109 protein-coding genes and 2 pseudogenes (2 of these 111 running past the window's edge) are annotated in these 113762 nt (G+C 64.9%); 73 read left to right on the plus strand and 38 right to left on the minus strand.

The annotated features are described in order from the left end of the window. The 8 genes from JQ507_02625 to ureG all read left to right on the plus strand — a co-directional run. Positions 1 to 106, plus strand: partial view of an urease subunit beta gene (locus JQ507_02625; protein QRI70454.1) — the 3' end only. It extends 200 nt beyond the left edge of the window; the window shows 106 of its 306 coding nt (coding positions 201–306); its start codon lies off the left edge, out of view; it ends in the stop codon at positions 104 to 106. 163 nt (positions 107 to 269) lie between these two features. Further along, positions 270 to 809, plus strand: coding sequence for a bifunctional (p)ppGpp synthetase/guanosine-3',5'-bis(diphosphate) 3'-pyrophosphohydrolase (locus JQ507_02630; protein ID QRI70455.1), 540 nt, complete (start codon positions 270 to 272; stop codon positions 807 to 809). Positions 810 to 845: 36 nt separating this feature from the next. Then, a complete protein-coding gene (gene ureC, locus JQ507_02635; protein ID QRI70456.1) occupies positions 846 to 2561 on the plus strand; it encodes an urease subunit alpha in 1716 nt (571 codons plus the stop codon). Positions 2562 to 2608: 47 nt separating this feature from the next. Beyond that, complete coding sequence (locus JQ507_02640; protein ID QRI70457.1) at positions 2609 to 2908, plus strand: antibiotic biosynthesis monooxygenase; 300 nt, start codon at positions 2609 to 2611, stop codon at positions 2906 to 2908. A 24-nt stretch (positions 2909 to 2932) separates the two neighbouring features. Beyond that, positions 2933 to 3232, plus strand: a complete 300-nt coding sequence (locus tag JQ507_02645) for an antibiotic biosynthesis monooxygenase (protein QRI70458.1) — start codon at positions 2933 to 2935, stop codon at positions 3230 to 3232. Between the two features lie 21 nt (positions 3233 to 3253). After that, positions 3254 to 3865: an urease accessory protein UreE gene (locus JQ507_02650; protein ID QRI70459.1), complete on the plus strand. Its 612-nt coding sequence runs from the start codon at positions 3254 to 3256 to the stop codon at positions 3863 to 3865. Then, positions 3846 to 4583 (plus strand): urease accessory protein UreF, encoded by a 738-nt coding sequence (locus JQ507_02655; protein ID QRI70460.1) that lies wholly within the window; start codon positions 3846 to 3848, stop codon positions 4581 to 4583. Before JQ507_02650 ends, JQ507_02655 begins: the two co-directional genes overlap by 20 nt. Positions 4584 to 4739: 156 nt before the next feature. Beyond that, positions 4740 to 5387, plus strand: coding sequence for an urease accessory protein UreG (gene ureG, locus JQ507_02660; GenBank protein QRI70461.1), 648 nt, complete (start codon positions 4740 to 4742; stop codon positions 5385 to 5387). A 226-nt stretch (positions 5388 to 5613) separates the two neighbouring features. Here the strand turns inward: ureG and JQ507_02665 are convergent, their stop codons facing one another. After that, complete coding sequence (locus tag JQ507_02665) at positions 5614 to 6696, minus strand: ISAs1 family transposase (GenBank protein ID QRI70462.1); 1083 nt, start codon at positions 6694 to 6696, stop codon at positions 5614 to 5616. Positions 6697 to 7091: 395 nt separating this feature from the next. Here JQ507_02665 and JQ507_02670 point away from each other — a divergent pair, with 395 nt between their 5' ends. The 3 genes from JQ507_02670 (at position 7092) to JQ507_02680 (ending at position 11457) form a co-directional block, all read left to right on the plus strand. Beyond that, positions 7092 to 8753 carry a CHASE domain-containing protein gene (locus tag JQ507_02670; GenBank protein QRI70463.1) on the plus strand — a complete coding sequence of 554 codons (1662 nt, stop codon included), beginning with the start codon at positions 7092 to 7094 and terminating at the stop codon, positions 8751 to 8753. 186 nt (positions 8754 to 8939) lie between these two features. Then, positions 8940 to 9968 (plus strand): c-type cytochrome, encoded by a 1029-nt coding sequence (locus tag JQ507_02675; protein ID QRI70464.1) that lies wholly within the window; start codon positions 8940 to 8942, stop codon positions 9966 to 9968. 505 nt (positions 9969 to 10473) lie between these two features. Next, complete coding sequence (locus tag JQ507_02680; GenBank protein QRI70465.1) at positions 10474 to 11457, plus strand: hypothetical protein; 984 nt, start codon at positions 10474 to 10476, stop codon at positions 11455 to 11457. A 20-nt stretch (positions 11458 to 11477) separates the two neighbouring features. On the opposite strand, the gene JQ507_02685 is transcribed toward JQ507_02680, so the two are convergent. Continuing rightward, entirely contained in the window at positions 11478 to 11843 is a 366-nt protein-coding gene (locus JQ507_02685) for a methylamine utilization protein (GenBank protein ID QRI70466.1), read from the minus strand. 221 nt (positions 11844 to 12064) lie between these two features. On the opposite strand from JQ507_02685, the gene JQ507_02690 reads away from it, so the two are divergent. Next, positions 12065 to 14974, plus strand: a complete 2910-nt coding sequence (locus tag JQ507_02690) for an EAL domain-containing protein (protein QRI70467.1) — start codon at positions 12065 to 12067, stop codon at positions 14972 to 14974. 70 nt (positions 14975 to 15044) lie between these two features. Here the strand turns inward: JQ507_02690 and JQ507_02695 are convergent, their stop codons facing one another. Next, the gene (locus JQ507_02695; protein ID QRI70468.1) at positions 15045 to 15593 is read right to left on the minus strand and encodes a sigma-70 family RNA polymerase sigma factor; all 549 of its coding nucleotides are present in this window, start codon (positions 15591 to 15593) and stop codon (positions 15045 to 15047) included. Next, a complete protein-coding gene (locus JQ507_02700) occupies positions 15593 to 15796 on the minus strand; it encodes a hypothetical protein (protein QRI70469.1) in 204 nt (67 codons plus the stop codon). Before JQ507_02700 ends, JQ507_02695 begins: the two co-directional genes overlap by 1 nt. A gap of 298 nt (positions 15797 to 16094) precedes the next feature. Between JQ507_02700 and JQ507_02705 the strand changes: the two genes are divergently transcribed. Beyond that, complete coding sequence (locus tag JQ507_02705; GenBank protein QRI70470.1) at positions 16095 to 16907, plus strand: response regulator; 813 nt, start codon at positions 16095 to 16097, stop codon at positions 16905 to 16907. Between the two features lie 316 nt (positions 16908 to 17223). Beyond that, a complete protein-coding gene (locus JQ507_02710; GenBank protein QRI70471.1) occupies positions 17224 to 21159 on the plus strand; it encodes a response regulator in 3936 nt (1311 codons plus the stop codon). A 119-nt stretch (positions 21160 to 21278) separates the two neighbouring features. Here JQ507_02710 and JQ507_02715 read toward each other — a convergent pair whose 3' ends face one another. After that, a complete protein-coding gene (locus tag JQ507_02715) occupies positions 21279 to 22490 on the minus strand; it encodes a cytochrome P450 (protein QRI70472.1) in 1212 nt (403 codons plus the stop codon). 116 nt (positions 22491 to 22606) lie between these two features. On the opposite strand from JQ507_02715, the gene JQ507_02720 reads away from it, so the two are divergent. The 3 genes and pseudogenes from JQ507_02720 to JQ507_02730 all read left to right on the plus strand — a co-directional run bounded on the left by JQ507_02720 (position 22607) and on the right by JQ507_02730 (position 24748). Beyond that, positions 22607 to 23332, plus strand: coding sequence for a TetR/AcrR family transcriptional regulator (locus JQ507_02720; GenBank protein QRI70473.1), 726 nt, complete (start codon positions 22607 to 22609; stop codon positions 23330 to 23332). A 217-nt stretch (positions 23333 to 23549) separates the two neighbouring features. Beyond that, a pseudogene (locus tag JQ507_02725) lies at positions 23550 to 23864 on the plus strand (EamA family transporter). A 698-nt stretch (positions 23865 to 24562) separates the two neighbouring features. Continuing rightward, positions 24563 to 24748, plus strand: a pseudogene (locus JQ507_02730) (hypothetical protein). A gap of 23 nt (positions 24749 to 24771) precedes the next feature. Here JQ507_02730 and JQ507_02735 read toward each other — a convergent pair. Next, entirely contained in the window at positions 24772 to 25017 is a 246-nt protein-coding gene (locus JQ507_02735; GenBank protein ID QRI70474.1) for a hypothetical protein, read from the minus strand. Positions 25018 to 25195: 178 nt separating this feature from the next. On the opposite strand from JQ507_02735, the gene JQ507_02740 reads away from it, so the two are divergent. The 7 genes from JQ507_02740 to JQ507_02770 all read left to right on the plus strand — a co-directional run bounded on the left by JQ507_02740 (position 25196) and on the right by JQ507_02770 (position 28905). After that, on the plus strand, positions 25196 to 25372 hold the full coding sequence (locus JQ507_02740; GenBank protein ID QRI70475.1) for a hypothetical protein: 177 nt from the start codon (positions 25196 to 25198) through the stop codon (positions 25370 to 25372). Then, entirely contained in the window at positions 25347 to 25532 is a 186-nt protein-coding gene (locus tag JQ507_02745; protein ID QRI73151.1) for a hypothetical protein, read from the plus strand. Before JQ507_02740 ends, JQ507_02745 begins: the two co-directional genes overlap by 26 nt. 471 nt (positions 25533 to 26003) lie before the next feature. Then, entirely contained in the window at positions 26004 to 26225 is a 222-nt protein-coding gene (locus JQ507_02750; protein QRI70476.1) for a hypothetical protein, read from the plus strand. A 71-nt stretch (positions 26226 to 26296) separates the two neighbouring features. Then, positions 26297 to 26977: a transglutaminase family protein gene (locus JQ507_02755; protein QRI70477.1), complete on the plus strand. Its 681-nt coding sequence runs from the start codon at positions 26297 to 26299 to the stop codon at positions 26975 to 26977. A gap of 41 nt (positions 26978 to 27018) precedes the next feature. Then, positions 27019 to 27945: a DMT family transporter gene (locus tag JQ507_02760; protein ID QRI70478.1), complete on the plus strand. Its 927-nt coding sequence runs from the start codon at positions 27019 to 27021 to the stop codon at positions 27943 to 27945. 80 nt (positions 27946 to 28025) lie between these two features. Next, a complete protein-coding gene (locus JQ507_02765) occupies positions 28026 to 28211 on the plus strand; it encodes a hypothetical protein (GenBank protein QRI70479.1) in 186 nt (61 codons plus the stop codon). A gap of 301 nt (positions 28212 to 28512) precedes the next feature. Continuing rightward, positions 28513 to 28905: a hypothetical protein gene (locus JQ507_02770; GenBank protein ID QRI70480.1), complete on the plus strand. Its 393-nt coding sequence runs from the start codon at positions 28513 to 28515 to the stop codon at positions 28903 to 28905. A 170-nt stretch (positions 28906 to 29075) separates the two neighbouring features. Here the strand turns inward: JQ507_02770 and JQ507_02775 are convergent, their stop codons facing one another. The 3 genes from JQ507_02775 to JQ507_02785 all read right to left on the minus strand — a co-directional run bounded on the left by JQ507_02775 (position 29076) and on the right by JQ507_02785 (position 31270). Then, positions 29076 to 29525, minus strand: coding sequence for a hypothetical protein (locus JQ507_02775; protein ID QRI70481.1), 450 nt, complete (start codon positions 29523 to 29525; stop codon positions 29076 to 29078). Positions 29526 to 29649: 124 nt separating this feature from the next. Then, the gene (locus JQ507_02780) at positions 29650 to 30021 is read right to left on the minus strand and encodes a DUF883 domain-containing protein (GenBank protein ID QRI70482.1); all 372 of its coding nucleotides are present in this window, start codon (positions 30019 to 30021) and stop codon (positions 29650 to 29652) included. 136 nt (positions 30022 to 30157) lie between these two features. Further along, on the minus strand, positions 30158 to 31270 hold the full coding sequence (locus tag JQ507_02785; protein QRI70483.1) for an AI-2E family transporter: 1113 nt from the start codon (positions 31268 to 31270) through the stop codon (positions 30158 to 30160). A gap of 208 nt (positions 31271 to 31478) precedes the next feature. Between JQ507_02785 and JQ507_02790 the strand changes: the two genes are divergently transcribed. The 3 genes from JQ507_02790 to JQ507_02800 all read left to right on the plus strand — a co-directional run bounded on the left by JQ507_02790 (position 31479) and on the right by JQ507_02800 (position 33209). Continuing rightward, complete coding sequence (locus tag JQ507_02790) at positions 31479 to 32285, plus strand: L,D-transpeptidase (protein ID QRI70484.1); 807 nt, start codon at positions 31479 to 31481, stop codon at positions 32283 to 32285. Between the two features lie 26 nt (positions 32286 to 32311). After that, positions 32312 to 32941 (plus strand): DUF2865 domain-containing protein, encoded by a 630-nt coding sequence (locus JQ507_02795; GenBank protein ID QRI70485.1) that lies wholly within the window; start codon positions 32312 to 32314, stop codon positions 32939 to 32941. Between the two features lie 112 nt (positions 32942 to 33053). Continuing rightward, complete coding sequence (locus JQ507_02800; GenBank protein ID QRI70486.1) at positions 33054 to 33209, plus strand: hypothetical protein; 156 nt, start codon at positions 33054 to 33056, stop codon at positions 33207 to 33209. Between the two features lie 72 nt (positions 33210 to 33281). On the opposite strand, the gene JQ507_02805 is transcribed toward JQ507_02800, so the two are convergent. Both JQ507_02805 and JQ507_02810 read right to left on the minus strand, forming a co-directional pair. Next, positions 33282 to 35444, minus strand: coding sequence for a malate synthase G (locus JQ507_02805; protein QRI70487.1), 2163 nt, complete (start codon positions 35442 to 35444; stop codon positions 33282 to 33284). A gap of 144 nt (positions 35445 to 35588) precedes the next feature. Next, on the minus strand, positions 35589 to 36827 hold the full coding sequence (locus tag JQ507_02810) for an MFS transporter (GenBank protein ID QRI70488.1): 1239 nt from the start codon (positions 36825 to 36827) through the stop codon (positions 35589 to 35591). Between the two features lie 80 nt (positions 36828 to 36907). Here JQ507_02810 and JQ507_02815 point away from each other — a divergent pair, with 80 nt between their 5' ends. Next, the gene (locus JQ507_02815) at positions 36908 to 37912 is read left to right on the plus strand and encodes an AraC family transcriptional regulator (protein ID QRI70489.1); all 1005 of its coding nucleotides are present in this window, start codon (positions 36908 to 36910) and stop codon (positions 37910 to 37912) included. 166 nt (positions 37913 to 38078) lie between these two features. Here the strand turns inward: JQ507_02815 and cysC are convergent, their stop codons facing one another. Together cysC and JQ507_02825 are read right to left on the minus strand one after the other, a co-directional pair. Beyond that, complete coding sequence (gene cysC / locus JQ507_02820) at positions 38079 to 39998, minus strand: adenylyl-sulfate kinase (GenBank protein QRI70490.1); 1920 nt, start codon at positions 39996 to 39998, stop codon at positions 38079 to 38081. A gap of 24 nt (positions 39999 to 40022) precedes the next feature. After that, positions 40023 to 40817 (minus strand): sulfate adenylyltransferase subunit 2, encoded by a 795-nt coding sequence (locus JQ507_02825; GenBank protein QRI70491.1) that lies wholly within the window; start codon positions 40815 to 40817, stop codon positions 40023 to 40025. 253 nt (positions 40818 to 41070) lie between these two features. On the opposite strand from JQ507_02825, the gene cobA reads away from it, so the two are divergent. The 12 genes from cobA to JQ507_02885 all read left to right on the plus strand — a co-directional run bounded on the left by cobA (position 41071) and on the right by JQ507_02885 (position 52748). Beyond that, positions 41071 to 42522 (plus strand): uroporphyrinogen-III C-methyltransferase, encoded by a 1452-nt coding sequence (gene cobA / locus JQ507_02830; protein QRI70492.1) that lies wholly within the window; start codon positions 41071 to 41073, stop codon positions 42520 to 42522. Beyond that, complete coding sequence (locus tag JQ507_02835) at positions 42519 to 42836, plus strand: DUF2849 domain-containing protein (protein QRI70493.1); 318 nt, start codon at positions 42519 to 42521, stop codon at positions 42834 to 42836. The genes cobA and JQ507_02835 overlap by 4 nt, the downstream gene beginning before the upstream one ends. 27 nt (positions 42837 to 42863) lie before the next feature. Next, complete coding sequence (locus JQ507_02840) at positions 42864 to 44519, plus strand: nitrite/sulfite reductase (protein ID QRI70494.1); 1656 nt, start codon at positions 42864 to 42866, stop codon at positions 44517 to 44519. Further along, positions 44506 to 45021, plus strand: a complete 516-nt coding sequence (locus JQ507_02845) for a DUF934 domain-containing protein (protein ID QRI70495.1) — start codon at positions 44506 to 44508, stop codon at positions 45019 to 45021. The genes JQ507_02840 and JQ507_02845 overlap by 14 nt, the downstream gene beginning before the upstream one ends. Beyond that, positions 45018 to 45746 carry a phosphoadenylyl-sulfate reductase gene (locus tag JQ507_02850; GenBank protein QRI70496.1) on the plus strand — a complete coding sequence of 243 codons (729 nt, stop codon included), beginning with the start codon at positions 45018 to 45020 and terminating at the stop codon, positions 45744 to 45746. Before JQ507_02845 ends, JQ507_02850 begins: the two co-directional genes overlap by 4 nt. A 266-nt stretch (positions 45747 to 46012) precedes the next feature. Continuing rightward, a complete protein-coding gene (locus JQ507_02855) occupies positions 46013 to 47002 on the plus strand; it encodes a sulfate ABC transporter substrate-binding protein (protein QRI70497.1) in 990 nt (329 codons plus the stop codon). 63 nt (positions 47003 to 47065) lie between these two features. Beyond that, positions 47066 to 47872 (plus strand): sulfate ABC transporter permease subunit CysT, encoded by an 807-nt coding sequence (gene cysT, locus JQ507_02860; GenBank protein ID QRI73152.1) that lies wholly within the window; start codon positions 47066 to 47068, stop codon positions 47870 to 47872. A 107-nt stretch (positions 47873 to 47979) separates the two neighbouring features. Continuing rightward, a complete protein-coding gene (cysW, locus tag JQ507_02865) occupies positions 47980 to 48843 on the plus strand; it encodes a sulfate ABC transporter permease subunit CysW (GenBank protein QRI73153.1) in 864 nt (287 codons plus the stop codon). After that, the gene (locus tag JQ507_02870) at positions 48833 to 49879 is read left to right on the plus strand and encodes a sulfate ABC transporter ATP-binding protein (protein ID QRI70498.1); all 1047 of its coding nucleotides are present in this window, start codon (positions 48833 to 48835) and stop codon (positions 49877 to 49879) included. Before cysW ends, JQ507_02870 begins: the two co-directional genes overlap by 11 nt. 279 nt (positions 49880 to 50158) lie before the next feature. Next, the gene (locus tag JQ507_02875; protein ID QRI70499.1) at positions 50159 to 50656 is read left to right on the plus strand and encodes a CAP domain-containing protein; all 498 of its coding nucleotides are present in this window, start codon (positions 50159 to 50161) and stop codon (positions 50654 to 50656) included. Positions 50657 to 50762: 106 nt separating this feature from the next. Further along, complete coding sequence (locus JQ507_02880) at positions 50763 to 51947, plus strand: DUF3734 domain-containing protein (GenBank protein QRI70500.1); 1185 nt, start codon at positions 50763 to 50765, stop codon at positions 51945 to 51947. 12 nt (positions 51948 to 51959) lie between these two features. Then, positions 51960 to 52748, plus strand: a complete 789-nt coding sequence (locus tag JQ507_02885; protein QRI70501.1) for a 3-hydroxybutyrate dehydrogenase — start codon at positions 51960 to 51962, stop codon at positions 52746 to 52748. Between the two features lie 178 nt (positions 52749 to 52926). Here JQ507_02885 and JQ507_02890 read toward each other — a convergent pair whose 3' ends face one another. The 4 genes from JQ507_02890 to JQ507_02905 form a co-directional block, all read right to left on the minus strand. Continuing rightward, entirely contained in the window at positions 52927 to 53238 is a 312-nt protein-coding gene (locus JQ507_02890) for a type II toxin-antitoxin system RelE/ParE family toxin (GenBank protein QRI70502.1), read from the minus strand. Beyond that, positions 53235 to 53471, minus strand: coding sequence for a hypothetical protein (locus JQ507_02895; protein ID QRI70503.1), 237 nt, complete (start codon positions 53469 to 53471; stop codon positions 53235 to 53237). Before JQ507_02895 ends, JQ507_02890 begins: the two co-directional genes overlap by 4 nt. 33 nt (positions 53472 to 53504) lie before the next feature. Continuing rightward, positions 53505 to 54899 (minus strand): oligosaccharide flippase family protein, encoded by a 1395-nt coding sequence (locus tag JQ507_02900; protein QRI73154.1) that lies wholly within the window; start codon positions 54897 to 54899, stop codon positions 53505 to 53507. Between the two features lie 236 nt (positions 54900 to 55135). Further along, on the minus strand, positions 55136 to 55972 hold the full coding sequence (locus tag JQ507_02905) for a cytochrome C biogenesis protein (GenBank protein QRI70504.1): 837 nt from the start codon (positions 55970 to 55972) through the stop codon (positions 55136 to 55138). Between the two features lie 136 nt (positions 55973 to 56108). On the opposite strand from JQ507_02905, the gene JQ507_02910 reads away from it, so the two are divergent. Continuing rightward, positions 56109 to 56768: a YqgE/AlgH family protein gene (locus tag JQ507_02910; protein QRI70505.1), complete on the plus strand. Its 660-nt coding sequence runs from the start codon at positions 56109 to 56111 to the stop codon at positions 56766 to 56768. 160 nt (positions 56769 to 56928) lie between these two features. Here the strand turns inward: JQ507_02910 and JQ507_02915 are convergent, their stop codons facing one another. Then, entirely contained in the window at positions 56929 to 57816 is an 888-nt protein-coding gene (locus JQ507_02915; protein ID QRI70506.1) for a TauD/TfdA family dioxygenase, read from the minus strand. Positions 57817 to 57933: 117 nt separating this feature from the next. Continuing rightward, a complete protein-coding gene (locus JQ507_02920) occupies positions 57934 to 58713 on the minus strand; it encodes an SDR family oxidoreductase (protein ID QRI70507.1) in 780 nt (259 codons plus the stop codon). Positions 58714 to 58890: 177 nt separating this feature from the next. Between JQ507_02920 and JQ507_02925 the strand changes: the two genes are divergently transcribed. Both JQ507_02925 and JQ507_02930 read left to right on the plus strand, forming a co-directional pair. Continuing rightward, the gene (locus tag JQ507_02925; GenBank protein ID QRI70508.1) at positions 58891 to 59625 is read left to right on the plus strand and encodes an SDR family oxidoreductase; all 735 of its coding nucleotides are present in this window, start codon (positions 58891 to 58893) and stop codon (positions 59623 to 59625) included. Positions 59626 to 59697: 72 nt separating this feature from the next. Continuing rightward, on the plus strand, positions 59698 to 60075 hold the full coding sequence (locus JQ507_02930) for a CsbD family protein (protein QRI70509.1): 378 nt from the start codon (positions 59698 to 59700) through the stop codon (positions 60073 to 60075). A gap of 139 nt (positions 60076 to 60214) precedes the next feature. Here JQ507_02930 and JQ507_02935 read toward each other — a convergent pair whose 3' ends face one another. From JQ507_02935 to JQ507_02945, 3 genes are all read right to left on the minus strand, one after another. Further along, a complete protein-coding gene (locus JQ507_02935; protein QRI70510.1) occupies positions 60215 to 61957 on the minus strand; it encodes a DUF459 domain-containing protein in 1743 nt (580 codons plus the stop codon). 221 nt (positions 61958 to 62178) lie between these two features. Beyond that, positions 62179 to 63558 carry a lytic murein transglycosylase gene (locus tag JQ507_02940; GenBank protein ID QRI70511.1) on the minus strand — a complete coding sequence of 460 codons (1380 nt, stop codon included), beginning with the start codon at positions 63556 to 63558 and terminating at the stop codon, positions 62179 to 62181. A gap of 133 nt (positions 63559 to 63691) precedes the next feature. Next, positions 63692 to 64111 (minus strand): MerR family transcriptional regulator, encoded by a 420-nt coding sequence (locus tag JQ507_02945; protein QRI73155.1) that lies wholly within the window; start codon positions 64109 to 64111, stop codon positions 63692 to 63694. A gap of 78 nt (positions 64112 to 64189) precedes the next feature. Here JQ507_02945 and JQ507_02950 point away from each other — a divergent pair, with 78 nt between their 5' ends. Both JQ507_02950 and galU read left to right on the plus strand, forming a co-directional pair. Further along, positions 64190 to 65479: an NADH:flavin oxidoreductase/NADH oxidase family protein gene (locus tag JQ507_02950; protein ID QRI70512.1), complete on the plus strand. Its 1290-nt coding sequence runs from the start codon at positions 64190 to 64192 to the stop codon at positions 65477 to 65479. Between the two features lie 147 nt (positions 65480 to 65626). After that, positions 65627 to 66502, plus strand: a complete 876-nt coding sequence (gene galU, locus JQ507_02955) for a UTP--glucose-1-phosphate uridylyltransferase GalU (GenBank protein QRI70513.1) — start codon at positions 65627 to 65629, stop codon at positions 66500 to 66502. Between the two features lie 226 nt (positions 66503 to 66728). On the opposite strand, the gene JQ507_02960 is transcribed toward galU, so the two are convergent. Further along, positions 66729 to 67685: a LysR family transcriptional regulator gene (locus tag JQ507_02960; GenBank protein ID QRI70514.1), complete on the minus strand. Its 957-nt coding sequence runs from the start codon at positions 67683 to 67685 to the stop codon at positions 66729 to 66731. A 118-nt stretch (positions 67686 to 67803) separates the two neighbouring features. On the opposite strand from JQ507_02960, the gene katG reads away from it, so the two are divergent. Next, entirely contained in the window at positions 67804 to 69969 is a 2166-nt protein-coding gene (gene katG / locus JQ507_02965) for a catalase/peroxidase HPI (protein ID QRI70515.1), read from the plus strand. A gap of 97 nt (positions 69970 to 70066) precedes the next feature. On the opposite strand, the gene JQ507_02970 is transcribed toward katG, so the two are convergent. The 3 genes from JQ507_02970 to JQ507_02980 form a co-directional block, all read right to left on the minus strand. After that, entirely contained in the window at positions 70067 to 70267 is a 201-nt protein-coding gene (locus JQ507_02970) for a hypothetical protein (protein ID QRI70516.1), read from the minus strand. 190 nt (positions 70268 to 70457) lie between these two features. Continuing rightward, the gene (locus JQ507_02975) at positions 70458 to 71468 is read right to left on the minus strand and encodes an aldo/keto reductase (GenBank protein QRI70517.1); all 1011 of its coding nucleotides are present in this window, start codon (positions 71466 to 71468) and stop codon (positions 70458 to 70460) included. A 25-nt stretch (positions 71469 to 71493) separates the two neighbouring features. Beyond that, a complete protein-coding gene (locus JQ507_02980) occupies positions 71494 to 71919 on the minus strand; it encodes a PaaI family thioesterase (protein ID QRI70518.1) in 426 nt (141 codons plus the stop codon). Between the two features lie 55 nt (positions 71920 to 71974). Between JQ507_02980 and JQ507_02985 the strand changes: the two genes are divergently transcribed. Beyond that, positions 71975 to 72655, plus strand: a complete 681-nt coding sequence (locus JQ507_02985; GenBank protein QRI70519.1) for a CoA pyrophosphatase — start codon at positions 71975 to 71977, stop codon at positions 72653 to 72655. A gap of 133 nt (positions 72656 to 72788) precedes the next feature. Beyond that, entirely contained in the window at positions 72789 to 73985 is a 1197-nt protein-coding gene (locus JQ507_02990; GenBank protein QRI70520.1) for a hypothetical protein, read from the plus strand. Positions 73986 to 74102: 117 nt separating this feature from the next. Here JQ507_02990 and JQ507_02995 read toward each other — a convergent pair whose 3' ends face one another. Beyond that, positions 74103 to 74402 (minus strand): hypothetical protein, encoded by a 300-nt coding sequence (locus tag JQ507_02995; GenBank protein ID QRI70521.1) that lies wholly within the window; start codon positions 74400 to 74402, stop codon positions 74103 to 74105. A gap of 195 nt (positions 74403 to 74597) precedes the next feature. Here JQ507_02995 and JQ507_03000 point away from each other — a divergent pair, with 195 nt between their 5' ends. Then, positions 74598 to 75086 (plus strand): hypothetical protein, encoded by a 489-nt coding sequence (locus JQ507_03000; GenBank protein ID QRI70522.1) that lies wholly within the window; start codon positions 74598 to 74600, stop codon positions 75084 to 75086. Between the two features lie 93 nt (positions 75087 to 75179). Here JQ507_03000 and JQ507_03005 read toward each other — a convergent pair whose 3' ends face one another. After that, the gene (locus JQ507_03005; protein QRI70523.1) at positions 75180 to 76394 is read right to left on the minus strand and encodes an EAL domain-containing response regulator; all 1215 of its coding nucleotides are present in this window, start codon (positions 76392 to 76394) and stop codon (positions 75180 to 75182) included. Between the two features lie 747 nt (positions 76395 to 77141). On the opposite strand from JQ507_03005, the gene JQ507_03010 reads away from it, so the two are divergent. The 4 genes from JQ507_03010 to JQ507_03025 all read left to right on the plus strand — a co-directional run bounded on the left by JQ507_03010 (position 77142) and on the right by JQ507_03025 (position 81551). Next, entirely contained in the window at positions 77142 to 78089 is a 948-nt protein-coding gene (locus JQ507_03010) for a TAXI family TRAP transporter solute-binding subunit (GenBank protein ID QRI70524.1), read from the plus strand. 152 nt (positions 78090 to 78241) lie between these two features. Beyond that, positions 78242 to 80350, plus strand: a complete 2109-nt coding sequence (locus JQ507_03015) for a TRAP transporter permease (GenBank protein ID QRI70525.1) — start codon at positions 78242 to 78244, stop codon at positions 80348 to 80350. After that, positions 80311 to 80721, plus strand: a complete 411-nt coding sequence (locus tag JQ507_03020) for a DUF1850 domain-containing protein (GenBank protein ID QRI70526.1) — start codon at positions 80311 to 80313, stop codon at positions 80719 to 80721. Before JQ507_03015 ends, JQ507_03020 begins: the two co-directional genes overlap by 40 nt. Positions 80722 to 80744: 23 nt before the next feature. After that, a complete protein-coding gene (locus JQ507_03025; protein QRI70527.1) occupies positions 80745 to 81551 on the plus strand; it encodes a glucose 1-dehydrogenase in 807 nt (268 codons plus the stop codon). A gap of 81 nt (positions 81552 to 81632) precedes the next feature. Here the strand turns inward: JQ507_03025 and JQ507_03030 are convergent, their stop codons facing one another. After that, entirely contained in the window at positions 81633 to 83171 is a 1539-nt protein-coding gene (locus tag JQ507_03030; GenBank protein ID QRI70528.1) for a sodium:proton antiporter, read from the minus strand. A 167-nt stretch (positions 83172 to 83338) separates the two neighbouring features. Here JQ507_03030 and JQ507_03035 point away from each other — a divergent pair, with 167 nt between their 5' ends. The 4 genes from JQ507_03035 (at position 83339) to JQ507_03050 (ending at position 87876) form a co-directional block, all read left to right on the plus strand. Continuing rightward, positions 83339 to 84103 (plus strand): hypothetical protein, encoded by a 765-nt coding sequence (locus JQ507_03035; GenBank protein ID QRI70529.1) that lies wholly within the window; start codon positions 83339 to 83341, stop codon positions 84101 to 84103. A 126-nt stretch (positions 84104 to 84229) separates the two neighbouring features. After that, positions 84230 to 86137 carry a propionyl-CoA synthetase gene (locus JQ507_03040; GenBank protein ID QRI70530.1) on the plus strand — a complete coding sequence of 636 codons (1908 nt, stop codon included), beginning with the start codon at positions 84230 to 84232 and terminating at the stop codon, positions 86135 to 86137. A gap of 370 nt (positions 86138 to 86507) precedes the next feature. Then, positions 86508 to 86780, plus strand: coding sequence for a hypothetical protein (locus JQ507_03045; protein ID QRI70531.1), 273 nt, complete (start codon positions 86508 to 86510; stop codon positions 86778 to 86780). A 4-nt stretch (positions 86781 to 86784) separates the two neighbouring features. Next, positions 86785 to 87876, plus strand: coding sequence for an acyltransferase (locus tag JQ507_03050; GenBank protein QRI70532.1), 1092 nt, complete (start codon positions 86785 to 86787; stop codon positions 87874 to 87876). A gap of 106 nt (positions 87877 to 87982) precedes the next feature. On the opposite strand, the gene JQ507_03055 is transcribed toward JQ507_03050, so the two are convergent. After that, the gene (locus JQ507_03055; protein ID QRI70533.1) at positions 87983 to 88678 is read right to left on the minus strand and encodes a DUF1013 domain-containing protein; all 696 of its coding nucleotides are present in this window, start codon (positions 88676 to 88678) and stop codon (positions 87983 to 87985) included. Between the two features lie 241 nt (positions 88679 to 88919). Between JQ507_03055 and ispH the strand changes: the two genes are divergently transcribed. The 3 genes from ispH to rnhA are packed head-to-tail and all read left to right on the plus strand — an operon-like array spanning position 88920 to position 91329. Next, on the plus strand, positions 88920 to 89894 hold the full coding sequence (gene ispH / locus JQ507_03060) for a 4-hydroxy-3-methylbut-2-enyl diphosphate reductase (GenBank protein ID QRI70534.1): 975 nt from the start codon (positions 88920 to 88922) through the stop codon (positions 89892 to 89894). 5 nt (positions 89895 to 89899) lie between these two features. Beyond that, positions 89900 to 90880, plus strand: a complete 981-nt coding sequence (locus tag JQ507_03065; GenBank protein ID QRI70535.1) for a homoserine kinase — start codon at positions 89900 to 89902, stop codon at positions 90878 to 90880. Then, positions 90868 to 91329, plus strand: coding sequence for a ribonuclease HI (gene rnhA, locus JQ507_03070; protein ID QRI70536.1), 462 nt, complete (start codon positions 90868 to 90870; stop codon positions 91327 to 91329). Before JQ507_03065 ends, rnhA begins: the two co-directional genes overlap by 13 nt. 276 nt (positions 91330 to 91605) lie before the next feature. Here rnhA and JQ507_03075 read toward each other — a convergent pair whose 3' ends face one another. The 6 genes from JQ507_03075 to JQ507_03100 form a co-directional block, all read right to left on the minus strand. Further along, positions 91606 to 92091, minus strand: coding sequence for a peroxiredoxin (locus tag JQ507_03075; GenBank protein QRI70537.1), 486 nt, complete (start codon positions 92089 to 92091; stop codon positions 91606 to 91608). Between the two features lie 108 nt (positions 92092 to 92199). After that, positions 92200 to 92757 carry a DUF924 domain-containing protein gene (locus JQ507_03080; protein QRI70538.1) on the minus strand — a complete coding sequence of 186 codons (558 nt, stop codon included), beginning with the start codon at positions 92755 to 92757 and terminating at the stop codon, positions 92200 to 92202. A 26-nt stretch (positions 92758 to 92783) separates the two neighbouring features. Then, positions 92784 to 94466 carry a long-chain fatty acid--CoA ligase gene (locus JQ507_03085; protein ID QRI70539.1) on the minus strand — a complete coding sequence of 561 codons (1683 nt, stop codon included), beginning with the start codon at positions 94464 to 94466 and terminating at the stop codon, positions 92784 to 92786. Positions 94467 to 94641: 175 nt separating this feature from the next. Continuing rightward, positions 94642 to 96066: a D-alanyl-D-alanine carboxypeptidase gene (locus JQ507_03090; protein QRI70540.1), complete on the minus strand. Its 1425-nt coding sequence runs from the start codon at positions 96064 to 96066 to the stop codon at positions 94642 to 94644. 203 nt (positions 96067 to 96269) lie between these two features. Further along, on the minus strand, positions 96270 to 98048 hold the full coding sequence (locus JQ507_03095) for a glucan ABC transporter ATP-binding protein/ permease (protein ID QRI70541.1): 1779 nt from the start codon (positions 98046 to 98048) through the stop codon (positions 96270 to 96272). A gap of 311 nt (positions 98049 to 98359) precedes the next feature. Further along, entirely contained in the window at positions 98360 to 99415 is a 1056-nt protein-coding gene (locus JQ507_03100; protein ID QRI70542.1) for an ABC transporter substrate-binding protein, read from the minus strand. A 264-nt stretch (positions 99416 to 99679) separates the two neighbouring features. On the opposite strand from JQ507_03100, the gene JQ507_03105 reads away from it, so the two are divergent. The 7 genes from JQ507_03105 to JQ507_03135 all read left to right on the plus strand — a co-directional run bounded on the left by JQ507_03105 (position 99680) and on the right by JQ507_03135 (position 106473). Further along, positions 99680 to 100120: a hypothetical protein gene (locus tag JQ507_03105; GenBank protein QRI70543.1), complete on the plus strand. Its 441-nt coding sequence runs from the start codon at positions 99680 to 99682 to the stop codon at positions 100118 to 100120. 124 nt (positions 100121 to 100244) lie between these two features. Next, on the plus strand, positions 100245 to 100658 hold the full coding sequence (gene hisE, locus JQ507_03110; protein QRI70544.1) for a phosphoribosyl-ATP diphosphatase: 414 nt from the start codon (positions 100245 to 100247) through the stop codon (positions 100656 to 100658). 63 nt (positions 100659 to 100721) lie between these two features. Beyond that, entirely contained in the window at positions 100722 to 101303 is a 582-nt protein-coding gene (locus tag JQ507_03115) for a DedA family protein (GenBank protein ID QRI70545.1), read from the plus strand. 89 nt (positions 101304 to 101392) lie between these two features. Then, positions 101393 to 101938 (plus strand): hypothetical protein, encoded by a 546-nt coding sequence (locus JQ507_03120; protein ID QRI70546.1) that lies wholly within the window; start codon positions 101393 to 101395, stop codon positions 101936 to 101938. A 289-nt stretch (positions 101939 to 102227) separates the two neighbouring features. Then, positions 102228 to 103196, plus strand: a complete 969-nt coding sequence (locus JQ507_03125; GenBank protein QRI70547.1) for a nitronate monooxygenase — start codon at positions 102228 to 102230, stop codon at positions 103194 to 103196. After that, positions 103196 to 103969 (plus strand): thioesterase family protein, encoded by a 774-nt coding sequence (locus JQ507_03130; protein ID QRI70548.1) that lies wholly within the window; start codon positions 103196 to 103198, stop codon positions 103967 to 103969. The genes JQ507_03125 and JQ507_03130 overlap by 1 nt, the downstream gene beginning before the upstream one ends. A gap of 356 nt (positions 103970 to 104325) precedes the next feature. Beyond that, the gene (locus tag JQ507_03135) at positions 104326 to 106473 is read left to right on the plus strand and encodes a PAS domain-containing protein (GenBank protein QRI70549.1); all 2148 of its coding nucleotides are present in this window, start codon (positions 104326 to 104328) and stop codon (positions 106471 to 106473) included. 152 nt (positions 106474 to 106625) lie between these two features. Here JQ507_03135 and JQ507_03140 read toward each other — a convergent pair whose 3' ends face one another. Beyond that, positions 106626 to 108188 (minus strand): AMP-binding protein, encoded by a 1563-nt coding sequence (locus tag JQ507_03140; GenBank protein QRI70550.1) that lies wholly within the window; start codon positions 108186 to 108188, stop codon positions 106626 to 106628. An 87-nt stretch (positions 108189 to 108275) separates the two neighbouring features. Between JQ507_03140 and JQ507_03145 the strand changes: the two genes are divergently transcribed. From JQ507_03145 to JQ507_03155, 3 genes are all read left to right on the plus strand, one after another. Further along, positions 108276 to 109253, plus strand: a complete 978-nt coding sequence (locus tag JQ507_03145; GenBank protein ID QRI70551.1) for a nitronate monooxygenase — start codon at positions 108276 to 108278, stop codon at positions 109251 to 109253. Positions 109254 to 109391: 138 nt separating this feature from the next. Continuing rightward, a complete protein-coding gene (locus JQ507_03150; protein QRI70552.1) occupies positions 109392 to 109634 on the plus strand; it encodes a hypothetical protein in 243 nt (80 codons plus the stop codon). 110 nt (positions 109635 to 109744) lie between these two features. Continuing rightward, positions 109745 to 110479 carry a hypothetical protein gene (locus JQ507_03155; GenBank protein ID QRI70553.1) on the plus strand — a complete coding sequence of 245 codons (735 nt, stop codon included), beginning with the start codon at positions 109745 to 109747 and terminating at the stop codon, positions 110477 to 110479. A 25-nt stretch (positions 110480 to 110504) separates the two neighbouring features. On the opposite strand, the gene JQ507_03160 is transcribed toward JQ507_03155, so the two are convergent. Further along, positions 110505 to 111929: a toll/interleukin-1 receptor domain-containing protein gene (locus JQ507_03160; protein ID QRI70554.1), complete on the minus strand. Its 1425-nt coding sequence runs from the start codon at positions 111927 to 111929 to the stop codon at positions 110505 to 110507. On the opposite strand from JQ507_03160, the gene JQ507_03165 reads away from it, so the two are divergent. The 3 genes from JQ507_03165 to JQ507_03175 all read left to right on the plus strand — a co-directional run. After that, the gene (locus JQ507_03165) at positions 111928 to 112173 is read left to right on the plus strand and encodes a hypothetical protein (protein QRI70555.1); all 246 of its coding nucleotides are present in this window, start codon (positions 111928 to 111930) and stop codon (positions 112171 to 112173) included. The genes JQ507_03160 and JQ507_03165 overlap by 2 nt on opposite strands. Before the next feature lie 207 nt (positions 112174 to 112380). Further along, positions 112381 to 112965, plus strand: coding sequence for a hypothetical protein (locus JQ507_03170; GenBank protein QRI70556.1), 585 nt, complete (start codon positions 112381 to 112383; stop codon positions 112963 to 112965). A gap of 12 nt (positions 112966 to 112977) precedes the next feature. Next, positions 112978 to 113762 carry the 5' portion of a DUF4071 domain-containing protein gene (locus JQ507_03175; GenBank protein QRI70557.1) on the plus strand. It continues 598 nt past the right edge of the window, so the window shows 785 of its 1383 coding nt (coding positions 1–785); it begins with the start codon at positions 112978 to 112980; its stop codon lies beyond the right edge, outside the window.

Here is a 113762-nt window from a genome sequence, read left to right on the forward strand (position 1 = left end):
CGCCGTCCGCTTCGAACCCGGCCAGACCCGCGACGTCCAACTCGTCGCCCTCGCCGGCAAGCGCGTGATCTACGGGTTTCGTGCCGAGGTGAAGGGGAAGCTGTGACGTGCGAGGTTGCCTTGGTGTCAGGTGAGGTGAGCACGCTGCTCAGGCTCCCTCCCCCCTTGCGGGGGAGGGTTGGGGAGAGGGGTAAGCCCCGGGCGCCAATCGAAGTCGCTTCTCGTTCTCACGCCAACTGCGGTTGCGATCAGAGGGGAGCTTTGTAACCATGCTTCCTGCAATCCGCCTCATCTCCGAAGCTGCCGATCTTGCCGCACGCCGGCACAACGGCATGGCGCGGAAGGGACGGGGCAACGAGCCCTACATCAACCATCTCGCCGAGGTCGCGAACCTGCTTGCGATCGCGACCGATGGTGCGGATGCCGAACTCGTTGCGGCCGGCTGGCTGCACGATACGATGGAGGACACCGACACCACACGCGAAGAGCTCTCGGCGAGGTTCTCTGATCGCGTGGCCCTCCTCGTCATCGAATGCACCGATGACATGAGCCTGCCAAAGGCCGAGCGGCGGCGGCTGCAAGTCGTCGACGCGCCCAAGAAGTCGGCCGACGCCAAGCTGATCAAGATTGCCGACAAGATCAGCAATATCGGCGCGCGTATTCACTCTGATCCGACGACGGAGGAGCGCGACGATCTGGTCGACTACACCGCTTGGGCCGAGCAAGTGGTCGCGGGCTGTCGTGGCGGCAATCCCTGGCTTGATACGAAGTTCGACGACGTGGTGCGAAGGGCGAGGCGCTCGTTGTGACCGCCGGTCAACAATTCAAACACAAACGGGGCTGACATGTCCGTGAAGATCAAGCGTTCCGTCTATGCCGACATGTTCGGCCCCACCACCGGCGACAAGGTGCGGCTCGCCGACACCGATCTGATCATCGAGGTCGAGAAGGACCTCACCACCTATGGCGAGGAGGTGAAGTTCGGCGGCGGCAAGGTGATCCGCGACGGCATGGGGCAGTCGCAGGTGACCAATGCGCAGGGCGCGGCCGACACCGTCATCACCAATGCGCTGATCGTCGATCACTGGGGCATCGTCAAGGCCGACGTCGCGATCAAGGAGGGCATGATCGCGGCGATCGGCAAGGCCGGCAATCCCGACATCCAGCCCAACGTCACCATCGTGATCGGCCCCGGCACCGACGTGATCGCGGGCGAGGGCAAGATCCTTACCGCGGGTGGATTCGACAGCCACATCCATTTCATCTGCCCGCAGCAGATCGAGCACGCGCTGATGGCGGGCGTCACCTCGATGCTGGGCGGCGGCACCGGTCCGTCGCACGGCACCTTCGCCACCACCTGCACGCCCGGCCCGTGGCACATGGGGCGGATGATCCAGTCGTTCGACGCCTTTCCGGTCAATCTCGGCATCTCCGGAAAGGGCAATGCGTCGCGTCCGGCGGCGCTGGTCGAGATGATCAAGGGCGGCGCCTGCGCGCTGAAGCTGCACGAGGATTGGGGCACCACGCCGTCGGCGATCGACACCTGCCTGTCGGTTGCCGACGACTATGACGTCCAGGTGATGCTGCATTCGGACACGTTGAACGAGTCCGGCTTCGTCGAGGACACCGTGAAGGCCTTCAAGGGCCGCACCATCCACGCCTTCCATACCGAAGGCGCCGGGGGCGGCCACGCGCCCGACATCATCAAGATTGCCGGCCTGAAGAACGTGCTGCCGTCATCGACCAATCCGACCCGGCCGTTCACCCGCAACACCATCGACGAGCATTTGGACATGCTGATGGTGTGCCACCATCTCGACCCGTCGATCGCCGAAGACCTCGCCTTTGCCGAGAGCCGGATCCGCAAGGAGACCATTGCCGCCGAAGACATCCTGCACGATCTCGGCGCGCTCTCGATGATGTCGTCGGACTCGCAGGCGATGGGCCGCTTGGGCGAGGTCATCATCCGCACCTGGCAGACCGCCGACAAGATGAAGAAGCAGCGCGGCGCGCTGCCGCAGGACAAGGGCAACGACAACGACAATTTCCGCGTCAAGCGCTACATCGCCAAGTACACCATCAACCCCGCGATCGCGCATGGCGTGTCGAAGCTGATCGGCTCGGTCGAGAAGGGCAAGATGGCCGACCTCGTGCTGTGGTCGCCGGCGTTCTTCGGCGTCAAGCCGGACTGCATCATCAAGGCCGGCTCGATCGTGGCAGCTCCGATGGGCGATCCCAATGCCTCGATCCCGACGCCGCAGCCGGTGCATTACCAGCCGATGTTCGCCGCGTTCGGCAAGTCGCTGACCGCCTCCTCGGTGGTGTTCACCTCGAAGGCCGCGGTCACCGGCGGCCTCGCCCGCAAGCTCGGCATCAGCAAGAAGCTCTACGCGGTGCAGAACACCCGTGGGAAAATCTCCAAGAAGAGCATGATCCACAACGACGCGACGCCCGAGATCGAGGTCGATCCGGAGACCTATGAGGTACGCGCAGACGGCGAGCTGCTGACCTGCGCGCCTGCTGAGGTGCTGCCCATGGCACAGCGCTATTTTATGTTCTAAAACCACCCCCGGTAACTTACCTAGAAAAGAAACCGGGAGGAATTTCCGTGATTTACGTCGTTGCTACGCTGACCATCAAGCCCGAGACCCGCGCCGAATTCATCGCCGCGGCGACGGCCTGCATCAAGGAAACCCGCAAGGAGCCCGGCAACATCGCCTACGACCTGCACGAGAGCGTCACCGACCACAGCAAGTTGGTGTTTGTCGAGCAGTGGGAGAACGCCGACGCGCTGGTGCCGCATCGCACCGCCGAGCACATGAAGACGTTCGGCCGGGTCGCCGTGAAGTGCATGGCTGCGCCGCCGAAAATCGAGGTGATCACGCCCGAGAAAGTCGACGTCCGGTAATAAAAACAACAACGGAGCAACATCATGATCTATGTCATCGCGACTACCCCGATGAAGCCGGAAAACAAGGACGACTTCATTCGGGGGCACAAGGCGTGCATCGCCGAGACCCACAAGGAGAAGGGCTGCCTCTCCTATGAGGGCCATGTCAGCGTCAACGATCCCAATCTGTATGTGGTGGTGGAGCGCTGGGAAACCCGCGACGACCTGACCGCACACAGCAAGGCGCCGCACATGAAGGTGTGGCGCGAATATTCCGCCGACATGAAGACCGGCCCGACGGTGATCGAGATCATCAGCGACGCCAAGGTTCAGAAGCTCTAACGTATCGGCATGAAGGGTTCGATGATCCGCGCAACCAAGGTCCTGGGACAGCATCGCTTCAAGGAAGCGGCGGCCGACACCGTCGTGCTCGATTTCGACGACCGGCACCGGCGGCGGATGGCGATGACCGGGACGCGCGGGCTCGAATTCCTGCTCGACCTCGAAAACGCCGTCGCGTTGCGCGGCGGCGATGCGCTGGTGCTGGAGGACGGCCGCCTGGTCGAGGTGGTCGCGGCTCCCGAGCCGCTCGCGGAAATCCGCGGCAGCGATCCGCATCACCTGATCCGGGTCGCCTGGCATCTCGGCAACCGCCATCTGCCGACGCAGATCATGCCGAAGGGCCTGCGCATCCGGCGCGATCACGTCATCGAGGCGATGGTGAAGGGGTTAGGGGCCCGCGTCATCGAGATCGAGGCGCCGTTCGATCCCGAGGGCGGCGCCTATGCCGAGCATGCGCACGCCGACGCGCACGCGCATGGTCACACCGGGCACGATCATGCCCACAGCCATGCGCATGACCATGGTCACCACCATGATCATGATCACGGGCACGACCACGACCACCATCATGATGAGCATTGCGAGCACGCTCATCATCACCACGACCACTCCCATGCTCATGACCACAAATGAGCCCGATCCCGCCGCGATGCGCGGCGGGATCGCGGATGACGAGGCGGCCGCGCTGTACCGGCTGCTGACGTGGCTGTCGCCGTCTTTTCCGGTGGGGGCGTTCGCCTATTCCAGCGGCATCGAATGGGCGGTCGAGGCCGGCGACATCACTGACGCCGCCTCGCTGCGCGACTGGCTCGCCGCGATGCTCAGCGACGGCAGCGGATTTTGCGACGCCGTGTTTCTCGCGCAAAGCTTTCGCGCGGCGGCGGAGCAAGACTGCGCCGGGCTGAAAGAGATCGCCGAGCTCGCCGCGGCCTTCGTGCCGTCGCGCGAGCGGCAGCTCGAGACCACGACACAGGGGCGCGCCTTCATCGAGATCGCCCGTGCCGCCTGGAATTCGTCCGGTCTCGACGCGATGGTCGCGGCCTGCGACGGGCCGATCGTCTACCCGGTTGCGGTCGGCATCGTCAGCGCGGCGCACGGCATTCGGCTGGCGCCGTCGCTGCATGCTTTCCTGCATGCCGTGGTGTCGAACTGGATCTCGGCAGGCAGCCGGCTGATCCCGCTCGGGCAGACCGACAGTCAGCGCGTGCTGGCGGATCTCGAGCCGGTCGTCGCCGCGACCGCAGCGCGGGCCGATGCAGCCGCGCTCGACGATCTCGGCAGCGCGACCTTTCGGGCCGACCTCGCCAGCCTGCGCCACGAGACGCAGTATACGAGGCTGTTTAGGTCATGATGCGCAGCTCTCCCCAGCCGTCGTCCCGGCGAAGGCCGGGACCCATAACCACCGAGGCTTGTGGTTATGCAGTGCTGTGGCCCCAGCTTCGCGCAGCAATTGAATTCGGTGGTAATGGGTCCCGGCCTTCGCCGGGACGATGATGGATGGATTGATATGCCCAGTTCTCACGGCCCACTCCGCGTCGGCGTCGGCGGTCCGGTCGGCTCCGGCAAGACCGCGCTGATGGACCTGCTCTGCAAGTCGATGCGCGAGCGCTACGACATCGCCGCGATCACCAACGACATCTACACCAAATGGGATGCCGAATTTCTGGTGCGCTCCGGCTCGCTGACGCCAGACCGCATTGCCGGCGTCGAAACCGGCGGCTGCCCGCACACTGCGATCCGCGAGGACGCATCGATGAATCTCGCCGCGGTCGCCGACATGCGCGCAAAATTCCCCGACCTCGATCTGGTCCTGATCGAATCCGGCGGTGACAATCTGGCGGCGACCTTCTCGCCCGAATTGGCGGATCTCACGATCTATGTCATCGACGTCGCCGCCGGCGACAAGATCCCCTCCAAGGGCGGTCCCGGCATCACGCGATCCGACCTCCTGGTGATCAACAAGATCGACCTTGCGCCCCATGTCGGTGCGTCGCTTGAGAAGATGGACACCGACGCCAGAAGGATGCGCGGCGAGCGGCCCTTCGTGATGACCAATCTGAAGAAGAGCGACGGTCTCGACCGCATCATCAGCTTCATCGAGACCAAGGGCGGCCTTCGGTCGCAGGGTGCAGGCAAGCTGGGAAAGGCGAGGTAGCGCGTTAATCATTGTGGCGCACGGCCGGCCTGTTCTTACCAGCGGAGCAAGCGGCACCCCTCTCCCCAGCCCTCCCCCGCAAGGGGGCAGGGAGCCCTTTCGCCTGTGCTTCCCTTACAAGCGCGGCGCTGTTCTCGAGACGCTCGATCGCATGCCGTGAAGCAACCGTATGCTTTGACGTAAGGTGAGCACGATGGTCGGGCTCCCTCCCCCCTTGCGGGTAGGGCTATCGCATATGGGCCAGGACGGTGAGAAGGAAGTCGTTGCTCCATCTTGCCTGGAGCATTTTGTGGCTGGTCCGCGCTGGACCTGGCGTGGCTTGCAGGGCGTTGATGGCGAGCTTGCGGATGACGGCAAGGTTCTCCGGGGCGTGGTCCTTGCGGCTGCGGCAAGCGTCCTCGTCGAACAGAACGTCGAGAACCCAGTGCAGGTTGTTCTCGATGCTCCAGTGGGCGCGGACGACGTCGAGCAGCTTCTTGGCCGACAGCCGCCGCGAAGCCAGAAAGTATCGGGCCGTCCGCTTGGCAGGCTTGCCGGCCGTTGCGCGCCAGCTGTCGATGCGGCCGACCGCGACGATAGCGGGGAAGCCATGTTGCTTCGCCAATTGCGGTGCCGGCACGATGATGGCTTGCCGGCGCTCGATGCGATCGTGGGCGGCGGTTCTTCGCTGGCTTGCTCGCGCAGGCCGTCGGGCGGTGTCGAGCAACGCCTTGGCGGCCTTGAAGAGCCGGCCGCGATTGCTCTTGATGGCTAGAACGTAGTGGCCCTTCCGGTCGCGGATGGCCTGCGCGACATCGGGCCGGCAATGCAAGGCGTCGGCAGTGACAAGAGCGCCGTCCAGATCGAGCGAGGCGAGGACTTCGAGAACGCCGGCAACCTCGTTGCGATTGGGGGCCTTCCTTTGAGCCAGCGCCATGCGTGTGCCTGCCGCCCAGACATTGACCATATGCAGCGGTGTGGATTGCCGCCCACGCATGAAGGCGCCGCGCAACGCCTTGCCGTCGATGCTGACCACGCCCTTGATGCCGAAGCCCTTGCTGAGCTTGCGCAAAATCGCTTCCAACCCCTTCGGGTCCAGAGCACGGAAGACGTTGCTGAACGTATCGTGGCTGGGGATGCCGGATCTGAGCTCCAGGAACCGCTGCAACAGCTCCTCTCGGCCTTTGCCGAAGAACTCGAACTCGGTGCAGGTCTTGGCGCCGGCCAGTGTCGCCGCCAAGGCGATGACGATGATCTCCACCAGATCGTGCCGCACGTTGCTGGCGCGGGGGTCCTTGAGTGGTCGAAGCAGGCGCTTGAGTTGGCGCATTCTGGTCTCCCTCGGGAAGCGAGAGACACCCAAAGAATCCAGTTCCAACCGCTTGGCAACACCCCTCCATCGCCATATGCGATTCCCCTACCCTTGCGGGGGAGGGCAGGGAGAGGGGTGAGCCACAAGCTCCGCTCCCTAATACTCCGCCGCAAAAAAGCTGCGCAATCGCCGGAACAAATTCCGACTTTGACGATTAGCAACCTTTGGTGCCGCCAAAGACCGCCGGGTGGCGTCGTCGTTAATGTTGCCGACCGGCTCCTGTTGCGTACCGATGATCGCTATTCCATATTCCTTTGCGGCCGGCCGTCATCACACCCTGATTTGTCGCCGCCCCCGCAGAAGCCAGATGCCTACCGTCCCCTTTCGCCACCCCCTGATTGCCGAGTAAGCGTGTGGTTCGACTGGGCTTCATCGTTGCATTGATTGCTCTGATCGGAGTTCTGCTCTCCGGTCTTGCCGCCTATCGAGTGCACGATCAGGAGCTCGCGATCGACGGTATCGCGCTGGCGCGGGCGATCGACGTCCATGCCAGCCTGGTGCAGGACCGCCTGACCGAGCGCGAGCTGCTGGCGCGGGTGGCCTCGGGGCTGTTCCGGACGCCGTCGATGGTGAAGGCCAACATGCTGCAGCCGCTGCGCTCGGCGATCTATGCCTTCAAGACCGATTTCGTCTTCGCGGCCTGGATCGCTCGTCTCAGGCCGAATGAGCTTGCCGCGGCGGAGGCCGAGCTGAAGGCCAACGGCTTCACCAATCCGACGATCCGGGATTTCGACGACCAGGCGCTCGACCTCAAGGCGCTCGACAAGCCGATCAACGTGCTGATGGACGTCGAGCCGCGCAATCCGGAGACCTTGAGCATCCCGGGGCGCGCCTTCGATCGTCACTCGGTGGTCGGTCCGATGCTGGCGCGGGCGATGGCGAGCGGCAAGCCGGTGGCCTCGGACCCGGTGCCGCTGCTCCGGCTGAACGGCCCGGTCGGGGTCGTGCTCGCCGCGCCGGTGTTCCCGGAGGGCGCCTCCGAGCCCGCCGGCTTCATCACCTTCTCGTATGAATTGTCGGCGCTGATGCTGACCAACGACGATTCCTCGCTGTTCGCGGTAGCCTTAAAGGACCCGCGCGATTCCAACGACGAGTTCACCGCCAACGAGCAGGGCTTCGTCACCTCGCGCGCGGTGCGCCAGGACGGCCCGATGCCGTCGATGGTCCGCACGGTGACGTTCGGCGGCCGCGACTGGTCGCTCGACTATTACGCCAAGAGCAATGCCACGGTGCGCGCGCAGCAGACCGCGACCATCGTCGCGGCGATCGGGCTCGCGCTGACCGGGATCGTCTGCGGCCTGTTCGGTTATGTCGCCTACAACAATCTGCGCCTCAGCCGCGAGATCGAGGTCCGGATCGGCTTCGAGCGCCGGCTGACCGCCGTGATCGACGAGCTCAACCACCGGGTCAAGAACATCCTCGCGGTGATCCAGTCGATCGTCACCCGCACGCTGCGGCACGGCGCCGACATCGACGTCGCGCGCGAGCTGCTGATCGGGCGCATCCACGCGATGTCGAATGTCGTCACGTTGCTCAGCGAGAGCCAGTGGCAGGGCGTCAAGCTGAAGGGCCTGTTCGAATCGCGCGCGATCCCGCATGCCGACCGGATCGCGGTGAACGGTCCCGACATCACCGTCAGCGCCCGTGCCGCGCAATCGCTGTCGCTGCTGTTCTTCGAGCTCGCCTCGCACTCCGACGAAGGGTTGTCGCTGGTCGGCAAGCACCCGCATATCGTCGCCAATTGGGAAGTCACGGGCGAGGATGCCGACGCGGTCTTCCATTTCCGCTGGGAGGAGTTCAACACCAGCCAGGCGACGCGGCGGGCCGACAGCGACTTCGGCCTGATCCTGCTCGACCGTGTCGCGCCCGAGGCGCTCGGCGGCACCGCGAAGCGCTACTTCACCGACGTCTCCTATGTCTACGAGCTCACCGCGCCGATGGACACGGTCGTCGACATGACCGAGCGCGACCGCACCGAGCAGTTCTCGGCCCCGGTTCGTCCGGGGAAGAAATAGAGCCGCTGCAGCCGCTCCAGGTTGTGTCGCTCGCGTGCTGCCCGGATTGATCGAAATCAGGCGCACGGGACGACGCTGCTTCATCTGTGACGACGTCCCGCATCCGTATTTGCCCGCGACCGAGTGTTAAAACTTCGTTGAACATGCTTGGGCATATACCGAGCAGGATACCGTCTGAGGACCCCGATGAGGCTTTGGGTCAGCCTGACCTTGCTCGCGGCAGTTTTGCCCGTAGGGCTGTCGCTTGCCTTGACCCCGGCGACGACGCCCCGCGACCCTGCGGCAATCCGCGCCAGCTATCGCCGGCCGGACGTCGTTCCCTTCCCGAGCAGCAATCCCTATTCCGAGGCGAAATCCGCGCTGGGGCAGATGCTGTTCTTCGATCCGTTGCTGTCGCGATCAAAGACGCATTCCTGCGCGAGCTGCCACAAGCCGAGCCTGTCATGGGCCGACGGCCTTCCGCGCGGCATCGGCGAGGATCCGAAGGGGCTGCCGATCCGTTCGCCGACGCTGATCGACGTGGCTTTCTTCGAGCCGTTGGGCTGGGACGGCAAGTTCAAGGACCTCGAATCCGTTGCATTCGGGCCGATCCTCAGTCCGATGAACCTGAACATGACCGAGGCGGAATTGATCGCGCGTCTGTCGGCGATCCCGGGCTACGTCGACGCTTTCGCCCACGCGTTCGGAGACGGCGCGATCACCCGGCCGAGGATCGAGCAGTCGCTGGCGACCTTCGAGCGCTCGATCGTTGCCGGCGAGGCACCGTTCGACCGCTGGATCAAGGGCGACGATGGCGCGATCAGCGCGTCGGCCAAGCAGGGCTTCGAGCTGTTCAACGGCAAGGGACGTTGTTCGTCCTGCCACAGCGGTCCGTCCTTCTCAGACGGATCGTTCCAGGATATCGGCACTGCGAGGGGCCATGACATCGGGCGCGGCCATTTCTTTCCGACGTCGGTGAAGCTGAAATATGCGTTCAAGACCCCGACACTGCGCGACGTCGCGCGCCGCGCGCCCTATATGCACGACGGATCGGTCGCAACGCTGGAAGATGTCATCGAGCTGTACAACAAGGGCGGGATCGAGCGGCCGAGCCGGTCGCCCGACATCAAGCCGTTGTCTCTGACGGCAGGCGAGAAGAAGGACCTGATCGCCTTCCTGCAGACCCTGACCGCAACGGCCCCACCGGTGGCGGGGATCCCCAAACTGCCGCGCTGAGCACTGCAGAGGGCATAGGAGGCGGCTCGTCAGGCGAGGTGCGGCAGTGCGGCCCCAAGCAGGCCGAGCCCTGCGATCAGCAGCGCGCCCGCGCAGGTCTCCAGCGTCGCCGCGCGCGCAGCGGACGGCTTTGTCAGATAGGCGAGGGCCGACCCCACCCCGATACTCACGGCACTCAAAACACCGAACATTTAACCGGCCTCCCGATCCGATTTGTTCGGGTTTCACTACGACAGTTGAATTGAGCTCCCGTGCCGGAATTAGCTAAAATTCGATGGAACCGGCCGGAAAACACTGCACTTGGGACGGGTCGGGACTTGCCTGCCGCAATTAACCACAATGCAACCAGCGGATGTCACGGGCAGGCGCAAAGCGTAAAATTTGATATAAGTTAAACAAGTCCTTAAGTGTGCATGTGTGGGCGGTCGGTTCGATGTTTAGTGGGCAGGAGCGTGATGCCGGCTCGGCTGTGCGCTCCTATTTCGCCACGTGCCTTGCAGCGGTCTTGTTTTGCGTGACAGCCGCGCGCAGTGCCGAGGCACATGTCAAATGGTTCTGCGCCTACGATGTCGCCGGGCAGCCCCGGGGACTCGAGAACGTCCTTTGCCTCGACTTTGAACTGCTGCTCGGCGTCGCCGTCTTCTGGTTGTTTGCGGGCTGCCTGATCGAGCCCACGTCGGTGGGGGATGCGACGATCCGGGTGCTCGACCGCGTCACCGAGGCATTGCGGTCGCGCACCGAGTTGATGATGCGCGCGGTCTGCGCCTTCTTTTTCATCTCGATCTGGGCCGTGGGCGGAATCCTGCTGACCCCCGAATTGAAGACGACGTCGCCTTTCGTGGGCGCGCTGCAGCTCGGCATCGCCGCCGGCATGCTGTCGCGGCGCACGCTGCCGCTGTCGGCGGTCGGCATGGCGATCCTGTTCGGGATCGGTGTCCGCGACTACGGCATCTTCCATCTCGCCGATTACCCGATTTTTCTCGGCGTCGCCGCCTATTTTGCGCTCATCGGGCTGAACAAGGACCTGTTCGGCATCCGGCCGATCGACGTGATGCGGTACGCTGCGGCGGTGACGTTGATGTGGGCCTCGGTCGAGAAATGGGCCTATCCGGAGTGGAGCTTCCCGCTCCTGATCGAACACGCCGGGATGGCCCTCGGCTTCGACAACGAGTTCTACATGCGCGCCGCCGGCATGGTGGAATTCGCGCTGGCCTTTGCCCTGATCTGGACGCCGCTGATCCGGCGTTGCGCTGCGACCGTGCTGGCGGGGATGTTCATCAGCGCATGCTTCGAATTCGGCAAGATCGACACGATCGGACACTCGGCGATCATCGCCGTGCTGTTTGCGATCATCGCCGACAACAAGGTGCTGCCGCGCGATCGTCGCGCGCCATGGCTTGCCCCGGTCGCGCTTTGCGCCGCGCTGTCACTGACGTTGTTCGTCTACTATTTCGGCCATGCCGCGATCTTCAAGACCTCGATCCTGTAGATCGACACCGCCCGATGGGGCTATTTGGCGACGTGGACGGCCAGCTTCATCTTCGGATGAATGCCGCACAGCACGGTGTAGTCGCCGGGCACGGAGAAGGTGACGTCGAATTTGCTGCCCGGCTGCTGATCGCCCGAGTCGAAACTGAACGTATCGCTGCTCAAATAAGCGTGATGCAGCAGCTCGCCGTCATCGTTAATGAATCGTAAAATCTCGCCGCGTTTGATCGAGATCTCGGCGGGCTTGAATTCACGATCCTTCTGCGAGATGACATAGGGCCCTGCGCCCAAAGCTGCTCCGGCCAGCGCTCCGGTGACGATCGCTGCCGCAAATGGCGCGCGGCCGAACCGGCCCAGGCGCAAGGCGCGCAACAAGCCCAACTGCATGAAACCCCCGCTTGAACCTCGAACACCCGACATCGGCTACTCCAGGGTGCATGTGGTGCCTCCCGGATTTACCTATGACCGTGATTATCGCCAGCCGATCTTAACGATTTCAGCATCAGTTCCGGTCACTACTAAGGCAATTTTGATCAGACAATTATACTTCCGCAGCGCTGCGCGTTTCTGCGTAGCTTGAACATCGAGCACTACGGCGAAACGCGGGTATGGACAGCCTATTAGGCAACCTCAAGGTGAAGAGCGCTGCGGCCTTTCGGTTCGCAACCGGCCGCCTGTCGCGCCTTGCGCTGACCAAGGGTTCGATCCGCGCCCAGATTCTGATTTTTTGCCTCGCGATGAGCGCTGTTGCCGTCGCGCTCGGCGGATACTCCATCCTGGGGATCCGCCACGCCGGCGATCTGGTGGCCAAGACGTTCGATGAATCCCTGATGTCGATCAATTACGCCCGTGCCGCCGGTGCGGACTTCGCCTCGATGCGGGTCGCCTCGTCACAGCGCCTGCTGACCACGGATCCGGATATCCGTGCCGGCCTCGACAGCCAGATCGAGAAACTCGCGAAGACGCTCTCCGAGGATCTGACGATCGCGGCCGACCGGTCGCAGTCCTCGCGGGCTGCGCAAGCCGCCGCAAAGGTCCAGGAAGCTGCCGACGCCTGGATGGCGCTGCATCGCCGCGCGATCGCATCGTCGGTGGAGGGAAATTCGGCCGTCGATCCGCATGCATCGGGCACCACGGTCGGCGACGTCGATCGCTACTCCAGGATCGTCAGCCAGCAGGTCGAGCTGCTGGTGAACTATACCGCCGGCGACGGCTTTCTGTTCCGGCAGAAGGCGCTCTCGACGATCAAGCGGGACCTGCAGCTCAACGTCGCCGGGCTGACGGTCGCGCTGTTCCTGTCGGCGCTGTTCTCGTGGTTGTTGGCCCGCCGCATCATCGGTCCTGTCGCCATTGCATCGCGGGCCGCTCGCAGCATCGCCGGCGGCGACCTCGATGCGACCGTCCCCAAGGGCGGTACCGACGAACTGGGTACGCTGCTGACCGCCATGGAAACCATGCGCGACAACATCAGGCGGATGGTCGATCGGGAGGTGTCGCAACGCCGCTCCGCGCAGGCGCGGCTTTCCGACGCGCTTGAAACGTCGCCGGAAGGCGTCGTGCTGCTCGATGCGGATGGCCAGATCGCGCTGGCCAATTCGCGGGCGAGCGAATTCATCCGCCTCTCGCCGCAGCTTCTGCAATCGGATCGGCTCGATGCCCCGAGCCTGGCGCCGGCCGACGGTGACAACGATGGTTTTGCGAGCGAAGCGCGGCTGTCGGACGGACGCTGGCTGCGTGTCAGCCGCAGCGAGACGCAGGAGGGCGGCGTCGTCCTGGTCTACAGCGATATCTCCACGTTGAAGCAGCAGAAGGCGGAGCTGCACGAGACCAATCTGCGGCTCGATGCGGCGCTCACGCACATGTCGCAGGGGCTGTGCCTCTACAACAGCGAGGCGCGGCTGCAGGTCGCCAATCGCCGGTTCTGCGAAATCTTCGATATTTCGCCGGAGCTCGTCGTCCCCGGGATGACCATGGAGGACGTGCTCGGGCTCAGCGTCGCCGCGGGCAATCATGCGGACCGAACCGTCGCCGACCTGTTGGCGGAGCGCGAGCGCTCGATGGCCCAGCACGACGGCAACTATCTGCAGCATCTTGCCGATGGGCGGATCATCGCCATCGCGCAGCGGCCGACAACCGACGGCGGCTGGCTCGTCACCTGCGAGGATGTCACCGAACAGCAGCGGGCCGAGTCGCAGATCGCGTTCATGGCGCGGCACGATGCCCTGACCAAGCTGCCGAACCGCACGCTGCTGGCCGAACGGATCGAGCTGGCGGTCGCGCAGGTCGGCCGCGGATCCGGCTTCGCGGTGTTCTGCCTCGATCTCGACAATTTCAAACAGGTCAACGACACGCTCGGGCACCCGGTCGGCGACGAACTGCTCTGTGCGGTCGCGGACCGGCTCAACGCCTGCGTCCGCGAGGTCGATACCGTTGCCCGTTTGGGCGGCGACGAGTTCGCGGTCATTCAGTGTGGCGTGCAGGGCGGCGAGGAGGCCGAACGCCTGGCCCGCCGCATCGTGGAATGCGTCGGCGCCCCCTATGAGCTGAACGGGCATCGCGTCGTGGTCGGCTGCAGCGTCGGCATCTCGATGTCGCCGGGCGACGGCACCACCGGCGAGAAGCTGCTGAAGAATGCCGACGTCGCCCTGTACCGCGCCAAGATGGAAGGCCGCGGCACCTGGCGCTTCTTCGAGCCTGCGATGGACGCCAGCCTGCAGCGGCGTAGGGCGATCGAGCTCGACCTTCGCGAGGCGATGCTCAAGGACGAGTTCTCGCTGTTCTACCAGCCGCTCTACGATCTCCATCTCGACCGCATCTGCGGCTTCGAGGCGCTGCTGCGCTGGCATCATCCGAAGCGCGGATTGGTGCCGCCGGACCAGTTCATTCCGATCGCGGAGGAGATCGGCCTGATCGGTCCACTGGGCGAATGGGTGCTCGGCCGCGCTTGCGAACAGGCCGTCACCTGGCCGAGCGAGATGAAGCTCGCGGTCAACGTCTCCGCGGTGCAGTTTCGCGATCCCGACTTCACCGACGTCGTCGTCAACGCGCTCGCGGCGTCGAAATTGTCGCCGCGCCGGCTGGAGCTCGAAATCACCGAGTCGGTGTTCCTCGTCAACAGCAGCGAGACGCTTGCAACGCTGCACAAGCTGAAAGCCCAGGGCGTGCGCATTGCGCTCGACGATTTCGGCACCGGTTACTCGTCGCTGAGCTATCTGCGCAGCTTCCCGTTCGACAAGCTCAAGATCGACAAATCCTTCGTGCGCGACGCGACCGCGACGCATGGATCGAAATCGATCGTGCGCGCGGTCATCAGCCTGGGCAGGAGCCTCGGCATGACCACGATCGCCGAAGGCATCGAGACCGTCGAGCAGCTCGACCACATGCGGGCCGAGGGCTGCAACGAGGCCCAGGGCTTCCTGTTCAGCCATCCGGTCCCGGTGACCGAGATCGCGGCCAAGATCCTCGAACTGAGGAGCGGCTTCAAGCCGGCCGCGGTCAAGAAGGCGATGGCGAGCTAGGTTCCCGTATCCCTTGCAAAACAAAAGGCGGCCCGATCGGGCCGCCTTTCCGTTTCAGCATCGCGCTCTTTTATCCGCCATTGCCGCCGATCACGGCGCGCACGGTGTTGTCGGGACCGAAATCCTCGGCGCTGTCGACATAGAGCAGCGCGGAGAGCTTCGAGCGCGCGCGGTTGACGCGGCTCTTGATAGTGCCGACCGCGCAGCCGCAGATCGCCGCGGCATCCTCGTAGGAGAAGCCGGATGCGCCCACCAGGATCAACGCTTCGCGCTGGTCCTGCGGCAGCTTTTCCAGCGCCGCGCGGAATTCCTCGAACTCCAGATGCGCGGCCTGCGACGGCTGGCTCTTCAGCGTCTTGGCATAGTTGCCCTCGGCATCCTCGACTTCGCGGCGCCGTTTGCGGTAGTCGGAGCGAAACAGGTTGCGCAGGATGGTGAACAACCACGCGGGAAGGTTGGAGCCGGGCTGGAACGAGTCGATGTTGGCGATCGCGCGCAGCAGCGTCTCCTGCACCAGATCGTCGGCGCGGTCACCATTACCGGATAGCGAGATCGCGAACGCGCGCAGGCTCGGGACCGACGCCAGGATGTCGTCGCGAAGTTCATTCGTGAGAGGCATTAGTCCCCTCCATTGTTCTTGTCGGGATCGCCCCCGGCCACGGCCGCAGCGGCAGCCTCGGGTCCGTCGAGTTTGCGGATCAGCTCCGCAAAGCGGTCGGGCACCCCCTGCCGCACCACGTCGTCGTACATGGCGCGCAGCTGGTGGCCGATTCTCGACTGAATCTCGGCGTTGAGACCGCCCTGCTTCTTTACTTCCTTCATGATCTGATCCACGCTTCCCCGGGAGTTAAGTCTCTGATTTCCAAGATGTTTCCTCGAAGAAAGAGGCTGGCCGCGTTGCCTCGTCGGTCAGGAGCTAATGCGAAGTTGCGCAGAAAGTTCCGGAAGGCTGGAACTATTTCGTGGAACTTTTCCGGCTTTCGCGCGTAGTCGGGCATGCAGGGGAACCGGGGTCGCCCCGGAAAATGGATTCTCGGAGCTGGGTTCTGTCGTCCCCAGACAACGGGTTTCGGGCCGCCAGGCCCAACGACCCAGGCTTAAGAACAAGGATGGAGTGGGAATGTCCCGATCGCAGATCGTTGCCGAACACCTTCCGCTGCTGCGCCGTTACGCACGCGCGCTGACCGGAAACCAGGCGTCGGGGGACGCCTATGTCGGGGCCATGCTCGAGGCCCTGCTGCAGGATGGATCATTGCTGGACCAGGCGCATGGCCCGCGCGCCGGCCTGTTTCGGCTGTTCACCCAGATCTGGAATTCGGTGTCGGTGAACAACAACGACAATGAAGACGTGGCGACGCTGTCTCTGCCGCCGGAGCGCCGGCTTTCCAACATCACGCCGCTGCCGCGGCAGGCCTTCCTGCTGCTGTCGCTGGAAGGCTTTTCGGAGGAGGAGGTCGGCTACATTCTCGGCACCGATATCGCCGAGACGCGCAAGCTGACCGATGCCGCCGGCCGCGAGATGGCCGCCGAGATCGCCACCGATGTCCTGATCATCGAGGACGAGACGTTCATCGCGATGGATCTCGAGAGTCTGGTGAAGAATCTCGGCCACAACGTTATCGGCGTCGCGCGCACCCACTCCGACGCGGTGGCGCTCGCCACGAACAAGAAGCCCGGCCTGATCCTCGCCGACATCCAGCTCGCCGACGGCTCGTCGGGCCTCGATGCGGTGAACGAGCTGCTGCGCACCTTCGAGGTGCCGGTGGTGTTCATCACGGCCTATCCGGAGCGCTTCCTGACCGGCGAACGGCCGGAGCCGGCATTCCTGATCTCGAAACCGTTCCAGCCGGCGATGGTGTCGGCGGTGGCGAGCCAGGCGCTGTTCTTCCAGCGCAACTCGCGCAACCGCACGCCGCGTGCGGCGTCGGCATGACCTGAAATTACGCAAGAGGCAAAATCCAGCCGGCGTACCGAAAGGTACGCCGGTTTTTTCGTTTGGGTCGTTCAACCCGGGCGGGTGCGCCTCCCCTGTTGCGGAACAGAGATCATCGACACGAGTTTGCTTCTTATTGCCTGGGCTTGGCGGAGTCATTGTGTCGATATTGCAAACCCCGATAGCTGATCGTGGTGAACTCACCGAACGCCTCTTCATCGGCCGCAGCGAGCTTGCGGGACTCATCAAGAATCTGGATTGGGCAAGCACATCGTTAGGCTCGCCCGAGGCGTGGCCGGACAGCCTGAAGACTGCCGTGCGCATCATGCTCACATCGCAGCAGCCGATCTGGATCGGCTGGGGTGACGATCTGACGTTCCTCTACAACGATCCCTACAAATCGATCATCGGCGGCAAGCATCCGCGCGCGCTCGGCGAGCCGACCCGCGTGGTCTGGCACGAGATCTGGGACGACATCGCGCCGCTCCTCACCAAGGCGATGAGCGGGAGCGAGGGCACCTATGTCGAGGCCCAGCTGCTGATCATGGAGCGCAACGGCTTCCCTGAAGAGACCTACTACACGTTTTCCTACAGCCCGATTCCCGATGCCGACGGTCTGCCCGCCGGAATTTTCTGTGCCAATACGGACGATACGCAGCGTGTCATTAGCGAGCGCCAGCTTTTGCTTCTGCGCGAGCTTGCCAGCCGTGCGGCCGAGGCGCGAAACGTCGGCGAGGCCTGCGAGCGCAGCGCCGAGGCCCTTGCGACCGATCCACAGGATTTGCCCTTTGCGATGATCTATCTGATCGATCCAGAGGAGCAGGTTGCGCGGCTGGCCGCAACCAGCGGCATCGACCGGCATCATAGCGGGGTAAAGCCGCAGCTGGCGCTCGACGGCAGCGAAGTGTGGCCGATCGCCGACGTGTTGGCGGGCCGCGACGGAGTGCTGGTGCAGAACCTGAAATCTCTGTTCGATCTCGATTTCCCTTCCGGTGGCTGGCGCCAGGCGCCGCAGCAGGCCGTCGTGCTTCCGGTACTTGCCGCCGGCGATGCGGTGGCGGGCGTCCTGATTGCTGGGCTCAACCCATTCCGCCTCTTCGACGAACGCTATACGAGCTTTCTCGGATTGGTATCGACGCAGATCGCCGCCGTCATCAGCAACGCCCAGGCCTACGAGGAGGAACGCCGCCGCGCTGAGGCGCTGGCCGAAATCGATCGCGCCAAGACCACCTTCTTCTCCAATGTCAGCCATGAATTCCGTACCCCGTTGACCTTGATGCTGAGCCCGCTCGAGGAATTGCTGTCCGGAGGGGAGGGCCACCTGCTGCCCGCGCAGCGCTCGTTGGCGGAAATCGCGCACCGCAACGGACAACGCCTGTTGAAGCTGGTCAACACTTTGCTCGACTTTGCGCGGATCGAGGCGGGTCGCGCCACCGCCAGCTTCGAGCCCGTCGACCTTGCGGCGCTGACGTCGGATCTCGCATCTAACTTCCGCTCCGCGGTCGAGAAAGCGGGTCTGCGCCTTGCGATCAGGACGCAACCGCTGCCCGAGCCGGTCTATGTCGATCGCGACATGTGGGAAAAGATCGTTCTCAATCTGCTGTCGAACGCGTTCAAGTTCACGTTCGAGGGCGAGATCGCGGTCGTGGTCAAGGCCTCGCCCGATGGCGCTGAAGTCACGGTCAGCGACACCGGGACCGGCATCCCCGCGGCGGCGCTGTCGCATGTGTTCGAGCGCTTTCACCGTGTCGAGAGCGCACGGGGCCGCTCCTTCGAGGGCAGCGGCATCGGTCTTGCGCTGGTGCGGGAGCTCGTGAAGCAGCATGGCGGCCAGATAAGGGTCGAGAGCGAGATTGATCGCGGCACCTCGTTCACCATCACGCTCCCGTTCGGAACGGATCATCTTCCCGCCGATCAGATCAACGCGATCGCGCCGGCCGAACGGAGCAGCGTCCGTGCCCAGGCCTATCTCGACGAGGCGTTCGGATGGCTGGAAGGGAGCGAGACCGACGATCGGCCCGATCCGTCCTCGCCCGAGGATCTCGGTTTGGCCGCGCCTGCCGCCTCCGGGCCCCGCCACCGCATTCTGCTCGCGGACGACAATGCCGACATGCGGGAATATGTACGTCGTTTGCTGGCGCCGCTCTATGACGTCGAGGCGGTCGAAGACGGCAAGGCCGCGCTGGAGGCGGTATGGCGGCGGCGCCCCGATCTCGTCCTGAGCGACATCATGATGCCGCGGCTCGACGGCATCAGTCTTCTCAATGCGCTTCGCGCTGATGCGGACCTCAAAGGGCTGCCCGTCATCTTCCTGTCGGCGCGGGCGGGCGAAGAGGCGAAGGTCGAAGGCCTGCAGATCGGCGCCGATGACTATCTCGTCAAGCCGTTCAGCGCACGCGAGCTGCTCGCGCGGGTTGCCGCCAATCTCGAACTGTCGGCCACACGGTCTGAGCGCGCGGTGCGGCTTGAAGAGGAGGCTCACGTGCTCGAGCTCCTGAACAAGGTTGGCAGCACAGTCGCCGGCGAGCTCAATCTGGATCGGGCCGTCCAGATCGTCACCGATGCCGCGACCGAATTGACCGGTGCCGCCTTCGGCTCGTTTTTCTACAATGTGATCAACGACAAGGGCGAGAGCTACATGCTCTACACCCTGTCCGGCGTACCGCGCGAGGCGTTCTCGCGGTTTCCGATGCCGCGCAACACGGCGGTATTCGCGCCGACCTTCAACGGCGATGCGATCGTGCGGTCCGACGACATCCTGAAGGATCCGCGCTACGGCAAGAACCATCCGCATTACGGGATGCCGAAGGGGCATCTGCCGGTGCGGAGCTATCTCGCTGCGCCCGTGGTGTCGCGGTCCGGCGAAGTGCTGGGCGGCCTGTTCTTCGGCCACCCTGAGCCGGGTGTGTTCGGCGATCGTGCAGAGCGGTTGATCGCCGGTATCGCCGCGCAGGCGGCGACAGCGATCGACACTGCGCGGCTATTCCAGGCCGCCGAGCGCGAGGTCGCCGAGCGCCGTCGCGCCGAAGCCGCATTGCAGATCCTCAACACGACGCTGGAGCAGCGCGTCTTGGAAGAGGTGCAGGAGCGGACCAAGGCCGAAGAGCAGCTGCGTCAGATTCAGAAGATGGAAGCCGTCGGCCAGCTGACCGGCGGCATCGCGCACGACTTTAACAACATGCTGGCGGTGATTATCGCCGGTCTCAATCTGATCCAGCGCAAACTCGACAGGGGAGAAACCGATGTCGAGCGCTTCGTGGGAGCCGCGATCGACGGCGCGCAGCGCGCCGCGGGTCTGACGCAGCGCCTGCTTGCGTTCTCGCGTCAACAGCCGCTCGCGCCGGTGACGCTCGATGGCAACAAAATGATTTCCGGCATGGCCGACCTGCTGGCCCGCACGCTTGGCGAGACCATCAGTCTCGAAACCGTGTTGGCCGCGGGCCTGTGGCGGGTCCGTGCGGACCCGGGCCAGCTCGAAAATGCCGTTCTCAACCTCTGCGTCAACGGCCGGGATGCGATGCCGGACGGCGGCAAGCTGACACTCGAGACCGCCAACAGCTATGTCGATGAGGTTGCGGCAAAGGCATACTCGATTCCGTCAGGGCAATATGTGATGATCGCCGTTGCCGATAACGGCGTCGGCATGAGCGCAGACGTCATCGCCAAGGCGTTTGATCCGTTCTTCACCACCAAGGGCGTCGGCAAGGGAACCGGCCTCGGCCTCAGCCAGGTCTATGGCTTCGTGCGCCAGTCGGGTGGCCACGTGAAGATTTATTCGGAGATTGGCGTCGGTACCACCGTCAAGATATATCTGCCGCGGCATCTTGGCGAAGCCGGTCCGGAGTTTGTCCGGCGTGTGCCGATGGCCTCATATCGCGGGCGGACGAACGAGGTCATCCTGGTGGTCGAGGATGAGGATCGCGTGCGCGGCGTTTCGGTCGAGGCGCTGCGGGAACTCGGCTACACCGTGGTCAGCGCAGCCAATCCCCACGAAGCCCTGAAACTTCTCGATGGCGGGCTTTCGGTGGCGTTACTGTTCACTGACGTGGTGATGCCGAGCATGTCCGGTCGCGAACTCGCCGTGCAGGCACGCGACCGCATTCCGGGCCTCAAGGTGCTTTACACCACGGGCTACACCCGCAACGCGATCATCCATAACGGCATTCTCGATCCCGGCACCAATCTGCTGCCGAAACCGTTTTCGATCGACGAACTGGCGACCAAAGTCCGCGAGGTCCTCGACGGAATCTAAAGCATGATCCGGAAAAGTGCGAAGCGGTTTTCCGAAAAGATCATGCTCAAACAAAGCGCCAAAACGTGATGACGATTCAACCAAATCTCATCGCGCTTTAGCGACCGATCGGTTCGAAGCTACTTGCGCGTGACGCGGACCGGCATCGTGCTGAGCGCCCGCAGGCCCGAGCTGTCGCGGAAGGCGACCGGGCCTGCAATGTCGAACTGCTTCACGCGGCTGGCGAGTGCTGCGATCACGGCCTCCGCCTCCAGCCGCGCCACCATCTGTCCGACGCAGCCGTGGATGCCGACGCCGAAGCCCATGTGCCCGGACAGCCGCCGCCTGACGTCGAACTGGTCGGCATGCTCCCAGCGCGTCTCGTCGCGGTTGGCGGAGGCGAGCAGCAGCAGCACCTTCTCGTGCTTGCCGATCACAACGCCCGCGATCTCGGTCTCGTGCGGCGTGGTGCGGAACACGAACGGCGCCGGCGAATCGAACCGCAATGTCTCGTCGAACGCCGCGCGCGACAGCGACGGGTCGGCGGCGAGCAACGCCCATTGTTCGGGATGCCGCGCCAGCGTGTACAGCGCCATGCCGATCGCGCTGATCGTGGTGTCGAGCCCGGCCGAGAGCAGCGAGCGCACCAGCAGCGGTGCTTCCTCGGCGCTGATCTCGCCGGTGTCGGCCGCCTCGAAGACCTGCGCGCCGAAGCTGCCCGGCCGCAGCGCCTCGCGCTGGCAGCGCGCAGCGACCCAGGGCAGCACGCGCGGCGCCTGCTGCATCAGCTCGCGAAAATAGTCGTTTTCCGGCCCGAAGCCGGCGAACACCATCGCGCCATAGGTCAGGAAGTTCTCGCGGCCCTCCTGGTCGATGCCGAGCGCGTCGGGAAACACGCTGACCGGAAACACCTCCGCGATGTCCTTGATGGCGTCGAACGATCCGCGCTCGACCAGCCCGTCGACGAGCATTGCGGCCTTTGCCTTGAAATCATCGGCGAGCCGCCGCATCGCACCGGGCGACAGGATCCGCGCCAGCACCGCACGGGTCCTTGTATGCAGCGGCGGATCGGCTTCCAGCACGATGCTCGGCGGCCGCCACGGCTTTTCCTTGAAGTGATTCGCAAGCCCGGCGCCGCCGGCGTTGCTGAAGTTGAGATGGTCTCCGAAGATTGTCTTGACCTCGGCAAAGCGCGGCACGGCCCAGATGTCGTATCTGGTCAGGCGAATGACCGGCGCTGCGGCACGCAGCTCGGCATAGGTGCCGTAGGGATCGGCCCGCGTCGCCGGGCTGAACGGATCGAAATCACTGCGGATAGTTTCGCCGGCAAGGGGACTCACAGCGGTGCTCATCGGATCCTCCCATCCTGTGACCAGTTAATTGACCGTAGTCAATTAACTGGAGTATGGCAAGTGGGCACGACCTCGTTTCGATTCCATCGGACCGGAAAAGGCTCTAGGAGACGGTAATGTCGATCGAGGAGCGACCCAGCAGGGGTGCGCGGCGCTTTCAGCGCCGGGCGCGCCAGGAGGCGGACAAGGAGGCGCTGAAGGCGCTGATCCTTCAGACCGCGCGCAAGGAGTTCGCCGCCGGCACGCTCGAGACCGTCTCGATCCAGAAGATCGCCGACGCGATCGGCTATTCGAAGGGCACCGTCCTCAAATACTACCCGACCAAGCTGTTGCTGCTGCTCGCGGTGAAGCAGCAGAACCTCGAGGCGGTTGCCGCAGCGCTCGAGCGGGTCCGCGCGCAGACTGCCGACAGCGATCTGCGGCTGCGGCGGGTGATGGAAACCTACCTCGACTACTGGGCCGACAATCCCGATCACTTCCGATCGCTGTTCTCGATGTCCGGCACGGTCGAGGACCGCCGGTTTCCTGACGGCGTCTATTTCGGCGAGACGGAGATCGCGCGCCGTAGCTACGAGCTGTTCGTGGTCTCGGTGCGGGAATTTCTCGCCGCGCATGGCGCCGAGCCGGGGCCGGGCCTGCCGCAACGGCTGGCGACCGCGCTACTCGCGGCGACCCATGGCGTGGTCGCGCTGACCCTCGGCACGCCGACCATGAAGCTTCCCGACATGCGCGGCACCGGCCGTCTCCTGATCGCGAGCCTGATCGATGCCTGGACGGCCAGACTTGCCGTCGCGCGGAAAAGCGAGGGCTGGCCGCGGATCTCGACCGGCACCTTCGCCTGATGGTGGTATTCGCGCGTGCATGCGTGGTGTGGTGTCCCTCGTCATTCCGGGGCGCGCAAAGCGCGAGCCCGGAATCCATTTCGCCACAGAACCTGCAGCCTGATGGATTCCGGGCTCTCGCTTCGCTAGCCCCGGAGTGACGAATGGACGACGCGACGCACGGCGGCATACGCGAAGCGAAGTGGAATCGCATGGCTCGCCCTGCTAAGCGCGGCCCATGGACACGACGCAACGCGACCGGACGGTCGGCTTTCTTTGCCTGGAGGTGACGGCGTTCGGCTGGGCGCTGAACTGGCCGCTGATGAAGCTGCTGCTGCAACAATGGCCGCGGCTGTTCGCCCGCGAGCTCGCCGGCACTTGCGCGGCGGCGATCCTGGGCACGCTGGCGCTGGTCCGCGGCCAGTCGCTCGCGGTGCCGCGTGAGGCGATCCCGCGGCTGCTTTTCGCCTCCTTCACCAACGTCTTTGCCTGGATGGGCTTCGGCACCATCGCGATGAAGTTCGTCACGGTCGGCGAGGGCGCGCTGCTTGCGATTGAACACGTCGGGGCACGCCTGGCAGCATAACTATTGACCCGGCGCTTTCCAGCTCAGGGGTCTTTTCTTTGGTGCTTTCAGGAAATCCCTGCAAATAATTCGAGCGCGATTCACACATGTGATTTCTGGAACAGGCGCCCATGGCCAATCATCCCGGTCACTGGGCAGGGCTGTTTCATTAAGATCAAAATACAAGCCCAGAAGGGGCCGCCAATTTTCGGCAAGTGGCGGTTCGGCGTGAGAATGGGAATACGAAACGGCCTCAGCTAGCGCCTGCTAGCTGGGGCCGTTTTTCATCTAGGAACGAGCGCGGCGCGCCGAGTTGTTCTTGCGTCCGGGTGCTGCACCCTGCCGGGCAGTATCAGGACGACCAAAGTGCAACTGCGCGGCCTCAGCCTGTGCCCCCTCGCTGGGGCCGTTTCTTTGGGAGGCTCGGAGCTATTGCTTCGTCTCTTGCGAGGGGCTGACTTTGCCGAAGCTTTGATGAAATCAAAGTGGCTGCCGAGCACGCCAACTAGATCGGAATGACGTTAGGTTGAATCGGTTTGGCCACGAACACGATTCACCTCTCCCCGGCGGGGAGAGGTGAACTTCCGATGCCGTTCCAGCTCAACCTAATCCCATCCCGCTCTAGTCTAGAAAGGCACGCGGGCGTTTTCGGGAGGCCGGTGTCCGGTCGGTACGGAGGCCGAAGGAACGGACATCGGCACATCGCGTTCTCCTGAAAAGGGAGCTTGGCCATGCGCAAGGCGATCGCGCGGCTTGATGCGGAGCAGAAGGCGCAGCTGCTTTATCTGGCGGACCTCGGCACGGCGATGTTCACGTCCGCACTCGTGGTCTGCACCCTGAAAGCGGCCGTTGACCTCTTCGTCGGCAGCTGAATGCCGCCTGTGAATGCGCGCCGTCACGCGTCGCTTGGCGCATCCTCTCCCTGCGTGTGGCCGTCAGGCCCTCGATCGAACACCCCGTAGTCGCTGGATTTCACTCCGGCTGAACCGTCGACGCCAACGCCGGCCAGACCGAGCCTGAGCAGCTCGCGGACCGCTGCGGCGCGGGTCGGCATGCGATGCTTGAAGCGGAAATCATCGAGGGCAGCCAATTCCTCAGGCGACAACATCACTTGCAGTCGCTCGGCGCGCAACTCGTTCATCGCAAGATACCCAGACTTAGCTGTTTGAGTAACTTGCTAAACGAGCAAACTTTCCGTGAGTTCCCACGCTTTAGACAAAAGCATCAAATTAGCAAAATTATCAAGCAAAATCAATATCTTATGTAAAAAATTGGGAACGGTCCGGCGGTCTGCTTCGTTGTGTTGCGGGAGTGATGCCATGACCAACGACGTCAAGCTGCCCCGCAAGCTATCCGAGGAGCCGGGAGCGCCGGAACCGCGGCGCCCGAGCCACGCTCGGATCATCGATCAACTCGACCGTTGGGCCAATAGCCCCGGTCTGCAACCGCCAAGGATGGACGATGGAGAGGATGATTCAACGACGGAAGCGATCTGAGCCCCACACATTCGAGCAGCGCCTCGAGGAACACCGCGTGCGGCTAGAAAACTTGCTCGCTCAGTTGCCCCCCGGCGCCGAGCGCGAGCAGATCATTGCGCGCATCGATCAACTGAAGACGGCGGTGGAGCTCAACGCGATGCTCTCGACGACCGCATAGACGGATCGCGGCCACGCCGCGCGGCGGGCCGCTCAGCATCCTCGGCAGACCGAATTCAGCTTTGCCTTGAGGGCGGGACCGTCCCCCAGTGCGACGGCATCGAAGGTCATCGGCAAGATAAACTGGAAGTCTTCGCCCGCCGTGTCCGCAGGGAATGGCGGGCGGGGCGCGGGCCTGGAGCAGACGGTTGGAAAAATCCTGTCTCCATGCTGCGGCTGAAGGGGTGACTTTTGGGGCTGCGCTGCTCTCGGCGAGTGTGGGAGCCGTGGCAGCAAAGAGCAAAGCAATACAAATGAACGCCGGCGCCGGCCACTTTGCATGGGGTTGTTTTCGATATTTCGGCCTGTGCGGGTACCGTTCCAAAAAGTGAAGGGCCGGAGGTATCCTCTGCCGCCGGAATCCTTGGCGCGCGCGGGGCCAGCCGGTAGGATGGAACCCGGACGTGGCCAGGGACCAGGGGAAGACCGTAGAATGAAGCATGTCGACGTCGCGGTGATTGCTGCCACGCTGTGGCTGCTGGCGTCGATGGTGCTGGACATCCTGACGCCGAAGTCGATCACCGTGTTCATGATCGCAGCCGCGCTCGCCCCGCCGTTCCTGATCGGGATCGCCATCCATTTCGCGCGCGAATATTTCAAGGCCAAGCGGCGCAGCTACCAGCCGCCGCAATGGGACGAACGCTTCAGGAACTAAGCGGGGCAGGGCTGCAAGAAGCGCTGCGTCAGCCGCATTGAACTGCGTCCATGGCTTGCTAAGCTTGCGCCATGACCGAGCAACTCACCGACACGATCAGCCGCCTCTACACCGACCCCGGCGAATATGTCGACAGCGACCATCCCGCCGTCGAGGCGTTCGCCCGCGCCGCCGTTCCACGCGGGGCCAGCACCCGCGAGATCGCGAGCCGGCTCTACACCGCGGTGCGCGACGGCATCCGCTACAACCCCTATGTCAGCATGCGTTCGCCGGAGAGCTATCGCGCCTCCAGCGTGCTCGCCGCCGGCAACGGCTATTGCGTCGGCAAGGCGGCGCTCTATGCGGCGGCCTGCCGGGTCCACGGCATCCCGGCCCTGGTCGGCTTCGCCGATGTCCGCAACCATCTCACCACCGAGAAGCTGCGCCAGAGCATGGGCTCGGACCTGTTCACCTGGCATGGCTTCACCGAAGTGTTCGTCGACGGCGCCTGGCGCAAGGCGACCCCGACCTTCAACGACACGCTGTGCGCCAAGCTCGGCGTCAAGCCGCTCGACTTCGACGGCCATTCCGACGCGCTGCTGCATCCCTTCGATGGTGAGGGCCGTGCCTACATGCAATACGTCAACGATCACGGCAGCTATCACGACGTTCCCGCCAAGTTCCTGATGCGCGAGATGGCGCGCGAATACGCCAACATGCAGGGCGAGGACATGTCCGGCCGCGACATGGAGCGCGAGGCCGCGGAACAATAATAGCGGGCGCGGGCCTGCGCACCGGCTGAGGGGGCGGTGTCATGGATGCGGAGCTGCCGAAAGCGCCGGTCGGCCGCCCGGCCACCGGTTGGGACGGCGCGATCGCACTGATCGGCTTCATGCTGGTCGCGGTCGCGCAGGCCTCCAACCAGGTTCTGGCGCGCGGCCTTGCAGGCTCGGTGCCGCCGTTCTCGCTGGCCTTCTTCCGCTGGAGCATCATCGCGATCGGGCTGGCGCCGTTCGCGGTCGCGGCGATCCGCGACGGCAAGATCCCGCTGGCGCAGAACCTCTGGCCGATCCTCGCCGCCGGCTTCCTCGGCATGTTCCTGTGCGGCGGCCCGGTCTACATCGCGGGCATCACCACCACCGCGATCCACATCGCGCTGATCTTCGCGCTGTCGCCGATCATGGTGCTGTTGATTTCGGCCGCGCTCGGCATCGAGCATATCGGTCCGCTGCAATGGCTCGGCACGGCGCTGGCGCTCGCCGGCGCGCTCTTGATCGTCTCCGGCGGTCACCTCGAAACGCTGACGCAATCGAGCGCGGCCTGGGGCGATCTGCTGGTGGTGGGTGCGATGCTCGGCTGGTCGGGCTACACGCTGGTGCAATCGCGCGTCGCGCCGCGCGCCTCGCTGCTGGCGCGGGTCAGCCTGTTCTCGGCGGCGGGCGCGCTGTGCTCGCTGCCGCCGGCGCTGCAGGAGATGTGGGCGACGCCGGCTGCGGTGTTCAACGCGAGGGCGTTCGAGGCCTATGTGTTCGCCGGTCTGGTGCCCGGCCTGATCGCCTATGCCGGCTTCGCCTGGCTCGGCGCCCGGTTCGGCTCGGTGCGGACGTCGCTGGTGCTGTACGTCGCGCCGATCGCGAGCGCGCTGTTGTCGTGGATCATCCTCGGCGAGCCGCCGAAGCCGATCCATCTGGTCGGCGGCTTGCTGATCCTCGGCGGTGTCTGGGCCAGCCTGCGCAAATAGGCCAGCTCCCCGCCATTGCAACTTTTCCCGGCCTCGTGCGTTGAATCCAGCGTTGATTCAAGAACTTAGTTGGAGGCCGCATGAATCTCACTCCCCAGCAACGGAAAGAGCGTGATGCGCAGCGTCAGCAAGAGGCGTCGCAGGCGATGAAGGAGCATCGCGCCAACGAGAAGGCCTTCTACGACAATTTCCAGCGCCTCAAGGCCGAGCGGCAGGCGCGCGAAGCGGCGGGATCAGGGACGTCGGCGCAGCCCGGTTCGAAATAACACCGGCAACCGACCTCATCATGCAATCAAAGATGCAATCGCGCGACGTACCGCCCAAAAAAGAGCAGGGCGCGACCGGCATCACCACGGTCGCGCCCTACGTCGCCGGTCAATGGGGCAGGGGGAATAACCGGCTCTTGCAATGACGCGCAGACCCCGGAGTCGTTCCGCGCCAATCGAAATTTTTTCGTACACGGTTAAGTGATGGTCGGACGCGAGAACCGCACAGGTTTAGTTCGCGTTGTGTCCGTGATCGCCGAGGGATTGCTGAGCGAATTTCCATGGGGCGAGGGACATCACCATGTCAAAGATTCAAAAGGGAATTTTCGCTGCGTTGGCGGTCGGACTGACGCTCGGCGCGGTCCAGCTCGCATCCGGACACGATCTCATTGGCAGTCAGCAGGTCACCACCGCATTGGCGCCGGAGAGCGCCGTCAATCGTGCCGCCAAAACCGACCGTGCCGCGGTTCCATCGAGCAACCTGCCGAGCCGGACCGTTGCACTGAAGCTCGACCGGTTGCCGGACACGTCGGTGCTGGTCCGCGTCCCCATGGCGCGGGAAGAGGCCCGCAATCACTCCGCAGCGCCTGCCCGGGCCCGGCCCGGCGATACCCGCAAGGTCGCCTGCGAGCCGGTGGTCAGCGTCCTGACCGAAGTGGCCAAGCTGCTGCAGCCCGGCCGCTGCGTGACCTGACGGGCGAACGCCAACTCAGCAGGCAACACTGTCATCGCCCGGCTTGACCGGGCGATCCAGTATTCCAGAGACAGTTGTAACTATGCGGATGAGCCGCAGCGTACTGGATCGCCCGGTCAAGCCGGGCGATGACATGGTGGGTGCGGCTTGCACCTTGCCGGGTACGCAGGCTATTCTTCCTCTTCCGCCTCAGCACCACTCGCGGCACTGCGGCTTGCCATCAGGCCGAGCGCGAGGCCGCCGACCACCAGGATCGGGATCAGTCGCTTGACGCCGACGGCGCGGACAATCTGCAGACCGGTGGCGATCAAGGCGGGATCGGCGAACATGGTTGCCGCGGCCGATTTCGCGGCCTTGGCCGCCTTCTCTGCGCGCCGCTGCATCTCACGCTTGTGCGCCACGTACACGGCAACGACGATCAAGGTGACGACCAGGAACAGGGCGGCGCCGGCGAGGCACGCCTCCACCGGTCCGTAGTGCTGCAGCACATACACGAAGGCCGCCGCACAGAGGAAGGCGAGGGTGATGAACAGCGCGATCGCGGCGGCCGCGGCCAGCGACGTCAGCCGCAGCGCGCTGCCGGTGGATTGCTTGACGTCATCGATCAGCCGCTGAAGCATTGACCAGCCTTGTCTTCGACCTTGCCGTGAAAAGCGCATCGACAAACGAGGCGGCGGCGCGCCACCGCTGCCATCTCGTCCAGAATGGTGGTTTGCGCATGACCACCATCGGGTTGAATCGGATCTAGCGCCGCCAGGTGACGCCGATCAAAAAGCCGATGCCGAGCGCCAGGCCAACGGTCGCCAGCGGCCGCTGCGTGATCACCTCTTCCAGCGACTCCTCGATCGAGGAGGCAGCTTCCTGCGCTGCGCCCATCATCGCGCTGCCGCGCTCCGACATGTCGTCGAGCGCATCTTCCGCGTTGGCGCGCGCATCCTTGTAGCGGCGGCGAGCCTGCTTCCCCGCGTTGTTGGCAAATGAGTTGAGCGCGTCGGTGATCTGTTCGGTGAGGGCTGCAATGTCGTTCTTCACGGCGGTGACATCCTTTTCCAGGCGTTCGTAGGTCGCTTTGTCGGTCATGTTCTTGATCCCAAATACGCTGTCCGTGTTCGACATCGGAGGCTCCCGCTTCATTCGCGTATTGCGAGAAAAACGCCGCGCATCACGCAAAGTTCCATATGCGAAACTGTAGCTTCTTGTTCGTGCGCCTTATTCACGCGAACCGCTGCCCACTTCGCTTGAAAACGCTTTGCTATCCTTCGGGCAACTGCGGCGAATTGACCGGCATCAAATGCTCCTTGACGATCAATGCCACGATCAGCAGCGGCGACGACAGGAAGGCGCCCATCGGGCCCCACAACCAGGTCCAGAACGCAAGGGCGAGAAAGACGGCGAGCGCATTCAGCGACAGCCTGCGGCCGACGATCGTCGGTGTCACGAAATGCCCTTCCATGAAGGTCACGACGGCAAAGCAGGCCGGTGCGATCAGTCCGGCGCCGATGGCCGGCGCGGAGATGATGCCGACCACGACCAGCACCACGAACATCGCGACCGGGCCGATGATCGGGATGAAGTTCAGCGTCGCGGCGAGCGCGCCGAGCCCGGCCGGATTGGGCATGCCGGTCGCCGCGCAGATCGCGCCGGTGACGATGCCGACGCCGACATTGATCATCGTCACCGTCAGCAGATAATTGCCGAGATGGGTTTCGAGCTCGTTGAGGATGCGCAGCGTACGTAGCCGCGCTTCGCGTTCGCTGAAGGTCATCACCAGCGCGCGGCGCAGGTCCTTCCAGCTCGCGATGAACAGGATCAGGGTGGCGACGAACAGCAGGAATTCGGCGAAGGTCGGCGACAGGAATTCCAGCGTCGGCTGCACCCATTCGAATTTCGGCATCTGGAAGCTGGCCAGCGTGTCGGAGCCGCCGACCATGCTCTGCAATTCCTGCCACAGCGCAAGCGGCCGGTCGAACACGTGCAGCTTCTGCCTCAGGATCGCGCCGAGCTCGGGCAGACGCGAACTCCATTCCATCACTGGTGAGGCGATCAACCCGACCATGAAGGCAACGGCAGTGCCGACCGCGATCACGATCAGCACGGCGCCGAGCGCGCGCGGGATCCGGTAGCGCTCGAGCCGGCCTGCCGCCGGCGACAGCATGGTCCCGACAATGAAAGCCATGGTGATCGGAAGGAAGAAGGCGCGCGCCAAATAGAGCACCCCAACGATGACAATGATCAGCAGGGCGACCAGCGCGAAGGCGACGACCTCGGCGCGGCTGATCAGCGGCGGCAGTTCAGCCTTGCTGTCGGGGAGGGGCGTGCCTTCGGGGGCGTTGCCAAGCAGACGTTCACCCGGAAAGGCGCGCACCAGTTTCCTCCCGCACGAGGACACATGAATTTCGTATCAAATTGCGCGTGACAACGACCGCGCCCGGCAGAAGTTCCATCGCGGGTTCGTGAGATACGGCGGGTTGACAATCGCGGCTTCGCGACGATTCGGCCGGAACTCTGTGGCGGCCACGCGCGTTGGCTTGGCATCGCATCACCACGATGCGCATCCCGTCCAGGGGCAGCACATGACACAGCAGTCTTTCTCCAGCCGCCGGCTTGCGTCGCGCGCCGCGCGCACCTTTGCTTTCGCCGGCGTCCTGTTCGTGACGCCATTCATTGTCACCACTTCGGCCAACGCCCAAGCGCTCGGCTATGCGTCGACGCAGCCGGGCGCATTCCCGTCCGACCAGGCGATGACCGATCCTTCGACCGAGGCCACCGAGGACGGCGTGCTGCCGGAGCGGCTGCGCCGCACCACCGTCGCGCTCAACACGTCAGAGGCGCCGGGCACGATCATTATCGATACCGGCAACACCGCGCTGTATTACGTGCTCGGCGGCGGCCGTGCGATCCGTTATGGCGTCGGCGTCGGCCGCGAGGGCTTCACCTGGGCCGGCACCCAGACCATCAGCCGCAAGGCGGAGTGGCCGGACTGGCATCCGCCGGCCGAGATGATCAAGCGCCAGCCCTATCTGCCGCGCTTCATGGCCGGCGGGCCGGGCAACCCGCTCGGTGCCCGCGCGATGTATCTCGGCTCCAGCGAGTACCGCATCCACGGCACCAACGATCCCTCGACGATCGGCAAGTTCGTCTCGTCGGGCTGCATCCGCCTGACCAATGAGGACGTCTCCGACCTGTTCAGCCGGGTCGATGTCGGCACCAAGGTCGTGGTGCTGCCGAAGAACGCACCGCACCTTGCCGCGCGTGAGCTCGGCCCATCCACGACGCAGATCTCGGTCCGGCCGGCGCCGGTGCAGCCGCGCCCCGCGGTCATGACGCTGCCGTCCGGCCGTCAGGCGATGAACATCCCGGCGACTTCGTCGTTGTACTGAGCATCGGCGTTGGACCGGGGATCGGTATGATGAAGCTCAATTCCAGGCGGTGGGCGTTCGGGACGGCGGCCTTGCTCGGCCTGTCCCTTGCGCCCGCGGCACAAGCCCAGGATTTCTTCTCACAATTGTTCGGCGGCTTCATGCAGGGCCGTCCGCCGGTGATCCGGATGCCGTTCGACGACGGTCCGGCGCCTGTGCCGCGGGCCGAGCGACGTGCGCGCTATGACGGCGGGCAGGCCTATTGCGTGCGCACCTGCGATGGCCGCTATTTTCCGCTGGCTGCGACCGGCAACCAGAGCAAGGCCGAGAGCTGCAACAGCTTCTGCCCGGCGAGCGCGACCGAAGTGGTCTATGGCGGCAACATCGACAATTCCGCGACGGAAGACGGCAAGCCTTATTCCGAGTTGCCGAACGCATTCCGCTATCGCGACGAGATCGTCTCCGGCTGCACCTGCAACGGCAAGGATCCCGTCGGGCTCGCTGCAGTGAAGATCGAGGACGATCCGACCTTGCGCAAGGGCGACATCGTCGCCGGCAAGGATGGGCTGATGTCGGTCAGCCGCCCCGACCGTCGCGGAGCCTCGCTCAACTTCACGCCGGCGCCGGAACGCATCCGCGCCAAGTATGAGCGCGCGCCGGTGCTGGCGCGCGAATAACGCCGCTCGGATCAGTCCAGCGAGATCCGGTTCCGGCGTAAGGAACCGGACTTCCTCTCGCACGTTAGGTCAGTGCGAACAGCACATTCATCGATGCCACCAGGGGGCCCGCATGCTCGTCGGCGTACTCGTCACTTTCCTTGTCATTATTCTCGTTCTTTATCTGATCAACATGCTGCCGCTCGACGGCCGCGCCAAGCAGATCGCGCGCGTCGTCGTCATCATCATCGGCATCGTCTCGCTGCTGAAATATCTCGCGGTGTTCTAGCGCCGTCAGCGGCGCTAACAAAAAAGCCCCGGCTCATCGCCGGGGCTTTTACGTGTCGTCGCGATCCTGAGATCAGCCGGCGGCCTTGGCCTCGCGGCGGCGCGCGGTGAGGATGTATTCCGTGTAGCCGTTCGGCTGGGTGCGGCCCTCGAACACGAGGTCGCAGGCCGCCTTGAAGGCGACGCCGTCGAACGCCGGCGCCATTGGCTTGTAGAGGGGATCGCCGGCGTTCTGCTTGTCGACCACGACAGCCATGCGCTTCAGCGATTCCATCACCTGGTCTTTGGTGATGACGCCCTGATGCAGCCAGTTGGCCAGATGCTGGCTCGAGATGCGGAGCGTGGCACGGTCTTCCATCAGGCCGACATCGTGGATGTCGGGCACCTTGGAGCAGCCGACGCCCTGGTCGATCCAGCGCACGACGTAACCCAAAATGCCCTGGCAGTTGTTGTCGATCTCCTGTTTCAGGTCGTCAGGCGCCCAGTTCGACTGCGACACCGGAATGGTGAGGATGTCGGACAGCTTGGCGCGCGGGCCGCCCTTGGCGAGCTCCTGCTGCCGCGCTGTTACGTTGACCTGGTGATAGTGCAGCGCGTGCAGCGTTGCGGCGGTCGGCGACGGCACCCAGGCGGTGGTGGCGCCGGCCTGCGGATGGCCGATCTTCTGCGCCAGCATGTCCGCCATCTTGTCGGGTGCGGCCCACATGCCCTTGCCGATCTGGGCATGGCCGGGCAGGCCGCAGGTCAGGCCGTTGTCGACGTTCCAGTCCTCATAGGCCTTGATCCACGGCTGGGCCTTCATGTCGTTCTTGCGGATCATCGGACCCGCTTCCATCGAGGTGTGGATCTCGTCGCCGGTGCGGTCGAGGAAGCCGGTGTTGATGAACATGATGCGCTTGGAGGCGCGCTGGATGCAGGCCTTGAGGTTGACCGTGGTGCGGCGCTCCTCATCCATGATGCCGACCTTCAGCGTGTTCTCCGGAAGGCCCAGCATCTTCTCGACTTCGGCGAACAGGTCGCAGGTCAGCGTCACCTCGTCGGGGCCGTGCATCTTCGGCTTGACGATATAGGCCGAGCCGGTGCGGCTGTTCTTGACCTTGGAATTGCCCTTGAGGTCGTGGATCGCCAGCAGGCCGGCGACCGCGGCGTCGAGCAGGCCTTCCGGGATCTCCTCACCCTTGGCGTCGAGCACTGCGTCGGTGAACATGTGGTGGCCGACATTGCGCATCAGCAGCAGGCTGCGGCCGTGCAGCTTCAGCTCGCTGCCGTCGGGCTTCTTGTAGACGCGGTCGGCGTTGAGCGAACGCGTCAGCGTCTTGCCGCCCTTGTCGAAATCGGCCGACAGCGTGCCGTTCATCAGGCCGAGCGTGTTGCGATAGACCAGCACCTTGTCTTCGGCGTCGACCGCGGCAACCGAGTCTTCCATGTCGAGAATGGTGGAGACCGCCGATTCCAGGATCATGTCGGCGACACCGGCCGGATCGTCCTTGCCGATGACGTTGCTGCGGTCGATCTTGACCTCGACATGCATGCCGTTGTTGACGAGCAGGATCGCGGTGGGCTGGGCGGCATCGCCCAGATAGCCGGCGAACTGGGCGGCGTTCTTCAGCGCTGTCGCATTGCCGCTCTTCAGCTTGACCGAGAGCTGGCCCGCGATCACGGCGTAGGAGGTGACGTCGGTGTGGCTTCCGGTCGCGAGCGGCACGGCGACGTCGAGGAACGCCTTCGCCTTGGCGATCACCTTGTCGCCGCGGGCCTTGTTGTAACCCTTGCCAGACTCGCTCGGATCATGCGGGATCGCGTCGGTGCCGTAGAAGGCGTCGTACAGCGAGCCCCAGCGCGCGTTGGCGGCGTTCAGCGCGTAGCGGGCGTTGGTCAGCGGCACCACCAGCTGCGGGCCGCAGATCTTGCCGATCTCTTCGTCGACATTTGCGGTCTCGACCTTGTGGGTCGCGGGCTCCGGCAGCAGATAGCCGATCTCCTTGAGGAAGGCGGTGTAGGCATCGATGTCGAACGCCTTGCCCTTGTGGGCGCGATGCCAGTCGTCGATCTTGGCCTGCAAGGTGTCGCGGACCGCGAGCAGCTCGCGGTTCTTCGGGCCGAGCTTCTGGATGATGGCGGCGAGTCCTGCCCAGAACGCGTCCGGCGCGATCCCGGTTTTCGGTGTCGCCTCCTTGGCGATGAAATCGAACAGGACAGGGGCGATCTTCAATCCATGGGCATCGACACGAGTCATGATGGGCTTTCTCAAAGAAATGGGCGTTTAGGCGCTGCTTTCGTAAGAAATCAGCAAAAAACGCGCCAAAGGGCCGCGTTCACGGCCCTTTTAGCCCTAAAGCCACGGCTCTGAGAAGGCCCCTTTCCAGCCGCACGCTCCCGCTCAAGGCGCCGTGGTCCGGACCTTGGTGGCGATCAGCAATGCGGCGAGTACCAGGGGAATTGCGCCCGCTACGAACACCGCCGACGCGCCCATCGCATCAAGGACGATCCCGCCGCCGGCCGCGCCCATCGTGATGCCGAGGAAAATCGAGGCCACCGTCAGCCCGGTGCCGCTTTCGGTCTCGTCGGGCACCATGCGGGTGATCCAGGTCGTCGTCGCCACCGGCACGCCGCTGAAGGCGAATCCCCATAGTGCGACCAGCGCGAGCGCGGGAACGAGGTCCTTGCCATAGAGCGAGAGCAACAGGCCGAGCACGCCGATCGCCAGCGGCATCGCGATCAGCGTGAGCTTGAGCTTGCGCTCGGCCATCAGCCCGCTGGCGAAAGAGCCGACATAGTTGGCGACGCCGAACGCCAGCAACGTCGCTGCGACGCCGGCAGCGCCAAGCCCGGTCACGCTTTCAAGGAAGGGGCGGATATAGCCGAAATAGCCGAAATGTCCGGTGAAGACCAAGGTTGCCGCGAATATGCCGGCGCCGATACCGGGCCGGGTCAGGATCTCGAACAGGGTGTCGAGCCCGGCTTCGCCTCTCGGCGCCAAACGCGGCAAGGCCAGCGCCTGGATGACGAACACCGCTGCGCCCAATGCCGTGGCCAGCAGGAACACGATGCGCCAGCTCGCCACCTCGCCGAGATAGCTGCCGAGCGGAACGGCGATGATCATCGCGGCGGGAATGCCGCTCATCACGATCGACAAGGCCCGCGCAACCAGCGAGGGCGGCACCAGCCTGATCGTCGTCGCTGCCGCCATCGCCCAGAAGCCGCCGATGGCGAGGCCGAGCACGATCCGCGCGGCGAGCAGGAACGTGATGTTCGGCGCCAATGCCACCAGCAGGTTGGAGATCACTAGCAGAATCGAAAAGCTCAGCAGCACCGGCTTTCGATTGAAGCTGCGCGTCAGCCTCGGCGTGAACAACGCGCCGACCAGACCGGCCAGCGAGGTCGCGGTCACCGCCTGTCCGGCGAGGCCCGGACTGACTCCGAGGTCCCTTGCCATCGGTGTCAGCACGCCGGACGGCAGGAACTCCGCCGTCAGAAGGGCGGTGACGCCGAGCATCATGGCGACGACGGCGCCCCAGGCCGGCGCGATCTGCTCGTCACCAAATTTGAGGGCGGCGTCGCCCGGCGTCAGCGCAACGGCATCGGCGTGCGCCAGGGCGGGGTCCAGTTCTTGATCCATCGACCGAAACTTCCATCTTATGTTGCAGCGCCGCAGACATAGGCTGGAGGTTTTGGACAATCTATGCCAGATTCGCGCTAATGTTTGATCATTCGTCCAGATCGTCCGCCGCCGATACGACCGACGCCGCCGTCGATCTGGTGAGCGAATTGCTGCTCGGCATGCGGCTCGAGGGTGTTCACTACCGTCGGGTCGAGACGCGGGCGCCGTTCGGGTTTCGGTTCGAGACGCCGTATGGACGCGCGCAATTCCACTTCGTCGCCCATGGCACGGCGCTGCTGCGCTACGCCGATGCGACCTTGCATCCCCTCGGATGCGGTGACGCGATTTTCCTGCCGCGCGGCGGCGCGCATGATCTCGTCTCGGCCCCTGACGAGCCGAGTTGCGACGTCGAGCGTTTCGCGACCGAGACGCTCTGCGGCAACGTCGATGTGACGTCGGCCTGTCCTGAAGGATGCCCGCAGGACGATCAGGTCCTGGTGTTCAGCGCCTGCATGAATTTCGATCTTGGCGGGATGCGTCCGCTGATCGCCCTGATGCCGGAAGTGATGCGGGCCGATACGTTGCTGGCGCGCCAGCCGGAAATCGAACCGATGCTGAAGGCCATGGAGCGGGAGACCTGCACGCCGCGGGCCGGCTCGGTCGGTGTGATGGCGCGGCTCGCCGACGTTCTTGCCGCATCGATCGTGCGCGGCTGGGTCGAATGCGGCGGCGACAACGCCATGGGCTGGTTCGAGGCCTTGCGTGATCCGCGTCTCGGCCGCGCGATCGGTGCGCTGCATCGCGCGCCCGGCCGCAACTGGACGGTCGCCGAATTGGCGGCGGAGGCGGGCTGCTCGCGCTCGCTGTTCGCCGACCGCTTCCAGTCGATGACCGGGCTATCGCCCGCGCGCTATCTCGCCGAGTTGCGTATGCGGCTGGCGTCACAATGGATCGAGCATGAGCGGCAGCCGATCGACGTGATCGCGCAACGGCTGGGCTATGCGTCACAGGCGGCCTTCAGCCGCGCGTTCAAGCGCATCACCGGGCAATCGCCGGGGATGGTGCGGCACGCGGCCGGAAGCCGCCGCGCGGCGGCGGAATAGCTGCGCGCGGAGCGGTCGAATGACAGCGCGCCGCTCGTCTCTCACACCGCCGTCATGCCCCGCTTCAAGCGGGGCATCCAGTACGCCGGGGCCTATCGGCTCGACAATTGCTGTCTCTGGAATACTGGATCGCCCGGTCGAGCCGGGCGATGACAGGTGAGCAAGATCAGATATTCGCCGCGAGGTCGGCCGGCTCGTCGAACAGGATGCCGGTCGCGGCCAGCATCCGCTCGATCTCGTCGGTCGCATCGCTGACCGAGCGGTTCGAGGTGTCGATGGTCAGTTCATTGCCGGCCGGCGCCTGGTAGTCGTTGGTGATGCCGGTGAACGACGGCAATCCGCCGGCGCGCGCCTTGGCGTAATGGCCCTTGGGATCGCGGGTCTCGCAAACCTCGGCCGGGGTCGCGACATAGACTTCGCGGAATGCGCTGTCGGCGATACGGCGCGCGGCTGCGCGGTCGGCCGCCGACGGCGACACCGCGGCGACGATCGCGATATGGCCGTTGCGCGCCAGATGGGTCGCGACCTCGGCGAGGCGGCGGATGTTCTCGGTGCGATCCTGCGGCGAGAAGCCGAGGTCGCTGTTGAGCCCGGCGCGGAAGGTGTCGCCATCGAGCAGAATCGGCGAGCCGCCGTTGCTGAACAGGCGCCGCTCCAGCGCCCGCGCCAGCGTCGATTTGCCGGAGCCGGGCAGGCCGGTCAGCCAGACCACCGCGCCATTGTGGTGGTAGCGCGCCGAGCGCTCGTCGGGCCGCAGCGCAGACTCCACCGGCACGATATCGATCGGCACTGCAGGGCGGCCGGTGTCGACCGACAGCACGAGGCCGCCGCCGGCGATGCGGCCGTTGACCTCGATCACGAGGCGGCCGGTGCGGGGATTGTCGGTGTAGGGATCGGTCGCAACCGGCTGCGCCAGCGAGATGTCGATCTCGCCGACATGGTTGCGCGCGATCGCTGAGTTCTCTTCGTTGGACAGTGCGCCGGGATCGATCGCCTTCTCGATCGCGACCACGGTGGCGCGGCTTTCCTTGGTGCCGAGCCGGATCAGGATCTGCTCGCCCTTGGTCAGCGGCTTGTCGTGCAGCCAGAAGATCCGGGCGCGGATGCGGCGGGTGTCGCGCGGGCTCTGCCCGGAATGCCCGATGATGTCGCCGCGCTCGAGGAACAATTCGCGGTCGAGCGTAATGCCGACCGAGCGGCCGGCGCCTTGCGGGCCTCCGACCGGCGTCACCGGCCAGCTCTCGACCGTCTTGATCTTCGCGATCTTGCCGGTCGGCATGATGACGATCTCGTCGCCGGCCTTCAGGCTGCCGGACTCGACGCGGCCCGCCACGATGCGGCGGTCGTCGAACTTGTAGATCGCCTGCACCGGCAGCCGCAGCGGCAGCTCCGCCAGCGGCCTTGCCGGCTCGAGCGCGTCCAGCGCCTCGACCACGGTCGGTCCGTTGTACCATTCGATCCGCGGGGTGTGCTCGGCGACGCCGTCGCCATCGCGCGCGGAGATCGGGACAACTGCGGTCGGCGTCACGCCGAGGCCGATCAGATGCGCCGAAATTTCCGCACTGATCTCGTTGAATCGCGCAGCGCTGAAATCGACCCGGTCCATCTTGTTGACGACCACCGCGACCTGCTTCACGCCGAGCAGGTGCAAGAGATAGCCGTGCCGGCGGGTCTGCGAGCGGACGCCTTCGAGCGCGTCGATGATCAACACCGCGCCATCGGCCTGCGAGGCGCCGGTGATCATGTTGCGCAAGAACTCGGCGTGGCCCGGCGCGTCGATCAGCACGACGTCGCGCGAGCGGGTGCGGAAGCGGATCTGGGTGGTGTCGATGGTGATGCCCTGGTCGCGCTCGGTCTGCAGCGCGTCGAGCAGGAACGACCATTCGAACGGCATGCCGCGCCGCGCGCTGACCGCCTTCAGCATCTCCAGCTTGCCGTCCGGCAGGCTGCCGGTCTCGTGCAGCAGTCGGCCGACCAAAGTGGACTTGCCGTGGTCGACATGGCCGACGATGACGATGCGCACCTGGGGACGGGTGGTGCCGTTGGGGGTCGCCGAGATCGAAGCGGAGGGAAGGATCATGTTCATCAAAGCACTCAAGCCAGACGGGGATCAGAGATAGCCGGCGACGCGCAGCCGCTCGAACGCATCCTCGGTTTCGTGATCGAGCGCGCGGCCGGCGCGCTCCGGGATCTTGGTGGCGTCGAGCTCGGCGAGGATCTCGTCGATGTTGGATGCGGTGGATGCAACCGGGTTGGTGATGTCCTGATCCCCCAGCGAGCGGTAACGCTTGCCGTCCTTGGCGAGATAGAGCGGGATGATCGGAATGCCTTCGCGCTTGGTGTAGGCCCAGATGTCGGCCTCGGTCCAATGCAGGATCGGATGGATGCGCAGATGCGCGCCTTGCGGCGGCGAGGCGTTGAAGTGATCCCAGAACTCCGGCGGCTGGTCGCGGACGTCCCATTCGCCTTCGGTGCCGCGCGGCGAGAACACGCGTTCCTTGGCGCGGGTCGCCTCTTCGTCGCGGCGGATGCCGGCGATCAGCCCGTCGAAGCCATACTTATTAAGTGCAAGCTTCAGACCCTCGGTCTTGCGCGCGGCGGAACGTGCGGCCGGCGGCAGGGTCGGGTCGACGCTGTCGATCGGCGGGCAGGGCTCGACGCGGAGGTCGAGGTCCCATTCCTTCGCGAAACGGTCGCGGAACGCATACATCTCGGGAAACTTCTTACCCGTATCGACATGCATTGCCGGGAACGGAACGCGGCCGAAAAACGCCTTGCGCGCCAGCCAGATCATCACGTTGGAATCTTTGCCGAGCGACCACAGCAGCGCCAGCTTCTTCAGCCGGGCGAACGCCTCGCGCAGGATGTAGATGCTCTGGGCTTCCAGCTCGTCGAGATGGTCCATCGACGAGGGTGCCCGATCAGGTTCCGGCACGGAAGATGCTTTAATAGAGCCTGCGGCAGCGCTTGTTTGCGGCAGCCTGTCCACGCCGGATTCATTGTCGAGAAGATGCATCTATCGGCCTTGGCTTGCGGAGGTGAAAATTCTACAGTTGCGCCGCAATATAGAAGAAATAATTTTCTATTTTTCGGCCTTGATCGACAGATAAATAGAAAATAATTTCAGTCAACCCCTAAGTTGGGGAAGCGAGTAACTGATGCGATACCTGCCCGTATTTCTGGACCTCCAAAGCGGCAAGGTGCTCCTGATTGGCGCCGGCGAGCTTGTGCGCGCCAAGTTGCGGCTGCTTGCAGCAGCAGGCGCGCGGGTCCGTTGGTATGCGACCGACGGCGATCATGATCTCGCCGGCATCGCGGTGGAGGACGCTGCCCGCATCGAACGTGCCGAGGGAGATCCGCTTGCGGCCGATCTCTCTGACGTCATTGCGATTCTCTGTGCGGGGGCAGGCGACATCGGCGTTCCGATGTCGGTGCGCGCGAGAGCGGTCGGCCTGCCGGTCAACGTGATGGACGACCTTGTGCACTCCACCTTCATCATGCCGGCGATCGTCGATCGCGGTGATGTGGTGGTCGCGGTCGGCACTGGCGGCACGTCGCCGGTGGTGGCTCGCCGCATCCGCGAGAAGATCGAGGCGGCGCTGCCGGCACGGATCGGCGATCTCGCCGGCTTCATCGGCCGCGTCCGCAAATCAATGCATGCCCGCATCGACGAGTTTCCGCTGCGCCGCCGCTTCTGGGAGCGCATCATTGACGGTCCGATCGGTGCGCTGGTGCTGGCCGGCCGCAACGATGATGCCGAGCAGGCGCTGAAGGCGATCGAAGATCCTGCCGCATTTGCTGGCGCCGATACGGAAGGCAAGGCTGTCGGTCATGTGACGCTGGTCGGCGCCGGTCCCGGCGATCCGGATCTGCTGACAGTGAAAGCGCTGCGCGCGCTGCAGGATGCCGACGTCGTGTTCTATGACGAATTGGTGTCAGTTGAAATTCTGGACCGCGTCAGGCGCGATGCCGCGCGGATTCCGGTCGGTCGCCGTGTCGGCAAGCCCGGCATCGGCCAGGACGCCACCAACCGCCTGATCATCGAGGCGGCGCAGTCGGGGCAGCGCGCGGTGCGGCTGAAGGGCGGCGATCCCTTTATCTTCGGCCGCGGCGGCGAGGAAGTCGAAGCGCTGCGCGACGCCGGCGTCGCCTACTCGATTATTCCTGGCGTCTCCGCCGGTCTCGGCGCAGCCGCGCAATTCGAGGTGCCGCTGACCTTCCGGCACGAGGCGCTGCGCATCACCTTCCTGACCGCGCACAAGGCGCGCGATGCCGAGGTCGTCGACTGGTCCGTGCTGACCGACACCAAGATGACCGTCGTGGTCTATATGGGCATGACCGCCGCGCCCGCGATCCGCGAAGGCCTGCTCGCCGCCGGCCGCTCGCCGGAGACGCCGGTCGGCGTGTTCGCGCGCGTGACGCGGCCCGACGCCAAGGCTGCCGTCGGCACGTTGGCGCGGCTGCCAGAACTCGTCAAACAGGTCGACGGCGGTCCCGCCGTCCTCATCATCGGCGATGTGGTCGCGCATTCCGCGCCGTGGAGCCGATCCAACGTCACCCAACTGTTCTCCAACCAGATGTTCTCCGAACTGCTGAAAGCTGCCGAATGACCTCTCCGCTTGAACAGAAGAAAATCAAGATCACGGGCCCCTCGATGGTCACCGCCAACCGGACCTGGGACGGTGCCGTGGTGTACCGAACCGCCAAGCAGGGCTGGTCCACCGAACTCGCCGACTCCGCGATCGTGACCACGTCCGACGAGGCCCGCGCGCTGCTGGCCGAAGCCACCGCCGACGACGTCGGCGCGGTGGGTCCCTACATTGCACCGGTCGAGCTGAAGGACGGCGGCAAGGTCAAGCCCGGCAATCTCCGCGAACATATCCGCGCCAAGGGCGTCACCATCGATCTCCAGGTTCCCGCGTAAGGCGCGCCGCGTTAAGGCTTATCGAACATGTATGCTTATGACGAACTCGACCGCACGCTGATCAACGAGCGTGTTTCGGAATTCCGCGACCAGGTGAAGCGCCGCCTTTCCGGCGAGCTCACCGAGGATGAATTCAAGATCCTGCGCCTGCAGAACGGCGTGTATCTGCAGCTGCACGCCTACATGTTCCGGGTCGCGATCCCCTACGGCACGCTGTCGTCGAAGCAGCTGCGCCGGCTCGCCCATGTCGCGCGCCGCTACGACCGCGGCTACGGCCACTTCACCACCCGGCAGAACATCCAGTTCAACTGGATCAAGCTCGCCGAGCTGCCGGACGCGCTGGCCGATCTCGCCGAGGTCGGCATCCACGCGATGCAGACCTCCGGCAACAACATGCGCAACGTCACCTCGGACCAGTGGGCCGGGGTCGCGCCGGGTGAGATCGAGGATCCGCGGATCTGGTCGGAGATCATCCGCCAGCACACCACGCTGCATCCGGAATTCTCGTTCCTGCCGCGCAAGTTCAAGATCGCGATCACCGCGTCCGAGCACGACCGCGCGGCGATCAAGGTCCACGACATCGGCTTGCGCCTGCACAAGAATGCCGACGGCGAGACCGGCTTCGAGGTGCTGGTCGGCGGCGGTCTCGGCCGCACGCCGTTCATCGCCAAGACCATCAAGCCGTTCGTTTCCGGCCGCGATATCCTGAGCTACATCGAGGCGATCCTGCGGGTCTACAACCAGTACGGCCGCCGCGACAACATCTACAAGGCGCGGATCAAGATCCTGGTGCACGAGCTCGGCATCGAGAAATTCGCCAAGGAAGTCGACGAGGAATGGAAGGCGATGGGCGATGTCGGGCTGACGCTCGACCACGCCGCCATCGAGGAGGTCCGCTCGCGCTTCTCCTATCCGGCTTACGAAAAGCTGCCGCACATGCCGGACGAGCTGAAGCAGGCCGCGAATGATCCGCTGTTCGAGCGCTGGCGCAAGAACTCGGTATTTCCGCACAAGGTGCAGGGCTATTCGATCGTGGTGCTGTCGCTGAAGCCGGTCGGCGGCCCTCCGGGCGATGCCACCGCCGAGCAGATGGATGCGGTCGCCGACCTCGCCGACAAATATTCGTTCGGAGAGATCCGCGTCGGCCACGAGCAGAACCTGGCGCTGCCGCATGTCGCCAAGCGCGACCTGCCGGCGCTGTTCAAGGCGCTCGACCGGCTTGGGCTCGCGACGCCGAACGTCAATCTGGTGACCGACATCATCGCCTGCCCGGGGCTGGATTACTGCTCGCTGGCCAATGCGCGCTCGATCCCGATCGCGCAGGAGCTGACGCGGCGTTTCGCCAACCACGACACCGCCGACCTGATCGGCCGGCTGCACATCAATATCTCCGGCTGCATCAATGCCTGCGGCCATCACCATGTCGGCCACATCGGCATTCTCGGCGTCGAGAAGAATGGTGAGGAATTCTACCAGATCACGATCGGCGGCCGCGCCGACGAGAACGCGCAGTTGGGTACCTTGATTGGCCCGGCCGTTCCCTATGCGGAAGTCGCCGACGTGATCGAAGACATTGTCGAAGCCTATCTCGCGCTGCGCGACCGTCCCGAGGAATTGTTCGTCGACACGGTGAAGCGTCTGGGTGTCGAGCCGATCAGGGAGCGCGTCTATGCCACTCGTTAAGCAGGGAAGAATCACGACCGATCCGTTCGTGCGTGTCGCCGACGGTGCCGAACTGCCGGGTGACGGCGCGGTGCTGGTCACGGCCGAACGCTTTCTCGCCGATCCCGAGGCGCTGCTGCGCCGTTCCGGCAAGCTCGGGGTGATCTGGCCGAACAACCGCAGTCTCGAGGATCTCGTGCCGCATCTCGATCGTCTCGCTTCGGTCGCGTTGGTGTTTCCGACCTTCCGCGACGGCCGCGCCTACAGCCAGGCGCGCCTGCTGCGCGAACGTCATGGCTATGACCGCGAGCTGCGCGCCATCGGGCAGATTCTACGCGACCAGTTCGTGTTCATGACACGTGCCGGCTTCGACGCCTTCGAGGTCAAGAAAGATGCCGATGCCGATGCGTTCGCCGCGACCATGAAGCGCTATTCGGTGTTCTACCAGCCGACCGGCGACGGCCGCGTCACCGCACTCAATCGCCGCATGCAGCTGCGTCACTCGGAGAGCGCGAGCCAGTGAGCACGCTTGCACCAGAGCTCGCTGCGACGCCGGCCGCATTGCCCGCAGCCGATGTGCTCGATCGCGCGCTACGCACGGCTTCGCCCGCCGAGGTGATCGCTGCCGCCTTGCGGATAGTCGGCCGCGAGAAGTTGGCGCTGGTGTCGTCGTTCGGCACCGAGTCCGCGGCACTGCTCAAGGTGATGGCGGACGTCGATCCTTCGATCCCTGTAGTCTTTCTCGATACCGGCTGGCTGTTCGAGGAGACGCTGGCCTATCGCGATACGCTGATCGAGACGCTCGGCCTTACCGACGTGCGCTCGATCAAGCCGGATGAAGCAGCGTTGTCGCGCCAGGATCCGGACCGCGAATTGTGGTTCACCGATCCCGACGCCTGCTGCCGGATCCGCAAAGTGGAGCCGTTGGCGCGGGCGCTGAAGCCGTTCGCCGGCTGGATCAACGGCCGCAAGCGTTTCCAGGGCGGCGCCCGCACCGACATCCCGGTTGTCGAGGACGATGGCGTCAGGCTCAAATTCAATCCGTTCGCCAACGTCTCCCGCGAGGAGATCGAGGCGATCTACACCCTCGGCAAGCTGCCGCCGCATCCACTTGTCGCATCGGGATATCAGTCGGTCGGGTGTATGCCTTGCTCGAGCCGGTCCGCTGCCGGCGAGGATGCACGCGACGGCCGCTGGCGTGGCCGGGCGAAGACGGAATGCGGCATCCACACGATGAAGATGTCGTAGGGCCTGATTCGGAAAGTGCGCAGCGGTTTTCCTGCGACAAACGTGAAGCGTTTGCGCGGGGATCATGCTCGAAAATGCCTTCGATCGCGATGATCTTTCATCGCGATTTGGGGACGCGACAAAGCCTTCGCAGCGTGGCGACTTCGTAGCACAAGCGCGCTGCGCCGCTGAAAACAAAGAAAACCGGTTTTGTTGACTTAGGGGCGCTTCACCGTGAGTTATGTCTTGGGTGTTCCCTGACATTCTCAGGTTGAATGGAGACAGAAATGATCCGTCGTATGCTGCCGCTGGTCGCGGGATTGTTGTGGGCGAGCTCGGCCTTCGCGGCAGACTATTCGCTGCTCAACGTGTCCTACGATCCGACGCGCGAGCTCTATGTCGATTTCAACAAGGCGTTCGCCGCGGCCTATCAGAAGGATACCGGCAAGAGCGTCGAGATCAAGCAGTCGCACGGCGGCTCGGGCTCGCAGGCGCGCTCGGTGATCGACGGATTGCAGGCCGATGTCGTCACGCTGGCGCTGGCCTATGACATCGATGCGATCGCGGGCAAGGGCCTGCTCGCTGCGGACTGGCAGAAGCGGCTGCCGCTCAACGCCTCGCCCTATACCTCGACCATCGTGTTCCTGGTGCGCAAGGGCAATCCCAAGGGCATCAAGGATTGGGACGATCTGATCAAGCCCGGCGTCGCCGTGATCACGCCGAACCCGAAGACCTCGGGCGGTGCGCGCTGGAACTATCTCGCCGCCTGGGGCTATGCGCAGAAGAAGTTCGGCTCGGCCGATAAGGCGAAGAAATTCGTCGCCGACCTCTACCAGAACGTCCCGGTGCTCGACACCGGCGCGCGCGGCTCGACCGTGACCTTCGTCGAGCGCGGCGTCGGCGACGTGCTGCTCGCCTGGGAGAACGAAGCCTTCCTGGCGTTGCGCGAATTCGGCCCGGACAAGTTCGAGATCGTGGCGCCGCCGCAGTCGATCCTCGCCGAACCACCGGTTGCGGTGGTCGACAAGGTTGTCGATCAAAAGGGCACCCGCGCGGTCGCCGAAGCCTATCTGAAGTACTGGTACACCAAGGAAGGCCAGGAGATCGCCGCGCGCAACTCCTACCGGCCGCGCGATCCCGAGATCGCCAAGGAGTACGAAAAATCCTTCGCCAAGGTTGAACTTTTCACCATCGACGACGTTTTCGGTGGTTGGACCAAGGCGCAGAAGGAGCACTTCGCCGAGGGCGGCATCTTCGATCAGATCTACAAGAACTGATCGAGATATGGCCCGGGTCGAACAGGGGGATATGTGAGCACAGCGGTTGCACGACGCAGTACCCTGCCGGGGTTCGGTCTCACCATGGGACTGACCCTGACATGGCTCTCCGTCATCATCCTGATTCCGCTGGCCGCGCTGTTCCTCAAGACGTTTGAGCTCAGCCTCGATCAGTTCTGGGGCATCGTCACCAGCCGCCGCACCTTGAACGCCCTGAAGATTTCGTTCGGGCTTTCGTTTGCGGCCGCCTGCGTCAATCTGGTGATGGGCACCATCATCGTCTGGGCGCTGGTGCGCTACCGCTTTCCGGGCCGGCGGCTGTTCGACGCCATCGTCGATATTCCGTTTGCCTTGCCGACCGCGGTCGCAGGCGTGGCGCTGACGCAGCTGTTTGCCCAAAAGGGCTGGCTGGGCGCGCCGCTCGCCGAGCTCGGCATCAAGGTCGCGTTCACGCCGATCGGCATCTTCATCGCGATGATCTTCATCGGCATCCCCTTCGTGGTCCGCACGGTGCAGCCGGTGCTGATCGATCTCGATCCCGAGATCGAGGAGGCGGCCGCGAGCTTAGGGGCCAATCGCTGGCACACCGTGTTTCGCGTCATCCTGCCGAGCCTGATCCCGGCGCTGCTCACCGGGTTCGCGCTCGCCTTCGCCCGCGCCATCGGTGAATACGGCTCGGTGATCTTCATCGCCGGCAATCTGCCCAACGTCTCGGAGATCGCGCCGCTCCTGATCGTGATCCGGCTGTCCGAATTCCGCTACGCCGATGCCACCGCGATCGCGGTGGTGATGCTGGTGGCCTCGTTCCTGATCATCTTCCTGATCAACCGGCTGCAGCGCTGGGCGCAAGCCCGCATTCCCGTGCATTGAGGTCCGAGATGTCGATGCAGACGGGATTGGCGACCTCGACTACGCAGCTGCGGAGCTACGCGCCCGCGACCGATGTCAGCGTCGCGGCCCCTGCACCGCAGCTCGATATCGCGCGCGCTGGGCCGGTCGCCGCGGGACGCAACCCGCGCACCGAGCCGGGGCCGATCCGCTTCATCATCATCGCGCTGGCGATCGCCTTCCTCAGCATCTTCGTCGTGCTGCCGCTGGTGGTCGTGTTCGCCTCGGCCTTCTCGAAAGGCATCGTCGCCTATCTCGCGGCGCTGGCCGAGCCTGAGGCGCTCGCCGCGATCAAGCTGACGCTGCTGGTCGCTGCGATCTCGGTCACGCTCAACCTCGTGTTCGGCGTGGTCGCGGCCTGGGCCATCTCGAAATTCGAGTTCACCGGCAAGACCTTTCTGATCACGCTGATCGACCTGCCGTTCTCGATCTCGCCTGTCATCTCGGGCCTGGTCTTCGTGCTGCTGTTCGGCGCACAGGGCTATTTCGGGCCGTGGCTGCAGGCGCACAACGTCCACATCCTGTTCGCGGTACCCGGCATCGCACTGGCGACGATCTTCGTCACCTTTCCGTTCGTGGCGCGCGCGCTGATCCCGCTGATGCAGGAGCAGGGCTCCCAGGAGGAGGAAGCGGCGATCTCGCTCGGCGCCTCGGGCCTGCAAACCTTCTTCCGCGTCACGCTGCCCAACATCAAATGGGGCCTGCTCTACGGCGTCCTGCTCTGCAACGCGCGCGCGATGGGCGAGTTCGGCGCGGTGTCCGTCGTCTCCGGCCATATCCGCGGCGAGACCAACACGATGCCGCTGCTGGTCGAGATTCTCTACAACGAATACCAGTTCGTCGCGTCGTTCGCGATCGCCTCGCTGCTCGCGATGCTGGCGCTGATCACGCTGGTGGCGAAAACTATTCTTGAGCGGCGGCTCGACGAGGCTGAGGTGCCCGATGGCGATTGAAGTCAGGAATATCGTAAAGCGGTTCGGCAGCTTTGCCGCGCTCGACAATGTCGATCTCAAGGTTGCCGATGGCGAGCTGCTGGCGCTGCTCGGCCCGTCCGGCTCCGGCAAGACCACGCTGCTGCGGATCATCGCAGGGCTGGATTGGCCCGACTCCGGCGAGGTCGCGATCGATGGAGAGAACGCGCTCTCGCGCGGCGCCAGCGAGCGTCAGGTCGGCTTCGTGTTCCAGCACTACGCGCTGTTCCGCCACATGACGGTGTTCGAGAACGTCGCCTTCGGCCTGCGCGTGCAGCCGCGCGCGATCCGCAAGGATGAGGCGACGATCCGCGCACGCGTCAAGAACCTGCTCGATCTGGTGCAGCTCGACTGGCTCGCCAACCGCTATCCCAGCCAGCTGTCCGGCGGCCAGCGGCAGCGCATCGCGCTGGCGCGCGCGCTCGCGATCGAGCCGCGCATCCTGCTGCTCGACGAGCCGTTCGGCGCGCTCGATGCCAAAGTGCGCAAGGAGCTGCGGCAATGGCTGCGCTCGCTGCACAGCGAGATCCACGTCACCTCGATCTTCGTCACCCACGACCAGGAGGAGGCGCTCGAGGTCGCCAACCGCGTCGTGGTGATGGACAAGGGCAGGATCGAGCAGATCGGCTCGCCCGGCGAGGTCTATGACAATCCGGCGACCGCCTTCGTGCACGGCTTCATCGGCGAATCCATCGTGCTGCCGGTCGACGTGGCCGGCGATGCGGTGCGGCTCGACGGCCGTCCGCTGAACATTCCGGCGCTGGGCGCGGCGTCCGGCGCGGCCAAGCTGTTCGTCCGCCGCCACGACATGGCGGTCGGTCCGGCCGGAACCGGCGCACTGGAAGGCGCCATCCGCCACGTCCGCTCGTTCGGCCCGATCCAGCGCGCCGAGGTCGCCCTGGCCGGCAGTGAGGGCAAGACCGTGATCGAGATCGATGCGCCCCGCGACCGCGAGCTGCAGGCCGGCGAAATCGTCTCGCTGCAGCCCCGCCGCTACCGGATCTTCGCCGCGCAGTAGCTGCCGCGGGTCCAAACCTCTCCTTGAAAAGGGGAGGTCGCCTTGCTCGTCAGAGCAAGGCGGGTCTGTCTCCACGATAACCGCTATCGCCTGTGGCTGACCCCCCATCCCGACCTTCGCCCTTTCGGCGGGAAGGAGAACCCCATATCCGTCGTCGTTCCGGGTTCGCTTCGCGCCCCGGAATGACGGCGTTTTGTGTGGTCAAAAGTTAGCCCCTGTTCACCATTCAGCCACGGTTGGTATGCAACAACGGCCAGCCAACCTTGGGGGTTTTCTGAAGTGAAACGGACGACGGTCGCCCTGTTCGGGCTTCTGGTGCTTGCCGGCTGCGCCGCGGACACCAAAATCCCGGAAGAACCGGCGATGTATCTCAACATGGCGCAGCCCGGCGCCGTCCTGGACAGCCAGGCCGCCGCGATCCTGTTTTCCCAGTACCGCCAGAACAATGGTCTCGGCACCGTCGTGGTCGATCCTGACCTGACCAGGCTCGCCGAGCAGCAGTCGCAGGCGATGGCCGCCCGCAACAAGATGGACCACGACGTGAAGGCCCCGCTCGGCAAGCGGCTGGAGGCCGGCGGCTACCCGGCGACCGTGGCGGTCGAGAACATCTCGGCCGGCTATCACACGCTCGCGGAAGCCTTTTCCGGCTGGCGCGATTCTCCGCCGCACAAGGCCAACATGCTGAAAAGCGGTGTCACAAAAATGGGCATCGCGGCCGTTTATGCCCCCAACACCAAGTACAAGGTGTTCTGGACGCTCATTCTGGCGGCAACCTGATTTCGATAAATTCCGCGTGATCTAACCCTCCCATCTCGCAGATTGACGCGGCGGCCAACAGCGGCCACCGTTGTGGTCCAGGTCGTTTTTGAGCGAACGGTTACGAATGGATACTTCGGATTCCGCGCCGGCCTCGACGCCCGCGCAAGCGAGGCGGGTGCTGGTTCTTCAGGGCGGCGGCGCGCTTGGCTCGTACCAGGCCGGCGCCTTTCAGGCGCTCTGTCATGCAGGCTTCGAGCCGGAATGGATCGCCGGCATCTCGATCGGCGCCATCAATGCCGCGATCATCGCCGGCAACGAGCCGGACAAGCGGGTGCCTAGGCTGAAGGAATTCTGGGAGATGGTGTCGGCGCCGGTGCCGTGGAATCCGGTTTCCAAGCATGAGCGCGCCCGCTCGCTGTTCAACGAGACCTCTGCCGCCATCATCGCGACCTTCGGCGTGCCCGGCTTCTTCACGCCGCGGATCCCGCCGGCGCCGCTGTGGCCGCCCGGCAGCTCGCAGTCGCTGAGCTATTACGACACCGCGCCGCTGAAGAAGACGCTGGAGCGCCTGGTCGATTTCGATCGCATCAACGACCTGAAGACGCGGCTGTCGGTCGGCGCGGTCGGCGTCACCTCGGGCAATTTCTGCTATTTCGACAACTACGAATTCAAGAAGCGCGGCAAGACAATCGGCCCCGAGCACATCATGGCCTCCGGCGCCCTGCCGCCGGGCTTTCCCGCCGTCGTGATCGAGGGCGAGCATTACTGGGACGGCGGCATCGCCTCCAACACGCCGCTCGACTTCGTGCTCGACGAGGAGACCAGCCGCGATCTGCTGATCTTCCAGGTCGACCTGTTCAGCGCCCGCGGGCCGCTGCCGGAGACGCTGCTGGAGGCCGCCGAGCGCGAGAAGGACATCCGCTATTCGAGCCGGACGCGGATGAACACCGACAAGAACCGGCAGATCCACAACGCCCGCATGGCGGTGCGCGACCTGATCGGCAAGCTGCCCGATTACCTGAAGAACGATCCGTCGGTCGAATTGCTGCGCAAGGCATCCAAGGAGAACACCGTCACGGTGGTTCACCTGATCTACAAGAGCAAGAACTACGAGAGCTCTTCGAAGGATTACGACTTCTCGCATGTCGGGATGGTCGAGCACTGGGGCGCCGGCGTGCGCGACGTGCATTTGTCGATGCGTCACAAAGAATGGCTAGAACGGCCACAGTCCGGGGAAACCATGGTGACTTACGACCTCACGGGGGACGAACCCACGCCCCCTGAATCGAGCCCCCCGCAAGCAAAATAGGAGCGACCGATAATGGGTACGTTGACAGGCAAGACCGCCGTTGTGACCGGCTCGACCAGCGGCATCGGATTGGCGTATGCGCGCGCCTTCGCAGGCGCCGGCGCCAATATCGTTCTCAACGGCATGGGCGTTCCGGCCGACATCGAGAAGGAACGCTCCGGCATCGAGACCGACTTCAAGGTCAAGGCCGTGCATTCGCCGGCCGACATGACCAAGCCGGCCGAGATCGCCGACATGATCGCGCTCGGCGAGAAGACCTTCGGCTCGGTCGACATCCTGGTCAACAATGCCGGCATCCAGTTCGTGTCGCCGATCGAGGAATTCCCGCCCGAGAAGTGGGAAGCGATCATCGCGATCAACCTGTCGTCGGCGTTCTACGGCATCCGCGCCGCGGTGCCCGGCATGAAGAAGCGCGGCTGGGGCCGCATCATCAACACGGCGTCCGCGCACTCGCTGGTGGCCTCGCCGTTCAAGTCGGCCTACGTCTCGGCCAAGCACGGCATCGCCGGCCTGACCAAGACCGCGGCGCTCGAGCTCGCACAATTCAAGATCACCTGCAACTGCATCTCGCCGGGCTATGTCTGGACCCCGCTGGTCGAGCACCAGATTCCGGAGACCATGAAGGCACGTAACATGACCAAGGAGCAGGTCATCAAGGACGTGTTGCTCGCCGCGCAGCCGACCAAGGAGTTCGTGACCTCGGAGCAGGTCGCAGCGCTGGCGCTGTTCCTGTGCGGCGACGATGCCGCGCAGATCACCGGCGCCAACCTCTCGATCGACGGCGGCTGGACCGCGGAGTAATTATCCGCCGGCACTGACCTGGCATCAAAGAGCCGGCCCCGATTGGATCAGGGCCGGCTTTTTAGGGTAGAAAGCTGCCCGAACTAGCTAAAGCATGATCCGGAAAAGTGCGAAGCGGTGTTCCGAAAAGATCATGCTCAAACAAAGAGCTAAAGCGCGATGACGATTCAACCAAATATCATCGCGCTTTAGGGTCCAAATCGGCGGGGGAGAACGGCGTTCGGGACGCATGTCTGATGTGCAGGATATCGATTGTATCGCTGCGCACCCGATAGAAAATGCGGAACGGATAGCGCAGGACGGTAATTGCGCGGACCGTGGAGCGCTGCGAGATGCGCGGCGCGGCCTCGGGTGCGCGGCAGACCCGGTCAATGACATCGCGGAAGCGGCGCTCGGCAGCTGCGGCGATTGCCGGGCTGGCATGGGTCGAATAGTGGGTCGCGATTTCGTCCAGATCAGTCAGTGCTTGCCGCGAGAAGACGACCTTCATTTGCGGCGAAATTTGGCAAACGCGCCTGCGATCTCCTCGTCGGTCGCGCACTCGCCGGCGTCGATCGATGCCATCGCGGCGTCGATGACCCGCAGTTCATCTCGAGTTGCGACGTAGTCTTGGGACTGTAGCTCGCTTTCGATCTGATTTGCGATCGACACGAATTCATCCTGTGCCGCCTCGGGCCAGGATTGAACGCGATTGAGCAGGTTTTTCAGTTCCGCTGCGGTCATGCCGTGTATTATATGCCGCGGTCGATCAAAATGCTACGGCGTAGGCCGGGCCTTCCCGAACGCCAGCACGTGCAGGCCGAGGCGCGAGCGCACCACGACGAACAGCAGGATCGTCTCGAAGGTCAGCGACAGCGAGGTCGAGGCCGCCGCGCCCATGCCGCCGTAGCGCGGCACCAGCGCGATGCAGAGCCCAACATTCATCAGGAACGATACCGCATAGGCGGTGGCGCAGATACTCTGGTGGCCGAGCATGTTCAGCAGCCGCTCCACCGGGCCGATCGCCGAGCGCACCACGAGCCCGATCGCGGCGACGAACATGATGCTGTAGCCGTCGACGAACTTCGGGCCGAACAGCCACAGCAGCGGCTTGCCGAAGGCGAGCAGGGCGATGGTTGCGAGCAGCGAGGGCCAGAACGTCCAGCTGATGGCGTGCGCGACATAGGCCGACAGCCTATCCTTGTCGCCGAGCGCGTTGTATTCGGCGAAGCGGTGCGCCGTCGTCGCCGACATCGCGTAGTGCACGAACGACACCAGCGCCAGCGTCTTCACCACTGCGAAATAGATGCCGACCTCCTCGGAGGAGCGGAATTGCTGCAGCATCAGCACGTCGGTGTAGCCGAGCAGGAGATAGAAGCTCTCGACCAGCATGATCGGCAGCGAGATCTTAAACCAGCCTTTGAGGTCGTAGGTCTTCTCGCCCGGCCCGAGATGGGCTTTGAGGCGGCGGTTCAGCACGATCATCTGGCCGATCGCCGCGATGTAGACGGCGGCTGCGCTCGCGATCATCGCGGCGGTGGCGCCGAGATTGAGGCCGAGCGCCAGTGCGCCGGCGGTCAGCGCGATGATCAGCCCCTGCCGCACGATGAATTGCGGCATCAGGCCGAGCTGCATCCAGTCATGCGCGCGCGAGATGCCGTCCTGCGTGTTGGCGACCACGAACGGCGGCAAGGTCAGGCAGCCGATATAGAGCGGCACGATCGCATTGGGGTCGATCCAGGGCGAGGCGAGATGGATCACGCCGGCGAGCAGCAGCGCCACGGTGCTGGAGGCGGCAAGCACCACCCAGCGGCCGCCGGAAAGGAAGCCGCGCAGCGCGGCGAGGTCGCCGCGCGTGCGATATTCCGGGATGATCTTCTGCGAAGACGGCGCGATGCCGAAATCCATCGTGCTGCCGAGCAGCAGCACCCAGGTCCAGACATAGACATAGATGCCGTAGTCCGAGCCGCTCATCCAGCGCGCCAAAAGGATCTGCGCCAGATAGGCGATGGCGGCGCTGATCACGCGGATGATGAAGATCATGCCGGCGAGGCGCTTGGTGACCGACGCCTCCTTGGTGCCGCCGAGCAGGCGCGCGACGAGGTCCCGCAGGCGCGCGACCGGGCCCGATGGCGCAGAGGTTGCGGCAGAGGATTCCGATTGTGTCTCCATCACAGCCAAGGCGGAAAAATTCCCAAAGCGCCGCAAGGCGGCAATGGTCACCGATCTATCAACGAATCGTTAAGATTGGGTTGGGTGACGGATGCTCGCAACCCAGGCGTCGTCCCGGCGCAGGCCGGGACCCATAACCACAGGGAACAGTTGACGCGCACAGCTTAACCCGCAGCGTGCCTCGCACTGCGGCCGCGGAGTATGGGTTCCTGCTTCCGCCGGAACGACGGTGGGCGTCAGTTCAAATTGATATTGAATTCATAGCTCTTGTCGCCGCCGACCAGGGTCAGTTTCAGCGCGGCGCCGTCCGCCTTGGCGCCGGGCGGCAACCCGTCGAGCTCGAAGGCGAAGCGCTTCACGCCCGGCGGTGCATGCTCGACGAGCTTGGGCACCGGCAGCGCCCAGTCCGGCGTCGGTCCCTCGACGAAGAGGCTGAGGTCCTTGCTTTCCGGCGCGGTGACATCGACCAGCACGTTGTTGCCGTCGCGCTTGACGTCGCGGATCGTGACAGGGATGGGATCGCCGATATTGGCGGGCTTCGGCACCGCGTTGAGCGCTTCCGACAGCGCGGCGTCCTCGGTCGAGGCGACGCTCGCGAACGCAAGCTCGGCTTTCGCTTCCACCGGCACGCACAGCTTCTCGCACACCGCGTAACTGATGTCGGCGCGCAGCACCAACGGCTTGTCGGGATTCTTCGCGACGATGCGCAGCGGCAGCACCACCTGATGCTTGTAGCCGAGCGAGGTGCCGCCGGCGCCGTCGTCGAACTGGCGCGGCGCCGGCCACATCACCGTGACCGCATCGACATTGTCCGATTTGGAGAAATCGAACCGCGGCGGCACGCCGGAATCGCCCGGCGTGCGCCAGTAGGTTTTCCAGCCGTCCTGCAACTGGAAGGCGATGCCGCCGAGCAGCACCGCGCCGCTGCGCGATCCCGCGAGCAGCCGCACGGCCGAATGGGTGTCCTGCTGCCACGGCGAAGCGTCGTCGGCGCGCACCTCAGTTGCCATACATGCGACGGACAATGTGGCGGCAACGCCAAAAGCGGCCCGCAGGGGAACTGTGACGATCATGAGACGTCTTTACCTGCAACTTTCGTTGCAAACCATTGAATTGCTTGTGATGCATCGCCGCACGCGGCGTGATGCTTGATTGACAGAACCGCCACCCAATATCAGGATGCCAAATCAGCAGGAAAGGCCTTTGTGGATGCGCCCTGAAGGCAAAACAGGCAGGACTCGCAAGACCGCCGGCGGCAGAAGCCCGGCCGTCGGTCCGCATGCCGCAGACGGCGGCTATCTCGATGGCCAGATGCTGATCGCGATGCCTGTCATGAACGACCCGCGCTTCGAGCGTTCGGTGATCTACATGTGCGCGCATTCGTCGGAGGGGGCGATGGGCATCATCGTCAATCGCCCGGCCGGCAGCATCGATTTCCCCGGACTGCTGGTGCAGCTCGACATCATCGAGAAGTCGGACCAGATCCAGCTGCCCGAAAATGCCGAGATGATGAAGGTGATGAAGGGTGGCCCGGTCGATACCGGCCGCGGCTTCGTGCTGCATTCCAGCGACTTCTACATTCAGGACGCGACGCTGAACATCGACGACGGCATCTCGCTGACCGCGACCGTCGATATCCTGAAAGCGATCGCCAAGGGCGCCGGCCCCAAGCACGCGATTCTCGCGCTCGGCTACGCCGGCTGGGCGCCGGGCCAGCTCGAGAACGAGATCCAGCACAATGGCTGGCTGCACTGCGACGCCGATCCCGAGCTGATCTTCGGCACCGACGTCGACGAGAAATACGCCCGCGCCTTGCGCAAGATCGGCATCGAGGCCGGCATGCTGTCGAACGACGCCGGGCACGCGTAGGCCGCGCACCACACCCACGGTGTCGTCCCGGCGAAGGCCGGGACCCAAAACCCCGACTGCTTGTGATTTCGCGACGCTGTGGCCTCAGCGCGCCCCATTCCCACGTCCTGTGGTTATGGGTCCCGGCTTTCGCCGGGACGACGGCTGTTATCGCGGCGCGCTACTCCGCCGCTTCCTGCGCCACCGTCGGCTGGGTGCCGGCCACCGTGGCGCGGCGCATGTCGCGGGGCTGCGACTGGTCGTAACGGCGGACGCGGTGCACGGTCTGGCGGTTGTCCCACATCACGAGGTCATGCAGCGTCCATTTGTGCACATAGACGAACTCGCTCTGCGTCGCGTGCTCGGTGAGGTCGCGCAGCAGCACCCGCGCCTCCGGCATGCTCATGCCCCTGATCGCGCCGGCATGCGATGACAGATACAGCGATTTGCGGCCGTGCACCGGATGGGTGCGCACCAGGCGTTGCAGCACCGGCTTGAACATCTCTTTCTCTTCCTCGGTGTAGTCGAGGAAGCCGAGCGAGCCGCGCGAATACATCAGCGAGTGCTCGCAGATCATGTCCTCGATCTCCGCCTTGGTGTCGTCGTCGAGCGCGTCATAGGCGGCGCGCATATCGGCGAATTCGGTGTTGCCGCCCTTCGGGTTCACGACGCGCGCCGACAGCAGCGAGAATTTCGCCGGGATCGGCCGGAACGAGCTGTCGGAGTGCCACAGGCAGTTGCCGAGATTGAACAGATGGGTGCGGTGATCCTTCGGCAGCGGCTTGCCGTCCTTGCCGAGATTGCCGACATCGTTGAGCCCGGACGACAGGCGATAGTCCTCCTTCTTCGTCACCGTGCCGCCGCGCGAGTGCTCGCGCTCGCCGAAGTTCAGCGCGAACGCCATCTGCTGCTCGTCCGTGATATCCTGGCCGTGGAAGACGAGCACGGCGTATTTGTCCATGCCGGCCTCGATGTCGGTCGCTTCCTGCTTCGTCAGCGGCTTGCGCAGGTCGACGCCGGAGACCTCGCCGACAAAGTGCTTGTGAAGCTGCCGGATCAGGACCGTCATTGGCGTATCTCCCCGTATCGTGCGGGCGGTTGGCCCGCTTCGTCTGATTTGACGGGAAGGCTACTCCCGACGCGCGCGCTGTCAACGCTTCACGGCCGAGCGGGCAGCGAATGCGGGTCAGGCATTCCGCGCCATCAACCCGCCGTCGACCGGAATCACCGCACCGGTCAGGAACGATGCCGCGGGCAGGCACAGGCTCAGCGTCATGTGCGCGACCTCTTCCGGATCGCCGTAGCGCGCCAGCGCAGTGCGGCGCTTGGCGTAGATCGTCTTGTGCTCCTCGGAGATGCGATCGGTGATGCCTGTGCGGATCGGGCCCGGACAGATGCAGTTCACGGTGATGCCTTCGCGCCCCAGTTCCACCGCGAGCGAGCGGGTCAGGCTGGTGACGCCGCCCTTGGCCGCCGAGTAGGGGCTGTGCAGGCCTGTTGCACCCAGCGCTTCGGTCGAGGCGATGTTGACGATGCGCGGCGAGCGCGACTTGCGCAGGTACGGCAGTGCCGCGCGGATGATGCGCGGATGCGCCGTCAGCATCACCGCGATGCCCTTGGCCCAGGCATCCTCGTAACCGGGATCGTCGATCGGCACCCGCACCGAGATGCCCGCATTGTTGACGATGATGTCGAGCCCCCCGAAATGCGCGGCGACATCGTTGACGACTTTGATGATGGCGTCGCGATCACTGACGTCGAGCGTCCAGGCCTTCGCCGAGCCGCCGCTCGCCGATATCTCCTTCGCCACCGCCTGCGTGCCGTCTTCGGTCAGGTCGGTGACCGCGACATTGGCGCCCTCGTCGGCGAACACGCGCGCAGTGGCGCGCCCCATGCCGCTTGCCGCTCCCGTGACGAGAACGGTGAGGCCCTTCACCGAACGGCTGAGCTGCTTGTATTCGGACACGACGGACCTCCCGTTGATTTTTTTGCGTTGTGAGACCGGCAACGCTGGCACCGATCCGCAGAGACGTCAAACCGGCGTTCCCTGATCGCCGCGCACGCAGCGCGTTAACGCAAGTTTCCCGGGTGGCTTTTCGCAAAGGATCATGCTCAATCAAGAAAACAGCAGAGAGGAAACGCGATGAACGAGCTTGATTTCGGCGGCAAGCAGGTACTGGTGGTCGGCGGCTCCTCAGGCATCGGCAACGGCATTGCGCAGGCCTTCCGCGCCAAGGGCGCGCGCGTTGCGGTGTACGGCACCCGCGCCCAAGCGAGCGACTATTCGGCTGAAGAAGGCTCGCATCTCGACGGCCTTGCCTATGCGCAACTCGATGTCTCTGATCCCAAGGCGATCGAAAGCCTCACACCGTCGTTCGATCGGCTCGACGTGCTGGTGCTGGCGCAGGGCGCCGTGATTTACCGCCGCGGGGAATTCGAGATGGAGGGTTTCCGCAAGGTGCTCGAAGTCAACCTGATGAGCCTGATGGCCTGCGCCACCAAATTCCATGCGATGCTGAGCGCGAGCCAAGGTTCGCTGATCATCGTGAGTTCGACCGCGGCGTATCATTCCACCATGGGCAATCCGGCCTACAACGCCTCGAAGACCGGCGCGGTCGGGCTGACGCGCACGCTTGGTGAAGCGTGGGCGGAGAACGGCATCCGCGTCAACGGCATCGCGCCGGGCCTCGTCGACACCAAGATGACCAAGGCGACGACCGCCAATCCCAAGCGGCTCGAAGGCGCGCTCGGGCGCATTCCGCTGAAGCGCCTCGGCACGCCCGCCGACATGGCCGGCGCCGCTTTGTTCCTGGCGTCGCCGCTCGCCTCCTACATCGTCGGCCAGACCATCGTCGTCGACGGCGGGCTGATCCTCTAGCTCCAGAAGAGCTAAAGGAACCTGCGCGCGGTTCCGCGGTTAGCTCCCTGACAATTTCAGGGAGCAGATGTGATGGACAAGGACCGGATTTTCGGAACGGCAAAGGAATTCGCGGGCAAGGCCGAAGGCGTAATCGGCGATGCGACCGGTGATGCGCAAACACAGGCCTCGGGCCGCGCACGCGAGGCTGCCGGCACCGTGCAGGATCTCTACGGCCAGGCCAAGGATGCCGCGCGCGACGCGGCTGATACCGCGGTCAACTATGCCAAGGATGCCTATGAGCATCGCGGCGAGACCGTTCGCAGCGGGCAGAAGGCGGTGGCGCAGACGGTGCAGGACAATCCGCTCGGCGCGCTCCTGATCGCCGGCGGCATCGGCTTTGCGCTCGCGCTGTTGATGACGCGTCAGCCACGCCGCCCGCCGCCGTCGCGCTGGCGCCATTACGGCTGATCCGCCGTCATTGCGAGGAGCCACCGGGTCGCGCGTACGCGCGCCCGATGACAGGGTCCGCGACGAAGCAATCCATCCATCTGCCCGTGCGGATAGATGGATTGCTTTACTTCGCTCGCAATGACGGATGCAGCGCCGCTTACTGCCAGGGATCCCCAGGCCCGGCGGCGCGCTGTCCGACACTGCGCGGCGGACGCGGTGGCGGGGGGAGCAGCGGGCGCTGCTGCGGCGCGCCGAAGCCGAAGAAGTCACGCAGCCAGGGCTGCGGCTGCTGCTGCGGCTGAGCCTGGGCCGGACGGAACACGCGCTTCTGCGGCTTCGGCGCGGTGATGATCGAACCGTCGGGCGCGATCGCCGTGGTCGACGGCGGCGGGTTGGCAGGTGCTCCGGCCGCCGGCGCAGCCGGCGTCGCCGCGGCGACCGGCACGTCGCCCTTGGCCTGCTCGCGGCCGATCTCGCGGCGTGGCCAGGCGAAATCGTCGGCGCGGCCGGCCGGCGGCGCCAGCGCCTCGCCCTTCACCAGCGTGCGCGCGGCGAGCGCATCGACGGCGGCGGGCCGCGAGCCGGGGCCGCCGAGCAATTGATCGGTGCCGACCGTGGAGGCGACCAGCGGCAGCACCGGGCCTGCGAGCGGTCGCGGCGGGGGCTTGCCGGGTTCGGTGCTGGTCTCGGGCGCCGCCGGTTCGCTCGGCAGCGCGATCGGGCCGGTGCGCACGGCGAGCAGGCGCGTCACCTCGCGCTCGACATAATGCGCGAGCTTGCGCGCGCCGGCCTTGGTGAAGAACACGCCGTCGTCGGAGCGCAGCTTGCGCGGCTGGCCTTCGAAGTCCGGGCCCTTCGGCATGAAGCGGCCGGCCTCGTCGACGAAGCCGTCCCAGACGTCGACATAGGTAATACCGGCCTTGCCGGCGCCGTCGCGATACAGCGCGTCGAGGAACAGCATGTCCGACGTGCCCTTCTGGCCGCGGATCGCGGGCAGGCCGACCCACAGCACCGGCACGCCCTTGCTCTTCAGCACGTTGATCAGCTCTTCGATCTTCTTGCCGTAGAGCTCGACCCAGCGGTCGTCGCGGAAATCATAGAGGCCGTTGGGCGAGCGCGCGGTCTTGTCCGGTGCGGCTTGTGAATCGTCGGCGTCGTCGGCCGGCAACTCGGGATCGGCAGGCTTGGCGTCAGCCTTGCCATCGTTCTTGCCATCATTCTTGCCGTCGCTCTTGCCGTCATTCTTGGCCGTCGCATCGGGCTTGTCGCCGGGCTTCGCGTCCGGTTTGGCGCGCGCGTCCTTTTTCTCGTCCTTCTTGTCGACCTTCTTCTCCACGACCGGTTCGCGGATCGCGGTGCGGTCGTTGAGGCCGAGCATTACGACGATGGCGTCGGGGTTCTCGGTGGCGAGAATGCCCTTCGCGGCCGCCGCCCAATCCGCCGGGTCGCCCTTGGGCTGATAGCGGATCAGGCCGGACACCGTCTTGTGCTTGCGGATCACGCCCATGTCGGGCTGGTCGGAATACGCATCTTCCAGGCCATAAGCGAGCCAGTCGGCCATCGCGTCGCCGATCACCAGCACGTTGCGCTCGGCCGCGGCTTCGCGCTTGGCCGGCGGCGGCGCGCGCGAAAAATCCTCGCGCGGCCGCTGCGGCTGTGATTGCGGTTGCTGCTGCTGGAACGGCGCGAAGAAATCGCCCCCGAACCAGCCGCCGCCACCGCCGTGCTGTGGAGGCGCGCGGCGCTGCGGTTGCGGCGGTCCGCCGCCGAAGCCGGGGAAGCCGAAGATCTGTGCCGAGGCCGGCTGCGCAATACCGATCAGGAGCGCGAGCGCCACCGCCAGCGCAGCCAGCGGGCCGGCCTCGGTGAATACGCGCAGGAAGGACTTCGGCTCTCGCATCGGGTTCGGTCGCAAATGATCTGGAAGCAGGCGAGTATATTAGCGGAATCGGGCCGCAAGCGGGCAGCTTTTCCACCATAAATCGGGTGCCTCCGGCCGCCGTCAAGGCGAGCGGCAAATATCGGATTTCACGGTTACTTTCGGGGGAGAGGCCCGGGTGCCACCACGAAGGAACTGCGCTCCCTCTCCCCCGCAAGCGGGAGAGGTGACTTAGCTTGTCGCTACCGCCCCCGCAGCCGCTCCAGCACCTCCGATGTGGCAAAGCCGTCGGCCGGCGCCCCGATCGAGACCTGGAAGCCGCGCAGCGCCTCGCGGGTCTGGCCGCCGAACTGGCCGTCGGGCGTGCCCTTGTAGAAGCCACGCTGGGCCAGCAGCTGCTGCAGTTCCAGCCGCTCGGCGCGCGACAGCACCCGCTCCTGGCGCGGCCAGGGCTGCACGAAGGGCTGACCGCCGCGCAGGCGATCGGCGAAATGGCCGATTGCGAGCGCATAGGCCTCGGCCGGGTTGTACTTCATGATCACCCGAAAATTCTGCAGCATCAGGAAGCCCGGCCCCTCGGCGCCGGCCGGCGCCAGCAGATAGGCCTTGTCTGACGGCCGCGGGAATTGCTGGCCGTTCGGCCGCTTGACGCCGAGCTGCTCCCATTGCGACAGCGGCATCGCCTTGGCGCGGTCGGCCAGCATGTAGTTGAGGCCCTGCGGCAGCACCACCTCGTAGCCCCAGCTCGCGCCGGTCTGCCAGCCGTCCTTCTTCAGATTGTTGGCGGTCGAAGCGATCAAGTCGCTCGGATTGTCGACGACGTCGCGGCGGCCGTCGCCATCGCCGTCGACGGCGAAGCGCTTGAACGCGGTCGGCATGAACTGGGTCGGGCCGAATGCGCCGGCCCAGGAGCCGCGCATCTGCTCGGGCCTGAGATCGCCGCGGTTGAGGATCTCCAGCGCCGACAGGAATTCATCCTTGAAATAGGCCTGACGGCGGCCGATGCAGGCGAGCGTCGCTGTCGACTGCACCACGTTGCGATCGCCCATCTGGGTCGAGTAGTTTGATTCGATGCCCCAGATCGCGGCGATGATGTAGCGGTCGACGCCATAGGCGCGCTCGGTCGCGTCGAACTGCTGCTTGTATTTGGCGAGGATTTCGCGGCCCTTGGCGAGCCGTGTGTCGCTCACCAGGATATCGAGATAGTCCCAGATCGCCTTGGTGAACTCCGGCTGCGAATCCATCAGGTCCATGATGCGCAGGTCGGGTTGCAGGCCGGCGGTGAAGCGCTCGAAATTCTGCTGCGTGATGTTGCGCCGCGCGGCATCCGGCCACATCGCCGCGACGCAGTTCGGGAAGTCGGATGCGGCCTGGCGGATCGCGGCGGCGGTCATCAAGGGATGACCGGAAGCGCCGTCCTCGCCGCTCCAGGGTGGGGCTGCACCGTCCTGACCGGTCGCGGCCTGCGGCGGCGTCGCGTTCGGTCCGGAGAAGATGCTGTCGATCAGGTTGGTCAGGCCGTTGCCCGCCGACTGGGCCTGCGTGCTGACGGGCAGCAGCAGGGCCAGCGCGACAAGGCTCGCGCTGAAAAGCGTGGTCCGCGGTGTTCCGGTCGAGCGCATTGTCGTGTGCCTGTCAAAATCGTGCTGCCTGAGAAGGCCCCGTCACGGTTTCCAATATCTTAACAATGGGCGGCATTTTGGGCGTGACGAAATCGCGCGCAGTTGTTTGACCGGGACAAATTGTCCGGCGTCATCAACTCGTCTTCGACTGGTCCCTCAGACCCGCCAGGATACCTTCGGCATTCTCAAAACAGTCGCCGCCCGGTGGCGTGGCTTCGATCCGGGCGATCACGGCCTCGAGCCCGGCCTGGGTTTCAGACAATCGACAACGCAAGGCTTCGACCTCGGCCACCTTGGTCTTCAACGCGGCCACCAGCCTGTCCTTGCTCCAGTCTCCCTTGCCGTGCGGCGGCAGCAGGTTCCGGATCTCGTCGAGCGAAAATCCGGCCTGCTGGGCCATCACGATGATCTCGAGGACCTGCCGGGTCCCGCGCGAATACTGGCGATAGCCGTTCAGGCCGCGATCGATCGAGCCGATCAGGCCCTGCCGCTCATAGAAGCGGATGCGCGACGGCGCGAGGCCGGATTCCCGAGCCAGTTCCCCGATCTTCACTGCCGATCTCCTTGGCGTCTTGACCTTAAAGTTAACTTTAAGGTTATGGTCCGTGGCGATCAACAAGGAAATTGGCTGATGTCGCCGTTCGAGCCCCTGACCCTGCCCAACGGAAGCAGCATTCCGAACCGCATCGCCAAAGCGGCGATGGAGGAGAACATGGCTGACGCCAGGCATTTCCCGTCGGCCGAATTGCTGCGCCTCTATCAGGCCTGGGCCGACGGCGGCGCCGGCCTCATCATCACGGGCAACGTCATGATCGATCGCCACGCCATGACCGGGCCCGGTGGCGTCGTGCTGGAGGACGGCACCGAGCTCGAGCCGTTTCGAAACTGGGCGCGCATCGGTCGCGCCAGGGGCGCGCAGATCTGGATGCAGCTCAATCATCCGGGCCGCCAGATGATGAAGAATCTGGGCCAGCAAACCCTGGCGCCGTCCGCCGTCGCGCTTGATCTCGGCAAGCATTCGAACCTGTTCGCAATGCCGAGGGCGATGACCGAGCAGGACATCGACGAGGTGATCGGCCGCTTCGTCAGCGCCGCAAGGCTGGCGGAGCGCGCCGGCTTCTCCGGCGTGCAGATCCATGCGGCGCACGGCTATCTGCTCAGCCAGTTCCTGTCGCCATTGACCAACCGGCGCACCGACGGCTGGGGCGGTCCGCTCGAGAACCGGGCGCGTCTGTTGATCGAGACCGTCAAGGCGGTGCGCGCTTCGGTGTCGCCCGGTTTTTCCGTTGCGGTCAAACTGAACTCCGCCGATTTCCAGCGCGGCGGCTTCGATGCCGCTGACGCCAAGTCCGTCGTCGAGATGTTGAACGCGTTGTCCGTTGATCTCGTGGAGTTGTCGGGCGGCAGCTATGAGGCGCCTGCGATGCAGGGCGATGCGCGCGACGGCCGCACGCTGGCGCGCGAGGCCTATTTCCTCGACTTCGCACGCGACGTCGCCGCGGTCGCCAGGATGCCGGTCATGGTCACCGGCGGCATTCGCCGCATCGGCGTCGTGCAGCAGGTGCTCGACAGCGGCGTCGCCATCGCCGGCATCGCCACCGCGCTGGCGATCCGGCCGGACCTGCCGAACGCCTGGCGTCGGGGGGAGGATCTGCGGCCAGAAGTCGCGCCGATCCGATGGAAGAACAAGCCGATGGCCTCGCTGGCCGCAATGGCCGTCGTGAAATTCCAGTTGCGGCGGTTGAGCCGGGGCCGCACGGCCAATCCGAACGTTTCGCCGTTGAAGGCGTTGTTGCTGGCCCAGCTCCGCACCGCGTCGCTGACCCGCAAATATCGGCGCTGGATCACCTCATCCGCCGCCGCGACCGCCGCATCCGGCGGCGCGCCGGCTCCATCGCGCGCGGTCGGGATGCCGCGATAAACGGAACACTCGGGCGGAAACCGCTGGGGTGGGCGGAACGTGTGCATCACACATCCGCCTTTGTTCTCGGCTGCAAAAACGGTTACCAAGGTGCGATTAGATTTCGTGCCGCCGTCCCACCCGTTTTTCAAGGCCTCCGATAATCCCATGAAGATCCGCAAAGCCGTATTTCCCGTCGCCGGTCTCGGTACCCGCGTGCTGCCCGCCACCAAGGCGATGCCGAAGGAGATGCTGACGATCGTCGACAAGCCGCTGATCCAGTACGTGGTCGACGAGGCGCGGGAAGCCGGCATCGAGCACTTCGTGTTCGTCACCGGCCGCAACAAGGGCGTCATCGAGGATCATTTCGACCGCATGTTCGAGCTCGACACCACGCTCGCGCAGCGCGGCAAGAAGACCGAGCAGGAGATCCTGGCGCAGAACCAGCCCGAAGCCGGCGCAATGAGCTTCACGCGGCAACAGTCGCCGCTCGGGCTTGGCCATGCGGTGTGGTGCGCGCGCGACATCGTCGGCAACGAGCCGTTCGCGGTGGTGCTGCCCGATGAGCTGGTGCTGAACACGCCGGGCTGCCTGAAGCAGATGATCGACGCCGCCAACAAGCTCGGCGAGAAGTCGAACGTGATCGCGGTCGAGGCGGTGCCCGACGAGCTCACCCATCAATACGGCATCTGCGGCGTCGGCAAGCGCACCGGCAACATCTTCGAGGTCGACGGCATGGTCGAAAAGCCGCCGCAGGGCACCGCGCCGTCGAACCTGTCGATCACCGGCCGCTACATCCTGCAGCCCGAGATCTTCGACATCCTGGCGACGCAGGAGCGCGGCGCCGGCGGCGAGATCCAGCTCACCGACGCGATGATCGGGCTTGCCAGGACGCAGAAGTTCTACGGTGTCGAGTTCGAGGGGGAGCGCCACGATTGCGGCTCCAAGCCCGGCTTCCTCCGCGCCAACATCGCCTTCGGCCTCAAGCGCCCCGAACTGCGCGACGGCCTGATCGCCGAGATGAAGAAATATCTGGAGAAGTGAGTTTCGTCATTCCCCGGTGCGCAATTGCGCATCTTGGGGCTCGCGAAGCGAGAGCCCGGAATCCATTGCACCACTGGTTCTGTGGCTCGATGGATTCCGGGCTCATCGCTTCGCGATGCCCCGGAATGACGAACAGGCGTGCGGCTGACTACGCCTCCGGCTAGTCACTCACGGCTCGCAACAAACTCGGTGTCGTCCATGCGAAAGCAGGGGTCCGCACTCGCAATCACCCGGCCTTCCTTCGTCCCGCGCGCTTCGCCGGTTCCTTCGCGCCATCTTGCTTCGGCGCGCGCAGTTCGCGCGCGGCGAGTGAGACCACGTCGGCGATCTGCTGGAGCTGCGGGGCGAGCGGAGAAGTCTTGCGCCAGACCATGCCGATGGTGCGCGAGGGCTGCGGGTGCTTGAAGCGCGAGACCGTGACCGGCGCGGAGCGCGTCTCCACCGTCACCGCCATCTCCGGAATCAGGGTGACGCCGATGCCGGCGCCGACCATCTGCACCAGCGTCGACAGCGAGCTTGCGTCCAGCACCTCGCGCGGCGGCGAGGACTGCATGTTGCAGAACGACAGCGCCTGGTCGCGGAAGCAATGGCCTTCCTCGAGTAGCAGCAGCCGCATCTCGCGCAGCATCTCGGCGCTCGGCACCGGCGTCTTGGCATCCTCGCCCGGCCGCACCAGCAGGAAATGCTCCGAGAACAGCGCGACCTCGGTCAGCGACGGTTCCGACACCGGCAGCGCCACGATCGCGGTGTCGAGCCGGCCCTCGGCGACCTCCTTGATCAGCTTCGGCGTTAGCGTCTCGCGGACATGGATGTCGAGCTCGGGATGCAGCCGCGCCAGCGTCTCGATCACCCTCGGCAGCAGATATGGCGCAATGGTCGGGATCATGCCGATGCGCAGCCGTCCGGCGAGCTTGTCGCGCGAGGCGCGTGCGAAGTCGCCGAGCTCGTCGACCGAACGCAGGATGTCGCGCACGCGGTGCAGCAGCTCCTCGCCGAAGCTCGTCAAGGCGACCTGGCGAGCGCTGCGTTCGATCAGCACGCCGCCGACCGCCTGTTCCATCTCGCGGATCTGCATCGACAGCGCCGGCTGCGACACCGCGCAGGCGTCCGCGGCGCGCCCGAAATGGCCGTGCCGCGCCAGCGCATCGAAATACCTCAGTTGCCGGAGTGTGACATTTATCATCAGATTATCTTATTGCCGCGATCATTAAAGTCAATTTCCCCTGATGGATTGAGGCGCGTAGAATCGTTCTTGGAAGAGCTCCAGCACATTCCAGAATCCATCACCTCGGAGAAAAAACATGGACGCAAAAACCGACGAAGGCGCGGGCAAATGCCCATTTTCGGCAGCCCCTCGCGGACACACGAATCGTGACTGGTGGCCGGAGTCGCTGGACGTTCAGGTGCTGCATCGCAACTCCAGCCTGTCCGACCCGATGGGCCAGGGCTTTGACTACGCCAAGGAGTTCAAGACCCTCGACCTCAACGCCGTGATCAAGGACCTGACCGCCTTGATGACGACGTCGCAGGAATGGTGGCCGGCCGATTTCGGTCACTACGGCGGCCTGATGATCCGCATGGCCTGGCACTCGGCGGGCACCTACCGCATCACCGACGGCCGCGGCGGCGCCGGTGCCGGTCAGCAGCGCTTCGCCCCGCTCAACAGCTGGCCTGACAACGCCAACCTCGACAAGGCGCGCCGGCTGCTCTGGCCGATCAAGCAGAAATACGGCCGCAAGATCTCATGGGCCGACCTGATGGTCCTCGCCGGCAACGTCGCGCTGGAATCGATGGGCTTCAAGACCTTCGGTTTCGCGGGCGGCCGCGCCGACGTGTGGGAGCCTGAAGAGCTGTACTGGGGTCCGGAAGGCACGTGGCTCGGCGACGAGCGCTACAGCGGCGAGCGTCAGCTCTCCGAACCGCTCGGCGCCGTGCAGATGGGCCTGATCTACGTCAATCCGGAAGGTCCGAACGGCAACCCCGACCCGGTCGCCGCCGCAAAGGACATCCGCGAGACGTTCTTCCGCATGGCCATGAACGACGAGGAGACCGTCGCGCTGATCGCCGGCGGCCACACCTTCGGCAAGACCCACGGCGCGGGTGATCCGTCGCTGATCGGGCCGGAGCCGGAAGGCGGCGCGCTCGAAGAGCAGGGCTTGGGCTGGAAGAGCAAGTTCGGCACCGGCGTCGGTGCCGACGCGATCACCGGCGGCCCCGAGGTCACCTGGACCCAGACGCCGACGAAGTGGAGCAACCACTTCTTCGACAACCTGTTCAAGTATGAATGGGAGCTGACCAAGAGCCCCGCAGGCGCGAAGCAGTGGAAGGCGAAGGGGGCTGCGGCCGACATTCCGGACGCGTTCGATCCGTCGAAGAAGCACGTCCCGACCATGCTGACCACCGACCTCTCGCTGCGCTTCGATCCGGCCTATGAGAAGATCTCGCGCCGGTTCTATGAGCACCCGGATCAGTTCGCGGACGCCTTCGCCCGCGCCTGGTTCAAGCTCACGCACCGCGACATGGGCCCGATCCAGCGTTACCTCGGCCCGCTGGTGCCGAAGGAGACGCTGATCTGGCAGGACCCGGTGCCGGCGCTCGATCATGCCGTGATCGACGACAAGGATATCGAGGCGCTCAAGGCGAAGATCCTCGCCTCGGGCCTCTCGGTCTCCGAACTGGTGTCGACCGCCTGGGCCTCGGCCTCCACGTTCCGTGGTTCGGACAAGCGCGGCGGCGCCAACGGTGCGCGCATCCGTCTCGCTCCGCAGAAGGACTGGGATGTCAACGAGCCGACGCAGCTTAAGACCGTGCTGTCCAAGCTCGAAGCCATCCAGAAGGAGTTCGGCAAGAAGGTCTCGCTGGCCGACCTGATCGTGCTCGGCGGCGCGGCGGCGATCGAGAAGGCGGCAAAGGACGGCGGCACCGATGTGAAGGTTCCGTTCACGCCTGGCCGTACCGATGCGACGCAGGATCAGACCGATGTCGAATCCTTCGCTCCGCTCGAGCCGCGGGCTGACGGCTTCCGCAACTACATCAGCGGCAAGCGTCAGTTCATGCTGCCCGAGGAGGCATTGGTCGATCGCGCCCAGCTGCTGCGGCTGACCGGACCGGAATTGACGGTCCTGGTCGGCGGCCTGCGTGTGCTCGGCGCCAATGCCAAGAAGTCGAAGCACGGCGTCTTCACCGGCAAGCCGGGGACGCTGACCAACGACTTCTTCCTCAACCTGCTCGACATGGGCACGGTGTGGAGCGATGTCGGCGAGGGCGTCTATGAGGGCCGTGACCGCAAGACCAAGGCGGTGAAGTGGACCGGCACCCGCGTCGACCTGATCTTCGGCTCGCACTCGCAGCTGCGCGCGTTCGCCGAGGTCTACGGCTCGTCGGATGCCAAGGAGCAGTTCGTGAAGGACTTCGTCGCGGCCTGGGCCAAGGTGATGAACGCCGATCGCTTCGATCTCGTGAAGTAAGCGGCGGACGGCAATCAGGGACAGGGCGGTGCTTCGGCGCCGCCCTGTTTCGTTTCGGGGACGCTGGTTTCAAGACGAAAGGCTTTTCGTGCTTGGCTCAGTCGTGCAGTTTCATGTCCCGGATCATCTCCTCGAACTCTGCACGCGTCGGCGTCGCCAGGGCAGCTTGCGGCGCGCTGCTTGCTGCGATGGGACCGTCACATTGTGAGACGTCGCGCCGAGGCTCGAGGATTGCGGTCAGGCTCGCCCAGCACACCAGCAGCGCGACCGTCCAGTCCAGTACATTGGTTGCCGTCATGGCAGCACCAGCATTGTCATGTGGCGATCGTGCAGCCGACGTGTCCCTTGCGCAATTCGGAAGCTACGAAACGTAACTTCGGCAAAACCGAGAGCCGGATCGGAAGTGCGCTCCCTCTCCCGCTTGCGGGAGAGGTGTAGCGAGCCTGCCGCTGAAACGATGCGAGCTAATTTCGTCGCCGTCGCCAGTGCTATCCGGTTCGAGCCCGTCGTCCTTCGATTGGGTACGCCGGATCGTTGAAGCCCGGCGTCGAGGGATGGCCCGACACCACGAGGCGGTCGATCAGGGCCTCGTCCTCGGCGGTGAAGCGGTAGTCGAGCGCGCGGATGTAATCGTCCCATTGCGCCTCGGTACGCGGGCCGGCGATCACGGCGCTGACGAACGAGGAGTTCAGCACCCAGGACACCGCGAACTGCCCGGCGGTGATGCCGCGACTCTCGGCGTGGCGCTTGATCTCCTGCGCAAGCCGCAAGGATTCCGGCCGCCACTCGGTCTGCATCATCCGCTTGTCGTTGCGCCCCGCACGGGTGTCCGCGGGCGGCGCGGCATCGGGCGCGTATTTGCCGGTCAGGACGCCGCGCGCCAGCGGGCTGTAGGGCACGATGCCGAGGCCGTAATAAGCGCAGGCCGGAAAGTGCTCGACCTCCGGCATCCGGTTCATCGCGTTGTAATAGGGCTGGCTCGCGACCGGGCGGTCGATGCCGAGCCGGTCGCAGATGTTGCAGATCTCGGCGACGCGCCAGGCGCGGTAGTTGGAGACGCCGAAATAGCGCACCTTGCCGGCGCGGATCAGGTCCCCCATCGCGCGCACCGTCTCGTCGAGCGGGGTCGCGTGGTCCTCCTTGTGCAGGTAATAGACGTCGATGTAATCGGTGCCGAGCCGCTTCAGGCTATCGTCGGCGGCCTGCAACACCCAGCGCCGCGACAGGCCGCCATGGTTCGGATCGTCGCCGATCGGGTTGGCAAGCTTGGTCGCGAGCACCCAGTTCGAGCGGCTGTTGGCAATCGCCCGGCCGACGACCTCCTCGGACTTGCCGCCATTATAGGCGTCGGCGCTGTCGATGAAGTTGATGCTGGCCTCGCGCGCCTTGGCCACGATCCGCGACGAGGTCGCTTCATCGGTCGGTCCGCCGAACATCATGGTGCCGAGGCAGATCGGCGAAACCTTCAGGCCGCTGCGGCCGAGCTGGCGATACTGCATCGATCGTTCCTCCCGGAATGAGGCGTCAACTCTCGTTCTTCAAGATCTTGAACACGCCGTTGGCCATCGCGATGCAGCGCTTGTCGACCGTCACCTCGGCCGTGATGAAGATCAGGCTGCGGGTCGAGCGCACCACGCGCGGCCGCGTCGTCAGGATCTCGCCGATCTTGCCGGCCTCGACGAAATGGGTGTCGAGCTGCACCGTCGCAAGCGTCGGTTTGCCCGAGACGAAGCGCGCCGCCATGCCGCAGGCGCGGTCGGCGAAGGTCATGATCACGCCGCCCTGCACCAGGCCGCGGCGATTGTGATGCTTGTCCTCGGTGATCAGCGCGAGCTCCAGCCCGCCGTCCTTCAACCGTTCCCACAGCGGGCCGATCAGCGTCAGGAAACCTGTGGTGTCGGCGACCTTCCAGCCGTCGGATTTGAGCTTGTCCGCGGCCTTGACCGTCATGAGATGGGGGTCCGTTGCTTGCAAATGAATGATCGTGTGATTGATCGAGGGAGGCATGCCGTTCCGCTCATTTCATCAAACGCTGTTGTGTTGTAGTCAAGCTCGATGGTCCGCACATTTGACGATTGCCACCCGGCGGAATATCGCAGAGCTCTGTGCCGCGTTCGCGCGTCAGGTCGCGGCCGATGCGGCGCCGACGCTGAAGCGCGCGGCAGTCGCGATCGCGCTGACCGAAGGTGACGACGGCAATGGCACCGCCTTCCTGCTGACCCGACGCAGCGCACGACTGCGCGCCCACAGCGCGCAATGGGCGCTGCCGGGCGGCCGCTGCGATGCCGGCGAGACGCAGGCGGAGGCCGCGCTGCGCGAGCTTCACGAGGAACTCGGGCTCAAGCTGTCCGAGCGCGATGTGCTCGGCTTGCTCGACGATTATCCAACGCGGTCCGGCTATCTGATCACGCCGGTCGTGGTCTGGGCCGGCGCGCATGCGGCGCTCGTGCCGAATCCGGACGAGGTCGCGTCCGTCCACCGCATCGGCCTCGATGCGATCGAGCTCGATGACGCGTTCACCTTCGTGACGATCCCCGAGAGCGCGCGGCGCGTGATCCGCTTCCGGCTCGGTGGCCAGCACATTCATGCGCCGACCGCCGCGCTGATCTATCAGTTCCGTGAGGTGCTGGCCGGGCGCAGCACCCGTGTCGCCGACCTGGAACAGCCGGTGTTCGCCTGGAAGTGACTGTCGTCCCCGCGACTCTCCCCGGAAATCACCGCATTGTGGCGAAAATTTCGGAGCCGATCGCGGCATCGGGCCGCCTGCGATCCGAACAATTCCGGGCTGACTTCGCAGCCGTGCTTGCTACAACGTGGCCATGCGCCCGCAATTGATTCGCCTGTGTCCTGGATTTGTCGCGTTCGCGCTGCTCGCCGGCGCGCCGTCTGTATTGGCCGGCGAGGCCGATGCGTTGCCGCCGTCCGTCGCCAATGCGATGGCGCAGGCCTCGCCGCAGGCGATCATGGACTATCGCCGCAAGCTGCAGGAATACGAGGAAGCGCGCACCGCTTTCGAGCAGGATGCAGGCGCCTATTGGGGCGCGATCGCCGACAAGCGGCGCGGCCGCAACGCCAAACGTCGCGACCGCGTGCAGATCACGCTCGACGATTACGTGCTGCAACAGCCGCCGGTCTATGAGGGACCGAAGCGGCCGGTCAATCCGGCGCCCGAAGAGGAAGGCGGCAAGCCGCCGCGTCCGCCGAAGACGATACCGGTGGTCTCCGACCTGATCCGGGCGGCGGCCGAGCAATTCCAGTTCACGCCGCAGCGGCCGTCGAGCGAGGTCGAGTTCAAGCGCGCCTATGCGCGTTACGCGCGCGCCGCAGGACTGACGCCGGAGCAGGCGGTGCGGGTCTATTCATTCGAGACCGGCGGCACCGGCAATTACGACGTGCAGGCCGGCATCGAGCATGGCGGCAAGCGCGCCATTTCCACCGCGATGGGCTACAATCAGCTGCTCACCACCAACACCGTCGAGCTGCTTGCCGAGCAGGGCCATGAATTCGTGCGGGATCTGACCGAGCGCGTTGCGCGGACGCAGGGGCCGGCGCGCAAGGCCATGGAGCACAAGCTCGCGGTGCTGAAGAAGATGGTCGCGTTCACCCGCACCGTGCCCGACGACTGGTCGGCGCATCAGCGCCTCGCCGACACCCCGCAGGGCTGGGCGTGTCACGCCATGGTGCTCGACATCGACATCGGCCCGATGCTGCAGACCCATAAGCTGCTGACCTCGGTGATCTTCGCCCGCAACAAGGGCTACGGCCGGCCGCTCACCGCGGCCGAGCTCGAGATGATGAACCTGACCGGCGACGGCACCGGCTTCGACATGGTGACCATGCCGCAGGCGATGCGCGAGCAGGTGCCGACCGCGAATTTCTTCCAGCGCTCGGGCTACGAGCGCAACCCGGTCGCGATCCGCCACAACACCGTGGCGAGGCTGCTCGCTGTCACCAACGAGCGCATGGACGTCAACAGCAACAAGCCCGGCGCCAGGGAATTGGCCGGCGCGTTCTGAACTTTGGCGAAAACCGTCAGGCATTCCGGTTCTGATTGAATCAGAACCGGAGCCCTGGGCTCTTCGCTCGACGCGTCTTCTTCACGCGAACCGGCGTCCACTTCGCTCGGAAACGCTCTAATTCGAGCCGAACATGAACTTGCCGTCGCCCTCGAGATAGGGCCCGGAGCGCATGTAGAGCTGGCCGTTATGGCCGATGAAGAACAGCGTCCCTTTCGGCACCTTCTTGGCGCCCTTCAGCAGCGTGTTGGCATTGCTGGTCCCCATCTTGTAGGCCCAGGTCTTGCCGTCCTTGTCATAGGCGTAGCCCATGTCGGTCTTCAGCTCCCAGGGCGCGGCTTCCTGCGCGAATGCGCATGTCGTCATCGCAGCAAGGGTCGCGGTCGCAATAAAGGTCTTGGTCAAAAAATGCGTCATGATCCACCTCCGGCCGAAAAACGGCGTCGTCCCCACGTTCTTGAACAAATCACGAACGGCGTTCGCGCGTCAATACGACAATCGGCGCGACCGCGCGCTGACATCAGCGACTTTGTGATTTCCCGAGTCAAGCTTGGCGACTATCTTCGCGTTACCGTTTACAAACGCTTCGATTGCAGGAAACACGACCTGGGGATGATCAGGATGAAGCACGTCATGAAGATTGGTATCGGTGTCGCTCTGTCGTTCATGGCGCTGGCGTCAGTCGCGCGGGCGGACGAGTTCAAGCTCTCCAACAACCAGCGGATCTCCTGCAGCCGCGGCCTGTCGGCCGGCAAGCTCAACACCTCGACCTGCAAGTCCTACGCCTATCTGTTCAACGCCAAGACCTCGGAATATTTCCGCTGCCAGGTCTCGCTGGCGCTGACGCGGGACAACAAGGAAGTCATCAACGTCCAGGCCGACGGCGGCTGCACCAAGAAGCCGCGCATCTTCGACACCGACGGCAATTATGCGTTCGACGCCACCGAGACCGAGCCGCCGAACACCAATTCGTTCTTCGGCACCGGCGGCTATGCGATCTGGGCCAGCGACACCAACACCCAGAAGGTCCGCGGCTGCATCACCATCTCGTCCGGCCTCGGCTCCGATATCTCGAAATGCCTCGACATGACGTTTCAGTGATGGCGGCGCTGATCGCGTGATGCGTTTGATCGCGCGCGGCGGGGCGCTGCGCGCGATCGATCGCGAAGCTCGGGCCTGACCGCAGGCGGTGCCTCAGGAGGCCGGCTCTTTCTCCGAGAAGTGCATGCGAGAACGGGCGAACTTCTTGACGCCCATCGGCTTGCCGAACAGGTAGCCCTGGACCTGATCGAAATCCATCTCGTGCGCGGCGAGAAAATCCGCGCGCGTCTCGACCCCCTGGGCGACGGCCTGCGCGCCGGCATCGTGGGCGAGCTCGACGATGCGCCGGCACACCGTCTGCTTCAGGCGCTGATCGGCGCAGCCGGTGACGTATTGATGATCGACCTTGAGCTGGACGAACGGAAAGTTCGGCAATCCCAGCAAGGACGGCCAGTTGGCGCCGACATTGTCGATCGAGATGCCGATATTGTGCAGGCGAACGCGCCTTGCGACCTCGACCGCAAGGTCGAGATTGTCGATCACCTCGGTGCTGTCGACCTCGATCAGCAGGCCGGCGAAAGCCGCATGGTCCGGAATCCGGTAGCAGAGCTCGCGCACCGCATGGTCGTCCGCGAGAAACGAGATCGGCAGATTGATCGAGAGATTGATCGGCCCGATCTGTTCGATGAGATAGCGCCAGTCCTCGATCGCGCGCTCGATCACGAACTCGGACAGTGCATGAAAATGCGGATCGCTTTCGTCGGGGATGAAGTAGGCCGGCGGCACGACGCCCCATGCGGGATGGCGCATCCGGATCAGTGCCTCGGCTCCGCTTGGAACCAGCGTCCGGAGATGAATCTTCTGCTGATACCACAGCTCGAGCCAGCCGGCCTTCAGCGCTTCGGGCACGTCCACCGCGGGGCTCGGCGCCGGTTCGAGCGGAAGCAATGACGCAAGACTGTCACGAAGGGTTCCAGCGCTGAACGGCGTGGACAGGGCCGGCAGCATGGCGATGCCGTACTCGTCGCCGATCTGGCGGACCGCCTTGACGATGATGGAGTCCGGTTGCCCGATGACGAGGACCTTGCCGCGATAGTCCTTTCTCACCAAAGTCTCGAGAATTTTACTGACTTCGATGCCGTCCACGGACACGCCGAGCACCAGAAGATCGGGCCGTTCCGCGTCCAGCACGGTGTCGAGTTCCAGGGCCTGGCCGCATTCGCTGGTGATGAAGCCGAGGTCTTCCAGCGCCTCTGCAAGGAAGGTTCGAAGGTGTTTTTTGCTGTCCGCAATGCACGCGCGCGGGGTCAGCTTGCGATGTCCGAACCATCCGGCTCGTGGTTGTGTGATGTGGCTGATGTGATTCATGCCCCGCCTTATCCGTAATTACCCCGGCTCGACTCGTACATCTAAGAACCCCGGCAATCATGGAAATTTCTGGTTCATACATTGATTGGCTCGCTAACCTTAAAGGATTCAATTCGAATCAAATGATGCTGGAATTGCCGCGTATCGCTGCGGTGACGGGTGCAACAAATGCGTCATCTGGCGTTCACGAGTGCGATCGCGCCCGACTTTGAACGTGCGCAGAAACGTTGCGCGCGTGTGCCATCGAGAGACGGTGTTAATGAATGTGTTGTCGCGTCGATGCGGGCGCGGATTTGCATCATTGTCGGACATCGGATCGCTTCGTGCGAACGTTCCGCAGGACAGCGCAAGCGAATCGCGGATCATCCGTTGTGTGATGCAGATGCCGTCATGCGTGACGTTGTCGTCGCCGTTCGCAACGTGCCCCAGACGTCGACCGTGCGTTCGTCCAGCATCGTAACCGGCACGGTCAGGAGATCGATCGCAAGGTAGGGGCCCGAGCTCGTCCGCATGTCGGCGAGGAAGAAGTCAACGCATCGAGCGCGCGCCCGACGGTCGACGTCCCGGACGGCTGCAAGTGATACCTCGCGGCGAGATTGCGCATCTTGCTCGCACGTGCGGAGCTCCGGTGCAGGTAAGGTGGTGCTGCCGTCAGGGATTTCGGCCGCGCATGCGTCATTTGGATGGGTTGACCCGGCAGGGGCTGTCCGGCCAATTTCCGGCCCGGCTTAGGGGAGAATAATGCTCATGAATTCAAGGTTGATGGCTGCCGCGATCGTGGCAGCCGGTGTTTTGTCGGCGCCGGTCGCGCAGGCCGAGCAGTTCATTAACGTGCTCACCGGCGGCACCTCGGGCGTCTACTATCCGCTCGGCGTCGCGATGGGGAAGATTTACGGCGAAAAGATCACCGGCGTGAAGACCCAGGTGCAGGCGACCAAGGCTTCGGTCGAGAACCTGGTGCTGCTGCAGCAGGGCCGCGGCGAGATCGCCTTCACGCTCGGCGATTCGCTGAAGGCCGCCTGGGAAGGCGACACTGAAGCCGGCTTCAAGACCAAGCTCGACAAGCTGCGCACCATCGGCGCGATCTATCCGAACTACATCCAGATCGTCGCCACCGCCGAAAGCGGCATCAAGACGCTGGCCGATCTCAAGGGCAAGAGCCTGTCGGTCGGTGCGCCGAAATCCGGCACCGAGCTCAATTCGCGCGCGATCCTCGCAGCCGCCGGCATGAGCTACAAGGACCTCGGCAAGGTCGAGTATCTGCCGTTCGCCGAATCGGTCGACCTGATGAAGAACCGCCAGCTTAACGCCACGCTGCAATCCGCCGGCCTCGGCGTCGCCTCGCTGAAGGATCTTTCGACCTCGAGCGAGATCAACGTCGTCGCCGTGCCGAAGGAGACCGTCGACAAGATCGGCTCGCCCTTCGTCTCGGTGATCATCCCGGCCAACACCTATACCGGCCAGGACAAGGACGTGCCGACCGCGGCGGTCGTGAACTACCTCGTCACCTCGAGCGCGGTGTCGGACGATCTGGCCTACCAGATGACCAAGCTGGTCTACGAATCGCTGCCGGAGCTCGCCAATGCCCATGCCGCGGGCAAGGAGATCAAGCTCGAGGCCGCCGCGACCGGCAGCCCGGTGCCGCTGCATCCCGGCGCGATCCGCTTCTACAAGGAAAAGGGCCTGATCAAGTAAGGCCGGTTGCTTCGAGCGTGCCATGGCCGGGCTGGACCCGGCCATGCATCTTTCCAAAGATGTTGATTTTTCGATGGATGCGCCGGGCGAGCCGCGCATGACGTGCAGCGGGGCGCTATAAACCTCGCGGGCACGGCGGGGGGACTGATTCAATGCAGCAGCAGGTTGCGAGCGAGCAGCCCATCAAGGTTGAATTCGACAATTTCGAGCATGGCTTCCCTGAAGGATTTGGTCCGGGCGCCTGGGGGCATCTGGCTTACGCCATCGGTCTCGCCTTCGCAGTGTTCCAGCTCTATGTCGCGGCCTTCAACTATCTGCCGAGCCAGGTGGTGCGCGGCGTCCATGTCGGCTTTCTGATCCTGTTGACCTTCGGACTGATCGGCAACTTCACCGCCAAGACCGATCTCGGCCGCGCGGTGAGCTGGATCGTCGGCGCGGCCGGTTTCCTCTGCGGGCTCTATCAGTGGATCTTCTACGCCGACCTGATCGCCCGCGACGGCGATCCGACCCACATGGACCTTGCGGTCGGCACGCTGCTCGCGATCCTGATCTTCGAGGGCACGCGGCGGCTGATGGGAGCGGCGCTGCCGCTGATGTGCGGCGCCTGTCTGCTTTACTGGTTCTTCGGCCAGTATCTGCCGTCGCCGTTCAATCATCGCGGCTATGATTTCGACCAGATCGTCACCCATCTCTCGTTCGGCACCGAAGGCTTCTACGGCGTGCCGATCTACGTCTCGGCGACCTACATCTTCCTGTTCATCCTGTTCGGCTCGTTCCTGGAACGCGCCGGCATGATCCAGCTGTTCACCGACGTCTCGCTCGGCCTGTTCGGGCGCACCCGCGGCGGCCCGGCCAAGGTCGCGGTGTTCGCCTCCGGCATGATGGGCACGATCTCGGGCTCCGGCGTCGCCAATGTCGTCACCGTCGGCCAGTTCACGATTCCCCTGATGATCAAGTTCGGCTATCGCCGCGCGTTCGCCGCAGGCGTCGAGGCCACCGCCTCGATGGGCGGCCAGATCATGCCGCCGGTGATGGGCGCGGTCGCCTTCATCATGGCGGAGACGCTCGGCGTGCCCTATTCGGAGATCGTCAAGGCGGCGGTGATTCCGGCGATCCTGTACTTCGCCTCGGCGTTCTGGATGGTGCATCTGGAAGCCGGCAAGCATGGTCTCGTCGGCATGAAGCGCTCCGAGATCCCGAGCGCCTGGAAGGCGCTGGTGGCGCGCTGGTACCTGGTGTTGCCGCTCGCGGCGCTGGTCTACATGCTGTTCGAAGGCTTCACGCCGCTCTATGCCGGCAGCATGGGGCTGGCGCTGACGGTCGCGCTGATCCTCGGCGCCAGCATCACGCTCGGCTTCTCCAACACCGTCGTGCGCTACATCTTCTGGATCGGCCTTGCGCTGGTGGTCGCCGCGGTGTCGCGCCACGGGCTCGAGATCGTCCCTGTCATCGGTGTCGTCGCCGGGCTGATCGTGATCGCGGCGATCACGCGCGGCGGCCGCGCCACGCTCAGGGCGTGCCGTGACTCGCTCGCCGACAGCGCCAAATCGGCGCTGACCGTCGGCATGGCCTGCGCCATCGTCGGCACCATCATCGGCATGATGACGCAGACCGGCGTCGGCACCATCTTCGGCAGCTGGATCATCGGGCTCGGCGCCAAGAGCCTGTTCCTGGCGCTGATCATGACCATGCTGCTGTCGATCCTGCTCGGCACCGGCATTCCGACGATCCCGACCTACATCATCACCGCGGCGCTGGCGGCACCGGCGCTCGCCAAGCTCGGCGTGCCCTTGATCGCGAGCCACATGTTCGCGTTCTACTACGGCATCATGGCCGACCTCTCGCCGCCGGTGGCGCTCGCCGCACTGGCGGCGGCGCCGATCGCCAAGGAGAATCCGGACAAGATCGGCTGGGAAGCGATGCGGATCGCGCTTGCCGGCTACGTCATTCCCTTCATCTTCGTCTATTCGCCGGCCTTGATGTTGCAGGGTGGCGATCCGATGGCGGCGCAACTCGGCTTCTACGGCGCGGTGGCGCTGGCGACCTTCAAGGCGCTGGTGGCGATCGCACTGTTCGGCATCGTCGCGATCGGCTTCCTGTTCACGCGGCTGAGCCTGATCGAGATTGCGGTTGCATTCGGTGCGGCGCTCTGCCTGCTCGGCGATTTTCCGTTCTCGGACACTGCGGGCTTCACGCTCGCCGCCGCGGTCGCGCTGTGGCAATGGCGGCAGCGCCCACGCAATGCGATGGCGGCGGCTTGAGCCTCTGCCTCACCTCGGCGGGGGTGGTGAAGACGCTGCAGGTCGCGGCCTTCACGCTCGCCTGGACGCATTCGATCGAGAAGACCGCCTGGCAGGAAGACTGGCTGGCCACGCCGGCCGGGCTGACGCTGCAACAAGCGCGTATCAAGGGCAGTGGCGCCGGCATGGAGCCGCCGCCGGAGGCGAAGCTCATCGGCGGCTGGTTGCAATGGTCGCCGCCGCCGGTGCCGAGGGCGGAGATCGTGCTCGGCAATTCCGGCGCGGCGGGCGAATGGCATCTTTGCCACGCGGGACGCTGCCAGACGCTATCGGAGATTTTCGGACATCCGATCGGTGCTAATGTCACCACGATGAGCGTTTGCGAGCCATAACAAACAACAAGGGAGAAAGACCGATGGATCGGCTCAAGGGCAAGGTTGCGATGGTGGTCGGGGCGGGCTCGATCGGGCCGGGCTGGGGCAACGGCAAGGCGACCGCCGTCACCTTTGCGCGCGAGGGCGCCAGCGTGTTCTGCGTCGATCGCAACGGCGCGGCGGCCGAGGAGACGGTCAAGATCATCACCGAGGAGGGCGGCAAGGCGGCTGCATTCACCGCCGATGTCTCGCGCGCCAGCGAAGTCGAGGCGATGGTCGCGGCCTGCCTGAAGGCCTATGGCCGCATCGACGTGCTCGACAACAATGTCGGTATCGCCGAGGTCGGCAGCGTGGTGGAGGTTGCGGAAGCGGAATGGGACCGCGTCTTCGCGGTCAACCTCAAGAGCGCCTATCTGTCGATGAAGCACGTCATTCCGGTCATGATCAAGCAGGGCGGCGGCTCGATCATCAACATCTCCTCGATCGCCTCGATCCGCCATGTCGGCATTTCCTATGTCAGCTACAATGCCAGCAAGGCGGCGATGAACCAGATGACGCGCTCGACCGCGGTCGAGTTCGCCTCCAGGCATGTCCGCGTCAATGCGATCCTGCCCGGGCTGATGAAGACGCCGATGGTCGCGCATTCGGCCGGGCTGGCGCAGAGCTACGCCAAAGGTGACGTCGAGGCGATGTGGCGCGCCCGTGACGCGCAGGTGCCGATGGGCCACATGGGCGACGCCTGGGACGTCGCCAATGCCGCGCTGTTCCTCGCCTCGGACGAATCGAAATATGTCACCGGCATCGAGCTCGTGGTCGACGGCGGCATCACCTCAAAGTCCGGGGCGTGAGCAACGAGTGCTCGCTTCACCTCTCCCAAGGGAGAGGTGAACCTCCGCTGCCGATCCAGTTCAACCCAAACTCTTCATGCGCTACGCCTCGACGCTGAGCTCGGCGCGGTCGAGCTCTTCCTCGACCAGATGGAAGGCGTCGTCGCCGATCGCCTCGCTGCGGCGCAGACCGAGCAGTGCCTGACGTGCGGCGGCGATGGCGCGGCGCCGCAGCGGATCCGCCGGCAGCTCGCGCGTACTCAACCCGCCATCGGTCTCGGCGCGCAGCAGCACGGCGCGGTATTCGAGCCGGAGGATCTCGGCCTCCTCGGACGGGTCGGAGTCGATCTCGTCGAGTGCGGCACGAAAGGCGACGCTGCGGGCGTGGGCGGCCTCGCGCCCGACCGGGTCATCGTCAGCGAAATTCAGCGCCAGGATCAGCGGCCGCAAGGTCAGGCCCTGGATCACCAGCGAGCCCAGCACCACGGCGAACGCGGTCAGCAGGATCAGGTCGCGAAACGGAAACCACTCGGGCAGTGCAAACGCCGCCGCCAATGTAACGATGCCGCGCATCCCGCACCACGACACGATGAAGCCGCGCTTCGGGGTCGGCACCGCCTCCACCACATGGGCGGGCAGCCAATGGCGCGCCTTCAGCGTGCGCAACAGCGCGCCGTAGGGCATCACCCAGAGGATGCGGGCGAGGATCACCACGGCGAGGATCGCGGCGGCGAAGCTGCAATATTTCCACCGCACCTCGGCGTCGAGGTCGGACCAGATCGGGCGCAATTGCAGCCCGATCAGCATGAAGGCGAGCACGTTGAGCACGAAGACGACGGTCTCCCACACCGTATAGGACGACACGCGCAGCCGCGCCGAGGTGCGGTCCGGCGCGGTGCGGGCGATGGTGATCGCATAGGCGATGATGGTGAGGATGCCGGACAGCCCGAGATGCTCGGCGGTGATCCACACCATGAAGGTGCCGCCGAACTGCGTGATGATCGCGCTCGGCGCCTCGGTGATGCGGCGCGTGATCATCATCCAGATCTGCGCGAACAAATAGCCGGCGGCAAGGCTGCCGACCAGCGCGACCGTGATGGACGGTATGAACTCACGGATCTTCATGTGCTCGGCGGCGACCAGGCCAACCGCGACCCGGTAGATCAGCAGCGCGCTGGCATCGTTGAGCAGGCTCTCGCCCTCCAGGATCTTCTGGATCCGGTAGGGCAGCTTGACCTGGCGCAGGATCGCGGTGGCGGCCGCGGCGTCCGGCGGCGCCACGATGGCGCCGAGCGCGATCGCAACCGGCCAGGGCATGTCCGGCCGCAGCCAGTGCGCGATCACGGCGACTGCCGTCGTCGTGACGCCGACCGCGACCACGACCAGCGTCGAGACCGGCAGCCAGTTGTTGCGGAGATCGCGCAGCGAGGTGTCGAAGGCGGCGTCGAGCAGCACCGGCGCGACGAACAGCGCCAGCGCCAGCTCCGGTTCCAGCGCCCAGGTCGGGGCCCACGGCAGCAACGTCAGCAGCACGCCGCCGATCGCCAGGAAGGTCGGGTAGGGCACCTTGATCCGCCGTGCCAGTGCTGACAGCGCCACCGCCGCGAGCAACAGGCCGATGATCCATTCGAACGTGAGCAAGGCGAACCCCCAAAGCGCGGCGCGCGACGTGCTGCTCCGAGTGCGACACCCGATTGCAGCCGATCGTCGCAATTGACGTATAATCCAGCGTGTGGTTTGGCGGCAAATGGCACCGCCCGAAATCGGAGCCGGTGGTACAGGCGCGGGATGTCTTGTCGGTGATGGGAATGCGACGCAACTCTGCAAATCTGGCTGTCGCGTTGATCTGCGCATGCCTGTCGGTCGCATCAGGCGTCGCGCGCGCGACCGGCAGCGAACCCGGCAAGGATGTGCAGGCCGATCCTGGCCCCTGCAATGCGGCGGTTGCGGCAGCCGATGACGACAGGATCGTCGAGGCCTGCGGCGCGCTGATCGACAATGAGAAGGCGACGAAGCCCGATCGCATCAAGGCCCTGATGGCACGCGCGGGCGCCTATGACCGCAAGCAGCTGATCGATCGCGCCATCGCCGATTACGACACCGTGCTCAAGCTCGATCCATCGCTTGCCGATGCCCACAATGCCCGCGGCGAGCTGTGGCGCCGCAAGGGCGACCGGCCGAAGGCGATCATGGATTTCGGCGCCGCCGTCAAGCTCAATCCCGATCACGCCGCCGCCAAGGCCAACTACAAATCGCTGTCGCTGGAGCTGGAGCGGATCGGCGCCATGATGGCGGTCGCCGGCAAGCCGAGCTTCGATTGCCGCAAGGCGCGCCGGCCGGTCGAGAAGGCGATCTGCGCCGATCCTGCGCTTGCCGATCTCGACCGCGAGATCGTCGCATCGACCTTTCGCACGGTGCGTGAGGCCGGGGATCCGCGCCAGGCGCGCGAACTGCAACGCGCGCAGGATGGTTTCATCGCCCGCCGCAATGCCGAATTCGGCAAGCCGGGTTATGACCTGCAAAAGGCGATGCGGGAGCGGTTGCGGCAGATCAACGGGGTCGACGGCAACTAGTGCTAACGTCCGTGAGTTTGCGGCTTGAATTATCGGTCAAGCCCATGACAATGACGGCCAAAGAGAGCCAACCATCCAGTCGTCATGCCCGGCCATGACGATGGAGTGAGGCGAGGGAGAGACGCGATGAACATCCAGCAGAGCCGGTATCATGAGGTGCATGCCCGCTCGCTTCGGGACCCCGAAGGGTTTTGGGCCGAGGCGGCGCGCGAGATCGACTGGATCGAGCCGGCGAAGAAGATCTTCGATCCCACCGTGGGCGCCTATGGACGCTGGTTCACCGGCGCCGTGGTCAACACCTGTTACAACGCGCTGGATCGGCATGTCGCCGGCGGCAGGGCTTCCCAGGTCGCGCTGATCCATGATTCCCCGCTCACCAACTCGATCACCAAATTCACCTATTCGGAGCTGCTGAAGGAGGTGCAGACGCTCGCCGCGATCATGCAGGATTTCGGCGTGGCCAAGGGCGATCGCGTCATCCTCTATATGCCGATGGTGCCGGAGGCCGTGGTCGCGATGCTCGCCTGCGCGCGGATCGGCGCGGTGCACAGCGTGGTGTTCGGCGGCTTCGCGGCCAAGGAGCTCGCGACCCGCATCGACGACGCCAAGCCGAAGCTGATCTTCTCGGCGAGCTGCGGCATCGAGCCCGGGCGCATTGTCCAGTACAAGCCGCTGCTCGACGAAGCGATCCGCCTCGCCGCCACCAAGCCGGATACCTGCATCATCCTGCAGCGGCCGCAGCAGGCGTGCGAGCTCACCGCGGGCCGCGATCATGATTGGGCGACGCTGCGCCTCGCCGCGTTCGATGCCGGCAAGACCGCGCCCTGCGTGCCGGTCGCCGCGACCGATCCGCTCTACATTCTCTACACGTCGGGCACGACCGGAATTCCGAAGGGCGTGGTGCGCGACAATGGCGGCCATCTCGTCGCGCTGAAATGGTCGATGGAAAATCTCTACGGCGTCAAGCCGGGCGAGATCTGGTGGTGCGGCTCCGACATCGGCTGGGTGGTCGGCCACTCCTACATCGTCTATGGCCCGCTGATCCACGGCGCGACCACGATCATGTATGAGGGCAAGCCGGTCGGCACGCCGGATGCCGGCGCATTCTGGCGTGTGATCAGTGAGCACAAGGCGGTTGCCTTCTTCACCGCGCCGACCGCGTTCCGCGCGATCAAGAAGGAAGATCCCGAGGGCAAGTTCATCCGCAACTACGATCTCTCCAGCTTCCGCACCCTGTTCCTCGCCGGCGAGCGCGCCGATCCGCCGACGGTGGAATGGGCCGAGCAGCAGCTCAAGGTGCCGGTGATCGATCACTGGTGGCAGACCGAGACCGGCTGGTGCATCGCGGGCAATCCGGTTGGCTTGGGCATGCTGCCGGTCAAGCACGGTTCGCCGACGGTGCCGATGCCGGGCTATCAGGTCGACATCGTCGACGAGGCGGCGAAACCTGTGCCGGCGGGCACCATGGGCTCGATCGTGATCAAGCTGCCGATGCCGCCGGCCTGCCTGCCGACGCTGTGGCAGCAGGACGATCGCTTCAGGGACGCCTACCTCTCGGAATTCCCCGGCTACTACAAGACCTCGGACGCCGGCTACAAGGATGAGGACGGCTATGTCTGGGTGATGGGCCGCACCGACGACATCATCAATGTCGCCGGCCACCGGCTCTCCACCGGCGGCATGGAAGAGATCCTGGCCTCGCATCCCGATGTCGCCGAATGCGCGGTGCTCGGTGTCAAGGATGCGATCAAGGGCGAAGTGCCCTGCGGCTTCCTGGTGCTGAAGGCCGGCGTCACCAAGGCGCCCGATCAGGTCGAGAAGGAAGTCGTGGCGCTGGTACGCGAGAAGCTCGGCCCGGTTGCCGCGTTCAAGCTCGCGATCACGGTGGGACGGCTGCCCAAGACCCGCTCCGGCAAGATCCTGCGCGGCACCATCAAGAAGATCGCCGACGGCGAGTCCTGGACCATGCCGGCGACGATCGAGGACCCGAAGGTGCTCGACGAGATCGGCGAGGCGCTGAAGGGCAAGGCGTAACCGCGATTGTCGTCGGTGCTTTGCTCTGTTCGGTGGAGAGACTGCCGGTGTGGCCACCCCTCTCCCTAACCCTCCCCCGCAATGGGGGAGGGAACCCTTCGGCTAGTGCCTCCCTGACGTAGAGCGAGTCGTGGGCGGCATGCGGTTGACGCTGTCTCGCGTCAGGTGAGCACGCGCGTCAGGCTCCCTCCCCCCTTGCGGGGGAGGGTGGGGAGAGGGGTGGCCCCGGGCGCGATGATCGATGCGCGCACCATCGCGCAATCGGGCCGCGTCTCGAAACGCATCCGGAAGCAAATCGGCCTTGATTTTGATGGATTGCCGGGTCATCCCGGCCTTTCAAACTCACAGGCCACCAGATACGGACCACCGGATGCGATCCATTTCCGCACGCGCGCCTCTCGCATTGCTGCTCGCACTGCCGCTGCTGGCAGGTTGCCTCGAACGCGGGCGATCGCCGATCGCGGAGAGCATGGGCGACGACGATCAGTATTGCCAGGCCGGCGGCAAGGTGGCGGTCGGCACGCCCGAATATGTCGCCTGCCGCAAGGACCGCGACGTCCAGCGCCAGAACGCCGAAGCCCGCACCGACCGGCGGCAGCGCGATCTCGGCGAATACATGATGAACAATCCGGACCGGCACTAGCGCGGTGATTGCGGCCCTGCCGGAACGCGACAGGATCGGAGAGCTCGACGGGCTGCGCGCGATCGCGCTTCTGATCGTCGTCATCTGGCACTATTTCGGCGCGCCGGACGGGCCAGCGAGCTGGCCGTGGAAATTGCTGCATGTCGGCCGCTTCGGCGTCGACCTGTTCTTTATCCTGTCCGGCTATCTGATCACCGATATCCTGCTGCGGCACCGCACGGCTGAGCGATATTACTCGGCGTTCTACGGCAGGCGTGCGTTCCGGATCTGGCCGCTTTACTACCTGATGTGCGCCTGCGCCCTGATCGGTTGGTATTTCGCGCTGAGCCCCGATCTGTTCGACACCCGAGGCGTGCCCGGCTGGCTGTATCTGTTCGGCTTGCAGAATTTCGGCATGGCCAAGGCACAGACCGATGGCGCCTATTTTCTGGCCGTCACCTGGTCGCTTGCAATCGAGGAGCAGTTCTATCTGCTGTTTCCATTGCTGGTCCGCAACATCCCGCCCGAGCGGCTGTTCGCGATCCTGCTGGTGCCGATCCTGATCTGCCCGATCGGGCGCCTGATCGACAGCGCGCTGCCGGACGCCTATGGCTGGTACGTGCTGCCGCAATTCAGGATCGATTCGCTTGCGACCGGCGCGCTGATCGCCTGGTGGCGCCTCTATCGCAAGCCGGATGCCTATATCTCCAGGCTTGTCGCAAACATCCTCAAATGGTCGAGCATCTCGCTTCCGCTGCTGTGGCTGTTCGGATGGAAGCGCTGGTCGGTGGCGTTCTCGCACACCCAGGTCGAGATCTTCTTCGGTGCGCTGCTGTTCGTCGTGCTGGAAAATCGCGGTTCACCAAGATTAGCACTGCTGCGCAGCTCGGCCGCGACCTTCTTCGCCAGAACCTCCTACGCGGCGTATCTCACCCACCACGTCGTCGTGTACCTGCTGTTCGCCGTGCTCCATGAGCCGAGAACAATCAAGAGCCTCGCCGGAATCTCGCTGACCTTCGGCGCGCTCGTGCTGACCTTCGGGCTGTGTGCCCTGAGCTATCGCTACTTCGAACGTCCGCTGCTCGATTTCGCCCACCGGCGCTTCTCGTTCGCCTGAGCGAAGGCGCGTGCGGGGATCATGGCTATTCGTGCCCCTAAAAGAAAAACGCGGCGGGGTGGCCCGCCGCGTTTGGTATCCGCTCGTCGCGCTGCGACGTCCGCGCCTACTCTTCGTCGTCGGCCTTCTTGCCGCCGATCGTCTTCAGCTTGGCGAACACGGCATCGACGTTGAGATCGTCGTGCCGCTCGATCGGCTGATCGTCGAGCTCGTCCTTGCGCGTGGTCTCGGAGGCCGGCAGCAGCGTGGCGCCGCCATAGACGGTCGTGGTCGGCTTCTCCTTGGCGGCGCGCTGCACCTCGAAATCGAGCTCGATCTGCGAGCACAGGCCGAGCGTCACCGGGTCCATCGGGGTCAGCGTCGAGGCGTTCCAGTGGGTGCGGTCGCGCACGCTCGCGATCGTGGTCTTGGTGGTGCCGACCAGCCGCATGATCTGGGCGTCCTTGAGCTCGGGATGGTTGCGCACCAGCCAGAGGATCGCGCTCGGCCGCTCATGGCGGCGCGACACCGGGGTGTAGCGCGGGCCCTTCTTCTTGGCGGCGGAGGGCAGCACCACCTTGCTCTCCTGGAGCCTGAGGCGATAGTTCTGGTCGCGTTCGCCGCGCTCGATCTCCTCGCGCGTCAGCTGGCCGTTGGAAATCGGGTCCATGCCCTTGATGCCCTGGGCGGCGTCACCGTCGGCGATGGCGCGGACCTCGAGGGGGTGCATCTTGGTAAAATCGGCCACCTGATCGAAGGTCAGGGCGGTATTGTCGACCAACCACACGGCAGTCGCCTTCGGCATCAGCGGTGCGTTGCTCATGGCAAATCTCCTTTGTGCTTCGCCCACCTCTGTCGAGGCGAAGCTGGTAGTCATCGGCGATGACGGGAATTATGCCGCCTATATAAGCCCTCCGGGGGGAATGGCGCAATGGGCCAGCAAAATCGCCTTGACAGCGCCCGAAAGCAGTCCCAAGTCCTTACCTTAACTGGCCGTTCCCCGCCCGCCGGCGAGGGGTGATTCGGTCCCGAAATTGCCCCGACACAGCCCCGAGACCAGCCCGATGTCAGCGAAAAAACCCGATCTTAAAATCGTGCTTTGTTCCCCCCGCGGCTTTTGCGCCGGGGTGGTCCGCGCCATCGACACGGTGGAACGCGCCCTCACCATCTATGGCGCCCCGGTCTATGTCCGGCACGAGATCGTGCATAACAAGTACGTGGTGGACAGCCTGAAGACCAAAGGCGCCATTTTCGTCGAGGAATTGTCCGAAATCCCCGACGAAACCAACGCCCCGGTGGTGTTTTCGGCTCATGGTGTGCCGAAATCGGTTCCGGCCGAGGCCAAATCCCGCAATTTCTTCTCGCTGGACGCGACCTGCCCGCTGGTGACCAAGGTGCACCGCGAGGCGGCGATCCATTTCAAGCGCGGCCGCGAGATCCTCTTGATCGGGCATTCCCACCATCCGGAGGTGGTCGGCACCCTGGGCCAGCTGCCGGAGGGCGCCGTGACCCTGATCGAGACCGCCGAGGATGCCAAAACCTTCGTCCCGAAGGATCCCGACAATCTCGCCTTTGTGACCCAGACCACGCTGTCGATCGATGACACCGCGGAGATCGTGGCGCTGCTCAAGCAGCGCTTCCCGAACGTCAACGGGCCTCACAAGGAAGACATCTGCTACGCCACCACCAACCGCCAGCTTGCGGTCAAGAAGGTGGCGCCGGTGGTCGATGCCCTGATCGTGGTCGGCGCGCCGAACTCGTCGAACTCGCAGCGCCTGCGCGAGGTCGCCGAGCGCGAGGGCTGCCCGGTTGCGATCCTGGCGCAGCGGGCCAGCGACATCGACTGGGCGCGCTTCGAAGGCATCAAGAGCCTCGGCATCACCGCTGGCGCTTCGGCGCCGGAGGTGATCGTCGAGGAGATCATGGGCGCGTTTGCCGAGCGCTACCAACTGCACGTGGAGACGGTCTCGGCCGCGGAAGAGAACGAGTTCTTCCCGCTGCCCCGCTCGCTGCGGCCCGACGCTGCCGCGGCGGAATAGACCATATGGCGGTCTACACCGACGTTGCCGCCGAAGATCTCGCGGAATTCCTCAAAAGCTACGACATCGGCGAATTGCTCTCCTACAAGGGCATCGCCGAGGGTGTCGAGAATTCGAACTTCCTGCTGCACACCAGCCAGGGCGCCTACATCCTCACGCTCTATGAGAAGCGCGTGGCGGAGGACGACCTGCCGTATTTCCTGTCGCTGATGGCGCATCTCGCCGAGCGCGGCGTGTCGTGCCCGCAGCCGGCGCGCAACCGTAAGGACGAGGTCACCAGCCGGCTCGCCGGCCGGCCGGCGGTGATCATCAACTTCCTCGAGGGCGTGTGGCCGCGGCGGCCGAACGTCGCGCATTGCTCAGGGGTCGGCGAGGCGCTGGCCAAAATGCATCTCGCGGGTGCCGACTTTCCGCTGGTGCGCAGGAATCCGCTGTCGGTGTCCGGCTGGCGGCCGCTGTTCGATCTCGCTGCCGCGCGCGCCGACAGCGTGCAGGTGGGCCTGCACGACTTCATCGCGCGCGAGCTCGATCATCTCGAAGCCTCCTGGCCGACCGATCTGCCGGTCGGCGTCATCCATGCCGATCTGTTTCCCGACAACGTGTTCTTCCTCGGCGACAGACTGTCGGGCCTGATCGACTTCCCGTTCGCCTGCAACGACATCCTGGCCTACGACGTCGCGATCTGCCTCAACGCCTGGTGCTTCGAGCCGGATCATTCCTTCAATGTCACCAAGGCGCGCGCGCTGCTCAACGCCTATGGCCGCGAGCGGCCATTGTCGGCGGCGGAGGAAGCAGCGCTGCCGCTGCTCGCGCGCGGTGCGTCGATGCGCTTCCTGCTGACGCGGCTGGTCGATTTCCTCAACGTGCCCGAGGGCGCGCTGGTGCAGCCGAAGGACCCGCTGGAATATGTCCGCAAGCTGCGCTTCCAGCAGAATGTCGCGAGCCTGAACGACTATGGCATCACGCCGGCCGGATGCGCGGCGTGAGCGACAAGCCGCATGTGACGGTATTCACCGATGGTGCCTGCTCCGGAAATCCCGGACCGGGCGGCTGGGGCGCGATCCTGCGGTTCGGCGACGTCGAAAAGGAATTGAAGGGCGGCGAGGCGCACACCACCAACAACCGCATGGAGCTGATGGCGGCGATCTCGGCGCTGGAAGCTCTGAAGAAGCCGTGCGTGGTCGACGTCACCACCGACAGCCAGTATGTCCGCCAGGGCATCACCGGTTGGATCCATGGCTGGAAGCGCAATGGCTGGCGCACCGCCGACAAGAAGCCGGTCAAGAATGTCGAGCTGTGGCAGCGCCTCGACGCCGCGCTGAAGCCGCATGAGGTGCGCTGGCACTGGATCAAGGGCCATGCCGGCCACGCCGAGAACGAACGCGCCGACGAGCTCGCGCGCGAGGGCGTGGCGATGGCGAAGCTGAAGGGGTAGGGGCGCGCTGGCGGTGCGAACCGTCTGCGTAGCGTGGGTAGAGCGCAGCTAAACCCACGATCTCCATCCGCGGCACGAAGTTGATGGGTTTCGCTGTGCTCTACCCATCCTGCAATTCCGCGATCACAGCTATCGCCAATCCCTAAACTGTCATCGCCCGCGAAAGCGGGCGATCCAGTACTCCAGAGATGGTGGTGCTTGAGCCGAGAGGCCGCGGCGTACTGGATCGCCCGGTCAAGCCGGGCGACGACAGCTCAGGTGCGGCGAAAGCTCAGCTCAGAGCTGCCCGAGCAGCGTGTCGCCGCCGGAGACTTCGACCTTGCCCGGAGCCGGCTCCTTGTTGAGCTTCTTCACCACGCCGTCCTCGACCAGCATCGAGTAGCGGTGGGAGCGGATGCCGAGGCCGTTGCCGGAGGCGTCGAGCTCCATGCCGATCGCCTTGGTGAAGTCGGCATTGCCGTCGGCCAGGAAGACCGCCTCGTCGCGCTGGTCGGTGTCGCGCTTCCAGGCATTCATCACGAAGGCGTCGTTGACCGAGACGATCGCGATGGTGTCGATTCCCTTGTTCTTCAGGGCATAGGCGTTGAGGAAGATGCTCGGCAGATGCATCTTGTGGCAGGTGCCGGTGTAGGCGCCGGGCACCGCGAACAGCGCGACCTTCTTGCCCTTGAAGATGTCGTCGGTGGTCTTGACCTGCGGACCCTCGGCGGTCATCACGCGAAACTTGGTTTCCGGCAGCTTGTCGCCAACATTGATCGTCATCGGTGTTCTCCCTCGGTGAAGCGGAATTGTCTTAAACCCGGCTGCGGAATGGCACAATACGGGCTCGCCGAAGAACGGCAATGCCCGGCCATCGTCACTGTTCCGTCATCAGCCGGAAAACCCGCCGGCATCGAGAAAGGCCTGCTCCTCGGCCGTGGTCTGCCGGCCCAGCACGCGATTGCGGTGCGGGAAGCGGCCGAACCGGCGGATGATGTCGGCGTGGTCCTCGGCGTACTTCAGGTTGTCGGGGTGGCAGTCATATTGGCTGAACAGCGCCACGCAGCGCTCTTGGTCGTCGAGGTCCTCCGAATGCTCGAACGGCAGATAGAGGAATTCGCGCAAGCGCGGGTCAGTCCGCGTATCGACGCCGCGCTCGATGGCGCGGCTTGCCACCTCGCGGGCCAGCGGATCGCTGGAAAAGGTCTCGGCGTCGCCGCGAAACAGGTTTCGCGGAAACTGGTCGAGCACGATGGTCAACGCCAGCGCGCCCTCGTCGCTCGCCTCCCAGGGCGACAACTCACCGGCAGCCGCCTTCTGCCAGGTGGCAAGGAAGCGGCTGCGGATCTCGGCATCGAAGGCGTCGTTGCGTGCGTACCAGCGGTCGCGGCCGGCCTCGCGCCAGAAGGCGAGCACGTCGGCAGGCGTCGCGATGCGGGCGTCAGTCACGTCGGTCCAGCGCCCGCTTGCCGTTGTCAGGCCGCAGCCTTCTTCTCGTCGCGCAGTTCGCGACGCAGGATCTTGCCGACATTGGTCTTCGGAAGATCGGTCCTGAACTCGATCTGCTTCGGCACCTTGTAGGCGGTGAGCTGGGTGGCCGAGAACTTGATGATGTCCTCGGCCGAGACGTTCGGGTCCTTCTTGACCACGAAGGCCTTCACCGCCTCGCCGGACTTCGCGTCGGGCACGCCGATCACGGCGCATTCCAGCACGCCCGGATGGCTCGCAATCACTTCCTCGATCTCGTTCGGATAGACGTTGAAGCCGGAGACCAGGATCATGTCCTTCTTGCGGTCGACGATCTTGGTGTAGCCCCGCGCGTCCATCACGCCGATGTCGCCGGTGCGGAAATAGCCGTCCGCGGTCATCACTCGCGCGGTCTCGTCCGGCCTGTTCCAGTAGCCCGCCATCACCTGCGGGCCCTTGGCGCAGATTTCGCCGGCCTGGCCGATCGGCAGTTCATTGCCGTCGTCGTCGCGGATCGACAGATGGGTCGAGGGCACGGGAAGCCCGATCGAGCCGGAGAATTCGTCGGCGTCGGCCGGGTTGCAGGTCAGCGTCGGCGAGGTCTCCGACAGGCCGTAACCTTCCGACAGTGCGCAGCCGGTCACCTTCAGCCACTTCTCCGCGACCGGCTTCTGCGTCGCCATGCCGCCGCCGAACGAGGTCTTCAGCTTGGAGAAGTCGAGCTTGTCGAAACCGGGCGTGTTCAACAGGCCGTTGTAGAGGGTGTTGACCGCCGGGAAACTGTTGACCTGGTACTTCGAGAGCTCCTTGATGAAGCCTACCATGTCGCGCGGGTTCGGGATCAGCAGGTTGACGCCGCCGGCGCGCACCGCGAGCAGGTAGCACGCGGTCAGCGCGAAGATGTGGTAGAGCGGCAGCGCGCAGACGATGAGCAGCTGCTCGACATGCGGCGGCTTCTTCAGCGCCGGCTGCAGCCAGGCGTCGTTCTGCAGCACATTGGCGAGCACGTTCTGGTGGATCAGCGTGGCGCCCTTGGACACGCCCGTAGTGCCGCCGGTGTATTGCAGGAAGGCGACGTCCTGGCGCGTCAGCACCGGCTTGTTGAGCTTCATGCCGCGGCCGGCCGACAGTGCCTCGTTGAACGAGACCGCACCCGGGATCGACCAGGCCGGCACCATCTTCTTCACCCGCCGCACCACCAGATTGACGATCACGCCCTTGAGGCCGAGCAGGTCGCCCATGCTGCCGACGATGACATGCTTGACCGCGGTGTTGGGCAGCACCTTCTGCACGGTGGTGGCAAAGTTCTCCAGCACGATGATCGCTTCGGCGCCGGAATCCTTCAGCTGATGCTCGAGCTCGCGCGGGGTATAGAGCGGGTTGACGTTGACCACGGCAAAGCCGGCGCGCAACACGGCTGCGGTCGCGACCGGGTATTGCAGCACGTTCGGCATCATCAGCGCGACCCGCGCGCCCTTCTGCAGGCCCTTGCTCTGCAGATAGGCGCCGAGCGCCGACGACATCTCGTCGAGCTCGCGATAGGTGATCGCCTTGTCCATGCAGATGAACGCCTTGCGGTCGGCGAACTTCTTGAAGCTCTCTTCCAGCAATTCGACCAGCGACGAATATTGCGTGACGTCGATATCGGCGGGCACGCCGGCCGGATAATGCTTGAGCCAGATGCGCTCCATAATGGTCTTTCCCTCTCTCAAATTTGGCTGATGTCCCGGATTGCTTCCGGGTTCTCCGACCCTGGGTCGTATTATTCTCGGTCGCGGTATTTCAGTCAGTATTGAGCGATGCCGCGGCGGATGGCAAGCCGCTGCGCGCTATCGACGCATTGGGAGATCGGAGGGGAAGGCTCTGCTAGCCGGCCGGCTTGGCGTCGGCTTTCGGCTTGTCGGCAGATTTGGGCTTCGCAGCCGGCTTTGCCGCCGCCGGCTTGCCGGCAGGCTTTGCGGCGGCCGGCTTGTCCGGCTTCGCAGCTGCGGCATCCGGCTTGGCATTGGCGTGACGCACGGGCTTGGCCGCCGGCTTGTTGTCCGACTTGGCAGCGCTCTTGGCGTCGCCCTTCGCGTCGTCGGCCGCATCGGACTTCTTACCCGCGACGCGGGTGTGCTTGCCCTTGCCGCGCTTGACCGGCTGCAGCTTCTCGGTGTCGGCATCGACCGCGGCGATCAGCGCGGCGCCGGTCTTGGTCGGCCCCGTGTAGACCACGACTGGCTCGGACGCCGCCGCCGGCTGCGCCAGCATGTCGGCCGGCTTGGTCGGCATCGCGGCCTGCAGGCCGGAGGCGAAGAAGCTCACGCCGGCGTCGCCATTGGTGCTGGTGCCGGCGCTGGCGACGGTGTCCTCGCCGTCCTCGTCGCTGGCCGGGCGCTTGTGCTTGGCGCCGCACATCTCCTCGCGCAGGTTCGGCGGCGTGGAGTCGATCGGCACCAGATTGTCGACGGTGCCGAGCGAGGGCCGCAGCCACGCCAGCCCGTTATTGGCAAAGCCGCGATCGAGCAGCTGCGCGGCGCGGATCGCGCGCATCCGGCCCGAGGAGGCGCCGAGCACCACGGCGATCAGCCGCTTGCCGTCGCGCGTCGCCGACGCCACGAGGTTGTAGCCGGAGGCGCAGATGAAGCCGGTCTTGAAGCCGTCGGCGCCGGGATAGCGGCCGATCAGCTTGTTGAAGTTCTGGGTGACGCGGCGGCCGAACCGGATCGAGGGGATGTGGACGAAATACTCGTATTCCGGCAGGTCGCGGATGATGGCACGGGCGAGGATCGCCATGTCGCGCGCCGAGGTGATCTGGCCGTCGGCGGGCAGGCCGTTCGGGTTGACGTAGCTCGTCTGCGTCATGCCGAGCTTTTGCGCGGTCTGGTTCATTTCGCCGGCAAAGCCGTCGATCGAGCCGCCGATGCCCTCGGCCAGCACCACGGCCATGTCGTTGGCCGACTTCACCAGCATCATCTTCAGCGCGTTGTCGACGGTGACCTGGGTGCCGGGCCGGAAGCCCATCTTGGAGGGCGACTGCGACGAGGCGGTCGGCGACACCGTGAGCAGCGTATCGAGCGAGACGCGGCCGTCCTTGACCGCCTTCAGCGTCACATAGGCGGTCATCAGCTTGCTGAGCGAAGCCGGATACCACGGCATCGTCGCATTGTCGGCTTGCAGCACCTTGCCGGTATCGGCCTCGACCACCAGCAGCGCCTCGGCCCGTGCCAGCTGCGGCGTTGCGACGGCGAGCATCGCGACGGCCAGAATCCATTTCAACGACGGGCGCAGCAGGCGAGGAAAATGCACGAGTCCGGTTCCGGTCCTTTGAGACCCGCCTTCGAAAAAGGAGGTCTTGCGATGTGACGTACGGGTTTCAAGCGTGTCCGGCGCCGCTGTTGCGGCGATGCAAACACTATACCGGCTTGCCAGCAGAGAACAGAGGCCGGCCGATTATATCGTGGACGAAATCGGCTGAATTTCGGCAGCCGCCTCAATTGGAAAGGAGAGAATTATGGTGTCTCGATGCCGGCGCGCGCCTGTTCCTGGACCATGAACTGAGCCCGCGCGAGATCGGCAAAACGCCCGCCTTTCGCCACCAGTTCATCGAAAGTTCCGCTTTCGATCACCCGTCCCTGGTCGAACAGCAGGATACGGGTGGCGTAGCGGATGGTGGAGAGGCGGTGCGCGATCACGAATGTGGTGCGGCCCTTCATCACTTCGTCGAGAGCGGCATTGACCTTGGCCTCGGTGACGGCGTCGAGCGCGCTGGTGGCCTCGTCGAGGATCAGGATCGGCGGATCCTTGAGCAGCGCACGCGCAATCGACAATCGCTGGCGCTCGCCGCCGGACAGCATGCGGCCGCGTTCGCCGGCATGGGTGTCGAACTTCTTCTCGCTGCGCTCGATGAAATCCAGCGCCTGCGCGCGCGCCGCGGCGGTGCGCAGTTCCTCGTCGGTCGCGTCGGGCTTGCCGACGCGGAGGTTCTCGGCGAGCGAACGGTTGAACAGTAGCGCCTCCTGAAACACCACGCCGATGTTCCGCCGCAAAGCGGTCAGTTTCAGCGCGCGGATGTCCATCCCGTCGATCTTGATGATGCCGGATTGCGGATCGAACGCACGGTGCAGCAGCGCGATCGCGGTAGATTTGCCGGCGCCGGTCGAGCCGACCAGCGCGATGGTCTGGCCGGGCAATGCGGTGAAGCTGAGGTCCTCGATCGCCGGCCGCTTGCCGTCATAGGAGAACGAGACGTCGTTGAATTCGACGAGCCCGGACAGCCGGCCGGGGTCGACCGCGCCCGGCCGGTCGCGCACCGCCGGCACCGCGTCGAGCACGTCGAAGAATTCCTGCAGCCGCGGCGCTTCCATGAACACATTGTTGATGAAGCTCACCACCTGCTCGAGCTTCTGGATCAGCATGGTGGCGAACGAGACGAACATCACGATCTCGCCGACCGTGGTGAGCCCCTCATTGTGCAGCGCGATGCCGACGGTGAAGATCGCCAGCACCGTGATCGTGGTCGAGGCGCGCGTGATCACGGTGACCAGCGCCCACCATGACAGCACCGGCATCTGCACTGCGAGCAGCTTGTCGGCGACGTAGCGCAGGCCCTGCACCTCGGAATCGATCCGCACGAAGCTCTGCACCAGCGCGACATTGCCGAGCGCGTCGGAGGCGCGCGCCGAGAGGTCGCTGTAATAGGCCTCGACCTCGCTCTGCATGCCGTAGGTCTTGCGCACCACCAGCGTGGTCAGCACGGTGAACACGACGCAGAGCGCGAACAGCAGGATCGCGAGCCGCCAGTTGATGTAGAGCGCGAGCGGCAGCAGTACGATCAGCGACATGATCGCGGCGAAATGCTCGCGGAAGAAGCCGAGCCAGAGCCGCCACAGCGCATCGGTGCCGTTCAGCATCACCTTCATCAGCCGCCCGGAATGGGTGCCGGAGTGGAAGGTCAGCGGCAGTTGCAGGATGTGCTCGAAATAATCCGTCAGCACCGCCTGGCGCTGGCGGTGCGCCAGCCGGTCGGCCTGCAGGGCGACGATGGCGCTGCAACCGATCGTGAACAGGCCGAAGGCCGCCCACGCGGCCAGCAGCGGCCATGCCGAGGAGGTCGCGAACAATCCGGTGACCGGCCGGCCCGACAGCACGTCGACGATCTTGCCGAACAGCACCGGCTCGGCGAATTGCGCGGCGGCAAGCAGCATGTTGGCGAAGGCGAGGATCCAGCCGAGCCGCGCCTCCTTGCCGAGCAGTTCGAGGACGCGGGTATAGAGGCGAAGCATGGACATGCCGGCGGGACTCTCGAACGGTGGACGCCCGGTCAGGCGGGATACAATCTAATCAGGGTTCGCGATGCAGGGCCAGCGGTGACAGCGCGTCGTGCTCGGGGTGACGGTAATTGTGGCGAGCGGCTCCCTACGCCGCCGTCCTGGCGAAAGCCAGGAGAACTCAGCGGACCCACAGCCATCGAATTTGATTGAGAGCGGGAAAGTGGCCCCAGCGTCGCGCACCAACAAACGGCCGGGGCAATGGGTCCTGGCTTTCGCCAGGACGACGCTGAACATTTGGCGCAGCTCGTCAGTTATGCATTCGCGTGCGCTCAATTCACCAGCCGGCCGTCGATCGGCGGCAGGAATTGGTCGTCGAAGATGTCGGCGGTCTGCGGCCGCTTCTGGAATTTGACGTCTTCCGTGAGCTGGTCGAGCGAGCGCTCGAAGCGCTCCGCCTCGATGCTGCCGATGCCGTTGCGCTTCACCTCGGCGGTCAGGATGTTGTCGCGGATGATGGCAGTGAGGCGCTCGAGCTCCAGGTCGCGCGAGCCGCCATCCATCCGGCTCGCCACTTCGGTCGCGGCGCGGGCCGGGTCCTTGATCGCAAGGTTGGTGCCGCCGATCACAGCGCGCACGAACCCCTTCACCGCATCGGGCTTCGCCGTGGCAAGGCGCGGGCTGACGATCACGGCAAAGCCATAGGCTTCGCAGCCATAGTCGGCGAAGCGCAGCACCGCGAGATCGTCGGCGGGCACGCCGCGATCGCGTAAGTTGATCGCTGAGAGATAGGAGAAACCGGTCACGGCATCGACCTGGCCTGCGGAGAGCATCGGCTCGCGCACCGCGGCGCTGATCGTGTTCTGCTTCACGCTCGAGAGCTTGATGCCGTTCTGTCTCGCGACCGCGGGCCACAGCCGGATCGAGAGGTCGCCCTCGGCGACGCCGAGGTTCTTGCCCTCCATATCCGCCAGCGCCTTGATGCCGCGGCTCTTGCGCGCGATGATCGCGTAGGGCGCCTGGTTGAACAGCACGAACACCGCCTTGACGGGGGCAGCGCCCGGCTTGTCGCGAAAGCCGATCAGCGCGTTGATGTCGACGAGAGCGAAATCGCTCGAGCCGTCGGCGACACGTGCGATCGCGTCTGCCGAGCTGGTGGCAACGTTGGTGCCGACGGCGAGGCCCTCCGCGCTGAACAGGCCGCCGACCGACGCCATCACGAATGGCGCCGCGGCAGCGTCAAGCGGACGGTCGAGCGTGAACTGAATGGTGCGCGGCTGCGGCTGGTCGCCGGCGTGCGACGGCGTCAGCGCCGGCCACACGCCGCCCGAGAGGCCGATCATGCCGGCCAGTATCCAGCGGAGAACGGTGGTCCGACTTACCTGCATCGTGACATCCGGGAGGCGAGACAAAGTGCCGCGCCGGCTGCGCGCCTTGTTCATGTCATCGAATGCGCCAAGGCAACGGTCATTTCAAGCTGCAATTTCAAGCGTTATTCGAAGGCATTCTGCCCAAGGCAAGGTGAACGGCCGATGACTGCCCCGATTTCACCTTGGGTTGTTCAGCTTGCATTCGGTTTCGGGAACCTAATTTGAGGAGAGTGGTTAGCTCACCAAGGCCCGACGGGCCGGCTTCCACAAAGGATGACTGCAATGTTTGCGCGAAAAGGTGTTTTTTCGTCTATTGGCCGCGCAGCCACATTGGCAACGGTTGCCGCGGTGGCGTTGACGGCCGTTGAGCCGACGATGGCGTTCGCAGGCTCCGCTCCGGCGGGCAAGGCGGCCGCCGTGACCACATCACACGGCACGAGCGGCGCGACGGATATCAGCGCCCGCCGTCGGTACTATCGTGGCGGCGGTGGTGGCGCGGCCGCTGCCGCTGCATTCGCCGGCATCGTCGGCACGGGCCTTGCGATCGCCGCAGCCCAGAGCCGTCGCGACTACTACGACTCCTACGGCTATTACGACGGCGGCCCCGGCTATTACGGTGGTCCGGCCTATTATGGCGGCCCGGCCTATTACGGCGGCGGACCGTATTACGGCTATCACGGCTATTACGGGCGCCGCTCGGCGCTGCCCTATACGCCGTATTGACAGGCGTCGTCGGTTCTCGGAACTGTCACAAATCATCCAATCCACCGGCTGCGAGGCCGGTGGATTTTTCGTTGTCGGCTCGCCCGTTAACACGCTGGCGACGCGTTTGGATTAGGCTCGAAGGATGAGTGATTCGATCGAACGGCTTTACCAGGCGGTGATCGCGGCGAGGGATCTTGATCCAGCGACGTCGCGCACGGCACGGCTGTTCCAGCGCGGGCCGGCCAAGATGGCCAAGAAGCTCGCCGAGGAAGCTGTCGAGGTCGTCATCGACGCCATCAGCGGCAAGCCGGATGCCGTCGTCCGCGAGAGCGCGGACCTGCTCTACAATCTCACCGTCCTTTGGGCCTCGGCCGGCGTGAAGCCGGACGATGTCTGGCGCGAGATGGAGCGGCGCGAGCGGCTGCTCGGGATCGCCGAGAAGCTGCCGAAGTCGCCGGTCAAGGTCCCCAAGGGCCTGTCCAAGGCCGCGCCTGTCCCGGTGGCGCGGCGTCGAATTGTCGCGCTGGAGAACCGGCTGCGCAAACGGCAGCCGTAAATCAATCCAATTCGGCCCATTCCCGGCATGGACAAATCCGCTCCATGATGGTTCATCGCGCCCATGTTGAAACGGATTTATGACTGGTGCGTCGCTGCGGCCGACAAGCCCTACGCACTCTGGATTCTCGCGGCCGTGGCCTTCGCCGAGAGTTCGTTCTTCCCGATCCCTCCCGACATCATGCTGCTGCCGATGTCGCTGGCACGGCCGAAGCGGGCATGGTGGTTCGCCGCCGTCTGCACCGTCGCTTCCGTCGCCGGCGGCGTGCTCGGCTACGCGATCGGCGCACTGCTCTACGACTCGGTCGGGCAATGGCTGATCCATCTCTACGGCCTCTCCGACAAGGTCGACGCGTTCCGCGCCTCCTATGCCGAGTGGGGCGCCGTGATCATCCTGGTGAAGGGACTGACGCCGATCCCCTACAAGCTCGTGACCATCACCTCGGGCTTTGCCGGTTACAACATCTGGCTGTTCATCCTGTGCTCGATCGTCGCACGCGGCGGCCGTTTCTTCTTCGTCGCGGTGCTGCTCAACCGCTATGGCGATGTCATCCGCGCCGAGCTCGAGAAGCGGCTCGGCCTGTGGGTCGCGCTCGGCGCCATCGTGCTGGTGCTCGGCTTTGTCATCGCATTCAAGCTGATCTGAAGCGTTTTCGAGCGAAGTGAGAAAACGCGTCAAAGTGACTAGCCTGCTGCGTCTTTGCCTGAAGGCTGCTTCAGGCTACGCTTGCAGCGATGGCTGACGGAATCAAGCTCACTCCTGCTGCAAAGGCACGCGTTGCGCTGGCGGGTCTTGCGCTGTCGATGACGCTGGCGGCTGTCGACCACGGCTGGGCCCAGGCCGCGCCGCCTGCGCTCGCCGTCCAGTCGCCTGCGCAGCAGCCGGTTGAAGCTCCGCAGCAGCAGATCGAGTTGCCGCCGGCGCCGGTCGAGCACGAGAATCCCGGACTGATCAACGAAATCGGAAAGCTGTTCGAGAAGTCGAACTGGACGCTGCCGCCGCTGAAGAGCCCCAGCGAGACCATCGACGATCTGACGAACCTGGCGCGCCCTTCGACGATGGTCACCGGGCGTGCCGCCTGCGTGGTGGCCGCAAACGGTGCGCCCGATTGCAAGATCGGCGCCGACCGGCTGTGCCAGAGCAAGGGGTTCAAGGAAGGCAAGGGCATCGATATCGCCACCTCGGAGAAGTGCTCGCCGCTGGTCTATCTGCCGGGCCACAAGCGCGGACCGAACGACTGCAAGACGGAAAATTTCGTGACGCGGGCGGTCTGCCAATAGCAGCGGCGAAGCTTGCGTTTAGAGCGTCATGAGATTGGTTGAATTGGATCGACGGCGGAGGTTCACCTCTCCCCGATGGGGAGAGGTGAAGACGTGCGTGCCGAACCGATCCAAATTCATCATGCTCTGGGATGCCAGATGCGCCCGGAAAATGGGCTGTTTGGATGAGGTTTTGTCATCCTTGTTGCGGCGCCATAACGCAATACTTGACAGTGGAAAGATTGCCTTGTTGGTATGACGGTCAGCATTCGAGACCAAACCAAACGATCAACTTGAGGATCCGCCGCCAATGTCCATGCCTGCTCTGTTCAAGGGCCGCCTGTCTCTTCCCGTGATCGGGGCACCGCTGTTCATCATCTCCGTGCCCGACCTCGTCATCGCCCAGTGCAAGGCCGGCGTGGTCGGCTCGTTCCCGGCGCTGAATGCGCGGCCGCCGGAACTGCTCGACGAATGGCTGTACCGGATCAAGGAAGAGCTCGCGGCTTATGACAAGGCGCATCCGGAGCGGCCGTCGGCGCCGTTCGCGGTCAACCAGATCGTGCACAAGTCGAACAACCGGCTCGATCACGACATGGCGCTTTGCGAGAAGCACAAGGTGCCGATGATCATCTCCTCGCTCGGCGCGCGTGAGGAGCTCAACCAGGCCGTCCACGGCTGGGGCGGCATCGTGTTCCACGACGTGATCAATCAGAAGTTCGCGCACAAGGCGATCGAGAAGGGCGCCGACGGCCTGATTCTGGTCGCCGCCGGCGCCGGCGGCCATGCCGGCACGCTGTCGCCGTTCCCGTTCGTATCGGAGACGCGGCAGTGGTTCGACGGGCCGATCGCGCTGTCGGGCACCATCGCCAACGGCCGCGCCATTCGCGCCGCGCGCATCATCGGCGCCGACTTCGCCTATATCGGCTCCGCCTTCATCGCGACCAAGGAGGCCAATGCGGTCGAAGGCTACAAGAGCATGATCACCAATTCGTCCGCCGAGGACATCGTCTACTCCAACCTGTTCACCGGCGTGCATGGCAACTATCTGAAGCCGTCGATCGTCGCGGCCGGCATGGATCCGGAAAACCTGCCGACGTCAGATCCCTCGAAGATGAGCTTCGGCACCGATGCGTCCGGCGAGCGCGCCAAGCCGAAGGCCTGGAAGGAGATCTGGGGCTCCGGTCAGGGCGTCGGCAGCATCTCCAAGGTGGTGCCGGCGGCCGAACTGATCGGCCGGTTCAAGAAGGAATACGACGAAGCGGTCGATCCGGCGCTCTGATGGAGCCGATCTTCCGCGTTGACGGCGACCGCGTCGTCACCAGTCCAGACGCCGCGGGTCCCTGGGACCCGCGGATGCAGCACGGCTCCGCGCCGGCGGCGCTGGTGGTGTGGGCCGCCGAAGCCATTCCGACGCCAGTGCCGATGCGGATCGCGCGGGTCACGATCGACCTGATGCGTCCGGTGCCGGTGGCGCCGCTGACGGTCTCGAGCGAGATCCTGCGCGACGGCCGCAAGATCCAGCTCTGCGGCGTCAGGTTGCTCGCCGACGGCGTTCTGGTGGTCTCGGCCACCGTGCTGAAGATCAAGCGGCAAGCGGCCGAACTGCCGTCGGACATCGCAGCAGTTCAGGTCGAGCTGCCGGGCCCCGACGAAAGCATGGTCGAGCCGGGCAATCTTGCGAACAGTCCGTTCGTCAAATGCATCTCGATGCGGGCCGCGCGCGGCCGCTTCGGCGTGATGGGCCCGGGCGCGATCTGGTTCCGGGTCAATCAGCCGCTGATCGCTGGTGCCGCCGTCTCGCAGGCGATGCGCGCGGTGGTTGCCTCCGACTTCTCCAACGGCACCTCGCCGGCGCTCGATTTCAACCGATGGACCTTCATCAACGCCGATCTCACCGTGAGCCTGGCGCGCGAGCCGGTCGGCGACTGGATCCTGCTCGACGGCGAATCCTGGATCGGGCCTGACGGCGCCGGGCTTGCGATGTCGCGGCTCGCCGACGTGCAGGGCTATTTCGGCCGGGCCGTCCAGAGCCTGGTGATCGAGCCGCGCTAGCCAGGACTGCGCTTCTCCGACCTCACCTTGAAGAGGCAAATGGCCGTACGTGCGGGATTTCTGAATATTAGAAATCTATCCCTGATTTGCCCGACGTGTCAAGTTGACTTGCCGAACGCCGGCTGCCGCCCGCTCCTTTGCATGGGGTTGTTTTCGATAATTTGCGGCGCGGCTGCCCTTGCGGCAAAAATAACTCCGCGCCGCGGGAACGGTTGGCGGCACGAACGAGTTTCGCCCCCGTTAGGGGGCCCCATGACGCGTATCGATCCCACCGCCGGCACCGTGGTCATCGCCACCCGGCGGCTTTGTGCTGTGCCGGCCGCTGCCGCCGCCCGGCCGTCGCAGGGACAGGCGCGATGATGCCCGGCCCGTCCTCGGAACGCGCGGTCATCCTTGCCGCGAGCGAGCGGGACGCCGTCTGGACTGCCCATCTGATCAAGGAGGCCGGCTACTACGCCAATATCTGCGGCGACCTCGCCGAGCTCGAGCGCCAGGTCGCAAGCGGCGCCGGCCTTGCCATCATCGCCGATGAGGCGGTCAGGACCGCGGACCTCGCCGGCCTGGCGCGCTGGCTGAACGCGCAGCCGTCATGGTCGGACTTCCCGATCGTGCTGATGAGCGAGGGCGGTGGGCCCGAGCGCAGCCCCGAAGCGGCGCGGCTCGGCCGCGCGCTCGGCAATGTGACCTTCATCGAGCGCCCGTTCCATCCGACCACGCTGGTCAGCCTGGTCGCGGCGGCGGTGCGCGGCCGTCGCCGCCAATACCAGACCCGCGCGATACTCGAAGACCTCACCGAGAGCGAAAGCCTGCTGCAGACGGCGCTCGATGCCGGCCATCTCGGCGCGCTCGAACTGCACATACCGGGCTTCGAGCTGGAGGCCTCGGCGACCTGCAAGCGCTTCTTCGGGCGCGCCGCGGACCTGCCGTTCACCTATCAGGACCTGCTCGAGGCGGTTCATCCCGACGACCGCGCCCGGCGGCAGGAGGTCGTCGAGCACACGCTCAAGACCGGCGCCGACTACAAGATCGAGTATCGCAACATCTGGCCCGACGGCAGTCAGCACTGGGTCGACGTCCGCGCCCGCGCGGTGCGCCGGCCGGACGGCAGCATCCGGTCGCTGGTCGGGGTCTGCTCCGACATCACCGCGCGCAAGACCGCGGAGATCGAGCGCGAGGCGCTGCTGGCGCAGCTTGCCGCCGAGCGATCCGCGCTTGCCGAGCTCACCGCGACGCTGGAGCAGCGGGTCGAGCAGCGCACCGCCGATCTGATGAAGGAGGTCGCCGCGCGCGAGAAGGCGCAGGAGCAGCTCCGCCATGCCCAGAAGATGGAGGCGATCGGCCAGCTCACCGGCGGCGTGGCGCACGACTTCAACAATCTCCTGATGGCGGTGATGGGCAATCTCGATCTGCTGCGCAAGCGGTTGCCGGAGGATCCGCGGCTGCACCGGCTGGTCGACGGCGCCTTGCAGGGCGCCGAGCGCGGCGCCTCGCTGACGCAGCGGCTGTTGGCATTCGCGCGGCAGCAGGATCTGCGCGCCGTGCCGGTCGATCTCGGCGCGCTGGTGCGTGACATGAGTGAGTTGCTCGAGCGCTCGCTCGGACCGCGCATCGCGTTGCGGCTCCACATTCCCGACGGATTGCCGCCGGCCTGCGTCGATACCAACCAGCTCGAGCTCGCGGTGCTCAACCTTGCGATCAATGCGCGCGATGCGATGCCGGATGGCGGTGTGATCGAGATCCGCCTTGCGGCCTGGCAGGCCAAAAACGAGCAGACCAGGAGCGATCAGGCGCTGCGGCCGGGCAACTACCTGAAACTGTCGGTGATCGACAGCGGCACAGGCATGGCTCCGGATGTCCTGAAGCGGGCGATCGAACCGTTCTTCTCATCAAAGCCGGTGGGCAAGGGTACCGGGCTCGGCCTGTCGATGGTGCATGGGCTCGCGGTGCAGCTCGGCGGCGCGCTGCAGCTGTCGAGCGCGGTGGGTAAGGGCACCACCGCGGTGCTGGTGCTGCCGGTCGCGACGGCCGCGCCGGAAGCGGAGAGCCCGGCGCCCGCGGCGCGGCCGGTCAGGCGCTCGGCGGTGATCCTGCTCGTCGACGACGATCCGCTGATCGCGATGTCGACCATGGAGATGCTGGAGGACCTCGGCCATCGCGTGATCGGTGCCAATTCCGGACCGCACGCGCTCGATATCCTGAGGAGCGACCAGGAGATCGACCTGATGATGACCGATCACGTGATGCCCGGCATGACCGGCATCGAGCTCGCCGCGGCCTCGCGCGAGGTGCGGCCGCAGCTCCTCGTCCTGCTCGCCACCGGCTATGCCGAACTGCCGGACGGTTTTCAGGTCGATCTGCCGCGGCTGGCGAAGCCCTACCACCAGGATCAGCTGCGCGAGCGGCTGGATCAGCTGCTGGGACAGGGCGTGAGGCAGCAAGCGGCCGCGGCGGGTGCCAGCGCGGATACTCTTGCTGCGCCCACCACTCTCTCACCGTCATCCTGAGGCGCCGCGAAGCGGCGTCTCGAAGGGCGACGGCCCGGCTGTCGCCGCGATGGCCGGGGCGCGCTGAAACATCGGGGCCGTGCATCCTTCGAGACGGCCGCTGCGCGGCCTCCTCAGCATGACGGTGGCGGTTTGTGCGCGCAGCCGGGCCCTCACCCCACCATGCGGTCGCGGCCCGCCCAGAAGCGCGCCTTCAGCACCTTCTTGTCTACCTTGCCGACGCCGGTCATCGGCAGCTCCTTGACGAACTGGATCTGCTTCGGTGCGTGTGCCGAGCCCTTCTTCGCCTTGACGAGGCCGATCAGCTCGTCGGCGTCGGGTGTGGCACCCTCGCGTGCCACCACGACGGCGGTGACGGCCTCGCCCCATTTGTCGTCGGGCACGCCGACCACGGCGACCATCGCGACGTCGGCGTGTTGCGACAGGACATCCTCGACTTCGCGTGGAAAAATGTTGAAGCCGCCGGACACGATCATGTCCTTCTTGCGGTCGAGGATGAACAGGTAGCCACGCTCGTCCTTGCGCGCGATGTCGCCGGTGTGCAGCCAGCCGCTCTTCAGCGTGTCGGCGGTGATATCGGGCCGCTTCCAGTATTCGGCCATCACGTGCGTGGCGCGCACGCAGATCTCGCCGGCTTCGCCGGTCGCGACCTCCTGGTCGTCCTGATCGAGGATCTTCACCTGGCAGGCGGCGATCGGGAAACCGCAGGACAGGAACAGTTCCGGCGTTTTCGGGTCATGGTCCGCCTTGCGCAGCACCGAGACCGGATAGCATTCGGTCTGGCCGTAGAGTTGCGAGAACACCGGGCCGATCCGCTCGATGCCTTCGACCAGCCGGCTCGGCGACATCGCGGACGCGCCGTACAGCAACAGCTCGAGCGAGGAGAGGTCGGCCTTTGGCAGCGCCGGATGATCCAGCATCACGTAGATCATCGTCGGCACCAACAGCGTGAAGTTGATCTTCTCGCGCTCGATGGTCTTGAACACCGCTTCAGGATCGAACGCCTTCAGCATGTGCACGGTGCCGCCGCGCATCAAGGTCGGCAGCACTTTTGTACCCGCGACATGGCTGATGGGGGCCACTGTGAGGTAGCGCGGCGTCTCGGGAATCTCGAAGTCGGCGAGGATCGCGGAGGCAAAGCCGCCATATTCACGGTGATAGCGCAGCGCGCCCTTGGATTTGCCGGTGGTGCCGCCAGTGTAGTTCAGGGTCGAGATGTCGTCCTCGCGGGCGAAGTTTTTCGCGGTCGCGCTGCCGGCGTCGTCGACCACCTGCAACAGGTCGGCGCCGTATTCCGCCGGGCCGAGCGTGAAGATGGTCTTCAGCCCCTGCGCCTTCGCCGCAAGCTCGCCGCCGCGGTCGCGAAACGTGATGCCGTCGACGATCAGCATCTCGGCCTCGGAGTCCTCGAGCTGGAACAGCTGGTCGTCGAGTGAGCCGAGCGGATGCAGCCAAGTGATGGCGAGCCGCGACAATTGCGCGGCGACACCGGCGCACCAGCTGTCGGCGCGGTTGGCGGTGAGAAAGGCGACGCGGGTGCCCGGCGCGAAGCCGAGCCGCATGAACACGCTCTGCATCCGTCCGATCAGGTCGGTCGCGCCCTGATAGCTGAGCGAGCCGCCGGGCCACGCGAAGGCCGTACGTGACGGATAACGCGCCAGCGCCCGCAAGGTCTGCTCGCACGTGGCCGGAAATGCATGGAGCGGATTGCTCATGTGGTGGTCTCCTCCCGCTTTGTGTTTGGCCTCTTGCGTGCCAATGTTGGCGGCAACGCTAACACAATGATGCAAAGAAGAAACAACTTGTCCGCTGATCTTCTTGCGCGCTTTCGCGATCGCCTCCGGTTGCCGCTGATCGCGGCGCCGATGTTTCTGGTATCAGGCGTCGAACTGGTGGTAGCCGCCTGCCGCAACGGCGTGATCGGTTCGTTTCCGACGGTGAATTGCCGTGAGACGGAACAACTCGATGCGTGGCTCGGCGACATCGCGCGCCGCCTGCGGGCGCAAGAGGATGCAAGCGGCAAAGCGGCGGCGCCGATCTGTCCGAACCTGATCGTGCACCGCTCCAACACGCGGCTGCAGCAGGATCTCGTCGTGCTGTTGCGGCACAAGCCCGAGCTCGTGATCACCTCGGTCGGCTCGCCCGCGCCGGTGCTCGCGCCCCTGCACGAGGCCGGCGCGCTGGTGTTTGCCGATGTCGCCTCGATCCGTCACGCCGAGCGCGCGGTCGCGGCCGGCGCCGACGGGCTCGTGCTGCTCACTGCCGGCGCCGGCGGGCAGACCGGCTGGCTCAATCCCTTCGTGTTCGTCCGCGCGGTGCGCGCATTCTTCGACGGACCGATCGTGCTGGCCGGCGGCATCAGCGATGGCCATGCGTTGCGCGCCGCGGAAGCGCTCGGCTGCGATCTCGCCTATATGGGCACCAAGTTCATCGCGACGCGCGAGAGCATGGCTGATGCGAGATACAAGCAGATGCTGGTCGATGCGACCGCCGACGACATCCTGCTCACGACCGCGTTCACGGGCTTGCAGACCAACATGCTGCGGCCCTCGATCGCGGCCGCCGGTCTCGATCCCGATAACCTGCCCGCGCGTGGCGCGATCGACATCGGCAAGGACATCGACATCGGTGCCCGCGAAAGCCGCCCCAAGCGCTGGCGCGACATCTGGAGCGGCGGTCACTCCGCTTCAGGGGTGACCGGTGTGCTCGCGGTCGATGATCTCGTCGCGCAGACGATCGCCGAGTATGTGGCGGCGAGCGCGCGGGTGCGGCTCGGCTGATCCATCGCGAACGGCGGCCGCTTGGCCGCCAGAACCCGCCCGTCCGCTTAACGCGGCATTAACCATGCCAGTCCCAACTATGCGCCAGGGATGGTCCGCCAATACGGCCGGGCCGCCCGGCAGTTGTGGGAATGCGACATGGCTTTTGAGGCGCTCTCCAAGACCCCGGCATCGCTCGACGAACTCCGGACCCGCGTGTTCTACGCCCTGCAGCGGCACCCGCTGTGCCGCCAGGTCGAATTCGACATCGTCAGCACGCCGCGCACCCGCCGCACCAACTGGACGGTCAGCCTGCAAACGGTCCAGCCCGGCGCCCTCTGGACCGCGCATGAGATCGTGGCGGACATCCAGGAAGCCTATGAGCTTGACGCTGCGGCCTGATTTTTCGGGCCGTTTCGGGACGATTTCACCTCTTTGGCGCGGTCACGGCACGCTAACGCCGCATTTGGCGGCCAGCTTGGCGGTGACACCGGCCGGGAATGGAGTAATTTTTGACCAGAGCCATCACCCTCGCCGCGCTGACATGCTTCCTTCTCGCCGGCGCCGCGATCACAGCGATTTTGGGCCGTGACAGCCTGCCGGCGGCGCAGGCCGACGTCGGCCCGGTCGCCAATCGCACCAGCAAGCAGGACAAGCTCGCGGTCACGACGCTTGTCGCCGCCTCCTTTGACGTGCCCGCCGGACCGGCCGTGACCCCCGCCGACCCGTCGCCGCTGCTGCTGCGCGCGCAAGCCGCGATACCGGGCGCGACCGATAGCGTGCGCCAAGCTTACGCGTCGGCCGAGCCCGCCGATATCGGCCTGCCGAAGCTGAGTGATCCCGTCGATGCCGCCCAGCCGAAGATCGCGGAGCCGGTACCTGCGCCGGCCGCCGCCGCGCCGCCGAAGCCCAAGGCTGCCGCCAAGCCGGCGCCACAAAAGAACTATGCCCTGCTCAGCGATGCGCAGATCGCCGGGATCAAGGATCGGCTGAAGCTGTCGTCGTCGCAGGAATATTACTGGCCGGCGGTTGAGACCGCGCTGCGCGCCGTCGCCCGCAAGATCCACGCCAAGCGCCAGGGCGATCCCGCCGCCGGCGGCATGCCGATCGATCCGGACTCCGAGGAAGTGCAGCAGCTGAAGTCGGCGGCGATGCCGCTGCTGTTCCAGCTTCGCGAGGACCAGAAGAACGAGGTCCGCTCGCTGGCGCGCCTGATCGGCCTTGAGCGCGTCGCCTCGATGATCTGAGCGCAAGGGTCGGTCGAGCCGGCTTTCAGCGGGCCTCCAGCGGCCGCAGCTTCTCCACCTTGCTCTGGGTCTCGACCAGCAGCTGTTTCATGAAGTCCTTGTTGCGCTTCAACCAGGGCTCCAGCGTCTGCCTGACATCGCCCGGTGATTTCTTTTCGATGGCCTGCGCAAGCCGCGTCTGAAATGTTCCCCAATCCTTGAACATCTCCTTCAGGAGGGCGTCGTCGGAGATGTTGATCGCCGACTTGATGTCGCCGACGGTTTCGAGCTCGCGCATGTTGCCCTGCCGCAGGATCGAATCCAGGTTTTCCAGGCATTCGTGGTAGCGCGCGAGCAGATCATCCCATCGCTTGGTGGTGAAGTCGTCGTCCAGGTTCTCAACTGCGTTGTAGAGCGGCTCGAGAAACGACCATCGGAAGCGCCTCGCCAGCCGCAGCAGGATCGACAGGAAGACGATGTCCTTCGGCATGTTCTGCGCGACCATCAGCCTTGGATCCTCGCTGAATGGCGGCATCGGCACGAAGATGATGACGACCGAGAACGGCGTGCTGTCGAGATATTCGAGCCGGGCAATGACCGGTTGATACAGCTTCAAATCGCGGAATATCGGACTGAGGACCTGCTCGCGGCTTCGCCGGCTGGCAATATCCACGTCGGCGAACGAATTCGCGATGTAGCCCGTCAACTCGTCGAGCCAGGCGCCGCTGTCGTAGCGGTTTTGCGCGCTGAGCAGATCCTCCCAGTCGAGATCAGCCGTATCGGGACCGGACAGCAACGTGGTGGTGGCCGCGTCCGCCTCCAGTTTCGCATCCTTCAGAAAGCCGCGCGCACGGTCCGCGGGCGGCAATGCCCGCAGCGTTTCGGCCTTCTGCCGGAACGACAGTTCGTCGCTGAACACGATGCGCAGCCGCAGACGGAACAGCTCTTCCGGGCGGGTGATCTGCATGAACTGCGCGTGCAGGTCCTTCACCGCTTCGTTGAAGTCGCGGGCGTGATTGGCGTTCAGCTTGGGCCGCAGCGGTACGGCACCGAAGGTCGGTCGCACGAACAGATCCTCGAGAAACCGCCGGACCTCGTCGTCGCTAATTCCGTAAAATTCATTCTCCGCCAGCATCGGAAACGAAGGCGAGCTATCGACCGAGAACCAAAGCACTTTGGACATTAGCTTCAGCGCGCGCTTGTAGCCGTCGAATTGCGAAATCTCGGACGCGCACCACGTCCAATTGTGCTCGGCGTTGGTGTGGATGAAGATCAGGCAGTCGGCTCTCGCCGTGTTGTCGATCATCCACTGCCGCCATTCCGCGCCACCGGGAATTTCCTCGCACACAAAGCATTCCACCGAACGTTGTCCGTCCAGGCTGCTGAGATACTCGAGCCGCGCCTTCAGAAGGCGCGCGAGAAATCTGTCTTCGGCGCGATGGCTGATAAACACCGAGAAATCGTTTGGCATGGCAAAATCCGATCTGCATGAACTTTATGCGACGGCCGGCCGTGTCTCGTCCGCTGAATATCGCGGCTCCATGTCTCGCCGCGGACCGAATGATAGCCTGTCCCTGGAATTTGCGGTCATTGGCCGCGAAAAAGAAAAACCGCCAGCCAGTGAAATATCTCACTATACCTTAGGATGTGTCATGTGCAACATTCCCAGGGAACCGGCGCGCGATGCGCGGTCTGCTCTGGGATGGATTGACTAAAGTTCTCAAAACTCGGCCGATGTGTCGACGGGAACGCATCGCTTCATTTCGCGTCCGGGCGCCGAGCGAGGGCGCGCCCAATTGAGCCTTTGGCCGTGATCGGTCGGCTGTTGCCCCGACACCCGGATCCCGGCTTCGACTGGAGAATCGCCTTCAGTTAAGTTCGTCACCGCGACACAAAGATCCAATCATCAGCCGGGTGTCACGATGACCACAGAGCAAAGCGCCGGATCACCGAACATAGTGGTTCTCTTCAGCGGTCACATGATCGATGCGCCAGATCGAAAAACGCCACGCTTCCCGCCGGACAAGGAGCCGGTTGCGGCCGCTGCGATCGCCGACGCGCTTGCGAAGATCGGTGCGGCCAAGGGCGATCTCGCCATTTGCGGCGGCGCCTGCGGCGGCGATCTGCTGTTTGCGGAGGCCGCGCTCGCGCGGGGCATGCGGGTTGAAATCTACATTCCGTTCGACGAGCCGACGTTCCTTGCCGGGTCGGTCGATTTCGCCGGCGGCGATTGGCGCGCGCGCTATCTCGCGGCGAAATCGCAGGCGACGCTCCACGTCATGCCGGACGAGCTCGGTCCGCTGCCCGCCGGCGAAAATGCCTACGAGCGTGACAATCAATGGATGCTGGAGCGGGCCGCCCGGTTCGGCGACAAGAAGCTCGCCTTCGTCTGCTTGTGGAACGGCGAAGGCGGCGATGGCCCCGGCGGCGCCAAGCACCTGATGGATGAGGCCGGGCGCAGGACGACGTGGGTTTACTGGCTGGATACGAAAAAATTATGGGACTAGGAGATTTCAAGAATGCCGTCGTGTTTCATGATCATGCCTTACGGTCGCAAGCCGACCCAGGCCGAATCCGGTCGTGGGCCGGCCGAAATCGACTTCAACGCGCTTTGGGATCGTGCCTACGTTCCGGCCATCAAGGCGCTGGGCTATGAGCCGGTACGCGCCGATCAGGACACCAGTGCGTTGATCGTCAGCGAAATGCTGGAGCGGATCTACTTCGCCGATCTCGTGCTGGCCGACATGACGATTCCGAACGGGAATGTGTACTACGAAGTCGGCATTCGTCACGCATCGCAAAAGACGGGTTGCGTGTTGCTTGCGGCCGACTGGTCCAAGCAGTTGTTCGATGTCGTGCAGTTGCGGACCGTTCGCTACCCGCTCCCGGAAGGGGAGATCACGCCAGAAACCGCCGCCGCGATGCAGGCCGCGATCAAGGAGCCGATCAAGGCGCTTGCCGCGGGGATTTCGCCGATGCACCAGTCGATACCGGGTTATCCCGACAAGGTTGACCCACGCAAGGCAATAACGATGCGCGGGCAGCTCGCAGAGCAAGCCGCGTTTCAGACCAAGATACGCGCGGTGCGCGCAGCCGCGGAGAAAGATCGCATGAAGCGTGCTGCGGAGTTGATTGCCGCGGAGGGCAATCCGCCGGCGACCTATGCGAAGGCGCTCGCGTTGTTGTTGCTGCTGCGCGACTGCGTCGACAGCAAGGCCGATTGGAGCTTGGTGCTCGATTACATATGCAAGCTGCCTGATCTCTTCGCCAATGAGCCGGAAGTGCAGGAGAATCGTGCGTTCGC

This window comes from Bradyrhizobium sp. PSBB068 (assembly GCA_016839165.1).
In the GTDB taxonomy this organism is placed as follows: domain Bacteria; phylum Pseudomonadota; class Alphaproteobacteria; order Rhizobiales; family Xanthobacteraceae; genus Bradyrhizobium.

Bases quoted from the DNA above. Each gene is read 5' to 3' on its own strand.
- JQ507_02630 (QRI70455.1), top strand. From the start codon at position 270: ATGCTTCCTGCAATCCGCCTCATCTCCGAAGCTGCCGATCTTGCCGCA.
- ureC (QRI70456.1), top strand. From the start codon at position 846: ATGTCCGTGAAGATCAAGCGTTCCGTCTATGCCGACATGTTCGGCCCC.
- JQ507_02645 (QRI70458.1), top strand. From the start codon at position 2,933: ATGATCTATGTCATCGCGACTACCCCGATGAAGCCGGAAAACAAGGAC.
- JQ507_02650 (QRI70459.1), top strand. From the start codon at position 3,254: ATGATCCGCGCAACCAAGGTCCTGGGACAGCATCGCTTCAAGGAAGCG.
- JQ507_02655 (QRI70460.1), top strand. From the start codon at position 3,846: ATGCTCATGACCACAAATGAGCCCGATCCCGCCGCGATGCGCGGCGGG.
- ureG (QRI70461.1), top strand. From the start codon at position 4,740: ATGCCCAGTTCTCACGGCCCACTCCGCGTCGGCGTCGGCGGTCCGGTC.
- JQ507_02665 (QRI70462.1), bottom strand. From the start codon at position 6,696: ATGCGCCAACTCAAGCGCCTGCTTCGACCACTCAAGGACCCCCGCGCC.
- JQ507_02675 (QRI70464.1), top strand. From the start codon at position 8,940: ATGAGGCTTTGGGTCAGCCTGACCTTGCTCGCGGCAGTTTTGCCCGTA.
- JQ507_02685 (QRI70466.1), bottom strand. From the start codon at position 11,843: ATGCAGTTGGGCTTGTTGCGCGCCTTGCGCCTGGGCCGGTTCGGCCGC.
- JQ507_02690 (QRI70467.1), top strand. From the start codon at position 12,065: ATGGACAGCCTATTAGGCAACCTCAAGGTGAAGAGCGCTGCGGCCTTT.
- JQ507_02695 (QRI70468.1), bottom strand. From the start codon at position 15,593: ATGCCTCTCACGAATGAACTTCGCGACGACATCCTGGCGTCGGTCCCG.
- JQ507_02700 (QRI70469.1), bottom strand. From the start codon at position 15,796: ATGAAGGAAGTAAAGAAGCAGGGCGGTCTCAACGCCGAGATTCAGTCG.
- JQ507_02705 (QRI70470.1), top strand. From the start codon at position 16,095: ATGTCCCGATCGCAGATCGTTGCCGAACACCTTCCGCTGCTGCGCCGT.
- JQ507_02715 (QRI70472.1), bottom strand. From the start codon at position 22,490: ATGAGCACCGCTGTGAGTCCCCTTGCCGGCGAAACTATCCGCAGTGAT.
- JQ507_02720 (QRI70473.1), top strand. From the start codon at position 22,607: ATGTCGATCGAGGAGCGACCCAGCAGGGGTGCGCGGCGCTTTCAGCGC.
- JQ507_02735 (QRI70474.1), bottom strand. From the start codon at position 25,017: ATGAACGAGTTGCGCGCCGAGCGACTGCAAGTGATGTTGTCGCCTGAG.
- JQ507_02740 (QRI70475.1), top strand. From the start codon at position 25,196: ATGACCAACGACGTCAAGCTGCCCCGCAAGCTATCCGAGGAGCCGGGA.
- JQ507_02745 (QRI73151.1), top strand. From the start codon at position 25,347: ATGATTCAACGACGGAAGCGATCTGAGCCCCACACATTCGAGCAGCGC.
- JQ507_02750 (QRI70476.1), top strand. From the start codon at position 26,004: ATGAAGCATGTCGACGTCGCGGTGATTGCTGCCACGCTGTGGCTGCTG.
- JQ507_02755 (QRI70477.1), top strand. From the start codon at position 26,297: ATGACCGAGCAACTCACCGACACGATCAGCCGCCTCTACACCGACCCC.
- JQ507_02760 (QRI70478.1), top strand. From the start codon at position 27,019: ATGGATGCGGAGCTGCCGAAAGCGCCGGTCGGCCGCCCGGCCACCGGT.
- JQ507_02765 (QRI70479.1), top strand. From the start codon at position 28,026: ATGAATCTCACTCCCCAGCAACGGAAAGAGCGTGATGCGCAGCGTCAG.
- JQ507_02770 (QRI70480.1), top strand. From the start codon at position 28,513: ATGTCAAAGATTCAAAAGGGAATTTTCGCTGCGTTGGCGGTCGGACTG.
- JQ507_02775 (QRI70481.1), bottom strand. From the start codon at position 29,525: ATGCTTCAGCGGCTGATCGATGACGTCAAGCAATCCACCGGCAGCGCG.
- JQ507_02780 (QRI70482.1), bottom strand. From the start codon at position 30,021: ATGTCGAACACGGACAGCGTATTTGGGATCAAGAACATGACCGACAAA.
- JQ507_02790 (QRI70484.1), top strand. From the start codon at position 31,479: ATGACACAGCAGTCTTTCTCCAGCCGCCGGCTTGCGTCGCGCGCCGCG.
- JQ507_02795 (QRI70485.1), top strand. From the start codon at position 32,312: ATGATGAAGCTCAATTCCAGGCGGTGGGCGTTCGGGACGGCGGCCTTG.
- JQ507_02800 (QRI70486.1), top strand. From the start codon at position 33,054: ATGCTCGTCGGCGTACTCGTCACTTTCCTTGTCATTATTCTCGTTCTT.
- JQ507_02805 (QRI70487.1), bottom strand. From the start codon at position 35,444: ATGACTCGTGTCGATGCCCATGGATTGAAGATCGCCCCTGTCCTGTTC.
- JQ507_02810 (QRI70488.1), bottom strand. From the start codon at position 36,827: ATGGATCAAGAACTGGACCCCGCCCTGGCGCACGCCGATGCCGTTGCG.
- JQ507_02815 (QRI70489.1), top strand. From the start codon at position 36,908: ATGTTTGATCATTCGTCCAGATCGTCCGCCGCCGATACGACCGACGCC.
- cysC (QRI70490.1), bottom strand. From the start codon at position 39,998: ATGAACATGATCCTTCCCTCCGCTTCGATCTCGGCGACCCCCAACGGC.
- JQ507_02825 (QRI70491.1), bottom strand. From the start codon at position 40,817: ATGGACCATCTCGACGAGCTGGAAGCCCAGAGCATCTACATCCTGCGC.
- cobA (QRI70492.1), top strand. From the start codon at position 41,071: ATGCGATACCTGCCCGTATTTCTGGACCTCCAAAGCGGCAAGGTGCTC.
- JQ507_02835 (QRI70493.1), top strand. From the start codon at position 42,519: ATGACCTCTCCGCTTGAACAGAAGAAAATCAAGATCACGGGCCCCTCG.
- JQ507_02840 (QRI70494.1), top strand. From the start codon at position 42,864: ATGTATGCTTATGACGAACTCGACCGCACGCTGATCAACGAGCGTGTT.
- JQ507_02845 (QRI70495.1), top strand. From the start codon at position 44,506: ATGCCACTCGTTAAGCAGGGAAGAATCACGACCGATCCGTTCGTGCGT.
- JQ507_02855 (QRI70497.1), top strand. From the start codon at position 46,013: ATGATCCGTCGTATGCTGCCGCTGGTCGCGGGATTGTTGTGGGCGAGC.
- JQ507_02870 (QRI70498.1), top strand. From the start codon at position 48,833: ATGGCGATTGAAGTCAGGAATATCGTAAAGCGGTTCGGCAGCTTTGCC.
- JQ507_02880 (QRI70500.1), top strand. From the start codon at position 50,763: ATGGATACTTCGGATTCCGCGCCGGCCTCGACGCCCGCGCAAGCGAGG.
- JQ507_02885 (QRI70501.1), top strand. From the start codon at position 51,960: ATGGGTACGTTGACAGGCAAGACCGCCGTTGTGACCGGCTCGACCAGC.
- JQ507_02890 (QRI70502.1), bottom strand. From the start codon at position 53,238: ATGAAGGTCGTCTTCTCGCGGCAAGCACTGACTGATCTGGACGAAATC.
- JQ507_02895 (QRI70503.1), bottom strand. From the start codon at position 53,471: ATGACCGCAGCGGAACTGAAAAACCTGCTCAATCGCGTTCAATCCTGG.
- JQ507_02900 (QRI73154.1), bottom strand. From the start codon at position 54,899: ATGGAGACACAATCGGAATCCTCTGCCGCAACCTCTGCGCCATCGGGC.
- JQ507_02905 (QRI70504.1), bottom strand. From the start codon at position 55,972: ATGATCGTCACAGTTCCCCTGCGGGCCGCTTTTGGCGTTGCCGCCACA.
- JQ507_02910 (QRI70505.1), top strand. From the start codon at position 56,109: ATGCGCCCTGAAGGCAAAACAGGCAGGACTCGCAAGACCGCCGGCGGC.
- JQ507_02915 (QRI70506.1), bottom strand. From the start codon at position 57,816: ATGACGGTCCTGATCCGGCAGCTTCACAAGCACTTTGTCGGCGAGGTC.
- JQ507_02925 (QRI70508.1), top strand. From the start codon at position 58,891: ATGAACGAGCTTGATTTCGGCGGCAAGCAGGTACTGGTGGTCGGCGGC.
- JQ507_02930 (QRI70509.1), top strand. From the start codon at position 59,698: ATGGACAAGGACCGGATTTTCGGAACGGCAAAGGAATTCGCGGGCAAG.
- JQ507_02935 (QRI70510.1), bottom strand. From the start codon at position 61,957: ATGCGAGAGCCGAAGTCCTTCCTGCGCGTATTCACCGAGGCCGGCCCG.
- JQ507_02940 (QRI70511.1), bottom strand. From the start codon at position 63,558: ATGCGCTCGACCGGAACACCGCGGACCACGCTTTTCAGCGCGAGCCTT.
- JQ507_02950 (QRI70512.1), top strand. From the start codon at position 64,190: ATGTCGCCGTTCGAGCCCCTGACCCTGCCCAACGGAAGCAGCATTCCG.
- galU (QRI70513.1), top strand. From the start codon at position 65,627: ATGAAGATCCGCAAAGCCGTATTTCCCGTCGCCGGTCTCGGTACCCGC.
- JQ507_02960 (QRI70514.1), bottom strand. From the start codon at position 67,685: ATGATAAATGTCACACTCCGGCAACTGAGGTATTTCGATGCGCTGGCG.
- katG (QRI70515.1), top strand. From the start codon at position 67,804: ATGGACGCAAAAACCGACGAAGGCGCGGGCAAATGCCCATTTTCGGCA.
- JQ507_02970 (QRI70516.1), bottom strand. From the start codon at position 70,267: ATGACGGCAACCAATGTACTGGACTGGACGGTCGCGCTGCTGGTGTGC.
- JQ507_02975 (QRI70517.1), bottom strand. From the start codon at position 71,468: ATGCAGTATCGCCAGCTCGGCCGCAGCGGCCTGAAGGTTTCGCCGATC.
- JQ507_02980 (QRI70518.1), bottom strand. From the start codon at position 71,919: ATGACGGTCAAGGCCGCGGACAAGCTCAAATCCGACGGCTGGAAGGTC.
- JQ507_02985 (QRI70519.1), top strand. From the start codon at position 71,975: ATGCCGTTCCGCTCATTTCATCAAACGCTGTTGTGTTGTAGTCAAGCT.
- JQ507_02990 (QRI70520.1), top strand. From the start codon at position 72,789: ATGCGCCCGCAATTGATTCGCCTGTGTCCTGGATTTGTCGCGTTCGCG.
- JQ507_02995 (QRI70521.1), bottom strand. From the start codon at position 74,402: ATGACGCATTTTTTGACCAAGACCTTTATTGCGACCGCGACCCTTGCT.
- JQ507_03000 (QRI70522.1), top strand. From the start codon at position 74,598: ATGATCAGGATGAAGCACGTCATGAAGATTGGTATCGGTGTCGCTCTG.
- JQ507_03005 (QRI70523.1), bottom strand. From the start codon at position 76,394: ATGAATCACATCAGCCACATCACACAACCACGAGCCGGATGGTTCGGA.
- JQ507_03010 (QRI70524.1), top strand. From the start codon at position 77,142: ATGAATTCAAGGTTGATGGCTGCCGCGATCGTGGCAGCCGGTGTTTTG.
- JQ507_03015 (QRI70525.1), top strand. From the start codon at position 78,242: ATGCAGCAGCAGGTTGCGAGCGAGCAGCCCATCAAGGTTGAATTCGAC.
- JQ507_03020 (QRI70526.1), top strand. From the start codon at position 80,311: ATGGCGGCAGCGCCCACGCAATGCGATGGCGGCGGCTTGAGCCTCTGC.
- JQ507_03025 (QRI70527.1), top strand. From the start codon at position 80,745: ATGGATCGGCTCAAGGGCAAGGTTGCGATGGTGGTCGGGGCGGGCTCG.
- JQ507_03035 (QRI70529.1), top strand. From the start codon at position 83,339: ATGCGACGCAACTCTGCAAATCTGGCTGTCGCGTTGATCTGCGCATGC.
- JQ507_03040 (QRI70530.1), top strand. From the start codon at position 84,230: ATGAACATCCAGCAGAGCCGGTATCATGAGGTGCATGCCCGCTCGCTT.
- JQ507_03045 (QRI70531.1), top strand. From the start codon at position 86,508: ATGCGATCCATTTCCGCACGCGCGCCTCTCGCATTGCTGCTCGCACTG.
- JQ507_03055 (QRI70533.1), bottom strand. From the start codon at position 88,678: ATGAGCAACGCACCGCTGATGCCGAAGGCGACTGCCGTGTGGTTGGTC.
- ispH (QRI70534.1), top strand. From the start codon at position 88,920: ATGTCAGCGAAAAAACCCGATCTTAAAATCGTGCTTTGTTCCCCCCGC.
- JQ507_03065 (QRI70535.1), top strand. From the start codon at position 89,900: ATGGCGGTCTACACCGACGTTGCCGCCGAAGATCTCGCGGAATTCCTC.
- rnhA (QRI70536.1), top strand. From the start codon at position 90,868: ATGCGCGGCGTGAGCGACAAGCCGCATGTGACGGTATTCACCGATGGT.
- JQ507_03075 (QRI70537.1), bottom strand. From the start codon at position 92,091: ATGACGATCAATGTTGGCGACAAGCTGCCGGAAACCAAGTTTCGCGTG.
- JQ507_03085 (QRI70539.1), bottom strand. From the start codon at position 94,466: ATGGAGCGCATCTGGCTCAAGCATTATCCGGCCGGCGTGCCCGCCGAT.
- JQ507_03095 (QRI70541.1), bottom strand. From the start codon at position 98,048: ATGTCCATGCTTCGCCTCTATACCCGCGTCCTCGAACTGCTCGGCAAG.
- JQ507_03100 (QRI70542.1), bottom strand. From the start codon at position 99,415: ATGCAGGTAAGTCGGACCACCGTTCTCCGCTGGATACTGGCCGGCATG.
- JQ507_03105 (QRI70543.1), top strand. From the start codon at position 99,680: ATGTTTGCGCGAAAAGGTGTTTTTTCGTCTATTGGCCGCGCAGCCACA.
- hisE (QRI70544.1), top strand. From the start codon at position 100,245: ATGAGTGATTCGATCGAACGGCTTTACCAGGCGGTGATCGCGGCGAGG.
- JQ507_03115 (QRI70545.1), top strand. From the start codon at position 100,722: ATGTTGAAACGGATTTATGACTGGTGCGTCGCTGCGGCCGACAAGCCC.
- JQ507_03120 (QRI70546.1), top strand. From the start codon at position 101,393: ATGGCTGACGGAATCAAGCTCACTCCTGCTGCAAAGGCACGCGTTGCG.
- JQ507_03125 (QRI70547.1), top strand. From the start codon at position 102,228: ATGTCCATGCCTGCTCTGTTCAAGGGCCGCCTGTCTCTTCCCGTGATC.
- JQ507_03130 (QRI70548.1), top strand. From the start codon at position 103,196: ATGGAGCCGATCTTCCGCGTTGACGGCGACCGCGTCGTCACCAGTCCA.
- JQ507_03135 (QRI70549.1), top strand. From the start codon at position 104,326: ATGATGCCCGGCCCGTCCTCGGAACGCGCGGTCATCCTTGCCGCGAGC.
- JQ507_03140 (QRI70550.1), bottom strand. From the start codon at position 108,188: ATGAGCAATCCGCTCCATGCATTTCCGGCCACGTGCGAGCAGACCTTG.
- JQ507_03150 (QRI70552.1), top strand. From the start codon at position 109,392: ATGGCTTTTGAGGCGCTCTCCAAGACCCCGGCATCGCTCGACGAACTC.
- JQ507_03165 (QRI70555.1), top strand. From the start codon at position 111,928: ATGGCAAAATCCGATCTGCATGAACTTTATGCGACGGCCGGCCGTGTC.
- JQ507_03160 (QRI70554.1), bottom strand. From the start codon at position 111,929: ATGCCAAACGATTTCTCGGTGTTTATCAGCCATCGCGCCGAAGACAGA.
- JQ507_03170 (QRI70556.1), top strand. From the start codon at position 112,381: ATGACCACAGAGCAAAGCGCCGGATCACCGAACATAGTGGTTCTCTTC.